This is a genomic window from Aquisalinus flavus (assembly GCF_014640095.1).
In the GTDB taxonomy this organism is placed as follows: Bacteria; Pseudomonadota; Alphaproteobacteria; order Caulobacterales; family Parvularculaceae; genus Aquisalinus; species Aquisalinus flavus.
Genome location: NZ_BMGH01000001.1, coordinates 2,195,694 through 2,311,036, shown reverse-complemented (window position 1 = coordinate 2,311,036; position 115,343 = coordinate 2,195,694). Strand labels below are relative to the sequence as shown.

The following is a 115,343-nucleotide window of genomic DNA, read 5'->3' as shown; positions in this document are numbered from 1 at the left end:
TCGCTTCAGCGCACGTCTGGCCTATAACTGGCGTTCTGAGTACTTCCTGCAAGGTGGTTTGAGCATCACCGGCGCCGAAGACCGCCAGGTCAAGCCGCGCGGCCAGCTGGACTTCATCACGCGGTACGATGTGACGGATCAGTTCGCCGTGGATTTCCGGGCTTTCAACATCCTTGAGGTCCAGTATGAAGAGTACCAGTCCCAGAACGAGATGATGGTTCGTCAAACTGCCTTCGACGGGCGTACTTTTGCCATCAACGGCACCTACAAGTTCTAGCCTTCCCTTGCCTTCGGGGCTGGCGTTCTGCGCCAGCCCCTTTTTTCATTTGGCGAGAAGCCCGACAGACGATCTCGATTTCATGCATGGTCATCCTGCAGGGTTCGTCGCCCGGCTTACGTGAAATCTCATGCCGAGGTCCTATCTCGTGAAAAAAATCTGTATCGCAATCATCTTTATTCTGTCACCGCAAGCCGCCTTCGCTGCTGATGACAATCTTCTCGATTTCTGGGCGGAAGAAATCCGTCTGTTCGGGACCGCGAACAGGGACGGCCAGTGGGTCGATCACGATCTCGACGATCGCCGCAGTTCAACTTTCAGGACAAATATCGTTTCCCTCGATCATTCGGATCACAAGGTCGGTGATCTGTCCCTCATCTACTCGCCGAAAGCAGCGGACATGCCGCAGCGCTTCGGATTCGTTTCGGGATTATGGGGCGAGGAGTGGAGCCTGCCTGCCGATGCCTCACTCACCCTCTGGGTCAAGGTTGAAGGCCGTCGCGTCGATGGGAGCTGGGCCGTGCAGCTTGTTGACGCCAATGCCAGGGTAGCAAAAGGCGAGCTTCGTGGTGTCTCGAAAGAGTGGAGCGAGATATCTGTTCCGAGATCGGCATTCTCTCCGGTCGAGGGCTTCGATTGGGATTCTGTTCGCACCGTCGAGTTTCGTGCGTCCCTTGGCGAAGATGCGCGTGTCTATCTGGACGGTGTCCGGTTTGTGGCCCCGGGCGGCGTCATCGGGATAACGGACAAGTCCCTCGATCAACGCATGCGGGAGGCGAAGGCAAGCCGCGCTATCCGGATCGCCGACGGGTTTCAGCGCCAGGCCCGAATTCCAGAGCGCGACCTCCCGGACTCCGACAATGGTGCCGCGAATCCGATCAAGCTGACGACAGCCTTTGCCAAGATGATGGTCGGCGAGGATCTCGAGACGGCCAACCGGTTCCTGCGAGAAGAGCTTGAGAAAAGTTCTGTACTGACGGTCTGGAGCCTTTTTGAGACGCCGATATATATTCGTTTCTATAATTACTTCTCGACCGGGGCCGGCAAATATCCCGGCCGCCTGAGCCCGGAAGTCGAAGCATTATTGCTGGAGACGCTGTGGGAACGAAACGAGGTGGAGAACGATATCGCGCTGACCCGCCAAAGCACCTGGTGGATGCAGGGCAGCGAGAACCACGATTTGCAGGCCAAGGGCTCGAGCCTCGGTGCTTCCGCCATCTTCAAGGATGCGGACGGCTATAGTGACAGGGTCTATCCCAATCTCGGCTTCGGTGCCGGTTACCACTATGGCCATGCCGGCTATTACGGGCCCGGTGGCGACTTCGCCGACAAGCAAGGCGGCGGCAGGGCTGACCTGTCCGATGGCAAAGACTATACGCCTGCAGAGCAATATGCGGCCTGGGTCGATTTCTTCGGGGAATATATCACCGAGCGCGGCAAGCGCGGCTTCTTCCTTGAACATGCATCCCGCGGCTATGCCAAGCATTCTCTCGGCTTTCTCGACCTCGCCGCGATGGAATCGGGTGACCCTGAGCTGCAATTACTCTGGCACAAATTCTACAGCGTCTACTGGGCCGATTGGGCACAGACTTCCATTTCCGGTACTCGTGGCGGGCCGAAAACCCGTCACCATCGTGATGTAGGCGGGCCTGGCGATGTGGCTACGGCTGATCTCGTCAGCTTTCACCTTGGCGGACCGGCCAATGCCTCGGTGTGGCACTACTGGAACCTGCTGAACGGCTATGAACTGCCCCCTGTTTTATGGCGGATGATCCTCGACCGGGAAGGCATGGGTGAGTTCACTTATCTTTCAAGGGGGGTCGGGGAGGAGGAGAATGTCTGGCCAAGGCCACTCGGTAACGAACGCAGCCTGCTGGTCGAGACGGAATCCCGCTTCCTGAGAAGCACCTATGTCACACCGGACTATACGCTCGGTACACAGATGGACCATCCGGCAGCGGTGCACTCCCATCTCAGCATTGCCGGCCGCTGGCACGGGATGACGGTTGCCCAGTCCCCGCTTGCCCGCATCGTGCCGGTTGGCTTGCCGAGCGAACCGGATGCTGTCGGCCGACCACCGGCAGAGTGGGACATGGAAACCATGCTGCACACCGCCCATGATGAAAATACGCTGGTTCTGCAGCAATCCCGCCGCTGGTATGCCGTTCATCCGGAATGGTTCCCCGCCGATGCAGGCCGCTACGACAAGGATATCGGTGTGTGGTTCGGCGATGACTGGGACAAGAAGGTCGAGCGCGATGGCTGGGTCTTCGTCCGGAAGGGAAATACCTACGCGGCCGTGCGACCGGTGACCTGGGATGCGGACTATGAAAGATCACTACCTTCTACCGGTGTTGGCAACCAGATCAACTTCAACAAGCCGTATGATCCGCCTACGGTGCGGATTCTGAATGATAGCTATAGCTGGAATGACGCCGGGACGATCATGCAACTGAAGGATCGGTTCGCGCCGGTGATTGTCGAGGCTGGAACTGTTGATGACTATGCCTCTCTCGATGTGTTCATGAAAGACGTGCTCGACAACCGGCTGGAGCTGCACAAGACGGTCGTGCCGGGTTACCATGTCATGGTCTATGTGCCGTCGGGTAATGAAGGGCGGGAAATCGTCTTCAATGCCGGCGCACCCGAGATCCCGACCGTCGGCGGCACCTATATCGACTATAGCCACCCGATGACCTTCGACAGCCCGCATTTCCAGTCGGTCTACAAGAGCGGTGTCGTGACCCTGCGCTTCGCCGACGAAGAGCTGGTCATCGACTTTACCGAATAGGGACGCAGCATCAGGCGCGCGGCGCGACCCTGTACGGAAAACCATAACTGCATCGGACATGCTTCCAAGAGGTGCGCCGGTCTGACGCAAAAAACAGGAAGGAGAGACCTGATGCCGGAACGATCAAGGCAGATATTGCTTGGGCTCATCCTGTCATGCGCCATCACGTTTGCCGGATACGCCCAGGCGGCCGAAGATGAAGAACGCCCCAACATTCTCTTCGTCTTTGCTGACGACTGGGGGTTTTATTCGGACGCGTATGCAGATGAATTACTGACACCGTGGAACGCGATGGCTCCTACGCCGAACTTCAACCGTGTCGCTGAAGAAGGTGTGCTCTTTAAGAACGCCTTCGTCAATTCGCCGCAATGTACACCCAGCCGTAGTGCCTTGTTCTCCGGACAGTCCTTTTACCGGACCGGGCTTGCCGCAGTGCAGGACGGAATCTGGGACTACACCAACCCCTCATTTCCGATGCTGCTGCGCGATGACGGATACCACATTGGCTATACTTCGAAAGTCTGGAGCCCGGGTACGCCAAAGGATGCGCCGTTCGGCGGTCGCGAGCATGCCTATGAAGCAGCCGGGCGCGACTTCGATGAGTTCTCCCAATATGTCTACAGTGCAATGGACGCGGGCGTCCCGATGGCCGACGCCAAGAGTGTATTGCTCGGTCAGGTGCGCGAGAATTTTCAGGATTTCATGGCTGACCGTGAAGGTGGAGAGCCTTGGCTGTACTGGTTCGGCGGCCGTAATCCGCACAGGAGCTGGATCAAGGGATCGGGAAAGACGCTCTGGGGGATCGATCCGGATGCTCTCGAGGGCAATATGCCGCCTTTTCTACCCGACGTTCCGGCGGTTCGCGAGGACCTCGCAGATTATTTTGGAGAGATCCACGCCTTCGACGCCATGCTGGGCGTGCTGCTTGAGGAACTCGAGCGGACAGGCGACCTGGAGAACACCATTGTCATTGTGAGTGGCGATCATGGTGCGCCGGGATTTACCAATGGCAAAGCCAATCTCTATGATTTTGGTACACGGACAGTTCTGGCCATCCGCTGGGGCGACAAGGTCGAAGCCGGGCGAGTTGTGGACGATTTCGTCGATTTGATGGATCTTGCACCAACGCTTCTGGAGGCTGGCGGCGTCGATATCCCGGCTGTCATGAATGCCCGCTCGCTCCTGCCGATCCTGCTTTCGCAGGGAAGCGGCCGGATCGAGTCTGCGCGATCGTGGATCGTGACGGGCAGGGAGCGCCATGTCTCCACAGCACGTGAGGGCAACCTGCCTTATCCCCAGCGCGCCATCCAGACCGAGGATTTTCTGTACATTGTCAATTTCAAGCCGGACCGGTGGCCTGGTGGATCGCCCTATAATCTTACAGAGAACAATACGCCAAGCGTCGAGCTTCTGGAGAATGATACGTTCATCACCCACAATGACATGGATGGCGGTCCGACAAAGGCTTTTCTCGTGCAGAGCCGGGGTGAGCCGGACTACGCTCAATTTTACAAAATTGCCTTCGCCAAGCGACCGATGGAAGAGTTGTACGACCTAAGAGTTGATCCGCACCAGATGGTGAATGTCGCCGGTCGGGAAGACTACGCATCCGTGCAGGAAGATCTGAGAGACCGGCTGATGACTTATCTGTCGGAAACGGGAGACCCGCGGGTCGAGGGAGACGGGTCCCGGTTCGACCGGATGCCCTATACATTCGTGGGATGGGATGCCGGACTGAAATAAGCCGCCCAAGCAAAAAACACGCCTGTTGTAACTGCACAGTATAAAGAGGAAGCAGGCGACAATTTACGGAGGAACAATCATGCGTTTGTCAATTTTTCTGAGCCTCGCCTTCATGCCTCTATCCGCAGCTGCGCAAGAGGCGCCGCTTGATTTCTGGGACGAGGAACTGCGCCTGTTCGGCACGGCCAGCGCCGGCCAGACAGTCGCCCATGGGCTGGAGCAACGGCTCGCCTCCTCTTTCGAAAACAGCGCTGTTAGCCTCGATCATGCCGATCACGTGGTCGGAGATCTGAGTCTTGACTATTCACCAGCTGACGCCGGCCTGCCGGACAGATTCGGCTTCGTCAGCAGCCTTTGGGGTCGGCCCTGGTCACTCGCTGATGATATGGCGCTGGAAGTCTGGCTCAAGGCGACCGACCTTGCCTCCGGTGATGCATGGACGGTGGTTCTGGTCGATGCGTCCGGCCGCCAGGCATCGGCAAGCGTGCCGCCTGTTTCAGGCGACTGGCAGAAAGTCTCCGTCCCTCTTGGGCAGTTTGAGGCGCAGGAGGGGTTCAACTGGAGCGATGTCCGGAGCGTCGAATTTTCGGCGCCGGTCTCGCCGAAGACGAGAATCAATCTCGATGGCGCTGCCTTCGTTGCCGGCGAGACTATGATCGGCATTACCGACAAGCCCCTCGGTCAGAGGATGGCCGAGGCAAGCGACAGCCGGGCAGCGCGGGCGGCGCATGCCTTCCGGCAAGAGGCGATGAAGGTACCGGAGGGCGAGATCTCTCTTGAGAACGAAACGCGCCCGCGACCGGCAATACAGGCCTTCGCCATGATGATGGCAGAAGTGAACCTCGAAGAGGCAAACCAGATACTGATCAACGAGCTCAAGGACAGTTCGGTCCTGACGGTCTGGGATCTCGCTGCCAATCCCTTATACCTTCGTTTCTACTACATGTTCTCGTCCAGGGCCGGCAAGTATCCGGGCCGACTTACACCGGAAGCCGAAGCGCTGCTGCTCGAAACCCTTTGGGAAAGAACGATCACCAAGAACGACATTGCCCTGACCCGCAAGAGCACGTGGTGGATGGATGGTAGTGAAAATCACGACCTCAACGCCAAGGCCAGCAGCCTTGTGGCGTCGAGGATTTTCATGAACGAACCCGCCTACAAGGACCGTGTACTGCCGAATTATGGTTATGGTGGCGGCTATCATTACGGTCACGCCGGGTATTACGGGCCCGGTATCGACTTCAAGGAACGCAAAGGTGGTGGCAGAGCGGATCTGTCGGATGGGCAGGACTATACTGCAGCTGACCACTATGATGCGTGGGTCGCTTACTTCAATGAATATTTCCGCGAACGCGCCGAGCGAGGCTTCTTCCTTGAGTATGGCTCACCGGGCTATACAAAGCATACGATGGGCTTCGTCGACCTGATCTATCAACACTCCGGCGACGATGAGCTGAAAGAGAGGGTCGGGGATTTCGTGACCTTGTTCTGGGCGGACTGGGCGCAGGTCTCGATATCCGGCATCAGGGGCGGACCCAAGACGCGCCACCACGGCAAGGTAGGCGGCCCGGATGACAAGGGGACGGCCGACCTGGTGAGCTTTCTTCTGGGTGGGCCCGGAAATCCCGGAACCTGGTGGTATTGGGGTCTGGTCAATGATTACGAATTGCCGCCGGTCGTCTGGGGCATGATCCTCGATCGCGAAGGGCTCGGCGACTTCACCTACAAGGCCCGCGGCATTGGCGAGGAAGTGAATGAGTTGCCAAGGCCGCTGGGCGCTGAAAGGGCTATGCTCACCGACACGGATGCGCGGTTCCTGAAAAGCACCTATGTGACGCCGGATTATACGCTTGGTACACAGATGGACCATCCGCTGGCGGTTCACTCCCATCTCAGTATAACCGGCCGTTGGCATGGTATGACATTCGCCCAATCGCCAGATGCCCGGATCGTGCCTGTTGCCATACCGGATGGCCCGGACCTTCGCGGACGTGCGCCCGGTGAATACGATACCGAGATCATGATGCATACCGTTCATGACCGGCAGACGCTGATCGTCCAGCAGTCGCGCCGCTGGACCGCCATTCATCCCGAGTGGTATCCGAGCGATCCCACCATCTATAACAGGGATGTCGGGGTCTGGTTCGGCGACGACTGGGACGTCCGCACCGAGCGCAATGGCTGGATATTCGTCCAGAAGGGTAATGCCTTCGGCGCTGTACGCCCGGTCCTTTGGGACGAGCCTTATGAGCGGTCCAAGCCGTCGACCGGCGTCGGCAATCAGGTCTTCTTCAACAAGCCCTATGATGATCCGACAGTCAAACTCTGCGATGACTGCTACAGCTGGAACGATGCGAAGACGATACTGAAGCTGCAGGACGGATACTCACCGATCATCATCGAAGCAGGTGATACGGAAGATTATGCGTCGATTGACGATTTCATGGCTGATGTTCTCGATAATCCGCTGGCGCTACACAAAACCGTAGTCCCCGGCTTCCATGTGCTCGTTTACACGGGGCTCAATGGTGAGGAAATCGTGCTCAATGCCGGCGCCATGTCCATCCCGACCATTGGTGGCGAGCCGATAAGCTACGAATACGGAATGACCTTCGACAGCCCGTATATGCAATCTCAGTATAAGAGCGGCGATATAACCCTACAGTACAAGGATTATAAGCTGCAACTGGACTTTTCCGAATAGCCCTCTGGACGAGCTAAGTATTGCGGTGCCGGAATCGGGCTTGATTTATCATCAAGACTGAAAAACAGGAAAGCTGATGAGAATGCGCTATATTATCGGCAACTGGAAGATGAACGGTCTCGCGGCCGACCTTGAGAAGATCATTCAGATATCCAAATTATCCAACCGAACGCTTCAGCCGGACTTGACAGTGGTAGTTTGTCCGCCGGCAACGCTTCTGCCAGGCGCGGGCGAAATTCATGATGTCAGTATAGGGGGGCAAGACTGCAGTCCATATGAGAAGGGTGCATATACCGGGGAAATATCGGTATCGATGTTAAAGGAGTTGGGCGTTACGTATTGTATTATCGGTCATTCTGAACGACGCGCAGCGCATGGTGAAAAAAGTTCGATAGTTGCGCGAAAGGCAGACGTACTGATTTCCGCCGGACTCTTTCCCATCATCTGCGTCGGCGAACCGGCCGAATCGCGAAACAGGGACGATGCGATAGGCTTTGTCACGAGAATGGCGCGAGAGTCTCTACCGCAAAGTGACGGGCCTTTTTTACTGGCCTATGAGCCGGTCTGGGCGATCGGCTCGGGCAGGGCCGCCTCTGTCGGTGAAATCAGTGCAATGCATGATGCATTGCGAAACCTTGCGGGCCCGCAAACACCGCTTCTTTATGGCGGCTCCGTGAAGCCGGAGAATGCCGGCGCGCTGGCGGAAATCAGGAATGTGGATGGCTTCCTCGTCGGCGGCGCCAGCCTCGACCCGGAAACGTTCATAAAGATCGCAGCGCAATTGAATGAAGCCGAGCGAAACTGTGAGAGGGCATCTGTATGAGCGACACGTATCTTGACCGGCATCTGACGATTGAACTGGGGCGTTGCACGGAGGCAGCGGCAATTGCCGCTTCGACCATGATCGGTCGCGGAGACAAGGAGCGCGCGGACGAGGCGGCGGTTTCCGCCCTGCGCAATGCGCTCAACAAGCTCGCGATCAACGGCACCATCGTCATCGGCGAGGGAGAACGTGATGAGGCGCCGATGCTCTATATTGGCGAGACCGTCGGCAGCGGCGGCGTAGCCGTTGATATTGCCCTCGACCCGCTGGAAGGCACCACCCTGGCCGCCAAGGCGATGAACAATGCGCTGGTCGTTGTCGCCATGGCGACAAAGGGCGGATTGCTGCACAGCCCAGATGTCTATATGGCTATCCAGATGAAGGACCTGCACGGAGGGTTACGGTCGGCTCGTTCCGTATCGATTCTGACCTGCTCCCCGATTTGCCCCCACCGTGCGGTAGAGTTTTCCGGGGTTTTCGCGGGGGCGGGCTATTGACGCCGACGTGATGGGTGAGCGATATCGGCGGCTTGTTGCCGATGGCGCTATGAGGTCTTATAGTCTCTACGCCAACACTCCAGCTTTTCGCGGGCATCGGCAAGGCTCAGGAACCAATGGGCATTCAGGCATTCGGCCCGCCGGCGGCCATTGAAGCTTTCAACGAAGCCTTTCTGTTGGGGCTTGCCCGCGGCGATACAGTGCCAGGCAATGCCGGTCTGATTCTGCTATTCGAGCAGGGCGCGCGAGGTCAGCTCGGTGCCATTGTCCGAGATGATGGTTTCGGGCCTGCCATAGAGCCGGATGCAGCGGTCCCGTTCGCGGGCCATGCGCGCGCCTGACAGAGACGTGTCTGCGACCAGCGCCAGGCACTCGCGGTGATAATCGTCGATTATATTCAGTATCCGGAAGCGTCGAGCGCGGGTCGAACACGTCGGCGAGGAAGTCGAGGCTCCAGCGCTGCGACGGACCCTCCGGCACCGCCATCGGCTCGCGGGTCCTGGCGCGAGTGACCGGATTGGCCACCCGGTGACCGGATTCGCAACGCGACGATGATGTGCTTCCTGACCCATTCTGGGGGCGGGACTTTCCGTCCCGCCCCGGAGAGAGATCATGAAGAGCCATCCTTTGCATGTCTTTGCCACGCTGACAGCGGCGCTTGCGACACTGAGCCTTGCTGCCTGCTCACACGGTCTCGACAAAGCCCCCCGACCTGATCGCCAGACGGATCCCGCGGCCGATCTGCAGACAGCCCCGCGCCCGGTCCTCAAGGCAATGCCGCAACCGGACTCGGGGTCGAACTCCGGCCCGACCGAGAGTCCGTCGCCCTCAACGGGGCCAAGCCTCGTGCGGACACCGGTCGAGGAGGCCATGTTCGGCCAGCTGCTGCCGGGCGCAAATGTCTCTTTCGTCTATGGCGGCGTGGGGCTCGGCGTGCCGACGGCGCAGGTTGCCAGGCTCGATGCCGGCGTCTCGTTCGGTCGGCATATCCACACCGGCGATTATCATGCCGTCGTGATCGAGGGAAATTTCCAGCACTGGGAAGATGGCGAACCCGACCAAGGCCCGGTGATGATGGCGGGATCGACCTTCTTCCAGGCCGGGGGCGTGCCCCACTACGATGCCTGCCTCGGCCCCGAGACCTGTGTCGTCTATGTCTATTTCCCCGTCAGCGCCGATTTTGAATTCGTACCGGCCGAGTGAAATGACCGTGTACGTCCCCTGCCACACCCAACAAAAGGATCAATAAGCATGAAGCGCTCCAATTTCATGGCTGTGCTCTCGACGGGCCTGTTCGCCGGCGGCGGCACGATGGTCGGCCTGTCCTTCGGCATCGTCTTTCTCGGCCTTGGCGGGCTGGTGCCCGCGATGAGCGGCGCCCAGCTTGTCGACCTGTTCCCGACATACTGGATCGCCATTGCCTGCACGATCATCCCGGTCGCCCTGACCAAGACGGCGTCGCTGGCGATCTCCTCCTTCAGTGCGCCCAGGGGCAGTGCCGAGCGCCGCCTGTGGTTCTGGGCCTTCGGGTTCTGGCTTGTGAACTGCGCCATCACCGTCGGCTATCACGTCCAGGTGGTCATCGGTTCTTTCATGGGCAAATACGCCCCAGAGGAAATGGTCGGCACGATCCAGCTCTGGATCGCGCTGCACTGGATCCGCGTCGCCCTCGCGCTGGGCAGCTTCGTGCTGGCGATCCTCGCCGTCAACCGGGCCGCTGCCCGGGCAGGTTCAATATCATAGTCCATATCTGGCAGGCTGACGCTTTATGAATTTCAAGGGCAAGATCGTTCTCATTACCGGCGGCGCGTCCGGCATCGGCGCGGCCCTCGCGCAGCGGCTCAAGCGTGAAGGCAGCACGGTCATCATCTGCGGACGCGACGTGAACAAACTGGCCGCCGCCGCGGTGAAGATCGGCGTGACGGGGTATCGCTGCGACGTCTCCGATCCCGAAGACTGCCGGACCCTGATCGATATGGTGGGCAGCGAGTTCGGCGGCCTCGACATGCTGGTGAACTGCGCCGGGATATTGCTTCAATACGATATGGCACGGGTGAGCGATGGCATGGAAAAGATCCGTGCCGAGATCGAAACCAATGCGATCGCACCGGTCAACCTGACCTATCTTGCCCTGCCGCTGCTGAAGAAAAGCAAGGCGCCAACTATCGTCTTCGTCAGCTCCGGCCTCGCCTATGCGGCCTTCGCGCCAACGCCGGTCTATTCGGGCACCAAGGCGCTCATTCATCATGTCGCACAATGCCTGCGTCACCAGTTCAAGTCGATCGGCATCAGGGTCTTCGAATTGCTGCCGCCGGTTACCGACACGCCGCTGGCGGCCGATATGAATGCCGCCGCTTTCAGGAAATCGCCGCCGGAAGATGTGGTCGACGACCTCATCAAGGCGATGCGGGCCGGAAAGTATGAGGTGCCGTCTGGCCAGTCGAAACAGTTGCGGCTGATGAGCCGCCTGGCGCCGCGTTTCCTGTTCGACCGGATGGCGACGGCCCTTGAGCGGAAGTGAGAACATCATGGCTCATACGATTCGGTGGACCATCGCCCTGTTGATGGGCGCAACCCTGTTCCGGGTACAGACTGTCCTGTTCCTGCCGACGGTTGAAATGTTCGGCGGTATCGCCCCTGATGGCTGGTTCGGGCCGTGGCTGAGTGATGCGATCCTTGGCTTCCTCGTGCCCGTGATGGTCTTCCTCTTCCTGACCCGGCGCGGCATCAGGGTCTGGGGCGCTCTGGTCCTCTATAACGCGGTTGGCGCGTTTGACTATTCACAGGGCCTGATCACGCAGTACATCAGTCCGATGCCCGCGGAAGTGGCATCGCCGACGACGGTGTACGCAGGGATCGGCGTGTTCATGACGCTGCAGCTGATTGCACTGAGATTGCTGTTCATCCGGAGCGTCGTGCAGCATTTTTCAACGCCCCGGAAATCCAGCCCGTCGCAATCCACCAAAAAGGAGCACGTCATGAGCGAGACCAGCTATCCAAGGGCCAGCACTGCGCTGCTGTTCATCGATCCGTATAACGATTTCCTCGCGGAAGACGGAAAAATGTGGCCAGCCCTTAGCGAGGTTGCCAAATCGATCGATCTTCACGCAAATCTCACACGGGTCCGAAAGGCCGTGCGCGACGCCGACATACCCATTTTCATCCTGCCCCATCACAGGCACCAGCCAACGGATTTTGAGGGATGGGCGCACCTGACACCCTCACAAAAAGCGGCGCACGAATACCAGTTGTTTGCCGAAGGCAGCTGGGGCGGCGAATGGTATCCGGGCTTCGGGCCGGAGCCCGGCGATGTCGTCGTGAAAGAACACTGGGGTGCGTCCAGCTTCGCCAATACAGACCTCGATGTGCAGCTGCGCCAGCGCGGCATCACCCATGTTATCTTCATCGGCCTGATCGCCAACACCTGTATTGAAACCAGCGCGCGCCATGCAGCAGAGCTTGGCTATCATGTGACTCTGGTCCGCGATGCGACGGCGGCCATGTCGGCAGAAGCGATGCACGCTGCGCATGACATCAACGGCCCGACCTATGCTCACACGATCCTCACAACGGCAGAGCTTGTCGGAAAACTGGCCCAGGTGACAGCAGAATGATCCTCGGTCACGCAGCAACAACCCTGGTCGCCAAACGTATTGTTCCGGAAATGCCCTGGTGGCTTATCTTTGTCAGCGCCTTTCTCATTGATATCGCGATGTTCACGTTCGTCGCGCTGGGGATCGAGACAATGACCCCGACGGGTGGGGAGGGACCGACCCTGGCGAATACGATCATCGACATGACCTTCAGTCACGATCTGGTGCCCCAGATCGGCTGGACGCTTCTGGCCGGGGTGCTTGCGCTAGCGGTAACACAGCGACCGGTTTTCGCGCTTGTCGCCATCGTCCTGTCCCTCGGCCACTGGCTGGGCGACCTGGTCGCCGGTTACGGGCATTTCGTTTTCGGCCCTGACAGTCATCCTCTCGGTACGGATTGGTATCATGTCAACCTGCCGGCGGCGCTGGCCTTCGAGGCCGTCCTTGGCGTCGTCTGCGTCTTCATCTTCACACGCAGGAGAGACCTTCCGCGTGCAGTGCAGGCAGGCCTATTCGGCGTGTTCGGTCTTGTGCCTTTCATTTTCCTCGCGATCTGATCGTGACCATGAAACGCGGATACGATCATTCGACAAGCTCGTAGAAATTGCCGCCGACCGGGATCAGGCCTCTGGCAGGGTCCCGGGGGCCGGCCCCTGTCTGGAGGATCGTCGCGATGTCGGCAATGACACCCGGGTTGAGCCGGAAATAATTGTGCCCGAGATTGCCGGACAGGCCCGATACGTCGACAAAGACGATGCTGTCGATGCCGAGAAACGCGGCGCCGAAGCTTTCCTCATATGACGCGCTCGTCGATCGCCCGACGCGCAGACCCGACGATACCAGGCTGGATAGCCGCAAGGCGCCATCGCCGGGGTTGGCATAGATCGTGATATGTCCGACAGCCAGCGCAAAGCGTTCCGCGGCCAGCCGCTGGCTAGCAACCGCGACATCGATGTCCGCTGCGGCAAGGATCAGGTTGTCGAGTTTCATGACATCCCGCAACGGTCTGCCAGTTCCTCGCGCTTCGATGATCAGCTCGCGGATTGCTGTTGTCGTGACGTCGACGCCGCGGCTATGGGCGAGGATGTTGATGGTCTCCAGTTCGGGGATCTCCTGTAGTGCCCGCAGCACTTCCTTCAGGTGAAAGATCGAGAACTCACCGGATTCACGCGCAGAGAAGTATCCGAGCAGATTGCCTTCGACCGTCGGCCAGCTGAACACGACCGGCACCGATCCGCGCCCTGAATAGTGCCAGATATCGGTCAGATCAAAAGCGGCATCGTCGAAGCCATTGTTGAAGCCATGGACATAGAACAGGACAGTGTCGGTGTTCCCCTGTCGCAAGCGCTGCGTGACCATCGACTGGAAGGCTTCGATGGATGCGTTATAGGCCGAGAAAATCTCCGCATCCTCGATAACCACGCCGCCTTCGAGGCGATACGGGATCGGTGTCGCCGGGAAGACGGTTTGGGTACGGACCGAGTCCATTATCAGGCTGGGCCGGCGCCCGGACGGATTGTCGCCCGATGCGAGGCCGACAAGACTATCCCAGCTCGTCTCTTGCCCGATACGGATCGTCACCTCGCCCGCCGTCATCGCCCGCGACCGCGCGGGCGCGAAGGTGGCGGTGGATTCGTTCCATACACGGTCGGTGGCAAAGATGATTTTCGCCTCGGGCAGGCGCAGGCTGTCGGGAATCCTGTCCTCAGGGTAAGGATTTTCTGCCGAATACAGGGTGGGGGCCGGTGCGAGGACACGCGCCGATGCACAGCCGGTCGCGGTCAGTAACAGGAGAAACAGGCCCGGAAGCCATCGCTGTTTCATCTCACTGGCTCCCGGCTGACTGCGACCGGTATTCTTCCGGGGTCTTGCCGAATTTCTGCTTGAAGGCGCGGAAGAAGGACTTTGAATCCAGAAACCCGATCATGCGCGATATCTCGGTCATGCTGAAATTGCTCTTGGTCAGATACCGGGTGGCAAGGTCAAACCGGATGCGATCAAGGATTTCCTGGAAGGTGACCCCTTCCTCCTTCAGCCGGCGCTGCATCGTCGACCGGCTGACCTCGAGAATATTGCATATCGCCTCGACATGTGTCGGCCCCAGATAGAGCTGTGATCGGATCGTAGCGTCGACCTTTTCGTTAAAGGGCAGCGTCGCGTTCCGCTCGTTCAGCAACATTTCAAGCTCGATTTCAACAATTTTCCAGAGAGCTTCGTTTTCTGAAATGAACGCCGCGCTCGCATCCTTTCCGGTGAATTCAACAGCTGCCATGGTTGAGATTTGCGGAGCGCTCCCGAAATAGGCTTCGATTTCTGTTGTATCGAATTTGCTCGCCGGGAGATCGACAGCGATCGGATTGATCTCCCGGGCTGTATGACTTCGGGCTTTTTCAACTACGAAGACGCTCATTGATACGGCGATCGAAACCGGAAGCTCGACATCATCGTCTTCCGACATGAATTCCACCCTCAGGCCGTTCCTGTTGTTCGAAATCACCATAATCACTGGTCCAAACAGGGCCTTGTAGCGGGCAAGCCGCTCCAATCCAACACGCAGGTTTGGGGCACATGAGCAGGCCAGAAAAATCGGTACCATCGGCCCGTTCGCCATCTTGCGGCCCAGCGAAAGCGGATGAAAGCGCGAACCGGCGAGATGCATCACCCTATTCCAGAGGTCGACGAAGTCTTGGGTCGCGAGGTTGGTCTCAGCCTTCGCCTTCGCCAGATCAGACAGTCTGGACGTGGCCACCGCCTCTTCGAACGAGACATCGAGGATTGGGCACACCGCTCCCTTGAGAACGGATGTAGAGTGTTCACGCACGTTGACGGTCTCCTTTCAGACTTCATGCCTCACCCCTTGGCCGGAATCGAGAGCCCATGGCATGCGTGACCCAAATTGCCACTACCTGACCGAAATGGCCACTCGCGCCATCCAGTGGGTTTGGGAATATTGGCGGGGACAGACCATCTCAATCCCGGCGGCAGTCCTAGCCGTCGCCGGATAACGAGAATAGCCACAAGAGATATCGGAAGGGTGAAGATTGTGGTGTTCAGAAATCCTCTAGACGCTGACTTGCCCTTGCCGGTGCGTGTCGGCGTCTGGTCCAGTCTTGTCTCCTCCATCATGCTGATCGGCATCGGCGCATTCTGGATCTTCTTTCACGGTGCCGCCGAAGGGGCGTTCTCCATACCTACAACGACGCCCGAGGCCGCCAAATATGCGAGGATAACTGCGATATTCAAGGCGATCGGCGACATCCTGCCTGCAGTCTTCGTGCTGATCGCTCTCTATAAATATCAGTTCAGGCTGGCCGGATATTTCCATTTGGTGACCCTCGTGCTGGTAATCCTGGTCGACATGCTGACCTGGAGCGCGTTCGTACCCGACCCGTCACTTCGCCACATTCTGATGCATGTTCCTTTCGCCATACCCATGATCATCGCTGCCATCTGCTTTCTGGGTCTGCACAAACCGGACGATGATATTTAGAGAGAGACTGAAAAATGCTGCTGTTCATTCGCGTCTTCCTGGTCCTGTACGGCATCATCGCGATCGCGACAGGCATCGGCGTTATCCTCGAGCCCTATGATGGCGCCATAGCTCCGTTTGAGGACAATTCCCACCGGTTTATCGGCGCGATCTGGGCATCGACGGCGCTAGGGTTCTTCTATGTCACCTGGAAACCGGCTGAGACCGGCTTGTTCCGCTTCCTGCTCGCGGCCCTGTTCCTCGGGGGCATTGTCCGCGCAGCGGCGCTCGTCCTCTATGCCCCCGATCCCGCCATTATCGCCATAATCGCTCTGGAACTGATCCCGACACCGCTGATGTGGTACTTCCAGTCAAGGCTGAAGAAATCCGGACGCATCAATTAGTCTCGACAATTGAATCTGTATCAATGCGAGAAAAGGATCCTGTACTTTCTGTCAAGTGTCCGAATTGACTGAAACTGTTACCTCCTGACCGAAATAGCCACTCGCGAAATGCCTCTACATGCTGAACTCTCGTGAGGAGTTAGTTGTGTGGGGGCATGAACGTTGAAACGGCCTTTTGCTATCATCCTCGGTACGTTGTCGATCGCGACCGGATGTGCGGACCCGGCATCCGAGGCCACGCCTGCGCCACGGGCCGTCGAGGTCGTCGAGGTCGGGGCGTATGGGAGCCGGTCTGCTCCCGTCTATGCCGGCACGCTGCGCGCCAAGCAGCGCTCTGACCTCAGCTTTCTGCGTTCCGGTCAGGTTATCGAGCTGACCCTGGACCTCGGCGACCCCTTCCTGCGCGGTGACACGCTTGCGCGGCTCGACAACACCGAGCTCTCTCTGGCCGTGGATGAACTGGCGGCGACCCTGATCGGCGCGCAGGCGGAGTTATCCGAGGCGCAACGCAATAATGACCGTCTGATGGCGATGGCGGGCACCGGCGCGGTGTCGCAATCGGACATCGATGTGGCCGTCGCCCGGCTGGCAAGCGCAGAGGCACGCGTCGGCAGTCTCGAGGCGCTGGTCGGCCAGGCGCAACAGCGACTGTCCGAGACCATCCTCACCGCACCCTATGACGGACAGATCGTCGACCGCCTTGTCGAGCCCTCCCAAATTGCCGCCGCCGGACAGCCGGTCTATCGCATCATCGGCGATGATGGCGGACTGGAAGCGGTCGTCAGCCTGCCCGTTGGCGCGCTAGACCTGTTCGTCCGGGGCCATCAGACCGAGCTTGTGGTTCGCCCCTCCGGCGAGGCCCGGCGCGCGACGGTCTCGGAAGTCGGTAATGCGGCGGGTCTGTCGGGCCTCTATCCGGTCAGCCTCGCTCTGGCGGACTCCCGCGGGCTGCGGCCCGGTCTGCGCGTCGAGGTGCCGGGACGGAGCGACATTGGCGCCGGCAGCGCCCCATCCATTCCGTTGACGGCCTATCTCGCATCTTCCGGCGACCGCGGGATCGTGTTTGGCGTCGACCCGGCCACTGGTCAGGTATCGATGCGCCCGGTCCAGCTGGGCGCCATCACCGATGACGGCATTCAGGTTCTGTCAGGCATCGAGATGGGGGACCTCATCATCGCCCGTGGTCTGCCATCCTTGCGGGACGGCGAGATCGTTGCCCCGCTCGGCGTCGGCGTCCGGCAGTTCAACGAGTAGGCGCAGGCAGCCCTGATGAACATTTCCATCCTCGCCTTGCGATTTCAGTCCGCGGTTTTCCTGATTGTCGGCCTGATCATGGCCTATGGCGTGTACAGCTATTTCAACCTCCCCGCCCGCGAGGACCCGGAAATCCTGGTGCGGGAGGCCGTGGTCGTCACGACCTATCCCGGCCTCGACGCTGCCCGGGTGGAAATGCTGGTAACCAAGCCCCTTGAGGAGGCGCTCACCGGCCTGTCCGAGCTCAAAGAGATCCGCTCGACATCGATGGATGGCGTATCCATCATTCACCCGGTCATCGACGATCAGTTTACGGATCTTGACCAGATATTCGACCAGATGCGCGAAAAGATCACGGACGCGGCGGCACGCCTGCCAGAAGGCACGAACGCGCCGCTGATCAATGACGATTTCGGCGATGTTGCGATCATCACCCTTGCCTTGTGGGGTGATGATTACCCCCAGAAGGAGCTCTATGACTACGCCCAGCATCTGCGCGACCAGTTGCTGACCATTCCGGGGACCAAGAAGGTCGAGATCGTCGGGGCCCAGCCCGAACAGATATTCATCGAGTATCAGGATGCGGTCGCCTCCCAGATCGGCATTTCGCCCGCTGAATTCATCGGCGCCATCCAGAACCAGAATATCATTCAGCCGGGCGGCCAGATCGACACCGGCGACACCGCCTTCGTTCTTAGCCCGACCGGCGATTATCGCTCCCTGACCGAGATCGAGGACACGCTGTTCAGCGTGCCCGGCGCGGAGGGTCTCGTGCGGCTCGGCGATATCGCAACCGTGCGGGCCGGCTATGTCGACCCGCCGCGCAACAAGGCATATTTCAATGGCCGCGAGGCCATTGTCCTGACCCTTGCGATGCGCTCGGACCAGTCCGTGCTGAATTATTCGGCCCGCGCCTCGCAGACGATCGATGCCCTGCGCGAGACACTGCCTGTCGGGCTGAAGTTCGACATCATCACCTATCAAGCCGATCAGGTCGGCAATGCCGTCTATGGCGTTTCGGTCAACATGCTTCAGACCCTCGCCATTGTCCTCATCGTCGTGATGATCTTCCTCGGCATACGGACCGGCCTTATCGTCGGGTCGATCATCCCGGCGGTAATTCTCGCCACGCTTGGCGTCATGGGCGTGTTCGGGCTGCAACTGGAACGCATGAGCCTCGCCACGCTGATCATTTCCCTCGGCCTTCTGGTCGACAATGGCATCGTCATTTCGGAGGACTTCAAGCGCCGGCTGACCGAGCATGGCGACCGGGAACAGGCGATCAGGCAGACCAGTTCCGAGCTCGCCCTGCCACTGCTCGCATCCTCCGCCACCACGATTGCCGTGTTCCTGCCGCTGATGATCGCCGAGACGGCGTCGGCGGAGTATACGCGCTCGATCTCCCAGGTGATCCTGATCTCGCTGTCGATATCCTGGGTCTTCGCCATGACCGTCACGACCACGCTGTGTTATCATTTCGTCCGCCTGCCGGCGGATACCCGCGCCGACGGAGCAAAGCGCCGCTCCACTCTCTCGGAGCGTATTTTCTCGGGTGTAGAAGACGCGTACGGAGCAGTGCTGTCGCTGCTGCTCCGGCTGCGCTGGGCCTATGTCATGCTGATGCTCGCCGCCCTGGCGCTCAGCGGCATGCTGATGGGCACGATCGACCAGAAATTCCTGCCTGAAAGCGACCGCGCCCAGATCCTCGTCTACGTAGATCTGCCCGCCGGTGTGACCGAACGTACCACGCAGGCGCGCCTCACCGAGATGATGGCGGTCATTAGTGACAAGAAACGCTATCCTGAAATCCTCAGCCACGCTGCCTATGTCGGATTTGGCGGGCCGCGCTTCGTGCTGTCACTCGCGCCCGTCGATCCGGCTCCCAACAAGGGTTTCATCGTCATCAACATGACCGATCTCGACGCCACGATTGCGACCGTGCCGCGGCTGCGGGACGATTTCCGGATCGCCGTTCCCGATGTAAACGCGAGGGTGTCGCGCATGTTCCTCGGTCAATCCGACCCCAATGTCATGGAGATCCAGGTCAAGGGTCCGGATGCTGAATATCTGTTCGAGAAGGCAACGGAGCTGGAACGGATCCTGCTGGACGTTCCGGGGACGATCGACGTCTGGTCGGACTGGTATAACCGCATCGACCGACTGGAAGTCCGGGTCGACCAGCAAGCCGCTCGGATCGCCGGAGTCACCTCCAGCGATGTTGCCCGCCTGCTCGCCCAGTTTGCCACAGGCACCCCGGTATCCCAGTTCCGCGATGGTGACGAGGTCATCCCGATCGTCATCCGCAGCGCCGGGGATGAACGCGGCAGCATCGACCGGTTGCGCACCTCGTCGGTCTATTCCTCGACCACGGGAGAAGCCATTCCACTGTCGCAGATTGCCAGCGTCGACCGTGCGCCTGGCTATGCCTTTATCCAGCGGGAGGACCTGACCCGGACTGTCACGATCCAGGGCCGCAACCCCCGCCTGACTCCGCAGGACATGGTGCCGATCATTGCGCCGAAAATGGCGGCATTCAATGCTACTCTCGCGCCGGGGCACTATGTGGAATTCGACGGCCTGCTGAACGAGATCAACGCGACCAATGCGGCCCTTGCTGCGACCATGCCGCTGATCTTCTCGATCTTCCTGATCATCCTTGTGCTGCAGTTCAACGGCTTCAAGCGGCCGGCCATATTGTTCCTGACACTGCCCTTCGTCATCATCGGTGCTGCCGTCGGGCTGTTCCTGATGCAGGCGACCTTCGGCTTCATGGTCATCCTCGGCCTGTTCGCGCTTGTCGGCATTCTGATCAACAATTCGATCGTGCTTGTCGACCGGATCGACATCGAGCTGCGCGAAGAGAAGCGCGATCCTGCCTCGGCCGTCATCAGCGCCTGCAAACGGCGGCTCTGGCCGATACTGATGTCTACCATCACAACGGTCATCGGCCTGTTGCCGCTCATCATCGCAAAGGACATCCTGTTCTTCGGCATGGCGAGCGCGCTCGCCTTCGGTCTTGGCCTTGGCACGCTGGTCATATCGCTGGGCTTGACGCCGGTGCTATACTGCCTGTTCTTCGGGATCAGGCCGTCCCGGTCAGACAAGACACCACCACCGTCTGCCTTCGCATCGGGGGCGCTGTCATGACCCGCATCGCAATCCTCTCCCTGCTACCAATGACGCTTCTGGCTGGCTGCTCCATCGGGCCAGATTATACCGCGCCGCCCGCACACGATATTCAAGTCACGGATATCATGACGACAGAGGCCGACCGGATCGACGTTTCCCTTGATGTCGAAATGGCGTGGTGGGATCGCTTCGACGACCCGGTTCTTTCCGCCCTTATGGAAACAGCGGCAGGCGCGAATACCGATGTGCGGCTCGCGGCCTACCGCGTCGAGGAGGCACGCGCAAACCGTGCCATAGCCCAGGCCCGCAGGCGGCCCTTCTTATCCGGATCGTCTTCCGCCTCACGCGCGCAGGCCAGCGAAACCGCTGGCGGCTTTGGCGTCACGCCCGGGTCGTCATCGATCCAGAACCTGTTCGATCTCAATGTGAACCTGACCTGGGAACTCGACATCTTCGGCCGGCTGCTGCGGCTGGAGAACGCCGCAGAGGCGCAGCTAGAGGCCACTGAAGGCGACCGCCGCGCGGTCATGGTCACGGTCTTTGCGGAAATCGGGATCGCCTATGCCGAACTGCGCGGCCTTCAGGCGCAGGACGCCGCCGCCGGACGCAATATCGAGCTCGCCTCGCGGATCGTCGATCTGACGCAGCAGGTCGTGGATCAGGGCCTTGCCGCCGATTTCGACCTCGTGCGCGCCCGCGCCGATGTGACGGAACTGGCGGCCCGCCGTCATCGATTACTCGCCGGACAGCGCGCGGCGGCGGCGCGCATCGCGTTCTTGACCGGGCAACAGCCGGCGGATGTCATGGAAAGCCTGCTCGCCGCCGGCCCGCAGATGATCCCGAGCGCCCGCATCCCGGTCGGCTTGCCCAGTGACCTGTTGCGGCGTCGGCCCGACATTCGCGCGGCTGAACGGCGGGCTGCAGCGGCGAGTGAACTCGTCGGCGTTGAAATGACTGATCTCCTGCCCAGCTTTTCCCTGACTGGAGTCGCCGGCCTGTCCGCTGCCAATGTCGAGGACTTGTTCGATGCGGCGAGCCAGACCTGGTCGCTCAGTGGCGGCGCACGGTGGTCCCTGTTCGATAGCGGTGCCCAGCGGGCGGACATCGCGATCGCCCGCAGCCGGCTTGGTGCTGCCGGCACAGAATATGAAGCAATAATCCTGAACGCCCTGGCCGAACTTGAAACCGCGCTTGCGGCCTATGTCTACACAGCGAAGGAACTGGACGGGCTGGTTGCTGCGCGCAGCAACCGGGAACGGGCCTACGCGCTTGCCCTGCAGCGATACAATGCCAACACCGACACCCTGTTTCCGGCACTGGATGCGGGCCTGCGCCTCACAGCGCTGAATGCCGACATAGCCGCCCGCCAGCAGGACCTGCTTGTCGCGGAAATTTCCGTCTACCGGGCGTTGGGTGGGGGCTGGTTAGCCTTTGAAAACCAGGGCGAAGGGCTGGAATAGCACAACTTTTGCCTGCCCGAATTCGTGAATTCCCTGTTTCCAAAATTACTATTCCCTGTTTTCATCTCACGGCAACTTTCGGTAACCCGCTGATATAACGAGACGATCCGGGGCAGCAAGCGCTGGCTCGCGGCGAGAATGCCCAAAATTCCCTGTATTTTTCCGCCCTTCAGGGAAATCCTGCCCCGGACCCGTTCGATCAGCTCGTCATCCGCCAGCATTTTCCGAGCGAACCGGGGTCTCTGTAAGTCCTTGTGATTGCTCTTTGAATTTCAAATTCTTAGCCTTGAAATTGCGCTATGTTCCGTGCACAGAGAGACCAGCTATTCGCCCAATTCCGGCCATTTTGACCGGGCGTCTCTGGTGCTCGTCAGGCGGTTCCGGAATAACGGAAACTCCAAAAAGAAACGATCCAGTTTCAGGGGCGCAGGTCACAGGCTGAAAGATTTCGGGCGCATCGCAACAAGATATGACATTCTCGCCAGAAACTTCCTCGCAGCCGTTCAGTTCACCGCAACCAAATGCTACTCGCTACGGGTCCTGGCCCTAGGCAAGTCTGACGACAAAACGTCCTGAGCGACAACCTATCTGATTCAGCCGGTATTTTCCCATCCGAACCGCATTGCGACCGCGTCAGGGACGAGAACCGGTCCGTGTCTGGTGACTTTGAGGATGCCGGGATCTTCAGCCGTACTATTCCTGTCGAGGCTTCGCGCGTGCGCCCAGGCAAGGTGATCTTCGGCTTCCTGCGGATGACCGGGATTGAAGTAGATATTGCGATCCATGAGTATTTCACCCGCTTCATCTTCTGTGAGCCGATCAATGCCTCCCTGATACACGAACGGCTGGTTTGCGTCATTTCCCATGAGAATATTGCCCTGGATGACAGCTCCCCGGAAGTCACTCGAAGGGGTCTTCGACAGAAGAATCATTCCTCTCAATATGCTGCCGACTGGTTCTGTAATGATATTGTAGGTGATGTGGTTTCGGCCCTTTGAAACAACACCTGTTCCCGAACCACCAAATCTGGCTATCAGGTTTCTGCTGATAGTCGTTTCATCCTGCAGGTCATCGCACCGGATTGCGTGGCCGAAAAGTTCGCTCGGGCAGTCGTGGATATAGTTGGACAGTACCAGATTGCCGTGGCCGCTGCCAGAAATGTAGATTCCATTTCCGTCATTTATCTTTTGTAGAACGTGTGAAATGTCATTCTGCGCAACAATGTTCTCTCGCGCATGCAGATATTTCTCCACGTCTTCCAGGCTATCCAGATCATCGCTCTCCTGAAGTTCATGCCATCGAACTGTCCGGCTGCATTGGTTTGTGCCGTCTGGATCGAAGGAAATGCGGCCTGATACGCATATCCCGGTATAGGGAAGGTTCTTCAAAACGTTGTGAGAGATTTCATTGGACCCGCTCTGCCATGCCCAGATGCCAGAACTGTGCGACCAGAGTTCCCCGATGCTCTCGATTGTATTACCAATGATCCTGTTGTGACCATTAACGTCCTTCGTGCCTGGGCCATAGCCCGCCAACAGAATCGCACAAGCGCCCAAATTCCTAAATCGGTTACTGCGAATGGAAACGCGGCGGCCATGCAAATCGACCCGAATGCCGGTGCCACCGCTATGCTGGAAGGCGCAATTAGTCACTGAGCAGTCTTCAACCCCGCGGAAGCGAACCAGAGCGGTTGATGAATCGAACCTTTCCCAGTCATGCTGCAGGCCGAGGCCTGTGCGACCGGAAAAATCATACCGATCACCATGGGTGAAGGTGATATCGGCAAAGTGAATGTTGCTAACTGGTTTATCAGAGGGCAGATCATACTGGATATCCCCCTCGACACGGACGAGTTCTATGAGCGCGGGGACGACTATACCGCGCGGGCTATCAGATCTCGGCCAGAGGTAGATGTGTCGTCGAGCATGATCGATGACCCAGCTGCCTGGTTCAGTCAGGCCGGCAAAGGTATTCTCGACATATACTGAATCGGGGGAGAGATAGTGTCTTGGTGCAGCTGCCGCGTAGGACGACCTCTCCTCGAAAGAAATTTTGCCTTCGGTAGCGTATTTTATGTTGAGGTAATTCATTGTCCACGGAGCAGCGCCGATTATTTTAACCTGAGCCCCCTGTGCGGCCGGTTGAAGGCTGTTGCGCAGCCTGTCTTTTTCAGTGACGCGCACCGCGATGTGCTGTTCTTCCGTCCCCGTCCAGTTGTCAGCTGTGTCAGCGTGGGTGAAGGCGGGCGCCTGGGCGCGACGGAGCAACCCTGCGCCATCGAACAGCGTGTTGGTACGCCCAATTCCCTGGGGAAGAGTCGTGACCCAGATCTTGCCGCGACTCGAAAGCGGGGCTTCAGTGATCGCTGGCGCAAGGTGCCAGTCGTCGAGTGGAACGCCGCCAGAAATCGTCACGCTTGCACCCGGTCTGGCGCGAATAACCAGAGGGGAGCCCGGGCCGGCGTCGAGGGCGTTGAAGACCAGAGTCTCGCGAATGGAATAGATGCCTTCGGCGAGCCAAATCAAAATCTTCTCGGTGGCACCGGCCTTTCGGGCTTCGCGCACCCGGCGTTGCGCTTCCTGAATAGTACGAAGCGGCAATGCCGGTGATCCGTCATTTTCATCATTGCCATCGGGCGCAACATTGAACTCGCGAACCAGCGTGTCATTCGCATGGGTAACGTCCATTGTCGCTGCGATGGTTCCTGTTGCGGCAAGGCTCAACAAACTCCGCCTATTGATCATGGTCCAGCTCCACGCAAATTCGGACATTATAGAGACTCAGGCCCGAGACGAGCCATATATAAAACACAATAGTACATATAACACACTATGGGTCAATATCTTATGGTGCGGTTCCAAAAATCTCCGTGCTCCTGGCGCGCCCATCAATCCGTATACAGAGAGGGAACTCAACGGAGGTGCGCTTGTCTGAAACGATCCTTCGTCACTATGCGGGAAGGGCATCCTGCAAGTGTCCATCAGGAGGCCGCTAACATTATGCTGGCGGCTGGTATCGTTAACATTACGCCGAAGACGACATATCAATTTCCCATCTGTTACGAGGTCCGGAAATAGTTCCGCGATCCCTTGCCCCGTGCCAAAGATGGTGGACGCAGACTTGTCTTCCTTTCAAGGCGCTGAAGATTGTGTGTGTCTTTGGAAGCACATCCCCATTAAGTTGGATCGCTGCCACTCTAATGGTTGACAAAAGACTTTCTGAAATGTCATGTATGATACAGCGTTTCAAAAATGATATAGGGACGCGCGGGAGGAAACAATGCAATCACGCAGCGGGAGGGCAAAAATGCACCGGAAATTCTTGATTAAAACACTTCTGTTGGGCTCTGTTGCGAGCACAACGATGCTGGCAACTGGCGCCTTGGCGCAGGACAATGACAATGAAGAAGACGATGTGATCGTTGTCCAGGGCATCCGGCAGAGCATTCTTGATGCCAAAGAGCAAAAGCGGAATGCTGATTCGGTCATTGATGCCATTACTGCCACAGATATCGGCAATTTTGCCGACGACAATTTGACGGACGCCGTCCAGCGCATCCCTGGCGTGCAGGTCGAGCGCGATGAAGCGGGTACGGACGGTGACCGCATTTCAATTCGCGGTCTCGGGCCGCAGTTCGTCACGAACACTGTCAATGGCCGCGCGGTGCTCAGCTCAGGCACGGAAGGCCTCGGCAATCTGCGCTCCGTCAATATCGGGGCCTTCCCGGCCGAGATCGTGTCCGGCGTCGAAGTGCAGAAAACGCCGATGGCTTCCTCGCCGGAATTCGGTCTTGCCGGCGCGGTCGATATCAAGACCCTGCGCCCGCTGGACTCGCCCGCACTGAGCAAAGCGAATTCCTTCGCGAATATCACAGTTCGTGCCGAGGAGGTCGGGCTTGAGCGGGATCTCGGCTACCGTGTGAGCGGGGCAGCCGGTTTCAAGAACGGGGCTGGCGATTTCGGAGCCTATATCTCGGCTGTGTATGGTGACACAGACCGGGTGACGGACCAGGTAAATTATCAATCCATCGAGCGGGGCATCCAGCTTGACGACAACAATGACGGTGTGGCTGATCGCACCGAAACGCTTTTCGTGCCAACGGCATTTCAGGTAAACCCGATCAACGATGCCATTGAGCGGGTGGCGGTTTCCGCCGGTGCGCAATGGATGCCCTCCGAGGATCTGACCCTGACGTTCGACACGACCTACACGTCCATCGATACGGACAGTTTCCGGAATAACTTCGTCGTCCTTTTCAATCGGACATGGGCCCGCCCCGTGCGTACCGATGATGTTGTCATCGATGAGAATAGTACGCTGCAGCAGATCGATCTCTCCAACGTTGGTCTGTCGCCGCTACTGCGCAGCCAGCCCCTGATTTTCCGTAACAAGACAGACAACCTGATTTCCGGCGTTTCGGCAGATTACGTACAGGGCAACTTTACCCATCGCTTTGATGTGTATCTCTCTACGATCGAGTACATGCAAAACCTGCGTTTTTCGCTCCATCAGCAGGCGAATTGGGATACCAGCGGCGTTGTACTGACGTCGCAGCCATTTGACGTGGCGAATCTGACTGGATTGGGCAGCCTTGCGACGAGCCCGGATGGCTATAGTGCACTGTTCGGTATCGGTCGCGAGATCGGCCTTGAGGCCGATCAACTCGGCTTCTCCTATGATGGCGCATACGAGCCGACAGACGGCTTCTTTACGTCCTTTGAGGGTGGTCTGCGATACACCCAGACGGATCTGGATTCGCGGCGTTCGATAGCGGAACAGTTCCAGAATTCCGGAGCGACGGCCGTAGAGATTTCGCAGGCTGCCGCCACAGGTGAACTGGCCAGTCTCGCCGGCGATATTGACGGTTTTGCCCCTGAAGAGTGGTGGGTGGCCGATATCAATCGCTCCGCAGAGTTCCAGCCTGGCCTGTTGACCGCGACCGGCGACGATCTCGGCACTGACCCCCTGGCCTCTTTCGGCGTCGAGGAAAACGTCCTCGCTCTCTACGGGCAGGCCCGTTTCGCCGGTGAGGCCGGCTCCCTTCCGTTTGACGGAAATGTCGGCATCAGGGCGGTCAATACCGATCTGACCACGACCGGATCGGCGATTGGCGACGGATTTGATGATCCGCAGGCGGTCGAATTCAAAGGCGATAACTGGGAATATCTGCCGACTGCCAATTTGCGGTTCATGCCGTCGGATGAATTCGCCATTCGTCTTGCTGCCGGTCGCAGCCTGTCCCGTGCCAACTTCGACGAGCTTTCGCCGAGGATCCAGGTCTCTCCAGCTGAAGAGGACCCGGAATTTCCAGATGCGGTGGGGGTGCGTCGCGCCCAGGCCGGGAATCCGGACCTGAAACCAATGACGGCATGGAATTACGACGCCACATTCGAGTGGTATCCGAATGAAAGCGGTGCCTATGTCGTCAGTGTCTTTTACAAGGACGTGAACGACTTCATCATCGACCAGTCGACACTGGGCACGATCCAGGGGTTGGGGGACGAGGAGTTCCTCATTCGTCAGCCGGTCAACTTCTCCAAGGGGCAGGCGCAAGGCTTCGAGATCGGTTTTATCCAGGATTTCTCGATCCTGCCGAGCCCGTGGCACGGTTTTGGTGCCTCGGCAAACTACACTTACGTGAAGAGCGAATTTGACGAGGATGTGGGCGATGCCGGCTTCGGTTTCCCGGGATCCTCCGAAAACAACTATAATGCCCAAGTCTATTATGAAGATGGACCGGTGACGCTGCGCGCCGCCTACACCTATCGGGATGACTATTTCCGTCTGCTGGCTGGTACGGGTACGCAGAACAACAATGCCCGCTTCACCCAAGGCTTCGGCAGTCTCGACCTGACCGGGCGCTGGCGGTTCAACGATCATCTTCAGGCAACAGTTCAGGGGTTGAACGTGACCGGAGAAACGCGCCGCGATTTCGTCGGCGTGGAAACCAACTTCCTCGATCACTTTGATCGGGGCCGGAGCGTCATTTTCTCCCTGAGGGCGCAAATGTAGCCCTTACTATCGGGGCCGGCGACCAGGCCGGCCCCGCTTTTCATCGACCAGCGCGAACGGTCATGAGGTATCTGGGCGTCGATCTGAGCCGCAATGGTATCTGAAAAACCCAGCTTTCGACGGAGAGTCTGTGAAAAGGGGGCAGGCGGAGGGTCTGCTAGCCAGGGAAGTAATACAATGACAGTAGTGTCCCACATTTTCAAGCGCGCGGTCGGCAGAGCAGTCATCGCCCTGTTGGTCTGCCTGGCCGTATTGGGCTGCGTGGCTCAGAAAAAGCTTTCTGAGTCGCAAGAAAAACGAGAAGCGCAAACTCCGAATATTGTCTTCATATTTGCCGATGATCTCGGTTTCGGTGATATCGGCGCTAACGGAAACACCCGGTTCAATACGCCCAATCTCGACAGACTGGCGAAACAAGGCACAAACTTCCAGCAGTTTACGGTCGCGAGCCCGGTCTGCTCGCCAAGCCGCGCGGCAGTGCTGACCGGTCAGTTCCCAGACAGACATTTGATCTTCCAGCATTTCAATACCGTCGAGCACCATCAACGCAACGGCATGCCGGACTGGCTTGATCCAAAAGCCCCATCGATAGCCCGGGTGTTGCAGGATACCGGATATGTTACCGGTCATTTCGGGAAGTGGCACCTCACCAACCGGCCGATTCCCGATGCCCCTGAACCCGAAGCCTATGGATTTGACCACTATGCCGTATTCAACGGCCCAGGTCCGCAGACCGATGCTGTTGCGGTCTTCAGCGACGCCCTCGATTTCATTGACGCCCACAAGGATCAAGCCTTCTTTCTGAACCTGTGGATCCATGAAACCCATACCCCTCATTACCCGGACCCGGCGCAGGTCAAAGCCTATGCGCATATGGATGAACAGGCTCAAATCTATGCGGCGACGGTGTCGTCCGCAGATGATGGGGTCGGTCAGGTGATGGACCGTCTTGACGCATTGGGCTTGCGGGAAAATACGATCATCATTTTTTCCAGCGATAATGGGCCCGAGGTGACGGCTGACGAGAGCGAACGATATCTCACAACCGATCCGGATGCAGCCGTCGAGGGACGCGACCCTCTTGGCCGTTACTTCAGTGTGGGGACGACAGCCGGGTTGCGAGGCAAGAAACGTGATCTCTATGAAGGTGGCATTCGCGTACCCTTTCTCGTCTCCTGGCCGGGTGTCGTTCCGCAAGGCGCTGTTGATGCTCAATCCGTCTTGAATGCGGTCGATCTGTTTCCGACGTTTGCCGGGATTGCGCAGGCGGAGTTACCCTCGGGATATCAACCGGACGGACAGAACGTCCTTCCGGCACTCCGGGGGGCTGCATTCGAGAGGCAAAAGCCGCTATTCTGGCAACGTCTGGGGCCGGCATCCGAGGACGGTGCGCCGCGTCAGGTCTGGGCGGCGATGCGTGATGGCAAGTGGAAGTATATCCGGCAGGTCGATGGCAGTGTCCTGCTGTTCAACGTCGAGCAGGATCCGTATGAGGAAATCAATCTGGCCAATGATTATCCGGACATTGCGGAGGCGATGAGTGCGGAATTCGCCGTGTGGCAATCGACTCTTCCGTCCGACTTACCGAAGGCCGCAATATCAAAGGAGCGCAATTCGCGATGACGGTTCTGAAAACTAATACATCTCACTTACTGTGTCGGACCAAGGCCCTGACGGCGAGTGCCATAGCATTGGCTCTCTTGGCGGGCTGCTCGGAAGAGGCCCGGGATGAAACGGTTCAGTCAGAAGCGGCAACCACGGTGGAATTCCAGGCGCCCGGGAACTGGGATAACGTGGAAGGTTTTCAAGAGAGCAAGACTGACTGGTATGAAGATGGCCGCTTCGGCCTTTTCATTCACTGGGGTCTCTACTCCGAAGCGGCGGGCGACTGGCAGGGCGAGCGGCATTATGGCATCACTGAATGGCTCATGCGCCGTACAAGGACAAATACGGAAGAATACAGTGCTCTGGTCAATGACTTCAATCCGACTGAATTCGACGCCAATGAGTGGATCGACTTTGCCGAAGAGTCTGGCGTCAAATACATTGTCATCACGGCAAAGCACCATGATGGCTTTGCGATGTATGACTCGGCGGTCGGTCAGTTCGATATTGTCGACGCAACACAATTTGGTCGCGATCCTTTAAAGGAGCTTGCTGACGCAGCGGCGGACAGCGAAGTTCGCCTTGGCTTCTACTATTCCCAGTATCAGGACTGGACAGACCCCAACGCCGGAGGCAACGACTGGGAATTCGATCCGGATACGAAGACCTTCTCCACCTATCAGGAGACGAAGGCCTTGCCGCAAATCGAGGAACTTCTCACCGGCTATGGTGACGTCGGCATTGTCTGGTTTGACACCCCCGGCGATGCGACGCCAGCTGAGTCAGAGGCCTTTGCCAACTGGGTCGAAGACCTGCAACCGGCAACCCTGGTGTCCAGCAGGGTCGGCAACGGATTCGGAGATTTCCTCACGCTCAGCGATGGTGAGATGCCGCAGCGGCCGATCACCGATATAGCCTGGGAAGCCATCTATACGCACAATGACAGCTGGGGGTATTCGCGGTTTGACACGAACTTCAAGTCGACGACCGACCTGCTGCATAAACTCGCGACGGCTGCCAGCCTCAACGGCAATTTGATGGTCAACATAGGCCCCGACGGAAACGGAAACCTGCCCGAAGGATCGGCAAAGAGATTCCGGCAGGTCGGCGCATGGCTGGATAAAAATGGTGAGTCGATATACGGAACCAAAGGCTCTCCAGTCGGCCCGGTACCATGGGGTGCAATCACTCACAGGCCCGGCAGTCTATACCTCCATGTCTTTCATGTACCGGCCTCGGGAGAAATCATGGTGCCTTATATGGACACGGCGGTTCTGGCGGCTGGCGTCCTCGAAAGCAGAGAGCCGGTCACCTACCGCAAAGATGGCGACAATCTCTACATCTCTCTTCCCAAGGACTTGAAAGATCTCAAAGCGCCAGTCATCCGGGTCGATTATGACGGGTTTCTGGCAGACAATGAGTGGGATGTTCCGGTTATTGTCAGCGCCGATCCGGAGATACCCGGCAGGCTATCGCCCAATTGGGCCGAGTTTTCCGGAAATGCCCGCGCTGAAAAGTTGAGCTATTATCTCTATTTCGGCGACTGGAAGCATCATCAGGCGGTCATCGGGCAGAAAACGCAAGCCGATACGGCAACCTGGCCGCTGCGCGTCGAGGCGCCCGGAGAGTATCAGGTGACCCTCAGCTATGCTGCCAACGCAGACAGTGCAGGCAATGAGGGCCTGATCGAGGTTGGCGATAACCTGGTCGAGTTCCAGATCGTCCAGACGGCTTCGGGTGCAGGTGATTTTCCGCAGAATCGTCCCGTACCTATCCTGGATCATCACGTCGGAATTGTTTCCTTCGATAAACCCGGGGTGTATGACCTGACCATTCGCCCAAGGCAGGACTACACGGCATTTTTCTCCCTGACGGATGTAACCCTGAGGCTGGTGGATTGACGGGTACGATCAAGAGGGGGTCTGCAAATAGAGGCGCCATGTTGTGGTTGTTCTCTATTTGGCAAGGGGTGGTGATCATGGAGTGAGTATCCCGATCTGCTCTTCGTGGCGGGTTGGCGAGAAAAAATGATCAAGCGGAGTTTGTGTTTACATCAAGAAGTCTCATCTATAAATAATTTGATCATATATAAAATACAAAAAGGCGGTTAGCAAAACTGCCGCAGAGAGGAATCGCAGTGATGGATAAGGTCGCACGGGCAGAAAACGCAGCCGGGAAAACCGTACGTCCAAAAATCCTTGAACGGCGCTTTTTACTTCCCTTTGCGTTGGTGGCATTGCTCTTTCCTCTGTGGGGATTTGCAAATGATGTGACTAATCCGCTGGTTCGGGCGTTCAAGGACATCTTCCTTATCACCAATGCCCAGAGCAGCATGGTGCAGTTCGCGTTTTATCTTGGCTATGGAATCATGGCGATTCCAGCAGCGCTTTTCATCCGGCGCTTTTCCTACAAGGCCGGCATCCTGCTTGGTCTCGCCCTATATGCAATTGGTGCACTGATATTCTTGCCAGCGAGTATCTTTCAAGAGTTCAACTATTTCCTGATTGCCTTGTGCGTGCTCACCTGCGGACTGGCTCTGCTGGAGACGACGGCGAACCCATACATTCTTTCGATGGGCGATCCAGAGACGGCAACCAGACGCCTTAACCTCGCCCAGGCATTCAATCCGATTGGATCGTTAACCGGTATGTTTGTCGCCTCGACATTCATTCTGAATAAGCTTCAGGTTGAGGAATTCAGGGCTACCGAACGTGCGGCCCATCCCGAATATGCCGACCAGCTGCCATCGGTCGTCGATGGCAAGCTGACTCAGGCGCTGCAGGATTTCTCCGTTAACAATCCCGCGGCATTCGAGGCCATGCAGGCTGCCGACCTTGTGACCGTACGCGGACCCTATCTGACTATCGCGATCGTGGTCGCGCTGCTGTTCTTTGTATTTCTGCTGGCAAAGTTGCCCAAAACCATGTCTCACGACAATCCGCTGACAGTTGGTGAGACCGGCGCCACATTCGGTCGATTGCTGACGAACAAGCGATATGTCGAAGGGGTCATAACACAGGCCTTTTACGTCGGTGCCCAGATCATGTGCTGGACCTTCATCATTCACTACGGCATGACAGTTCTCGGGCTCAGTGCGTCAGAAGCGCAGGGCTACAACATGATCGCCATGGTCATATTCCTGGCCAGTCGTTTTATCTGTACGTTCCTGCTCGGGTTCATCCGTCCCGGGAACCTCCTGATGGTGCTCGCGCTCGCCGGTATCGCAACCTCGGCTGGCGCGGTATTCCTCGATGGCATGGCCGGTCTGTATTCCTTGATAGGCATATCGGCTTGCATGTCGCTGATGTTCCCGACGATATACGGCATTGCCCTGAAAGACCTCGGCGATGACGCAAGCCTTGGCTCGGCCGGGCTTGTCATGGCAATTGTTGGGGGGGCATTGATGCCGCCACTGCAGGGGTCGATGATCGACGCGGCCCCGATTCTCGGATCCATTCCTTCGGTCAAGACTTCGTTCCTGCTGCCCTTGCTGTGTTTTGTCGTGATCGCCATTTACGGGTTTAGAGCGCATCACGTTCACAAGGCGTGAAGACCAACGCAGGTAATGTCGGATGCGTCCATCGGTACGCGGATATTGCTCTTTTTGCACTGAAGCGGCCTTGGTGCCTCGACTGTCCCGGAATGCTGATCCACCATCCCGGATGGCTTTTCCCTGGATGGCTGCGGTGTGGATTGCAAATACAGTACTGCGCCAACGCAAATGTGACCGGTAACTTCACAAGATTTCCGGTTGAGTCAATTTAAAAACAGTGTATCATATATGAGCGGCTTTTGTGAATGTCCGCCGCGTTTGCATGTCCGTTGGAGATGTGCCCGTGAGGCTATAAGCCTTGGCAATTTCTTGTGCTGGAAGAAAACCATAAAACGGAGCCAAAAAAATCAGTACAGGGAAAATATGTTAATCAACAGGAGGAACCCATGAAGAAATCAATCCGATTGAGTGTCGGGGCGGGGATTGCCGCCCTATTGGCGGGGCCCGCCATGGCGCAGGACCCCAGACTGGAAAATGTCCTGCCGGACTCGCCCTTTGCCACCGTGCTGGGCGGTACCCATTCTGAAACCGACACCTATTCTTCCTCGGGCTCCAGCTGGTGGCTTAACTGGGGGGAAGATCATGTCTTCCAGCACCGCCTCAGCCACGACAACTCAGACAACAGCAAGGACTGGGACATCCGCATCGGCAAGGGCGGGCAGGTCTATTCCTTCATCTCCCAGTCCGGCGAGATCATGCCGCCGCAATATCGTGGTACGTCTGAAGGTCCGGCTGGACATGCGAAGGAATGGGCGCCCTGGATTGATGAAGTCTGGCAGACCGTGGCGGTTAACACGACGCTGAACAATACTTTCAAACCAATAGGCTATCCCTATTTCATGCATGGCTCCGGCGTTTACCTTAAAGACAATAGCTATCTGACGGAGCCGTTCTACAATCCTGCTCTGGTGAATGGCACGATTACCGAGAGCAACTCCTATGTGACGGCACACTGGATGAACCAGGCCCATATCCCCAGCTATCATCCCTCTCATGCCATAAGCTATTACAAATACAGGGATGTCGGTGATGGGATTATCGAGGTCACTGCGGCGGTCTATAATTTTTCGGACAATGAGCTGAATTTCTTCAACTTCCCATGGGGTGGTGCAAGGACGTCGGAATTCGGTGAGTACCAGATAATGCAATCCGGAAGCCTGGTGAGCAAAACCAGTGGAGGTTTCGCGGATCCTTATAGCTATGCGGACTCCGATGGCTGGGTGCTGTTTACTGACAAGAACAGTTCAGATGGGAACACTCTTGGCCTTGTATTCGGCGGTGACAAATCCCCCCGGCCATCATGGCAACCTGCGCCAAGTCTCATGCGCATCGGGTTCGCCGGTGGCACGAGCGGCGGGACAAACGATACCAATTGGCGAAACTACATGGTCGCAGAAGGTATACGGAGGATCAACCTGCCAGTCGGAAAGGGGGCCTGGGTTCGGTACTATTTCGTGGTCGGTGACCGGGTGGACGTGCTTGCTGCGATCGAGGACAATGACCTCGCGGCCAAGACGGATTATGGCTTGCTCGATTTTTCCGAGACCGATGCCGACCTGATCGCCTGGTATGGTGACGAAGATGGCCCGGTCTCAACTGACAGCAGCGCAGGCGACCTGCAATTTCGTCTGTATGCGCAACCGGTCAATGACTCTGTTCCATTGTTCCGGGTCGAGGCACCGACCGGAGAGTCCTTCATCACTACCAACCCCTACACGCTCACAGAGCCCTATGGCGTAGATGAGATCCTGCGCCCCTACGACGGCACGGCAGATGGATGGGAGCTTCTCGGCTATGCAATGCCGGCTGGCAGTGCGTCGACGCCCCCAAGCGGCTATGTCTATCAGGCGCTATCGGAAATCGTCACGCCGAGCCTGTTCAAGTTCGACGGTGTCGACGTTGACGTTCTGGTCAGTTCCGCTGCCTCTCCGGTGTACACCATCACTCAAGTTCAGGCCCATGGCAGCAATTTGCGTCAGTTCGCCACGGATGTGGAGCTGTCTCCGGCCACTGGTACAGCGCACCAATGGAAGTATGTACCGCTTTCGGACGGCACCTACAAAATCGTGAATGCCTGGGACGGCAAGCGTCTTTCTGCAAATTCTAATACCGATGTCGAAGTTGTAGCGGACAGCGGCTCCGTTCCGGACACCGACCGGTGGTATCTGAAACCGGTTGATGGTGACCTGACCCGGTTCCGGATCGAAAATAAAAACTATCAGCGGTGGCTGATTGGCTATCCTGACAGTCAGGGCAACATCGTGAGGCTCGATGAAACCTCCAAGCTCGGGACTTGGACTCGCTGGAAAATCTATGATGTGAACTAGGTGTTTTCGCGGTTGCGATATGTGCGGTCTGAACTGTCCGGGCCACACATATCTGTCCTTCTGTTGGAAGTATGAATATACACAACCGGTTCAGAGAAAAGGATGGGTTTATTGGGAGTAAATCGTTAGTATGAGAAATGCATCAATGAAAGTGGGCTCGAGTGCCCGGAGGGGCAAGAGAAAATTGTGGCAATACCGGGTGACCGCTTCGAGCTGGCGATGTGAGGGGCGCAATCTTCAGGTTGAAAATCCTTGGGATTCTCATGTCCGCCTCACGACGCGTCACTCTATCGGTCATTGTGGGTCGAGTGCTTGCCCCGGTCTCACCTTGCATGGCTTCAGGCGCACCGCGGGGTGCTTCGATGACTAGAATATCACTGTACAGAACGACGACGATATCCATGGAAACCCAACCTGCGATAAAGGGCTACGGTCCTGAAAACGCATATTCAGTTTACAGTGCTTCCCTGGCGTTAATTTCCCTCCCTGAAGCACTGCCTCGGCCGGCAGTCTTGCTCAAGGCTGCCGGCCCTTTTCTTCAAGCCAAGGCTTGTCCGTCCGATCTATTGAGGTAAGAATCCTCTATGTTGAAAAGAGCTATCCCTGCGATTACCATAATTGCTTCCTGCATTTTTGCCTATGCAGCAGAACCCATTGATGAATCTGAACTAGCCGGACGCGCAGACCGTCCCAACATTGTGATCATTCTTGTCGATGACATGGGGTTTTCTGATTTCGGCAGCTATGGTGGCGAGATACCGACGCCGAATATCGATGCTCTGGCGAACGATGGTGTAAGGTTCACGCAGTTCTACAATACTGCCCGCTGTAGCTCAACACGTGCCTCCTTGCTGACAGGCCTGTACCCGCATCAGGCTGGCATGGGTCATCTTCCAAGTTTGCGCCTCCCTGAGTCTCGCGGGACGCGTGGCCGTCTGCTGGAGCGCAGTGTAACGATCCCGGAACTGTTGCGGGAAGAGGGTTATTTCACTGCGATAACGGGCAAGTGGCATCTGTCTCTTTTGGAGTACTCGACGCCGTGGGAGCGCGGTTTTGATCGCTCTATGACGTCTGAACTTGGCGGCATCTTCTTCAAAGGCCAGCCTCCAAGGAGACAACAGGAAAACGATTCTCGTCGCACACTTTATGTCGATGGCAAGGTTTTTCCAACAACAGACGAAATCTTCGGAGAGGATGAATGGTACAGCACCGATCTGTGGACGCGCTGGGGCATCAGATATATCGACGAGGCCCGTGCGGCGGGCAAGCCATTCTTCCTCTACCTCTCTCATCACGCGCCGCATTTTCCTCTGATGGCGCCGCAGGAGGACATTTCCCGGTTTCGCGGTCAGTACATGACGGGCTGGGAGCCGCTGCGCGAAAAGCGTTATCGCCGCCAGCTTGAAATGGGGTTGTTCGAAGAGAAGACGTCGGCGCTGACGCCTTTGCTGCCGGATACATTTGAGTGGGACGAGTTGAGCGATGAGCAAAAAGATCGCTTCGATCACATGATGGCCATTTATGCAGCCATGATATCCCGTATTGACCTGTCTGTGGGCGATCTCGTCCGCCATCTCGAGGAAACGGGAGATCTGGACAACACCATCATCCTGATTATGTCTGACAATGGTGCCAATGCCGAATCTGGTCCGGCGGGCCGCACCGATGGTGAACTGCCTCTTGGCGGGCGCAAAAGCAATGTCTTCACGGGCATGAACTGGGCAGCGTTACAGAACACGCCCTATCGCTACTTCAAACACTTCACCGCTGAGGGGGGTATTGCGACCCCGATGATCCTGCACTGGCCTGACGGTATCGCGGAGGATATGCGCGGCGCCTTCTATAAAGAGCCGGGCCACGTCATCGATGTCATGGCGACGTCCCTTGATGCAGCAGATGCGGCCTATCCGGCCGCCTTCAATGGGATCGAACGCCTGCCGACCGAAGGCGTAAGCCTGCTGCCGGCGCTCGTCGGCGATACGCTGGATCGTGGCCAGCCGCTATTCTGGGAACATGAGGGTAATCGCGCTGTGCGAGACGGCCGCTGGAAAGCGGTCTCGCGCCTTACAATGGGCTGGGAGCTATATGACATTGAAAATGACCGTACCGAGATGAATGATCTGGCCGGGCAATATCCGGACCGGCTTCAGACAATGGTCAATCAGTGGGAAGCCTGGGCGGAGCGCACTTATGTCGATCCGTGGCCTCAGGATGTGCCGCATACCGACTGGGGGGGGCTCAGGGTTCTGCATGGAAATTGAGACCAGTTCGGTGTCATCGATAAGTAATCCAGATCTCCCGGCAAGGGGTACTGTTTGCCGGAGGGGCTTTCGGGAGCGCATTCTGATTTGTCCCTGGCAGAAAAGAATTGCATGTAGCATGAAGGAACGGACATGAAGAGACGTCACTACACGGCATCAATTGCCGCGATCGCTTTCCTGGCTTCGTCGCCGGCGTACGGATCGACTGGTGAGCGTGTCTTGTTCAACGAAGACTGGGAATTCGTGCGGGCAACCCATCAACCCGCATCCGAGATGCCGCCCCATGATGCTGACTGGAAAACCGTGGATCTGCCTCACGATTGGGCTATCGAAGGGCCTTTTGACATCCGCTTCAATGCGCGCACTGGTGGACTGCCCATCGTGGGCACCGGTTGGTACCGCAAGCAGTTCACCTTGCCGGCGAACGTCTCCGAGAAGATTGTTTCCGTCGAGTTCGACGGTGCGATGGAGAACAGTCAGGTCTGGGTCAACGGCACATTCGTGGGCGAGCGGCCGAACGGATATGTCGGCTTCGAATATGATATATCCGACCTTGTGAAACCCGGCGATGAGAACACTATCACTGTCAGGTTGTCACCAAAAGATTTTGGGTCGCGATGGTATTCGGGGGCGGGGCTGTATCGCGACGTCTGGCTGGAAGTAGACGAGCCGGTACATCTGAACGACACGGAAACAGTGATTACGACGCCGATAATGGGGGAAAACGAAGCGATTGTTTCCATCATCGCCGTCATCGACAACGAGCATGGTGCTGGCGACCTTACGCAACTTGTTGCCACTGCTCTTGACGCTGACGGGGAAGAGGTCGCTCGCTCGACAACAAACCTTCCCGGCAGCGACTTTTCAGGCCCACTGGACGTCGATCTGACTGTTCAGGCCCCGCGCATGTGGGGCATCGAGGACCCGTATCTCTACCGCGTTGAGCTGGTGCTCGAGAAAGAGGGAGTGCAAATCGACAGGAGTGAATTTCCACTCGGGTTCCGGACCATAGAATTCACGAAAGACGCCGGGTTCTTTCTGAATGGACGTCGCGTTCAATTGCAGGGCGTTTGTCTTCATCATGACAATGGACCACTCGGCGCTGTTGCAAACCGCCGGGCAATAGAACGCAAGCTGCAAGTCATGAAGGACATGGGAGCAAACTCTGTCCGCACGACCCATAACATGCCGTCGCCGATACTTGTCGAGCTTGCCGACGAAATGGGATTGCTTGTTATTGCCGAGGCCTTTGACGTGTGGAAGCTTCCCAAGCGCGGCGCCGGCCAAAGCTATAATATCCATTTCGACGAATGGCACGAACGCGATCTGTCAGCAATGATCAAGCAGTTCCGAAACAACCCATCGGTAATCATGTGGAGTATCGGCAACGAAATAATGGAACAAAGTGCGGATGATGGCTGGGAAACAGGCAGGATGCTGTCACAGATCGCCAAACAACATGACACAACAAGGCCGACGACAGCGGGGTTCAACCACTATCCGGCTGCATTAGAGAAGGGTCTGGCTGCAGAGGTTGATATTGTAGGTTTGAATTATACGCCGATGCATTATGAAGAGGTCCGGGAGTCTTATCCGGACATGATTGTTTACGGCAGCGAAACAGCGTCCACAACGAGTTCGCGCGGCACGTATCACCTGCCACTGGAGACTTATGAAAAGCATCCAACCTATCGCCTCACGGAATACGATCTGATAGGGCCGCCATGGGCCTACCCACCGGATATTGAATGGCACTTTCTGGAAAAGACGGACTCGATTCTCGGTGAGTATATGTGGACGGGAATAGATTATATCGGCGAGCCCACCCCATATGGCGGCAGTGACAACTTCACCAATGGTTATTGGAATGATGACTGGCCGGCCCGCAGCTCCTATTTTGGAGCTGTCGATCTGGCAGGATTTCCAAAAGACAGATTCTATCTTTATCAAAGCCAGTGGTCGACGAAGCCAATGGTGCATGTTTTGCCGCACTGGAACTGGGAAGGGCGTTTAGGGCAGGAGATTCCTGTCATGGCCTATACAAATGCCGAGGTGGTCGAGTTGTTCCTGAATGGGAAATCCCTCGGCAAGCGGAGAAAAGGTGTCGACCTTGTGTCGTTGCCGATCAACTCAAGTCGCCTCGACGCCGACTATTTTGAGTCCCCCTATCGCGTCTCCTGGAACGTCGCCTACGAGCCGGGTGAGCTGCGTGTCGTCGCGTATACGGACGGAAAAAAGGTGGCGGAGAAGACTGTCAGCACGGCTGAAACACCAGTCAGGATTTCTCTCTCGGCAGACCGCAAGACGATTTCTGCAGACGGCCAGGATCTCGCCTATGTCACGGTTACAGTGGTCGATGAGAACGGTAACCCTGACCCTACTGCTGAACCAATGATTGATTTCGAGATAGAAGGAGCGGGCAGATTGGCGGCCGTTGGAAATGGCGATGCTGCCTCGCTCGAACCATTCATCGCGAAAAGAAGAAGACTGTTTAACGGGAAGGCAATTGCCATCATCCAGGCCGATAGCTCACCGGGGAAAATTATGTTGCGCGCCCATGGGGACCGTCTTGAGCCGGCGGAAATTATCATCTCTTCCAACTGAGTCGGTTCAAGGTGTTGATCAAGAGTTTTCAATATTGGAACGCTGACGGTTCAGGAAACGATCAGCGTCAAAATTTATGTTTCATTCGGCGTCGGGACGCCATGGCAGGGGCCCTGTACCGGTCAAAGGCTGAAGGAACTCGGCATCCGTTTCACCGTACCAGTCATGCAGTTCTCTTTGCAGCTGCCGTGCTTCGCCGGGCATCGCTGAGGACAAATCGGTTCGTTCCCCAGGATCGGTGCCTAGGTCGAACAGATGTGTCGCTCCGTCCTCAAATCGTTCCACCAATTTTAAATCCCCGGTTCTGATAGCGGCGCCGGTGACTGGAAAAAGTCATCTTGAAAAACTTGTGTACAGAGAGAAAGGAAAACTGGGCTTTTATCCGACAAGCTAGGGGCTGTTTGATCGCTGGCGGATCGCGTCTATCGCACGCTGCATCTCTTCAACGATTTCCGGATGTTCAGCGGCGATATCAACTCTTTCGCCCAAATCGTTAGATAAGTCGTATAGTTGAGGCTCAACGCTTTGACCGGTTTCGACACCCTTTTTCTGCTCGATGGCCTGTAAAGAGGGCGATAGGGCCGGTACAGGGGATATGTATTTGTATCTTGCGCTCCGCAACGAGTCCGGGCCAAGGGATTGTTTGAAAAGCGTGATACGCCCCTGCCGGGAGTTTCCCAGCAAGGCATCCAGGACATTCTCGCTATCTATCGCCTCGGTTGGTCTCAATTCCGACCCTACAAGCGCCGCGAAGGAAGCATAGAAATCTACCTGAGACACAAGAGCGTCGCTAATCGCAGGGTCTACAGCTCCCGGCCAGGTCAACAGTGTCGGCACACGGGCGCCTGCTTCGAACGCACTGTATTTGCCCCCCCTTAATGGACCAGCGGGCTTGTGATCGCCCAGTAATTCCACGGATCGATCTTCGTACCCATCATTGAGAACAGGACCATTGTCACTGCTGAACACGATCAGCGTGTCTTCCTCGATACCAAGTCTGCGAAGCTCGGCAACAATCTGCCCGGTCATCCAATCCAGTTGCACGATAGCATCACCGCGTGCGCCAAGCTGTGTAGATCCCTGGAATCTCTTGTGTGGCAGGCGTGGAACATGCGGGTCGTGGAAAGGGAAATATAGAAAAAAGGGCCCTTCCTTGTTTGCACGGATAAAATCAATGGCCTTGCCCGTGAAGATATCGGGAAAATCCTCGTCGACCCATTCCGCAGCCTTGCCTCCCTCCATGTAACCAATGCGGGAGATGCCGTTGACGATCGACCCGGAATGCAACTTGTCTGCACCCTGTCTCAAGAGGTCGGGATTCTCGTAACCAACCGGTCGATCTCCAATTTTCTCCTGGTAGCTGACTTGCAGGGGGTCATCGGCTTCAAGGCCGACGACATGGTGATTCTCGACATAAACCGTGGGGACGCGATCCCCCGTCGCCGGTAACAGAAATGAATAGTCAAATCCAACCTCCAGCGGTCCAGGCTTGACCGGACCGTTCCAGTCGACATTGTCGTCCCCAAGCCCCAAATGCCACTTCCCGACAACAGCGGTAGTGTAGCCTCTGCTTTTGAGCATGCTGGCAAGGGTGGGCTGCCCCGGGCGTATCAGTGCCGGCGCATCACCGCGCAAGATCTGCGCCTGCCTGCGAAATGCGTATTCGCCGGTCAGCAGCGAATAGCGCGACGGCGTGCATGTCGCCGCCGAGGCGTGGGCATCCATGAATTGAATTCCCGACTTTGCAAGAGCATCAATATTCGGCGTGGATATCGCAGTCGCACCATAAGCCCCGATATCGCCGTAACCCAAATCATCCGCATACATTATGATAATATTTGGCAAGCGGTGCTCTGCCCGTTCAGGTGACGCGGAGCAAGCTGACGCCGCAATCAGTGTGAAAGCGATTATGCTGAGTACATACACAATCGCCGGGATGCGAAATCCAATTGTGTTTTCTAAGAGATTATTGGACATGGTTTCCGTCACTCCCTCCATTTCTTCAGCGCTCTGCGAACCAGTGCGGCTGGTTCCGGCCTATTCAACTGAGAGCGGCGGCGATCGCCAGGACTTCTTGCCGGTGTGGGGCATTGCCTTGTCGTGATCCGGCACTTTGGAGTTATACCAACCCATCAGCTGCTGCGTCATGATTTCCAGCCGGGCAGTTTCATAGTCCGCGACATTGCCGGTCTCATCCGGGTACCGGGCCAGATTGTAGAGTTCGACGCGGCTGCCATCCGGATTCATCAAGAGTTTCCAGTCGCCATCCCGCATCGCAAGGCGTGGTGATCTCTGGATATCACGGCCCCAACTGCCGGCGCGATATTCCCAGAACAGCGGAGAAGAGCGCTCGCCAGTACCGGTTCGAAGTGCAGCACTGAGATCCTCGCCATCATTGGCGGGCAATTGTGCATTCAGACCCGCCAAGCCTGTCAGGGTTGCCATCATGTCGATACTGCTGAGGACGGTTTCGACATTGATTGTGTCCGCCGGAACCTGCCCAGGCCAGCGCACAATGAACGGGACCCGAATACCACCTTCATACAGCGAACCCTTGGTGCCCCGAAACGGTCCTGCCTGGCCGGCACCAGCATGCCCGGTGCCCAGGGACCAGAGCGGCGAGGGGCCGTTATCACTGGTGAAAACGACTATCGTGTTGTCCTCAAGGCCTTCCGCCTCCAGATAATCAAACAGCTTGCCTATCTGGGTATCGATATTCGTCAGGCTCGCATAGTAAACCGTTTCGGAACTTTTCAGGCGATCGACAACATTCGGGTGGGTATAATAAAGATAGGGCTCCATTTGTTCCGGAGTCGGATCAAGAACCGAATGCGGTTCCAGTGTCCATAGAGAAACGAAGAACGGTCCTTCCTTGTTGGCTGCGATAAAATCAATCGAGTTTTCAACAATGACTTGTGTAGAATCCGAACGTGGCAGCTTGTTCGGAGTATCAACATCGCCCAACGTGTCTTCGACGACTATTGCCGCCCCGCGACGCAATGGTGCTCCGGTGCTGTTCGTCGTGGCGCTGACATCAATGCCATAGGCTTCCGGCGGCGGGGCTGTGCCAGCATCGACTTTTCCGCCGAGATGCCATTTGCCGAAATGGCCGACCGTATATCCAGCGTCACGGAAGACGTCATACAGAGTAGTCTGGTCAGCGTCGAACCAGGGTCGGGAATTCAGGAACGCGCCTCCCGGACCCCCGATCGCATAATGGATGCCGGTCTCAGGTGCGAAACGGCCCGAGAGAATTGACGCCCGACTTGGCGAGCAGACCGGTGAGCCGGCGTAGAATTGTGTAAACAGCATGCCCTCCCTGGCGAGGGCGTCGAGGTGGGGGGTCTTTACGCGGTCGTGACCGTAGGCCGCGAGATCACCCCATCCTTGATCATCAGTCAGGATATAGACGATGTTGGGTAGCTTATTGTCGCTGGCCTGCGCTGCGGGAAGCGGCATCGCCATGGCCAGAAAAATCACCCCACCAAGAAGTCTGAAAGACATGGTATCCTCCTCGAACAAGCTTGCTTCGTATTTGAGCGCCTGTTTCCTTGGTGATACCATACTGATCTGCTCTAAAAGCACAACCTCCGAGTTCGGCGACCAGTATGATGTGGCAAGACTCGATTGCTTACCCGGAGGCCGCAGAAACTTCCCGGGAAATCGCGCCGGCGCATTCGATGATCAATTCAATCGGAAGTCCGACGTCGTCCCCCGCGTCGATCCGAGATACGCAGGGAGACGTCAAGGACGCTATTGCGCGCCCGCCGCGCATGATAGGCGCGCCAAGGTCTGTAACGCCACGAATGAAATTACTTTCGCGGGCCAGATATCCTTGCTTTCTTGCCTGCTCCGCCTTGGCGGCCAGGGATTTGCGGTTGAGGCGGGGCTTCAGGTTTTCCATCTCCTTGACCCAGGCCTTCTGTACGTCGGCAGGTTGGTGGGCGTACAGAATGATGCCGGAATTGGAATGATGCATTGCCTGCCGGTGACCGACACGGACGGCGAAGTTGACCGGGCCTGTGCCCTCGATCCTGGCGATCACGACAATCTCGCCGTCAAATGGAATGGCGAGGTGGCACGATTGGTTGGCGATCAACACAAAACGGCGCATTTCGGGCAGAGCCGCTTCCAGCAGGGTCGTGACTGGTGGTTGTTCTAGCCCAAGTGTGAAGAGCTTGTTGGTTATTTCGTAGCCATCATCGGAAGCGCTGCGGCGGATATAGCCCAGGGTCTCGAGGTCCTGGACCATCCGGAATATCTCGCTACGGGACCGCTCTATTCGTTCTGAGATACCGCTCAAGGTGAACGGTCGAGGGGCTGAGGCAAGCAGTTCGAGAATTTCCAACCCTTTTGCTAGAGCGGGAGCTTTGTAACGGGGTTTCTGTGTACCCTTTGATTCGGTCATCGTTTGCGTGCCATTTCATTCTGGAATGCGAAGGTTCTCTGTTTAGCGTGCGTCAGAATTTTTGCAAATGGACCTTGTCACGGACAAGATCTTGTGGTTGTTTTAAATACAAAACAACGTAAGAAAAATGAAACAGAATAGGGTCGACTATGCTCTCGCGCTTTTTTCTGTCGGCAATGATGGTCGCATCGGTTGCGCAAGCATATTTTTCAGGTGCGTCCGCCCAGCCGACATTCTCTTGGGAGACGGTACCATTATATGCACATCTCGGTGATAATGACGGGCTGAGCGAAGAGGAGGTTGCCTTTCTCGCCTCAAACTTTCATTTCGTCACCCTGGAGAAAATGCACGCGCTTGATCACTACCCGGACAATGAATCCGCAGCGCGAGCAGAGGCTGCGCGTTTGAAGGCAGTCAATCCGGACTTGAAAGTTCTCTATTACTGGAACTTCTTGCTGGACTATCCGGGGTACAAGGCCTCTGCAGACCGGGGCACCGAGCCCAAATATTTCCTGCATGACACACAAGGCAATCTTTCCCTGAAATCGGACAAGTTGCGGCGCTATGATGTTTCAAGTCCCGACTGGCAGGATTGGTGGATCGAGGCCGCTGCAGAAATGCTTGCTACGGATGAGTTTGACGGGATCTTTGTCGATGCCTTGCCTCAGATCGCGCTGAAGGCTGAGCTGGCGAGCGACATGTGGGGCGCTGACAAGGCTGCGCAGATCGAGGCGGCCATTAATCCTGCGCTGCACAAGCTCAGGCAAAAAATCGGTTCCGACGAGCTGGTTATCTATAATGGTATTCGCTCTGTAGCGAATGGCTGGGACCATGGCGGCCTGAAGTATCTTGAACACACTGACGGGGTGATCGTAGAGCATTTCGACCTGTTTCAGAGTACGGCTACAGAGCAGGTACTTCAGGACATCCAGCGGATGATTGCAACCGGCGAGCAGGGCAAGATCGTCATTTTGAAAGCGTTCCCGGGATTCACATGGCTCGACGACTCTATCCGGGATACGCCTCATGAAGAGCTGTACGCCTTGGCAAGGGAGCGGATAGACTATCCGTTGGCGGCGTTTCTGATCATCGCCAATGAGTACTCCTATTTCAACTACAGCTGGGGGTATCGCGCCGAACACGGTAATCTCGACTGGTATCCGGAATTTGACAAGCCGTTGGGCAAACCTCTTGGACCAGCGAAGCGCACAGGCCTGACCTTCAGGCGTGAATACGAACACGCGTCGGTAATTCTCGATATCGATGCCCGTTCGGGTCAGGTCAGATGGCGTGGTAGTGAGTAAGAATACGACCAATTACTCTAAAAAATAAGGGATGTCATGAAACTCAAAAATGTAATTTCGGTACTGGTACTGTCACTGCTGCCGACAACGGTCGTCTTGGCGCAGGCGCCGGAGGACGGAGACGTTTCTATTGTCCAAAATGACTCGGACGGACCGAGTGTGGAATGGTTTCGCGATGCGAAGTTCGGCATGTTCGTTCACTGGGGTGTGTCCTCACAGACGGGCGGTCAGTGGCGGGGCGAAAATTATTACGGTATTACCGAATGGCTCTGGCGCCGCTCCGAAGCATCCCGCGAAGACTATCTGGGTCTTCTCGATACGTTCGATCCACAGGGATTTGATGCTGACGAGTGGGTTTCTCTTGCGAAGGAAGCCGGTGCGAAATACATCGTCGTCACCGCCAAGCATCATGATGGCGTTGCGATGTTCGACACTGACTTCAGCGACTATGACGTCACTGACGGCGCCCCATTCGGTCGGGACCCGATGAAAGAGCTGTCCATCGCGGCCGAGAAGGAAGGTATCAGGCTGGGCTTCTACTATTCCCAGTTTCAGGATTGGGAGCATCCGGATGGCGGGGGCAATGAGTGGGAGTATGACCCTGCAGGAAAGGATTTTTCCGTATACCAGCAGGAGAAGGCGATCCCCCAGCTCGATGAGCTTTTGACAAACTATGGCGATGTCGCCCTGATCTGGTTCGATACGCCGGGCGACTCTACGCTTGAAAGCGCCCGGCAGTTTGTCGATTTTGTTCGCGAACGACAGCCGGATACCCTGATCTCGAGTCGCATTGGTCACGGTCTGGGGGACTATCAGAACTACAGGGATAGCGAAATTCCCGTTGTTCACGAATCGTCCAGACCATTCGAGGCCATCTTTCCGCATAATGAGAGTTGGGGGTATACAGCCCTCGATACCAATTTCAAATCGACGACCGAGTTACTGCATATCCTTGCCGACGTTGCCTCCAAGGGCGGGAATTTTCTTCTCAATGTCGGCCCTGACGGCAATGGGAAGATCCCTGAGGCCTCGGTCAATCGCTTTCGCGAAATCGGTAAATGGATGGATGTCAACGGCGAGAGTATCTATGGCACCTCCGCATCGCCCTTTGCCCCGGTTCCCTGGGGTACCGTAACCCAGCGCGATGGAGCGGTTTACCTGCACGTCCTGGAAGCGCCCGCGAGCCGGGAGATCTTCTTGCCCTCGGGTGATCTGAACATTCGCCAGGCGAAGTTGCTGGCGACTGGCAAGCGTCTGAGCGTCACTACTGTGGAGGGTGGGCTTAAGATCGGACTGCCCGATGACATGCCCGATTCACGCAATAGCGTTGTTGCACTTTACCATAATGATGGCCTGCTGGACACGGCATCGATCGAGGAGCGCCGCATCATCACTGTCTCGAGTGAATATGAAGCGACCGAACTTGAACCCGAAATGGCAACATTTGGCGGCAATGTAGAACTAGAGGATCGCCGCTACTGGCATAATTTCGGTGAATGGAAACATTTCCCGTCCGTCAAGGGGATCCGAGAGCCTGATGACACTCTCAGCTGGCAGCTCCGTGTCCTTGATCCAGGCCAGTACACCGTGACGGTCAGATATTCCGCTGATGCAAGCGAGGCCGGTCAGGAGGGGGTCGTCGAGGTTGCGGGTCAAAGCAGGATATTCCGTGTCCTGGAGACAGGAGAATTCGAGTTCGACAGGCCGGTCGCAACCTTTTCGCATCATATCGGCACGATTGAGTTCACCGAACCAGGGGACTACTCGATCGTTCTGCGCCCGGCACAGGTCGGCACAGAGTTGATGAAGTTCCGCCAGATTGAGATATTGCCACATGACTGACCTTATGAAAAAAATCACCGCTTTCACGTTCGGCCTTGTCATCAGTGCCTGCGCAGCATCCGAACAGCCGGCAGATGCGATCTCAGCGCAAACTAGCGAGAACGCCGGGGAAGCGCCGCACGTTGTTCTGATCATGACGGATGATCAGGGCTATGGCGATGTTGGCTATACCGGCAATCCGCTGATCCGTACCCCGCATATCGATGCCTTGGCCGGTGAGTCCGCGCGCTTCACCGATTTCCACGTCGATCCCACATGCTCACCGACCAGAGCTGCGCTCATGACGGGGCAGAACTCCCTTCGTGCTGGCGTATGGCATACGATCATGGGGCGTTCGCTGCTGCCAACAGAGCAGGTGACGATTGCAGAAGTCTTACAGGGGGCCGGATATGCCACCGGCATTTTCGGCAAGTGGCATCTTGGCGACAACTATCCCTTCCGTCCGGAAGATCAGGGCTTTGAACATACTGTCATCCATGGTGGTGGCGGGGTCGGCCAAACACCTGATTATTGGGGCAACACCCAGTTTGACGATACCTATTTTGTAAATTCGGAGCCGGTTGGGTTTACTGGTAATTCCACCGATGTCTGGTTCGATGAGGCCGAGAAATTCATTACCGGCGCGGCTGAAGAAGGGCGCCCGTCATTCACCTATCTCTCCCTGAACGCGCCTCATCGGCCGTGGCGGGCACCCGATGAGTATATCGCGCCATATCTTGAAGCCGGCCTGCCCGCACCGATGGCGAAATTCTATGCCATGATCACCCATATTGACGATCGTGTCGGCGCCTTGCGCGAGTATCTCCTGAAGCTGGAAGACGGTCGCGACGTTGTATTCATTTTTATGACCGACAATGGTTCTGCCTTCCACTTCAATGAAACCTATTATCAGGGGAACCCGGAAACTGTCAGTATACAGCTTGCTGGCGATTCCGGCTGGCAGCCCAACGCCGGGATGCGTGGCTACAAGGCCTCTGTTTATGAAGGCGGGCATCGGGTGCCGCTACTGATCTCCGGTCCCGGTATCGAGGGGGGGCGCGATATCGATGTCTTGTCCGCCCATTATGATCTTTACCCGACTCTTCTCGAGCTCGCTGGCTTAGAGGTATCCGGCATGGATATTGATGGCGTATCTCTTGCGCCTGTGCTGCGGGGCGAAGCAGAAGCTGTAGGAGAGCGTGCGATTGTGGTCACGAACCAGCGTGTCTTCGATCCTGATCCGGGCAGGCCAGTGGCTGTCCTTACTGAAGACTGGCGCTATGTCGCCAATGAGCCAACCGGTTCCGAGGCGCTTTTCGCCATTGCCGAAGACCCGGCCCAGCAATCGGACGTAGCCTCCGCTCATCCTGAAGTTATTGCGGAAATGCGTGCCGTTATCGAGACCTGGTGGGATGACGCAGCCGCCACCGGCTTTCCGACCCAGCGCTTGCCTGTCGGAACGCCTGGTGTCGGCACAGTGCGCCTGACTGCGATGGACTGGATGGAAGCGCCATCGACGGATGCTGTGCCATGGTTTCCCGGTTTCCAGCCACCAGCAGCGGAAATCGGTTATGAAAGCTGGTTGCAGCGCGAGGAAGAATTCCCGCCATTACCATGGTATCTGACAGTCGAAACCCCCGGCAGCTATGAGATCGAAGTCTTTGTCCATGACGCACCGGCCGCAATGCCGGCCGGTAAGGACCATGCCATCCTCGAAGTCGATGGACAGCGCCATGTTGTGCCGGTCCATGGCCATGCGTCCAGTGCGCGCTTCACTGTCGACCTGAATGCGGGGGATGCGCGCATGCTGACCTGGTTCGCGGATACACCCGACGGCGATAATCCCCTGCCGGCCATGTATGTCTATGTGACGAAGGTGGACTGATCACCGGCATTCCGATGAAAGAAGAAAGGCCGTGCAGAGTATATCTGCACGGCCTTCAATCCTAGTAAATCCGTCCGGATGCTGAATGCCGGTTACGCGTCCTGCCAGGCGACCACTTCCTGGCGTTGCTGGCCGAGACCATCAATACCCAGTTCCATCACATCGCCCTCTTTCAGATAGACCGGCGGGTCCAGGCCCAGGCCGACACCGAACGGGGTACCCGTGGAGATGATATCGCCAGGCTGCAATGTCATGAAATCGCTCAAATAGCTGATCAAGTGAGCGACACCGAAGACCATGTCACTCGTATTGCTTTCCTGGTAGCGTTTGCCGTTGACTTCGAGCCAAAGCCCGAGTGCCTGCGGGTCGGGGATCTCGTCCTTGGTTACGAGCCAGGGACCGATCGGGCCGAACGTGTCGCAGCTCTTGCCCTTGACCCACTGGCCGCCGCGTTCAAGCTGGAATTCGCGTTCGGAAAGGTCGTTGACCACCAGATAGCCGGCGACATGATCCAGCGCCTCTGCCTCGCTGACATGCTTGGCCGGACGCCCGATAACCACGCCCAGCTCGACTTCCCAGTCTGACTTTTTCGAGTTTCTCGGGATCACGACCTGATCATTCGCGCCAATGATACTGGATGTCGCCTTCATGAACATGACCGGTTCCTTGGGCAGGTCCATGCCACTTTCGGCAGCGTGCCTGGCGTAGTTCAGGCCTATACAGATGAATTTTCCAACACCCGCGACTGCTGGCGCATAACGATCAACATTATGGATCGCAGGCAGACTTGCCAGATCGGCGGCACCGATACGGGAAAGCGCGTCGGGTTCCAGAGCCTCACCGGATATATCGTCAATCAGGCCAGACAGGTTTCGCCAAGTGCCGTTGGCATCAAGGATGCATGGTTTTTCCTTGCCCGGTCGGCCCAGTCTTGAAAATTTCATATGAGTACTCCTTATGCGGTTGTCCAGCCGCCATCGATCGTGAAGATGGCGCCTGTTGTGAATGCAGATTCGTCAGCAGCCAGATAGGCTGCCATGGCGGCAATCTCTTCCGGCTTTCCGAGCCGACCCATGGGCTGACGCGCAATGAACTGTTCGCGTGCCTTTACCGGGTCGTCGAAAGCATTGATGCGATCGTCAAGAGACGGGCTCTGGATGGTGCCGGGGCATATTGCGTTGCAGCGGATACCCTTGCCGACATAATCGACCGCAACGGATTTCGTCATTCCGATAATGGCCGCTTTCGTTACGCCGTAGACAAATCGATTCGGCGCAGCGATGATGCTTGATGCGACTGATGAAATGTTGACGATAGAACCGCTTCCCTGATCCAGCATGCCGGGCAGGACAGCCTTGATCATTTGAAAGGCGCTGGTCACGTTGAGTTTGTGCGAGAACTCCCAGTCACTCTCGCTGCATTCCAGTATCGAGCCGTTGGCGACAAAACCGGCGCAGTTCAGGAGAATGTCGAACGTTTCACCGCCTGCAATCTCCCGGATCTGCTCCTGCGAAGTTACGTCGAGCTGTGTATAGCGGAATGCATTCTCTCCCTTGAACAGGTCCGTTTTCAGGTCTGTTGCCAATACATCGGCCCCTTCATCGGCGAGGCGTTCGGCAATCGACCGACCGATCCCCTGACCAGCTGCTGTGACAAGCGCCTTCTTTCCGTGTAGTCTTTTCATGGGTTATTTTCCTCGATTATTAATCGGTATACGGTGATAGCATTCCGATAAAATATGTCATTCTGTACGCCCGGCGGCAAAGCCGACAGCCTGGATCTCGATAGCGAGAGCCAGTCTGAATACGAGGCGGCGAGGTTTACGACCGGCCAGTCACTGCCCCAGATCAAGCGTTCAGTACTGAAGTTGGAGATCAGGTGATTGATGACCAGGAAACAATCGTCTGCATGGCTGCTTGCTGGCAATTCGGTCAGTAGGCCCGACAGTTTACACCAGATATTGGTTTTCCGAGCCAGCATCTCGATACCGGCACACCAATCGGTGAACCCCGCACTGGCTATTTGCGGCTTGGCCGCGTGATCGATGACAATACGCACGCTGGGCCAGCGCTCCGCCATTTCCAACAGTACGCCGAGATGACGAGGCTGTACCAATGCGTCAAAGGCGAGCCCGTTCCTGAGTAGCGCGTCGAACACAGGTGAGAAACTGTCGTTGAGGATCCAGTCCGCAGCGTCGATAGCTTGCAGCATGGGTCTGACCCCCTTGAAAAGCGGGTTACGTGCCAAGTCATCGATCTGGTCTGCGGCAAGAGAGGGGATGGAAAAGTCTACCCACCCGACAACACCCGCAACAAAACTCTCGCGTGCAGCGAGGTCGAGAAGATGGCGGGTTTCCTCTAAGGCTGGGGCCGCCTGAACGAGAACGGTGGCAACAACGCCGTTTTCCGACAGGATCGGGGCGAGATCGGCCGGCTGGAAATCTCGGTAAATCGCCGTCAGATCAGGCGTCGGCCAATTGAACCATGGCGTTGTCCGATCCCAGAAATGCTGGTGACTATCTATTATCTTCATGACAGGCGGATACTCCGGTCATCCGTAATCTCTTCGATCTGTGCCCAGATTTCGTCGCCGATCTCTTGACGGAACCACCGTGTTGAGCTTTCGACATAACGAGCGTTCGACATGCCGGTGACCACGCTTGCAACACATGGCGCGCGCAGGGGGAACTGGAGGGCGGCTGCCTGGGCCTCGATGTCCCTCTTGGTCAGTTCGTCGAACAGGGTCTGGGCCTTTTGCAGAACATCTGCAGGCGGTGATTCGTAATTGTAATGCGTGGTGGTGTCCGGACGCCGGGCGAGCAGGCCCGAGTTGAACGGGGCGGCCGATACGACCGAAATGTTCCGCTTTTCACACGCCGGGAACAATTCACGTGAAGCTTCGCGTTCGAGCAAGGTATGACGGCCGGCAAGCATGAACACGTCGGGATCATGATAGGCCAGCAAATCCTTGCAGACCTGCCACTCATTGACGCCAAGCCCTATGGCTTTGACCGCGCCCGACTCCTTCAGCTTCATCATGGCCGGAATGCCCTCCTCCATTGCAAGGCGGAATTGGGCTTCATGCCTGTCCCCGTGGGTCAGGCTGCCGATATCATGCATATAAAGTATATCGACCGGCAGATTTTTCAGGCGAGTCCTGCTTTCCTCGAAAGAGCGCATCACGCCGTCATGGGAGTAGTCGAAAACCTGGGTGAAGGGCAGGGGATCGACAAAACCGTGATCCGGCGGCCCGTCGGCGCCCGATGGTTCGAGAACGCGACCAACCTTTGTTGAAATGACCACGCCTGCGGGCAGCGTGCCACCGAAGAATTCTCCGAATCGTACCTCCGAGAGTCCGTGGCCATAATGTGGAGCCGTGTCAAAATACCGGATGCCGTGATCAAGCGCTGCCTGCATCGCTTCATAGGCCTGAGCATCAGAACCGGCCCGATAAAGATTGCCAACCGCGGCGCCACCAAACCCGAGGGTGCAAATCTCGAGCGTGGTATCGGCAATACGCCGGGCCGGGAGTGGAGTTGTGTTTGCTATCATGCAGGTCACTTAATTGGCTTGACAGGAGTGTTTCTAGGGGATCATATAAGAAACACTGTTTCATACAAGGGCAGTTTTTTGTTAATTCACGATTTCGGGCGAAGCCGAAACCATTATGAGGAATTATGCAGCGCTATGGTTGGGTCATCAGGGTGAAACCTGAAAAGCTTGGCGACTACCGCCGGCTTCACAAACAACCGTGGCCGGAAGTCCTGATGGAAATTTCGGACTGTCATATTCGAAATTATACTATATTCTTGCGCGAACCGGAAAACCTTCTGTTTGGCTATTTCGAATATACCGGCGACGATTTCGACGCCGACATGGCCAGAATGTCAGAGGATCCTCGCACCAGAGAATGGTGGAGCCTAACTGACCCATGCCAGGTGCCGCTCGAAAGTCTTGAAGACGGAGAATGGTGGGCGCCTATGGAGGAGTTGTTTCACCATGACTGATCAATATGATGCGCGACTATTGTTGCTACATCCGGATGATAATGTTTTCGTCACCCGTGCCAAGATCGCGGCCGGGGACTCTCTCTCGATCGCTGGCAACCATATGGCAGTAGCCGCAGCTATTCTGCCTGGTTTCAAGGTCGCCCGCACATCAATCCGGCCCGGTGACAGCATAAAAAAATATGGAGCGCATATTGGTAGTGCCACAGCCCATATTTCTTTGGGTGACGTCGTGCATACGGACAACATGAAAAGTGACTACATTCCAACTTATACGGAAGAAAAAATAACAGAATATACGTCGGGAAGGAAAATATCATGAAGGGATGGGAGAGACCAGATGGCCGCAAAGGAATACGGAATGTCATCGTCGTCGCCTATCTTGTTGAGTGCGCGCATCATGTAGCCCGTGAAATCACAATTCCCTGGCGCGATCAGGATGTGCATTTGATCGGGTTCCCGGGGTGTTACGCGAATCAGTATGCCTACAACATGATGGAGCGATTGAGCACGCATCCGAATGTCGGGGGCGTGGTGCTGGTGTCACTCGGCTGTGAAGGTTTCAACAAGAGAAGTCTTCAGCGAGCAGTCAGTGCATCCGGCCGTCCTGTTGAGACATTGATCATTCAGGGCGACGGCGGTACGCGTTCGACCATTGAAAAGGGTCGCGCCATTGTCGAGAAGATGCGTGCGGTCCTGGATGAACAGCCCACCGTTCACGTCGATCTGTCCGAACTTGTGGTCGGTACCATCTGTGGCGGGTCTGATGGCGCAAGCGGTATAACGGCCAACCCTGCGGTCGGCCGGGCATTTGACAGCCTCGTCGCCGAGGGCGCTACCTGTGTATTCGAGGAAACCGGCGAATTAATCGGTTGTGAGGGGCATATGGCCAGCCGGGCGATTACGGTGGAGCTTGCCGACGAGATCACGCGCAGTGTCGGAAAGGCCGCCCGCTATTACGAGACCCTTGGTCACGGCAGTTTCGCACCAGGCAATGCCGAAGGCGGGCTTACCACCCAGGAAGAAAAAAGCATGGGGGCGTATGCCAAGTCTGGCTCGTCACAGATCAGTGGATTGATCAAGCCGGGCGATCAACCCCCCAGCGGGGGCCTGTTCCTGCTCGATGTCGTTCCCGACGGCGAGGTTCGTTTTGGCTTTCCCAATATTGCCGACAATGCAGAGATCGTTGAGTTGATCGCATGCGGCTGCCAGTTGATCATTTTCACGACCGGGCGCGGCTCGGTTGTGGGGTCGGCAATTTCCCCCGTGATCAAGGTTTGCTCCAACAGCGATACTTACAACCGACTTGCGGAAGACATGGATGTTAATGCCGGCACCGTCCTCGATGGCACGCGGACACTAGATGAGGTCGGCAAGGAGATACTTGACGCTGTCACCTTTGTGGCATCCGGTGGAAAAAGCAGGTCGGAGGAACTTGGGCACCAGGAATTTATCCTGACCTATAAGTCCTTTGAGCCGGTAGGCCCCGCCTGTCTCCCGACATCGCGTATAACTGCACATCACAAGGCCGCAGAGTAGTCATGTTTGCCGGCAACACTGATGATTGGCTGAATATCGAAGATATTCGCAAGGCAGCGAGACGTCGCGCACACCGCATGGTCTTTGACTATATCGATGGCGGTAGCGACGATGAGCGTACTCTTGCGCAGAACCGGGATGATTTTGACGCGCATAATATCTATCACCGTGTCCTGACCGGCCATGACAAGCCCGACACCACGGCGCATTTTCTGGGCCACAAGCTTGATGTCCCGTTCTTCCTGTCACCTGCGGCCGGGAACCGGCTGTTCCATACGGACGGTGAAGCCGGCCCTGCTCTTGCCGCAAGAGATGTTGGTACGGCCTACTCTCTATCCACCCTTTCATCAACTTCGATTGAAGATATTGCGGCGCTAACAGACGGCCCGAAGTTTTTTCAACTCTATGTCTGGAAAGATCGGGGGTTGGTGAAGGCAATGCTCGAACGCGCCAAGGCGTCCGGTTATTCGGTCCTTACGCTGACGGTTGACTTTCCCATTACCGGCTTTCGTGAGCGGGACAAGCGAAACGGTTTCACCATTCCGCCAAAGGTTGGCGTGAAGCAGGCGTGGCATGCGCTGAATGCACCGTTCTGGGTGTGGGATTATTTGACCAAACCTGCCGTGAAATATGCCAATCTCGATGGTGACACGCCAGCGGTCAGCCTGAACCAGTTCGTCTCCGAACAGCTGAACGCAGCCTTTGACTGGCGTGATGCAGAATGGCTACTCGGGGAGTGGGCCGGCAAGACCATGATCAAGGGCGTCGTGCGTTCTGACGATGCAGTTCGTGCCCTTCGTACCGGCTTTGATGCAATTTCAATTTCCAATCATGGTGGCCGTCAGCTCGACGGTTCCCCATCGCCGCTGAGGGCGCTGCCTGCCATTCGTCAGAAAGTAGGTGACGATGCGCCTCTTGTGCTCGATGGTGGTATTCGTCGGGGCACGGACATAATAAAGGCAATTGCTCTGGGGGCCGATATTGTCAGCTTCGCCAGGCCATATCTGTACGGCCTCGCTGCAAATGGCATTCCCGGAGCGCGACACGCCGTGCAGCTGATCGCAGATGCCCTGCGGCGGGATATGGTGCTGGCTGGCGTCAGTTCCATCGGTGAGATAAGCCGGGACCTGCTGCATCCGGAGAGTGTAGACAGGATTCCCGCCGACTCCGACCGTCTTGAAAAAAAAGCGGTATAGGCCTGTTTCCCGCATGAAACCCAGCGAGATCAGTTGGTCCGGATCAGTGGTATCGAGAATGAACCTTCTTCGAATTGCAGTGACCATTCTTGTTTCAGGTCTGTTCGTCAACGTGCCGGCATTTGCCAGTGACCCGAATAATGACCTTGCGGAAGTCGAGCAAAGAATAGCTGACCTTTCCGGTGCCGGTGTGCCAGCCACTTTTGACGTTGTAAAGCGTGAGGACGGACTCACCTCCCTGTTCCTTGAGGGGGAAGATTATATCGACAAGCCGACGCGGATCTTTGGGATATATGGTCTTCCCGAGAATCCCCTGCAAGGCGATGCGATTGCATCCGGCAAGGCGCCCGCAGTGGTCCTGATCCATGGCGGTGGCGGCACGGCATACGCCGAATGGGTTCACAAGTGGAATGCCGCCGGATTTGCAGCACTCAGTATTGCTGTAGAGGGGCAGACGGATCAACGTGATCCTTTGGCGACAGGGCCATCTGAGTTCAGGTGGAAGAAACATCCATGGTCCGGTCCGCAACGCGCCGGAATCTATGTGGACACGCAAGAGCCTGTAGGCGATCAGTGGATGTTTCATGCCGTTGCGGCTGTTGTCCGCGCGAATAACTATCTGCGTAATGACCCAAGAATAGATGCTGGGCACATCGGACTCGTCGGTGTCTCCTGGGGCGGCATCATCACGTCTACCGTCATGGGGTTCGACAATCGCTTCGATTTTGCCATTCCAATTTATGGCACCGGCTACCTTGACGACATTGATAACCAGTACAAGAAGGCCTTGGCCGGAAATGAGGCCTATCGAAAGATATGGGAGCCTGGCCTCAGGCTGGGGAACTTCACCAAGCCGTCGCTGTGGCTCACATGGCGCAATGACCGACATTTCTATCTTGACGCCCAGCGCCGCTCTTACAGCGCAGTTGCCGGGCCGTATGCTGTCTCGATCATCAAGGATATGAGGCACAGTCATGCCGACGCTTGGAACCGGCCGGAGTCCTATGAATTTGCCAAATCCGTCGTCTCGCAGGGACAGCCTTGGGTGCGTACGCTGGCGACGGCTTATGCCGGGGACGGCGAAGCCACATCACACGTGAGCTTTCTCAACAGGGATGATTATCGCGTCTCAGGTGCCGTGATTCATTACACAAACCAGAAAGAACTCGATGCGGCTACTAAATGGAAAGAGGAAGCTATTCTCGATTTTGGTAGTGTGAAAGCCATGCCCGATAAGTACCAGGCCCGTTTCGACAAACTTCCTGCCGACACGACCCACTGGTTCATCAACTACCATGTAGACGTTCAGCCGTATACGGACGGTAATGAGTCCACAAGTTCGGTTGTCGTCAGCAGCACTCTTCACGGTCTTGAGAATGAATGAAGCGGAAAGAATACTCGCAGACCGTTACGGTGATTGTCCCGACATGGCTAGATGGCTGTTCAGGTTTTCGATCCTATTGCCGATCACCCCATAATGATGTGATGGCGAAGGCCGTCAGCAGGAAAAAGACAAGTACAGATGGTGAAAAGCTGGCATCAAAACCCTCTTGCGGGGCAAGTGACGAGCCTGAAGCCTGCCACCAGTGCGCGCGTCACCGGGCCGTATACGTGGGAATTAACCATCGGAAAGACCGCCGGCAAAAGCGCTTGCATACCAACAGAAGATGAAAGACCTGGCTACGTTTGGCCGATGACTTGACAAAATGGAGAGTAGACTATGGATCAGATTTCGGCTTCTCGAGCGGAGTCTTCAGAGAAGCTTGTGTACAGGTTTGGCGATGGCAAGGCAGACGGTACGCGGGAGATGAAAAAACTACTCGGCGGCAAGGGCGCAAACCTTGCCGAGATGGCGTTGTTGGGTCTGCCGGTGCCGCCGGGCTTTACTATTACGACTGAAGTCTGCACAGCCTTCTACAAGAATGCGCACGCTTATCCGGCGGGTCTGTCCCAAGCGGTCGAAGAGGGCATTGCCCACATCGAGACCGTAACCGGCAAGACCTTTGGCGATGCAGTCGATCCCTTGCTTGTTTCCGTGCGTTCAGGCGCGCGCGCCTCGATGCCTGGCATGATGGACACGGTGCTCAATCTCGGACTCAACGATGAAAGCGTGACGGGCCTCGCAGCGCTGACCGGCGATGAACGGTTCGCCTATGACAGCTATCGCCGATTCATCCAGATGTACGCTAACGTCGTTCTGCAGATGGATCACAGTTTTTTCGAGGACATCCTCGAAGAGTGCAAGCGGGACAGGGGCGTTCATCTCGATACGGAGCTGACAGCCATGGACTGGCGGACCGTCATCAATGGATACAAGGGAGCCGTGCGTAATCATCTTGGAACGGAATTCCCGCATGATCCGCGCGAGCAGCTTTGGGGCGCGACCGACGCCGTATTCAGGTCTTGGATGAACGACCGATCGAGAACCTATCGCCGATTGAACCGCATCCCCGAGGATTGGGGCACCGCGGTCAATATACAGGCAATGGTGTTCGGAAATATGGGCGAGACCTCGGCAACTGGCGTTGCCTTCACCCGAAACCCGTCTAACGGGGAGAACCAGATATATGGCGAGTTCCTGAAAAATGCACAGGGTGAGGACGTCGTTGCCGGTATCCGTACCCCGAGTAACCTGACCAAGCGGTCTCGTATCGAGATGGGTAGTGACGCTCCCTCGCTGGAGGAGTGTATGCCGGAGACCTATCAGGAACTGATCGGATTCTTCGAGAGGCTTGAAAGTCACTATCGGGATATGCAGGACATCGAGTTCACGGTTCAGGAAGGCAAACTCTGGCTATTGCAGACGCGCACCGGCAAGCGTACGGCGAAGGCTGCGATCAAGATCGCGACCGATCTGTGTAAGGAGGGGATCATCAGCATGGAGGAGGCAGTGATGCGCGTCGAGCCGGAAAGTCTCGATCAGCTCCTGCACCCCTCGCTCGCTCCATCCGAGAAAAACGTTCTCTTGACGCGTGGACTGCCGGCAAGCCCTGGCGCTGCGGCCGGCAGCGTCGTGTTCACGGCAGATGAAGCTGAGGAGGTGGCACGAGACGGTACCAAAATCATACTGGTGCGTGATGATACCAGCCCGGAGGACATTCACGGCATGCATGCTGCGGCCGGTATAGTCACTGCCCGTGGCGGGATGACCTCTCATGCCGCCGTTGTTGCCCGCGGCATGGGCAGGGCCTGCGTTTCCGGAGCGGGCGAGATCCGCTTTGCGCCGGACCGCAAGTCGTTTACGGTCGGCAGTGCCGTGATCAAGAAGGGTGACATCATCACTATCGACGGATCGACCGGAGAGGTTTTCCTCGGTGAGATACCGACGATTCCGCCGGAAATGTCGGAAGAGTTTGAGACGCTGATGAACTGGGCGGATTCGCTCCGCCGCATGGGTATCCGTGCAAATGCGGAGACCCCGGTCGATGCCCGCAGGGCACGGGCATTCGGCGCCGAAGGTATCGGCCTGTGCAGGACCGAGCACATGTTCTTCGATCCGGAGCGCATTCTCGCGGTGCAGGAAATGATACTTGCTGAGACGCAGGAAGATCGCACGACGTCGCTTTCGCGCCTCCTCGACATGCAGCGGCTTGATTTCTACGAACTATTCCTGGTAATGAAGTCCTATCCGGTCACAATCCGTCTACTGGATCCGCCGCTGCATGAATTCCTGCCGCAGGCGGATGATGACATCCGCGCTGTGGCGAGGGCCTCGGGTGTCGATATCTCGATAGTGTATCAGCGCATCAAGGACCTGAATGAGGTGAACCCGATGCTCGGTCACCGCGGCTGCCGCCTAGGGGTCACCTATCCCGATATCTACGAAATGCAAGTGCGCGCCATCCTTGAGGCAGCCTGCGATACAGTCGAGAAAACGGGCGTTTCTATAGCGCCGGAGATCATGATTCCGCTGGTCTCGGTGAAGGAAGAGCTGACGATGCTCAAGGCGCGTATCGATGACATCGCGGCGCAGGTCTTCGCGGCCAGGGGGCGTATGCTCGACTATCATGTCGGCACGATGATCGAACTGCCCCGCGCCGCGCTGGTCGCTGACCAGATTGCGGAAGAGGCTGAGTTCTTTTCTTTCGGCACCAATGATTTGACACAGACGACCTTTGGTCTGTCGCGTGACGATGCCGGTGCCTTCCTGCCCGCCTATCAGAAGGCGAAGGTGATGCCGGAAGACCCATTCGTCACTCTCGACCGGGATGGAGTCGGCACACTGATGAGGATCGCTGCCGAGAAAGGCCGTGCCACGCGTCGCAGCATCAAGCTCGGGCTCTGCGGCGAGCATGGTGGCGATCCGCGCTCCATAGACTTTTGCGAGATGATCGGGCTCGACTACGTCTCCTGTTCGCCATACCGTGTCCCTGTTGCGAGACTTGCCGCCGCCCAGGCGGCTATCAAGGGCAGTACTTGAATTCTGCGGAAAGCCGAAATTGAGGAGATGATGATTTCAGGACGAAATTCAGTCGGCACTGTCTCCGGCCTGGTCGTTTGGATCGGCTTTCTGGTGGTTATCGCCGCGTGCTCCCAGGGGGAAGACGCCGCATCGTCTCCCGCGGGGCAAGCCCGGTGCCTCGATCTGCAGGGCAGCGAGCCTGTCGCCGTCACTGGCGGCTCGTTCACCATGGGGACGGATGAGGGCTATGCCGATGAGGCCCCCGCGCGCCAGGTGACGGTCGGGTCCTTCCGGATCGACCGCCACGAGGTCACCAACCGGCAATTTTCTAAGTTTGTCGAAGAGACCGGTTACGTCACGCTGGCCGAGCGCCAGCCCGACCCGGCAGACTATCCCGGTATTCCTGCCGACCAGCTGGTGCCTGGCTCTGCCGTGTTCACGCCCGACCTGGTTGAGAATTTCGGCCAGTGGTGGTCCTTCGTCGAAGGGGCGAGCTGGCGTCACCCGACAGGCCCAGACAGTTCGGTCGATGATTTGATGGATCATCCGGCGGTGCACCTGGCCCATGAGGATGCCGCCGCCTATGCCGACTGGGCCGGTGGCAGACTGCCGACGGCGGCCGAATGGGAATATGCCGCGCGCGGCGGCCTTGATGGCGCCCGTTATGAATGGGGCGAAGAGCCGCCCCATGAAGGCGCACCGAAAGCCAATACGTGGCAGGGGGTCTTCCCGGCGCAGAACAGCGCCAGCGATGGTCATGCCGGGCTGGCGCCTGTCGGATGCTATCCGCCAAACGGCTACGGCCTGCATGACATGACCGGCAATGTCTGGGAATGGGTGGCCGACGAGGTCAGTGCCGATGGCCGGCTGGGCACGGTCAAGGGTGGCTCTTACTTATGTGCACCCAATTACTGTCGCCGCTATCGCCCGGCAGCGCGGCATGATCAGGAAACGGACTTTTCCGCCTCCCATATCGGGTTTCGCGTCGTCTATGATGCTGCGGAGTGATCCTTGATCGCGAAAAGGGGTTTGCTTGATATCAGTTCCAATTTCCCTGATATCAATTGCAGGGAATTTACTGCCAACTCTCTGAACTTCGGTCCTTTTTCTCGAGCAAGTAGCAGAAAGCCTACTGGAAGCGGCGGACTTCCCTGTATTTTCACAGGTTTCTGGGAAATCCCGGCAGAGACCCGCTCGATCAGGCTGCCCTCCACCGCCAGCATTTTCCGAGCGAACCGGGGTTTGTCAAAACGTCAGGCCGTCGCCGCAACCGTCTGCGACAAGGCGTTCACCGCCAATGGCCTCAACCAATACAGCAGAGTGGGCTCGGCGACGCCGACCTATGATGGCAATGGTATATGCTCACTGATGGGGAAGGCTGGACCTATAGCTTGATTTGGCTTCGTTCGTCCTATCTGGCGCGACGGGTTCAGGAAAAGTATAATGAGCGGCTTCTCGAACGAGAGCGAATTGCTCGCGACCTGCACGATACGCTCCTGCAAGGATTTCAGGGGCTGATCCTGCGGATGCAAGCGGTCGCAAACGATTTGCCCTCTACGTTCAACGCCAGACAGAGAATTGAGGAGACTCTGGATAGCGCCGAGCATACTCTCCTTGAGAGTAGAGAAAGCATCACCAATCTGCGTACCAGCGTGCCAAAGTGCGACTTGCCCACTGCGTTGGCTCTGACAGCGGGAGAACTCGCTCGTGATTTCCCGACGAGATTCCGAGTGGATGTGGAGGGCCATCGCCGGAAATTACATCCCCTGGTCCGGGCTGAAATCGAAATGCTTGGACGAGAGGCCCTGACCAATGCCTTCAAGCATGCACATGCCCAGAAAATCGCTGTCGAAATATCCTACAGGCCCAATGAATTCAGGCTAAGAGTTATTGATGACGGGGTTGGCATGGAACAGGACGTCAGTTCAAAGGAGCAAATTGCAGGACATTTCGGGTTGCAGGGTATGAGGGAACGCGCACGCGAGATGCGTGCAAGCTTCACGATACACAGCAAGCGCGGCGCTGGTACAGAAATTCTGGTATCGTGTCCGGCGACGATCGCCTATGGAGACCAGAGTGCGGGAATACGATCGGTCATTGTCAACATCACACGCTTTTTCAGGCCATGAACATGTCTAAACCCATCCGTATACTGGCAGCGGACGACCACCCGATGATTCGGGAAGGAATAGCCGCCATAATTCAAACGCAGGCGGACATGGACCTGGTCGGGGAGGCCTCGAATGGAGTCGAGGCCATTGAAAAGTTCAGCCAGCTTCGACCTGATGTGACTCTGATGGATCTTCAGATGCCGGACATGACTGGCATCGACGTGATCAAGGCTATCAGACTCAAGTACAGCGAGGCCAGGATACTGATCTTAACGTCGTATAGCGGTGATACCAATGCAGTCAGGGCGCTCAAAGCTGGCGCGTATGGCTACTTGCTCAAGAGCACGTTGAGACGCGAACTCCTTGACGCCATTCGAACTGTCCATGGCGGACGCAAACGCATCCCCTCGGATATCGCAGCGGAAATTGCCGAACATGCAGGCGGGGACGAATTGAGTGAAAGGGAGATGGAGATTCTTGGCCGCCTGGCAGCTGGCGGTTCAAACAAGCAGATAGCGGTGCGCCTCGGGATCTCGGAACAGACTGTGAAAGCCCATATGAAGAGCATTCTTGCCAAGCTTGGCGCTCAGGATCGCACGCAAGCCGTCATGCTCGCAATCAAGAGGGGCATCATCTCGGTTTAGCTATCGGCCCTGGAAGTGTAAACCGCTTCCGGTCTTGAGGACTTCGACTCAGGTTTTTGCAACGGGAGCGGAGGAATGAGGACGAGTTGCTCAAGCATTCTGTCAGTCTGAAAGCGCGCGAGTGTTGATTGCCTTGGCTGCATGAGCCAACCTTTGAGACGCTACTCTCCTCGGTCAGCCACTTTTTCCCGCCCTCAGTCATCGTTACAGGAGCGTTGCGTATCTCCTGAGCGCCCCCGCATGCGGATGATCTTCCAAAAAGCCGGTATTTGCGGGATGGAAATCAAGAGAGAAGTCTAAACCGCAAGAACGGCACCGGCAGAGCATGTCCAGTGATGCAGAGGGCTACCGTGCGCGCTAGTGTTCATCAAGGGCGAGGTGACAATGCGCTGATGCTGCACGGTAACCTCGTTGCGAGGTAATACGGAAAGATCGAAACTCAAGATCTATCCGGGCCTCTCGCACGGGATGTTCTGTACCCATCCCGACCTGACAAATGCCGACCTGCTTACCCTCGGACAGGCCTGAACCGGCAACCATGCGTTACACTGATGGGAACTGAACGATGCCGGATTTTGGAAACCGTCAGGAAAAACGGATCAGCAAGCTCCAGATACTGGTGACTGACTCCGAAAGGGAAGTCATCGATGACTGGCGGTTCGACAATCGGGCAACGAACCGGTCTGCCGCCGTGCGCGCATTGATCGTGCTCGGCATGGAAATGTGCAAGCAGCATAAGGATGACGCCAGGGATATCTTGAGCAACATGGACGACATTTGATCGAGGATAACGCCCCCGGACGATCATCGGCGAGGCGGCGAATGGCCCTGCATCCCCGTTCCGGGGGGTGAACTCACCCAAGCACCGCTTGATGTGACCGGACGGTTCAGTATGGTGGCTTGCTTTTGTTGCGCTGGGCGCAGGCCGCCTCGGTCCACCACGCAAGATCGGCGGAAAAGCGCGGAAACGCCCTTTCCAATGACGCGCCGCCCTTGCCGATGGGCCGCGCCTCGGCATCGAGAGCGTCGCTGATACCGCCCACGGCCAGCGAACTCGAGATCACGACCATCCCCATTTCCGACAGCGTACCGTGCCAGGCAAGCGCGGCACGCGCGCCGGCCATGCGCCCGGCCGAATAGCTGGCAATGGCTGCAGGCCGCCAGAACCACTCCTCAAGAAAATGGTCCGTAAGGTTCTTCAGACCCGGCTGGATACCCCAATTATACTCGCCGGTGACGAACACGAACGCGTCGGCGGTGCGGATCTTGCCGGCCAGGTCCTCCAGCACGGCAGGGGCCTCGCCCGCGGCGTATTCCTTATACATGCGGTCGAGCATCGGCAGGTCGATTGCCTTGGCGTCGATCAGATCGACATCATTGCCGGCTTCGCCGAATGCCCGCTCGAGATAGCGCGCCAGACGGATTCCCTGCCGGTCGGTACGATAGGAGCCGTAAAGGACAAGAATTCTGTGAGCCATGGTATTCCTTTCCGAAACTACTCCTTAAAAACAGGGAACAGACTCGACGCTAAGATGCCTGTTACTTCACCGGCACGCGGCCGCTTGGTTTCTTGCCTTCTATATGGCCGCCGAACTGTTCGCGCATGGCGGACAAGAGCTTGTCGGCATAGGATTGCTGACGGCGGGACTGGAAGCGGGTGAACAGGGCCGCCGAGATCGTCGGAACAGGGACGCCTTGTTCTATCGCGGCCTCGATGGTCCAGCGCGCCTCGCCGCTGTCGGAGACATAGCCCTCGTAATTGTCCAGCGCCGGATCGGCGGTCAGGGCATTGGCATTGAGATCGAGCAGCCAGGAGCGGATGACCGAGCCGCGGCGCCAGACCTCGGCCAGCGCGGCGACGTCGAAGTCGTAATTGAGCGCCGCGTCGCGCGCGGGCGAGCGGGCATTCTTTAGAATGTCGAACCCCTCCGCATAGGCCTGCATCAGGCCGTATTCGATGCCGTTATGGACCATCTTGGCGAAATGGCCGGACCCGACAGGGCCGCAATGGACATAGCCCTTTTCAGGGCGCGGGTCGGCGCCGTCGCGGCCCGGCGTCGGCGGTACGGTGCCCGTACCGGGAGCCAGCGCATCGAAGACCGGGTCGAGGCGCTCGATATGGTCGCCCGGCCCGCCGATCATCAGGGAGAAGCCTTCTTCCAGCCCCCAGACGCCGCCGGACACGCCGACATCGATATAGGCGATGCCGTGCTCCTCCAGCTGCCGGGCGCGGGCCAGATCGTCCTTGTAATAGGTATTGCCGCCGTCGATGATGCAGTCGCCTTCCGAGAGAAGCGGCGTGATGCTCTCCAGCGTGCTTTGCGTTACCTGGCCGGCGGGCAGCATCAGCCAGACGGTGCGCGGCGCGGGCAGGGACGTGAGGGCCTCGAGATCGGCCAGCGGGGCGGCGCCCTCGCCGGCCAGCGTCTTGATCGCGGCGGCGTCGATATCCCACACGGACGGGGTGATGCCGGCGCGCATCAGGCGGCGGGCAATGCCTGCGCCCATCCTGCCGAGCCCCACGATAGAAAAACTTCCCTGCATGACCGGTTCCTTTCACAGCTGTGTCCGCCCTATATGCGGTGCGGGGCGCAGCGCTGCAAGCGCGCGCGCCGATTCGCCCGCAATACCGGCAACGTCTACCCCGAGGGCGGCCACGAAATCCGGGCGTTGTTGGCATGAGCGAACCGGGCAGAGCCTGTCTCATCAACGCGTCCCGCGGTCATTGTTTGCACCTGTCTGGCTGAATTTCCATCGCTTACGCGGGTGAGAAAAAGGCGCCCGCGCGGCAGGGTGAGGTCCGCGCGGGCGCGACGGGAATCAGGCGACCAAGGGAGGGTGGGGGGACCTTGCCTGAACCCGTTTATTCGACCGGCAAAGCCGGGGAAGCCAGCCGATCGGTAGAGTCATGTGTATCGGGCTGACGGCCCGGCCGGCCGAACAAGGCGTGAAAGACGCCTCGAGCCGAGCCGGCCTTGCGCACGTCGCCGATCAGATTGCCCCATTCGTGGAAGGCGATGACAAACGGGTTGTTCGATCGCAGCGGCCGGGTCAAACCGTATACGGCAGGTATATCTGGCCGTTCGGCCTGGAAGGTGCCAAACAGGTGGTCGAAGACGATCAGCACACCACCGAAATTCCTGTCGAGATATTCCGGGTTTGAACCGTGATGGACACGGTGATGAGAGGGCGTGTTGAAAAGCCATTCCAGGGGGCCGAGCCTGCCCACCGCCTCCGTGTGGATGAAGTACTGATATTGCAGGTTCATCATCAGCAGCGTCGCGACCAGCAATGGGTGGAAACCGAGCATTATCATCGGCAGGAAGAAAACCCAGATGCCGGAGATCCCGGCGGTCCAGCTCAGGCGGGCCGCGGCTGGCAGCGTCAGTTCGTTCGCCGAATGATGGACGGCATGGGACGCCCAGAACCACCGAATAGTGTGGCTGAAGCGATGCTGCCAGTAATAGAAGAACTCCAGCACAAGGAAGCCCGCGAGCCAGGTTCGCCAATCTTCGAGCGGCCACTGAGCCGGCGCCAGGGAGAAAACGCCGAGCATGGCGATGCCAATGCCGCCATTGATGATCCCCTTGATCAGGACCTGGCCAGCCATCGTTCCCAGCGTGCCGCCAAGCGCGGCGAGATCGTAACCCCGGCCGGTACGAACGCGCCAGCGATACTCGATCACCGACAGGACCAGAACCGCGACAAGAAAAAGGACAGAGGGTTGCAATACGGGCATGACAGGTCTTTCGGTCAAGGGGTCAGGCAGGGACTGCGGCCGTGAACCGCGTCCCGGATGAGCCGGCGTCAGTCATTCGCAACGCCGGTGCTGGTCGAGGCTGCGACCTCTGCCGCCTCATCCCAATCGTAAAGCCCGGTGATCACACAGACCTCGCCGCTGCGTGGGCTGCCGGTAAGAAGCTTGTCACCGCGCGCAAGACAGGACGAGCCGGTTCCGCTGCGCGTCGCGAGACCAGCGAAGGCCGAGGCGGGATTGCACATGCCGGACAGTTCAGCCATGTACCACTCGCCGCGCGCTTCGAGCAGGACCGCGTCATCGCCCAGCATCCGCCACCCGTCGCTTCCGCGCGGACAGATCTGGCCGACCGCCTTGCCTTGACGGGCATTGATTTCTGCACTGACGACGGCCTGTGCCTGCGCCCGCTCTGCCGCCTGCTCGGGTGTTGACGAACAGGCGGTCAGCACGCAAACGCCAAGCAGGGCACCAAGGGTGCCGTGGTTCATAAATGACATGGAAGCCTCCTATGGTTCGAGTTGATGGGGACGGTTTTAGTCCGCCGGCGTTTCCGCGGTGTGCTGGAATTGACCCGAGATGTTGCGGAATGTTGCGGATGCCCCGGGCCTGGCAACGAAACAGGACAAAAGCGGCGTGGCGTGCGCGCGCCCGACCGGTTATCTTGCGATTCATGCACACTGCCCACCGCATCCTTGTTGTCGATGATGACGCTGACATCCTTGCGCTGATGGAAGGCGTGATTTCGCGCAACGGCATGACCGCCGGGACGGCTCGCTCGGCTGCCGAGGCCGAGGCGGTTCTCGAAAGCTTCCCGGCGGACCTGATCGTGCTCGACCTGATGATGCAGGGCGAGGACGGTCTGTCCTTCTGTCGGCGCCTGCGCGCGCGCTCGAATGTGCCGATCATCATGCTGACGGCCCTTGCCGAAGATGTGGACAGGATTGTCGGGCTGGAGATCGGCGCCGACGATTACCTTGGCAAGCCATTCAATCCGCGTGAACTGGTCGCGCGCATCAAGTCCGTCCTGCGCCGGGCCCGGGATGCAAAGCCTATCGACGACGCCGGCGGCAATTCCGACTTCGCCTTCGGTCCTTTCCGCCTTTCTCCGGTGCAAATGTCACTTGCTCATCAAGATGGCCGCTCCGTGCACCTCACTTCGGGCGAATTCGCGCTGTTGCTGGCCCTGGTCGAACGCGCGCCACGGGTGCTTTCGCGCGACCAGCTGCTGGACCTGTCCCGCGGCGCCGTCGCCAATCCCTTCGATCGCAGCATCGACAGCCAGATCAGCCGTATCCGCAGCAAGATTGAAGTCGATCCGCGCTATCCCGAATACATCAAGACAGTGCGCAACCTCGGTTATGCCTTTGCGGCAAGTGTAGGCCGGATCCGGATATGATGGGCTGGCTCGTGCAAGGCACATCCTCCATCGTTGTCAGGATCACGGCGGTTACTCTCGCCGCGCTTGCGCTGATGTTCGCCGCCTTTTTCTTGTTCATGCAGACCCCGTTTCTGACGCAAACCCTGTATCCCCGGTACCTGTCCGAGAATGCGGACAGTATCGCCGAGCTGGTTTGGCTCATTGAGACCTCACCGCAGGAAATCCAGCCCTTCATTCTCTCCGCGTATGGTAGTGGCCTGCGCACTGCAGCCATCGGTGATGCCTTCACCGACGAGTTGAAACCGCGCGCGGACATGCAAGCACGATTTTCGGCGGGTGACAGCGATGTCGCCATGCGTCTGGAGGGCAGGGACATACGCTTCCAGATGCTCGGAGCGCTCCCACTGCAATACCGGCTCAAGCAGGAGGGCGCGCGCTCCATTGAAGTGATCGCTGCGCTGCAGGTCGCGATTGAGCTTGACGACGACCGCGTCCTGAATGTCTGGCTCGCCCCCGCCCATACGCTCAACCGGCGTGCCGCAGGCCTTACCGCGGCGGTGCTCGTTTTCGGGCTCTTCTCGGCCGCCCTTGGCATCGCCATCGCCATCGTCACGCTGCAACCCATCCGCCAGCTTGAACAGGACGTCGAGCGGGTTGAACTGGGCGATGCCGGAGCGGCTCTTTCGGAGACCGGTCCGGCTGAGTTGCGACGGGTGTCTGCGGCGCTCAACCGGATGCGCGAGCGCCTGACGGGGCTTATTCGCGAGCGTGAACAGATGGTTGCCGCCATCGCCCATGATGTCAGGACGGGGATCACGCGGATCCGCTTGCGAATGGACGAGCGCGGGGCTTTATCTGCGCATGAAGTCGAGGGAGACATTGCCCAAATGGAGGCGCTGATCTCTGACATGCTTGCCTATGCCCGCGCGGAAAGCCCGTCGGGTCCGCAGGAGCTGATCCGGCTCGCAGAGTTCGTGGGCGACCTGGCAGAAACCGCGCCCTATCCAATCGACATCAGCCTGGAAGAGGGCGAAGACTTCACCATTGCAGGCGATCCAGTCGCGCTGCGCCGGCTGTTCGAGAACCTCCTCGAGAACGCCCGGCGCTATGGCGGCGGCGAGATCGCGGTTCGGATCGTCGCGCAAGACGGCGGGCGCGACATACGCATCGAGGACAATGGCCCTGGCTTGCCGGACGACCTCCTTGAATCCGTTTTCCAGCCCTTCCAGCGCGGTGAAACCTCCCGCAATCGGGCCACGGGCGGAACCGGCCTCGGTCTCGGCATCGCCCGGGCCATCGCCGCGGCCCATGGCGCGAAACTGCGCATCGAGAACCGGCGCGAGGGCGGTCTTGTCGCCATCGTGCGGTTTCCGGAGATCCTGAGCACGTAACCGGGCGTCTCATCGGCAACATTTCGCGACAAACTGTTTCAGTCGCGCCAAACTAATTTGAAGATGCTGGTCTATACCGCTCCTCGCAACAACACTGTTCCTGGAGAAATATTCATGACCGTCAAGACCGCTATTCAGACCCGCCTGTTCGCCCTTGCTGGAACCGCCTTGATGTTGGCTGCCGCAGGTCCCGCATCGGCGCAAACGGCTGAGCGCCTCGCTGAGGCGGATGCCAACGGAGACGGCAACATCTCATGGCAGGAGATGCTCGACATGCGGGCAGCCACTTTTGACCGCCTTGACCGCAATGGCGACGGCTTCATCGACAGCGCAGACCGTCCGCGCATCAAGGCGGCCCAGGCAAAGTTCGACGAAGCTTTCGCCAGTCTGGAAGATGCCGATGTGAATGGCGACGGACGCATTTCCAAGAGCGAAATGCTCGATGCCCCGGCCCCGATGTTCGAGAAAGGCGACATCGATGGCGACAAAGTTCTGACTGCAGAGGAATTGTCGGCGCTGCGCGAGCAGGCGTCTGAGCAGAGATAGTCCTGCGCAACGACCCGGCGCGCCAGGCTTGAACGCTCTGGCGTACCGGGCTTTCGACTTTGGGGGGGAGGGTCCTGGGGGGCAGGTCCTGCACGGACGATCCGTTCGCTGCATTATTTGACGGGGGAGCGCGGCATGGAGAGTATGCAGAAGTTCGGGCCGTTCGCCGGCCTTGTACTGAGTGCGGTCGCGAGCGGCTGCTCACTGACACCGAAACCGGAAATGCCCGGACTCGTTGGCGAGATCCGGAGTAGTGAGAGCTTCTACCAATCCGGCTCGACGATTTCCGGGTCGCCGGACATGCAAGCGTGGTGGCTGGATGTCGGCGGCGCGGAGCTCGATGAACTGGTCAGTGTGCTTCGCCGTGACTCCCTCACTCTGCGCGAAGCGCGCTTGCAGGCCGATCAGGCGAGGGAGGCTGCGCGGATCGCACGCGGTCAGCGCCTGCCCTCCGCTGCCGCTATTGGAGAGATTGCGTCCAACAGGACGCCCGGGCTGGCCGGAGACTTCTCCTGGTCGGAGGCCTACACTGCCGGACTGCTTGTTGATTTCAATACCGACGTCTTCGGGGGCCGTCGCGCAGCCGAGCGTTCCGCTGAACTCAACGCCATTGCAAGTGAACTCGCGGTCCAGGCAAGCGAGCAGCGGGAAATCGCGATCCTGGCGCGTGGCTGGGTCTCGGCGGCAACATTGCAACGCCGCCTCGATCTTGCCCGGCGTACCGCAGACAGCTTTCGCGCGACCTATGAACTCACCGAACAGCGCTACGAGGCAGGATCGGCGAGCGCATCGGCCAGCGATGTTCAGATCGCCCTGCAGAACCTCGAATCCGCGCTCGTCGAGATCCCGCAGATCGAAGCGGACCTCAGCCGGCAATGGCTTGCCATAGACGAGCAACTGGGGCGTGTGCCGGGCGAAACCGAGAAGACGTTCACCGGTGTGTTTGCCCTTTCCGAACCGTTCGAGGCGCCGGTCGGCCGCCCGGCCGCGCTTCTCTCCGGCCGCCCGGACGTCGCCATTGCCGAGTTGCGCTATCTGGCAGCACTTGAGGATGTCGGCGCTGCTCGGGCCTTGCTCTATCCGGCGATCTCACTCGGCGCATCGCTCACCTTCCGGGGCGACACGCCGGACGAGGTGTTCGATTGGGACCGCCATGTCGCCAGTCTCGCAAACTCTCTCACGGTGCCGATCTTCCAGGGAGGCCGGCTCAAAGCGCAGATACGCCTCGAAGAAGCGCAGGCCGAGGAACTGGCGAGCGCCTTTGCGCGGACAGCCCTTGGCGCCGTGGTCGATGTGGAGATCGCGCTTGCCGAGCTCGCTGGCCTGCAAGAGCAGAAAGTCCGACTGGAAGCCGCCCTGGAAACGGCGAAACTCTCCAACGAGCTTGCACAGGGGCGCTACCGGCAGGGACTGATTTCCATTCTTGCCGTGCTCGAGACCCAACGCAGCCTCAACGCGGCCGAGCAGAACATCATCCTGACCGACCAGGCTACCGCCAATGCCCGGATCGACCTCTTCCTGAGCCTTGGCGGCGACTGGACGGGCGCGGTGTCCGCGTCCGAGCCAGTCAATAATTCCGTATCCTGACTGGGGGGAAACCATGTCCAGACCCGATGAATTGCCCGACAAATCAGCCCCGCAAACGCGCACCCGCAAGGGTTGGCTCAGCGGCATCCTGCAGCTTGTCCTCGTCATCGGCGTCCTCGCCGCCGGCGTGTTGGCCAACAATGTCCTTTCCAGCATGTCGACCGCGCCACAGATCCGTGCCGCCGGCGCGTCCGGCGTGGCAGTCAGCGTGGTCCAGCCAGATATCGGTGAAACCCGGATCCGGCTTCTTGAAACCGGGACGGTACAGGTCCGAAACTCCGTCGAATTGAGTCCCCAGGTGAGCGGGCGGGTTGTCTGGGTCAATCCGGCGCTTGCATCCGGCGGCACCTTCAAGAGGGGCGAGGTCCTGTTCCGCCTTGATGGCGCCGATTATCGCGCAGCGATCGACCGGGCCGGCGCAGACCTCGCCGCCAGGCAAGCCGACCTGCAGGTCGAGCAAGCCGAGGCCGACATCGCCCGGCGGGAATGGGAACTGGTCAATCCCGGTGAGCCGGTCCCGTCCAATGTCGCCCGCGAGCCACAACTCGCCCGGGCCGAAGCCGCGGTTCGCTCGGCGCAAACCGCCCTAGCCGATGCCGAACGGAATCTTTCACGGGTGAATTTCTCGCTGCCCTTTGACGGCCGTGTGCAGGCGACCGCCATAGAAGTCGGGCAAAACCTCATCGCCGGGCAGTCCTATGGACGGGCCTATGAAGAAGGCGGGATCGAAGTGTCGGTCCCGGTCAATGCGGCCGTATTGCAGGGATTGGCGCCAGCGGAGGGACGCGAGGCCGTGGTGCGGCCGCGACAGGTCCTTCTCTCCGAGGGCACCGTAGCCTATGCGGCGATTGTCACGCGCGCCGATGCCGAGCTTGACCCGCAGACGCGGCTTGCGCGCCTGACGCTTGAATTCACCGAGGAAGTGCCGCTTCTGCCCGGTGACTTTGTCGATGTGGAAATCACCGGTCCCGTCATACCGGGCACATACCGGTTTCCCGAGTCGGCCCTGCAGGAGAACCGCAGCGTGTGGGTGGTCGAGGACGGCCGCCTTGCCCGCCGGCAACCGCAACTGGTTTTTGTGGAGGACGGCGTGATTTCGGCGCTGCCCTTCGATACCGCCGACGGCATCGTCGTGGGTGCGCTGAATGACCCGCAGGAGGGTGATCCAGTGGTTTCTGAAGGTGACGTGCGCGCCGATGGGGAGCGGCCATGACCCACGGCATGCCCGAGCGGCGCGGTCTGATTGCCTGGTTTGCCCAAAACAGCGTCGCTGCCAATCTCCTGATGTTTGCGATGTTGATCGGCGGCCTGATCGTGATGGATCGGACCAAGGCCGAAGTGCTGCCGCAGATCGACCCCCGGGCGATTACGGTCACGGTCTCATATCCCGGTGCGACGCCGGTGGAGATCGAGGACGGAATCACCAGGCGGATCGAAGAAGCCGTTATGGGACTGGAAGGCGTCGAGCGTGTCAGTTCCGCCGCGGCGGAAAGCCTCGGCACCGTCACGCTGGAGCTCAGCGCCTTTGCCGATGCAAAGTCGGTCAAGGAAGACGTGCAGTCAGCTGTGGACCAGCTTGAGGAGTTTCCGCCAGCCGATGCCAATGAACCCCGGGTGGTGGTGGCTGAATCCGTCTCGTCGGTGATGCGGCTCGTGGTTGCGGGCAATGTGGGCGAGAAGGCGCTGAAGCAAACCGCGGAGAATCTTCGGCGCGACCTCCTCGCTGAAGACGGCATCAGTCTGGTGACCCTGCAGGGCGCGCGCGACTATGAGATCGCTATCGAGGTGTCTGAGGACGATCTCAGTGCCTATGATCTCCGCATCGAACAGGTTGCGGCGGCCATACGAAGCTCGTCGGTCAACCTCTCCCTCGGGACGGTCCGTACCTCGGGCGGCGACGTGCTCCTGCGCACCGATAATGAAGCACGCGACGCCGCCGCCCTCGCCGAAATCGTGGTGATCAGCGACCGCGACGGCCGGCGCGTCCGTCTTGGCGAGATCGCCACCATCAAGGATGGTTTCGTCGAAGTCCCGCTGATCAACACCTATAATGGCGAACCGGCGGTGTTCCTGCAGATCAACCGGGCAGGCGACGAGGATTCCTTTGACGTGCGCGAGACCGTTGCGGCCTTTCTCGAGACCTACAATCCGCCGTCGGGAATCGAAGTGCTCGGTATCAGCGACACGACCGAAATCGTCGGCGACCGGGTCAACCTGCTGCTTCGAAACGCCATCATGGGCCTTGCCCTGGTGTTCGTGTTTCTTTCCCTGACACTTGATCTGAGGCTCGCCTTCTGGGCCAGCATCGGCATTCCATCGGCTTTCCTTGGTGGCTTCATCCTGTTCGGCCAGTTCACCACCATCAACATGACCTCGCTGCTGGGCCTGATCGTCGTGCTCGGCATTGTTGTGGATGACGCCATCGTGGTCGGCGAAAACATCCATGAGCAGCAGCACCGCAGGGGTGCCGGCGTCCTCTCGGCGATCGCCGGCGCGCAGGGTGTCTTCGTGCCTATTCTGGTCGGCGTCACGACAACGATGATCGCGTTCGGGACGCTGCTGCTATCGTCCGGTATGATCGGTCAGGTCTTGCGGCCGGTTCCGATCGTGGTTCTCAGTGTGCTGTTCCTTTCGCTGATCGAGGCTTTCCTGATCCTTCCTGGTCACCTCGCCCATGGCCGGGACTGGAGCAGGGGCGCGATGCTGGGGCTGAAGAACGCCGTCCAGAAGGGTATAGACGGGATACGCGACATCGTTTTCGTGCCGCTGGCCCGGCTCAGCGTCACCTTTCCCTATTTCGTTATCGCTGCCTCCATTGCCCTGCTGATCGCCACGTCGGGGCTAGTGTCCGGCGGGCACATCCGGTTCATCTTCTTCCCCACCGTGGAAGGGGACGAAATCACGGTCGCGCTGGAAATGCCCGCCGGCACCCCCTTCGAGCAGACGGAGGATGCGATGCAGCGGGTGATCGATGCGCTCGAAACCGGCGTCGGCGGCGAGGATACAGGTCTCTACCGTTCCCTTTCTGTCACCGTAGGCGGACGATTGTCCTCGGGATTTGGGGAAAGCGGGACGGAGCTGCGCTCCGAGATCGCCATCGCCACGCTGGAACTCGCGCCGGCAAACCTGCGCGACCTCACCTCCGCCGAGATCGAACGGCGCTGGCGCGCCGCCGTCGGGCAGGTTCCGGGCATAAAGTCCCTGACCTTCGAATCGTCGGGCCTCGCGGCAGGCGCCGATGTGAGTTTCAATCTCTCTCACCCGGATGATGACGCCCTGCTCGAAGCGGTCGCGCGATTGACGGCTGACATGGACACCATCGCAGGGGTCAGCGAGATCCAATCGACAGCCCAGCCAGGCAAGCGCCAGATCGAGTTTGCGCTGACGCCGGCGGGGATCGCTGCGGGCCTGACGGTGGACGATCTCGCCAGAAGCATCCGACGGTCCTATTTCGGCGAAGAGGTGCAGAGGTTCCAGAGAGACGGCGAAGAAGTCGAAGTGTTCATTCGTTTCCCGGAGAACGAACGCCGCAGCCTCGCCGATCTCGCCCGCCTGCGCATTCCGCTGCCGAACGGTTCGGAAGTGTCGCTGAGCACCGTGGCAAGCTTCGAGGAAACGCGCAGCTTCGTTACAATAGACCGCGTCGACGGCCAGCGCGTCGTCAGCATCAGTGCCGATGTGGACGAAGCCGTCACCACACCAGGCGACGTGACAGCCTTCATCGAGGGCCAGTTTATGGAACAGTTGGTGAGCGACTATCCGGGCCTGCGCGTATCTGTGGAAGGCCAGGCGCGCGATCAGGCCGAGGAAATGGCATCTCTTATCCAGAACTTCCTGATCGCCATGCTCGCCATCTATGCCCTGATCGCAAGCGTTCTGCGCTCCTACATCCAGCCGCTGGTGATCATGGCGATCATTCCCTTCGGCCTTGTCGGCGCGATCTTCGGTCACTTGCTGCTCGGCTTTGACCTGTCCTTCCCGTCGCTCTTCGGCGTGGTCGCCCTGTCCGGCGTAATCATCAATGACAGCATCGTGCTCATCGACTATTTCAACGAGCGCGAAAAAGAGGGCGGCAACCGGCTGGACAATATTGTCGAAGCGGTGCGGCGCCGGTTCAGGCCCATCCTGATCACGACGATGACCACCTTCATCGGCCTCATCCCGATGATCTCGGAAACGAGCATCCAGGCCCAGTTCCTCATCCCCATGGCGGTCAGCCTGGCCTTCGGCATCCTGTTCGGCAGCATCCTGATCTTGCTGCTCGTTCCCGCCTGCCTCGCTCTCGGGGCCGGCAAACGCTCGACCCGGTCGGCCCATGTATAGAGGGACACTCCCATGAGACTTGCCTGTATTGCCATGATCGCGCTTCTCGCCGGATGCGCCACAGCCAACCAAGGCGGCCCCGAAACGCTGCTCGCCGCGCCGGTGGATTGTTCCACGGCGGAGTCAGACCTCGCCGCGCTCGAAGCCGCCATGCCCTCGCGCCGGGAACGTGCGCGCTCGGCTGTCCAGTCCGTGACACCCGTTGGTGCCCTCAGCGGTGCCGTGACGGGAACGTATACTGAGCGACTTGAGGTTCTGTCCGGAGCCACCGAGGAGCAACTCTCTGCCCGTATCGACGACATCAAATCCCAATGCGGCATAGCCGACGAGGCCAAGCCAATCACCCAAAAGGAAGTAACAGAATGATCTTTTTCAAACTTGCGCACTTAGGCAAAATCGCGCTGGTCGTATCACTCAGTGCGCTTGGCGGTTGCGAAACCATGCCAACAGCCTGGAAGGCTGAGACAGCAGCGATCGACGAGACGACGGGCGAGGGTGTGTACTACCCGAAAGTTTCGAGCGTCGAGACCCCGGATATCCGGTTTGGCCGTATGGCCGGCTTTGGGCCGCAGGAACGTCAGTTCTTTGTCGACCAGGTCAACCTCGCGGCCAGCACACCTGGCCGGACATTTCCGATCGTCGCGCAAGCCGTTGGTGAGAACAACGAAACGCTTGTCTTCACCTATCTTGGTGACGGATCGATGACGCCTTATCTCTCGCGCGGCATTCTTGCGCGCCTGACATCAATCACGCGCGCCGCTCCAGCCATCGCGGAGATGGGGCTCAGCAGCGAATTCGATGTCTACAACATGGCCGCGGTGCTCGGTTTCGCGCGCGTCACTGTCACGGACGGCCGCCATTTCGCCCATCAGGCCGATCTCCGGCAGAGCTGATCGAGGGCAGTCCGGCACGCGCACTGGACGGCTTCCCTCTGATCACGGGGCGCCGTATCTCCTCCGTGACCGGCAACACCTCCGTCGTGCGGTGCGCCCTCCAGGAGAAAGGATACCTGACCAGATCATGCGATCCGGGAACAGCGGAAAGCCGCATCCCGTGCAGTCTCGCGTATATGCGCTCACATCGGGAAATGCCGGAGCCGACCCCATCCAGAGCACATCCGCATGATCAAGCTGCTGACCATTTGTCCCGGCCTGGCGTTGATCCCGGCTCCGCCTGCCGTGAATTGACAAGGATCAACCAGGGCCGGCACGGCCGGACGACCGCGGTCATCTATCCTTCATGCAATAACCGTCAGGACGGCGCAGGCCGCTTGTTGGCGCGCTGAAGGGTCAGGCGCAGCTGCTTTTCAAGCTCCAGGATCACGAACAGGACAACGCCGATAGCGACGATCAGCAATCCATCACCCAGCGGTACCGATTGCGTGCCGAATATGGTCTGGAGCGCGGGAATGTAGGTTATGGCGAACTGCGCCGCCGTCAGGACGGCAATGGTCGTCCAGATCAACCTTGTACCTGCAAGAGCCTTCAGGTTGAGGGACGTGCCATAGATGTTCCGGATAAAGAACAGGTGGAAAATTTCCATTACCACCAGCGTGTTGAGGGCGATGGTCCGTGCAAGCTCGGGGGTGTACCCCCTGTCGACGGCATAGGAAAACATGCCGAACACGCCTGCCAGAAACAGGATCGAGACAAGGACGATATGCCAGGCCAGTTCCGGCCCCAGCAAGGGCTCGTCCCGACGCCTTGGGGGACGGCGCATGGTGTTCGGTTCCGTCGGCTCGAAGGCAAGGACTATGCCCAGCGTCACGGCAGTGACGAGATTGACCCAAAGAATCTGCACCGGGGATATGGGAAGCGGCATGCCCACGAGCAGGGCGACGATGATCGTCATCGCTTCACCGCCATTGGTCGGCAGGGTCCAGCTGATCACCTTCTTGATGTTGTCATACACCGTCCGCCCTTCCCGCACAGCAGCAGCAATGGAGGCGAAATTGTCGTCGGCAAGCACGATGTCGGCGGCTTCGCGCGCAGCTTCGCTGCCTTTCAGACCCATTGCAATTCCGGCATCTGCGCGTTTGAGGGCGGGGGCATCATTCACCCCGTCTCCCGTCATCGCGACGGTCAGGCCGTGCGCCTGAAGCGCCATGACCAGGCGCAGCTTGTGCTCGGGGCTGGTCCGGGCAAAAATGTCTACGCCCATGATCCGCCGAGCAAGCTCTGCATCGTCCAGCCGGTCAAGATCGGCGCCGGTCATGACGCCTTCGGGGCGCTCGATCCCGATCTGCCTGCCGATGGCAGCGGCCGTACCCGGATGATCCCCGGTAATCATCTTGACTCGGATCCCTGCCTCGCGGCAGTCGGCAATGGCGGCAATCGCTTCCGGGCGCGGCGGATCGATGAGGCCGACGAGACCGACAAGCGTGAGCGCACCGGTCAGGTCCGCGGGCGACAGGGACGAGGCCCCGGCGACGGCGGGCCCGGTGGCGAGGGCGAGAACGCGTTGACCGTCTTGAGCCAGAGTCTCCGCCATCTCCAGCCAGTAGGCCCGGTCAACGGGCCGCGTCTCGCCCGCCGGCAAGCGCTCTGTCGCACACATTTCCACGAGACGTTCCGGCGCGCCCTTGACGTAGATCACGCCCTGCCCGTCCGGCGTTTCGTGGAGCGTTGCCATGAAACGGTGACGGGAATCGAAGGGAATGGCGTTGCGGCGGGGACGTCCGTCCGCAATGGCACCATGGTCACCCAGGACCTTCGCGGAAAAAGCCAGAAGTGCGCCTTCCATCGGGTCGCCATTGACGTGCCAGACACCATCCTGTTCGGCGATCCCGGCATCGTTGCACAGGGCCGCCGCCCGCGCCAGTTCATGCAGCGCCTTCATGCCGGCCGGATCGGCATTGCTGTCCAGCGGGGTGACACTCCCTTCCGGCGCGTAGCCGTTTCCCTCGACTTGATAGCTGCTGGTGCGGGTGACTGCCGAGCGGACCATCATCTCGTTGCGGGTGAGGGTGCCGGTCTTGTCGGTGCAGATGACCGATACAGAGCCAAGGGTCTCGATCGCCGGCAGGCGCCTGACAATCGCATTGCGCCTTGCCATGGCCTGAACGCCGATCGCCAGGGTGATGGTGAGAACGGCCGGCAATCCCTCTGGGATCGCTGCGACGGAGAGGCCGACGACAGCCATCAGCATGTCGGCAAAGGGCTGGTGGGAAACGAAATAGCCAAAGACGAGAAGCAGGGCTGCCACGGTGAGGATGAGCAGGGTCAGCCATTTTGCGAAAATATTGATCTGAAGGACGAGCGGTGTCGTCAATGTCTCGACGCCGGAAAGCATGCCGCTGATGCGGCCGATCTCGCTTTCCCTGCCTGTCGCGACAGTCACGCCCCGCGCCTGACCGGCGGTGACAAGGGTGCCGCCATAGGCCATGCCCACACGATCGCCGAGGGCGGTATCGACATCGACGGAACCGGTATTCTTCTCAACCGGAACGGATTCTCCTGTCAGCATCGATTCCTGAATGTAGGTGCCATTGGTCTCGAAAAGCCGCAGATCCGCCGGGACCTTGTCGCCGGCTTCAAGAACGACAATGTCGCCGGGCACCAGGTTCTGGCTGTCAATGGAAACCCTCTTGCCGTCCCGAAAAACGCCGGCTTTCACCCTGAGCATGGCCTGGATCGATTCCATGGCCCGTTCGGCGCGGCCTTCCTGGATAAAGCCGATGGTCGCGTTCGCAATCACCACCGCCAGTATGACGCCCGTGTCGACGAAGTGACCAAGAGCGGCGGTCACAAGCGCGGCGGCGATCAGGACATAGATGAGGATGTTATGGAAATGCCTCAGGAAGCGTATTATCGGGCCGGGCCCCGTCGCCTTGGGCAGCAGGTTCGGGCCATATTGCGCGAGCCGGCGCTCTGCCTCGATCGCGGTCAGTCCCGCGCTCGAGGTTTCAAGGGACTCCAGGACCGTGTTTGCCGGCACGGCATAGGCTGGCGGTGTTGCGGGCGTGGCGGTGAAAGGCCTCGTCTCAGGCGTGTTTTCGGGCATCGGTTACTCTGTTTCAACAAGGTCGGGAAAAGTCAGTCTGCGGAGCCCGGGGAACCGGCTGGGTTCCCGGTTTCTCCCCGCTGTATGACGTCTGTATCCTATTTCTCGTGCCGGCCAAGGTTACGGACATGGTCGAGATGCTTGCGCGCCTGGTCCGGTGTCAGTTCACCGGCGCCACCGATCAGGGTGTCGTGGACAGGCTTGATCCCGGCCATGCCGAGGATGCCGGACTCCATGCTTTTGACCCCGTGGGCACCGAAAAACAGCCGGTAGGCCGGCGCCGGCATCCCCATGGTCACGATCACCCGCGCCGATTTTCCCTTCAGCATCTGGCGCGGCCAGCCGCCTTTCTCGTTCTGGGCGATCGCGAACTCGTTGCGGCAGAGTTGCTCGAAAAAGGCCTTGAGCAGGGCCGGCATGGTGCCGAGCCACAGGGGGTAGACAATGACGAGGTGATCGGCGGCGCTGACGGCTTCCTGTGCCTCACGGATGGAGGCGGGCGGTGGGGTCGGAAAATCATCCGGGTCGCTCAGGAGCGGGAAATCCAGGGCCGCGATGGCGAGGCGGTTGACTGTCGCCCCGGCCTCGCGGGCGCCAGCCTCATAGGCATCGGCGAGGGCGTGACAGAAATGGCCGGAATTGCCGTGCGGATGCCCCTGTATCAGACAGATCGTCATTATACTTCTCCCGAAGAGTGAAATTCGAACCCCAAGGATGCATGATAGCAGGGCGCTATCCCCTTCCCCTTGATACAGGTCAATTAAAGCAGGATCAGCCAGCGTTGCGCTGGCGGACCAGTAACCTGTCCCGGATCATGTTACCGGGAAACAGAATGACGGTGTCGTCATCACGGTTGTCCAGTCCGGTTTCTCCTAAGGCAGACGGCCGGGCCGGTAATTGACCTGGCTCAATGTTCCGGTGCGGTGACAGGCCTAGTATCGGGTATCGATGTTTGCATGGAGAGATCACAATGCTCGTCAAGGACGCCATGACTGCCGGGATCCGGATCGCCGAACCGGACGAATTGCTGCCCCACGCAGCCAAGAAGATGAGAACCCAGAATATCGGCGCCCTCCCGGTCGTCGAAGGAGGACGGCTTGTCGGTATGATCACTGACAGGGATATCGCGGTGCGGGCCGTTGGCAGCCACAAGGATATTCCCGTGACCAAAGTCAAGGAAATCATGTCGGAAGAATGCATCTGGTGTGCCGAAAACGCGCAGCTGGAAGATGCGATCCGGATCATGGAGCAGAATCAGGTCCGCCGCCTGCCTGTCATGAATGACGACCACAGGATCGTTGGCATGCTGAGCATCGAGGATATTGCCCTGTTTGCGCCGGTCTCCCTTGTCGGCGAGGTGATGAAAGCGGTCGCCATCCGCAATCGTGACCTGCTCGACAGCGAACCGGTCACGACGAGAAGCATCAGACAATAACGGAGCGTGCGATGGGTGACGGTCAGAGTCCGTGCGAGGAACCGGCACCGGCGGGCGCTTCCGCGCCAGAGGACCTCCACGATACGGTGGCAAAGCTCATGCAGGGCTTCTGGCCGGGCTTTTCCTATATGGCCGAAAAAACCGGCGCGCTTGACCTGTCCCTCATGCCCGATTCATACAGTGCGACGGCGCTCGCCGAGGTGATGGACCGCGCCAGCCGTGCCGCCCTGGGGCGTATGACTCTCGGCCTGTCGCCCGGCGCCCTGCTCGGTGCATGGACGGACTGGGCCTCCCATCTTGCCCTGTCGCCCGGCAAGCAGATGCAGCTCGTGCACAAGGCACAGAAAAAGTCGGCGCGGCTCTTCAGCTATGCGGCGGATTGTGCGTGGAGGGGAAATGCCGGGCCCTGCGCGATCCAGCCGCTGCCGCAGGACCATCGTTTCGAGGGGGCGGACTGGCAGGCGTGGCCGTTCAACCTGATGTCCCAGTCCTTCCTGTTCACGCAGCAATGGTGGCACAATGCGACGACCGACGTGCGCGGCGTCACGGCGCAACATGAGCGCGTGATGGCGTTCACCGTCCGCCAGATGCTGGATGTCTGGTCCCCGTCCAATTTCATCGCGACCAATCCTGAAGTCCTGCGCGAGACCGTGATGACGGGCGGCGCCAGTCTTGTCCGGGGATGGCAGAATTTCGTGGAAGACGCCGAGAGAATGGCCGGCGGCGGCAAACCGGCGGGAGCGGAAGCGTTTAGGCCCGGCGAAGCGGTGGCGGTGACACCTGGCACGGTCGTCTGGCGCAATCACCTGATCGAATTGATCCAGTATGCACCGTCTACGGACAAGGTCCATGCCGATCCGGTGCTGATCGTGCCTGCCTGGATCATGAAATATTACATTCTCGACCTGTCGCCCGAGAACTCCCTGGTCCGCTACCTTGTCGGCGAGGGCCATACCGTGTTCATGATTTCCTGGCGCAATCCCGGTCCCGAGGACCGTGACCTGGGGATGGAAGAGTATCGTACTCTCGGGGTGATGGCGGCACTCGCTGCGATCGGGCGTATCGTGCCCGAGCGCAAGGTCCATGCCGTTGGCTATTGCCTCGGCGGCACGCTGCTGGGGATCGCCGCCGCTGCAATGGCCCGGGCGGGGGACGACAGGCTCGCCTCGCTGACTTTCCTCGCCTCGCAGTTCGACTTCAGCGAGGCGGGCGAACTGACCCTGTTCATCAACGAAAGCCAGGTCGCCTTTCTCGAAGACGTGATGTGGGAGCAGGGGTTCCTCGACGCGCGGCAGATGGCCGGCGCCTTCCAGCTGCTGAGGTCCGGCGATCTGATCTGGTCGCGCATGGAACGCGACTATCTGCTCGGTCAGCGCAGAGAGATGACGGATATCATGGCCTGGAACGCCGATGCGACGCGCATGCCCTACAGGATGCACTCGGAATATCTGCGCCGGCTCTTCCTCGACAACGATCTTGCCGAGGGACGATACAGGGTGAACGGCAAACCGGTGTCGATCTCGGACATCAGAGTGCCGGTATTTTCTGTCGCGACGACACGCGACCATGTCGCGCCGTGGCAGTCGGTGTTCAAGATCCATACCCTTGCCGATACCGACGTGACTTTTCTGCTGACGACCGGCGGGCACAATGCCGGCATCGTCAGCGAGCCGGGTCACCGGCGGCGATCTTTCCGCATGCACCGCACGGCCCCGACTGATCGTGCCGCCGATCCGGATCTCTGGCTGGCGGTGGCGCAGGAACGGGAAGGCTCCTGGTGGCCGGCCTGGCAGGCCTGGCTGGCCGAACGCGCCGGTTCTCTTGTCGAGCCACCCGTGATAGGACTGGCGGGGGCGGAGAATGACGGGATTTCCGGCCCGCCGATCGCCGCGCCCGGGACCTACGTTTTCATGGAGTAGCAGATGGACCTGAGCGGAAAGAAGGGGCTGATCGTCGGACTCGCCGACGAGCACAGCCTCGCCTTCGGCTGCGCCGATGCCTGCATCAGCAGGGGCGCGGAGGTGCTGCTGACCTGTCGCGCCGAAAAATCGCTGCCCGCCCTCCAGCCGCTTGCGGACACTATCGGGGCAGTCGGCATTGAGGCGATGGATGTCACCCGCGAGACGGATATGGACCGGGTCTTCGCCGCGATCGGCCATCGCTGGGGCCGGCTCGACTTCCTGATCCACTCCATCGCCTGGTGCAACAGGCAGGACCTGCATGGCCGGGTTGTCGATTGCTCGGCCGCAGGCTTTGCCGAGGCGATGGACGTCTCCTGCCATTCCTTCCTCCGGCTCGCGCGGCGGGCCGTGCCGCTGATGCATGCGGGCGGGTCGCTCCTGACCATGAGCTTTGCCGGCAGCCGGCAGGTTGTGCCGACTTATGGCCTGATGGGACCGGTAAAGGCGGCGCTGGAATGCGCCGTACGCTATCTGGCGGCCGACCTCGGCCCGGACGGTATCCGGGTCAACGCGCTCTCGCCCGGACCGGTCGCGACACGGGCCGCCGGCGGTCTGGCAGAGTTTGACCTGTTGCTGGGATCGACGAAGAACGCGCCGGTCCAACCGCCTGCCGGCCTTGCCGAGACCGGCGCCTGGGCCGCCTTCCTGGCGAGCGACGCAGGCCGGGGCGTGACCGGCGCCGTGATCGACATCGATCAGGGTCTGTCGATGATGAGCGGGATGAACGATGGCTGAGATCGGGAACCTGACCTATGACGAGATAACGGTCGGGCAGGAGGCTTCGGAGCAGCGTGTGCTGACGGAAATGGACATAGCCCTGTTCGCGGCGATGTCAGGCGATGTCAATCCCGCCCATCTCGACCCGTCCTATGCTCGCGAAACACCGTTTCACGAGGTGATCGCCCACGGCATGTGGGGCGGCTCGCTGATATCGGCGCTGCTCGGCACGAAACTGCCGGGGCCGGGGACGATCTATGTCTCCCAGAACCTGTCGTTCCTCGCTCCGGTAAAAATCGGCGATGCGGTGACTGTTACGGTGCGCGTGACGCAGAAGGCTGCTCACGGGCGGGTGCATCTCGACTGCCTGTGCCGCAATCAGGATGGCGATACCGTTATCGAGGGGCAGGCGGTGGTGATCGCCCCTCGCGAAAAGATCAGGACACGATTGCCGGAACGCCCGCGCGCCATGATCGTCGAGCGGGGCGAGCGGCTGCTGGCGCTCATCGAGGAGGCGCGCTCCCAGCCGCCGCTGCGTGTAGCAGTCGTTCATCCGGTCGATGCCGTATCGCTGGAGGGCATGGCCGGCGCTGTCGAAGAGGGGCTGATCGACCCGGTCCTGGTCGGTCCTCGCCACAAGATTGAATCGGCCGCCAGGCTGGCGGGCATCGACATCTCCTCATTCGAGATCGTCGACACGCCGCATAGCCATGGCGCCGCCGAACGGGCCGTCGCCCTTGCCAGGGAAGACCGGGTGGATGCCCTGATGAAGGGGGCGTTGCATACGGATGAAATCCTCAGTGCCGTCGTCTGTCGCGAGACGGGTCTGAGGACGGAACGGCGTATCAGCCATGTCTTCGTGATGGACACGCCGGCCTATGAGAAACTGTTGTTCATCACCGATGCGGCGATCAACATAACGCCCGGACTGGAGGACAAGAAGGACATCCTGCAGAACGCCATCGATCTCTGTCATGCTCTCAAAATCATGGAGCCGAAGGCAGCGATCCTGGCGGCGGTCGAGACGGTCAGTTCGCACCTTTCCTCGACGCTCGATGCCGCCGCCCTGTGCAAGATGTCGGATCGGGGTCAGATAACCGGTGCGATCGTCGATGGTCCCCTTGCTTTCGACAACGCGATTTCCGCTGAAGCGGCGCGACTGAAGAACATCGATTCTCCCGTCGCGGGCTGCGCCGATATCCTGCTCGTGCCAAATCTGGAGGCCGGCAACATGCTGGCCAAGCAGCTCGATTATCTCGCCGGAGCCGTCGCGGCCGGTATCGTACTGGGCGCCGGGGTACCGATCATCCTGACCAGCCGGGCCGAGGGACGTCTGCCGCGCGTGGCCGCCAGTGCCGTTGCGAACCTTTTCCATCATCATCGCCGCGCGGCAAAGCCATGACTGAGGCAATCCTTACCCTGAACACCGGCTCGTCAAGCATCAAGGCAGCCCTTTATCCCCTTGAGACTGGCGCAATGGCCGGCACGCCGTCCGTCCGCGCAACCGTGTCGGGACTCGACAGCGAACCGGTGCTTCGGGTCATGCGGGCCGGGTCAACTTTGGCGGAGGAACGATTCGAGGCGCTTCGCGGTCCCGGGCAGGCGGTGGAAATCCTCCTCGACAGGCTGATGCCGTTAACCGAGGAATATGCCCTTGCCGCCTGCGGTCACAGGATCGTGCATGGCGGACGAAGCTTTTCAGGCCCGGTCGTTCTCGATGACGCCAGTATCGCGACGCTGACCAGCCTGTCGTCGCTTGCCCCCGGTCATCAGCCGGAAAACCTCGGCGGCGTCAAAGCCGCGCGGCTACGCTGGCCGTCTGTGCCACAAACCGCCAGTTTCGATACGGCCTTTCATGCCACCTGTCCGGCAATTGCCAGATATTACGGTCTGCCGCGAGAGATGCTGGAAGACGGTATCATCCGGTACGGTTTTCATGGCCTGTCCTATGACTATATTGCCGGCACGCTGCCGGCCTTTCTCGAGGAGTGGGACCGCCACCGCGTCATCGTTGCCCATCTCGGTTCCGGCGCCAGCATGTGTGCCCTGAAGAATGGCGCAAGCATCGCCACGACCATGGGCTTTACGGCTCTCGACGGATTGCCGATGGGCACACGCTGCGGCGACATCGACCCGGGCGTGTTGCTTTATCTTCTGGAAGAAAAAGGCCTGACGCCCGCACAGATTTCCGACTGTCTCTATCGCCGGTCTGGCCTGCTCGGCCTGTCGGGGATCAGCAGCGACATGCGGGAGCTGGAAGCAAGCGACGCGCCTCAGGGGCGCGAGGCGATCGACTATTTCGTCTATCGCTGCGGCCGGGAAATCGGATCGCTGACCGCGGCGCTGGGCGGGCTCGATGCGCTGGTATTCACCGGCGGCATCGGGCAGAACTCGGCTCTCGTCCGGGGGCGCATCGTGACAGAGGCAGGGTGGCTCGGGTTCGTCCTCGACGACCGCGCGAACAATGCCGGCAACGGACGGATCACCGCCGCCGGCAATGGGCCATCCGCGTGGGTCGTGCCAACGGATGAGGAACTGGTCATCGCCCGGCAGGCTTGGCAGCTGGTCTCGGAACAGGACAGCAAGAGCTGAGCTGTCCTTGACTACTCTGCGGCCGCGACCCGATCCGTGCCGTGTTCGTCAATATAATGCAGGACTTCCTCGGTCCTTTCCTCGACAGGCGCAAGGGAAGCGCCGGCGGCCTCGGCAATAATGTCGAGCATTTTGGCCCCTTCATCCGCATAGTCGCGGATCGCCGTGTTCAGAAACTGAGCGTGGCAATGATAGGCCTGCTCGCTGTCCCGGGCCGACATGATGTCCTGTGCAGCCTTGATATCCTTGCGAACTCTGCCGTTGACGAAATCGACGATCTCCTTGTTGAACCGGGCGGCGCCGCTCAGATAGGCGGTGGTCGCCCTCGTTGCGACTTCCAGGTTTCGATTGCCGATTTTCAGGAATTCGGCCGGATCGAATACCGGGAACGGCTCTATTTCCTTCAGCGAAGCAGTTTCTGGTATCGAAGCAGTCGTCGGGTTGGCGGACTCTTTCCTGGCCATCGAAAGTCTCCTTTTGTCTCATGGCTGATACCGCAGCCTAGGCCGCACCGGTTCCGCACAAAATGATCTCGATCAACTCGCAAAAAGTTCAGGGATTGATGTCCGTCAATGCCTGCCCGTGAACCTGAGGCACACTCCTCTCCAAGCGAGAAGCAAGGAGTGCTGCCATGACCATCAAAACCATACTGATCCCGTTTTCTGACGAAGAATCATCCGTCCGCCTGTTTCAGGCAGCGGCCTGCCTGGCGGCGTTTTATCACGCCCATATGCGGTTCGTGCATCTTTTGCAGAGACCTCTGCCGGCGGCGGCCTACACCTATCCCGTGGCCTTGAACTATACGCATGATTTCTACACGGAAATGGAAGCGATGGCGCAAAAACAGGCCAAGGACATGGAAGACAGGTTCCATGAGCTGTGCGCGCAGTCCGACATCCAGATCGTCACGTCCGCCCAACACAGCGACGCGAAGGGGGCGACGGCGTCCTGGGAGGTTTTCGACAGGGCGATGCCCTATGGTTATACGGCCATTGCGCGGCTCGCCGATCTGATCGTGCTCGCGAAGCCGGAGCCTGCCGCCCCGGCCTGGCAGCAGGGTCTGGTGGAGGAGATGCTGTTCCAGACCGCCCGGCCGGTGCTGATGCTTGGTGAGACGGAAACCCTGGCGAAAATGCCGCAACGGGTCGTTCTCGCATGGAATGGCGGACGCGAAGCCGCGCGCGCCCTCTCAGCCGCGCTGCCGGTTCTCAAACATGCCCGGCATGTCGACGTCACGACGATCGGCAAGATCAATAGCAATGCCGAACCGCCGGAATCGGTCGTGGCCTATCTCGCCCTTCACGGCATCTCCGCCCAAATCTCCCATCTTCTGCTCAAGCGCAAGGACGATCCGGAGATGGCGTTCGTCGAGCATGCAGCACGGCAGAAGAAAGCCGATCTGGTGGTGATGGGCGCCTATTCCCACAATCGCTGGCGGGAGGTTGTCCTCGGCGGGTTCACACGCCAGATGATCAGAGAGTCCAGCGTGCCGGTATTGATGGCTCACTGAGCGTCGGACGCAGCAGGGAGATTTTCGCCATGGCCGCAGAAAGCCAGAAAGATATTGTTGCCTTCCTGGCAAGTGAGGATAACCATGGCGGCGCTGCGGTCCGTCAGATCGACACGCACCTCTCCCATATCTTCATCGCCGGCGATCTGGTCTACAAGATCAAGCGCAGCGTACGATACGATTTCGCCGATCTGTCCAGCCTGGAACGGCGCCGCCGGTCCTGCGAAAACGAGATTGCCGTGAACCGGCCGATGGCGGGCGCGATGTATCACGGCGTCGTGCCGCTCTATCGCGGACCGGACGGCATTGCCTGGGACGGGCAGGGTGAGGTCGCGGAATGGGCGGTGAAAATGGCGCGCTTCGACGAAGGCGGACAGTTCGACGAGCTGATCGCCCATGACCGGCTGAACGACGCCATGATGCGCCGGCTCGGCGACAGGCTTGCGGCCTTTCACCTCGATGCAGAGAGGATCAGCGACGACGGCGCGGCCGGGGATGTCGAGCCGGTGATCGAGGAAATCGCCACCGGCCTGCAGGCATATGCGCTCGGCACGGAGCGGTCGCACGATATTGCCCGCTGGCGTGATCTTGCCGCTGCAGCATACCGGACCTGTCGCAGCCTGCTGGAGGCGCGCCGCCGCGCCGGCCTTGTGCGGCACTGCCATGGCGATCTTCACCTCGCCAATATCTGCCTTTTTCAGGGCGAGGTGACGCCGTTCGATGCGGTGGAGTTCAATGATGAGCTTGCCAGGATCGACGTGCTCTACGATCTCGCCTTCGTGCTGATGGATCTCATCTGCTATCGCCGCCGCGATCTCGCGAACATCCTGATGAATCGCTATCTCGGGAAGACGCGGGACTATGCCGGGCTCGCGCTCCTGCCTCTTTTCCTGTCGTTGCGCGCCGGGGTGCGGGCCATGGTGCTGAGCCTGCCCTCGCAGCCGGAAAAGGCAGCGGGCCGGGCGGGACTTTATCTCGACCTGGCGCTGGAGTTGATCGAGCGGCGCGATCCGGTGGCCCTCTTTGCTTTCGGAGGATATTCGGGTTCCGGCAAGTCTACTGCCGCGAGGGCGTTTGCACTGCAAACGGATCATCCGGCGGGGATGGTCATCCTGCATAGCGATGAGATCCGCAAACGGATGCTTGGCGAGGACCCGGAAAAACGCCTCGCCGAGGACGGCTATTCGAGGACGATCACGGCCCGGGTCTATGACCGTCTGTATGAGGATGGTGCCCAAGCCTTGCAGGCCGGGTGGCCGGTGATTCTCGACGCGACCTTTCTCGACGATGCAGAGCGGGAAAGAGTAGAGGCCCTTAGCCAGCGCGAGGCCGTGCCCCTTCAGGGCGTGTGGTTGACGGCACCGCGAAGCGTGCTGTTCGGCCGGATCGCGGCCCGACCGCAGGGCGCCTCGGATGCCACGGCGCAAGTGCTCTCCCGCCAGCTGGAACATGGCAGAGACCCGGATGACTGGGCGATCGTCAATACAGAATGCGGTTTGGCCGCGACCCTGGACTGTATCCGCAGCCTTGTCGGCGTGGACTCTCACGCCAGGCAATAATGTTCAGCAAGGAACTGCGGCGTTTTTTAGTGCAGCGTTCGGGTCGGATACGGGAAATGAGAACAAATGAGGCCCCTGCTTGTGGCAGGGGCCTTTTCTGCGTTCCGGCTCTCGGGGGGGGGGGGGGCGGAACTTCGGGGCAGCGGGGTGTCAGATACTGGCGTCGCCATGGGCGAGCAGGCCGAGCGCGTCCATGTCCGGGATGGAGAACAGGCGGGCAGTGGACCCAGTGATGATACCGCGCCTCTTCATATCCGTGAGTATCCGGCAGACGGTCTCGATGGTCAGGCCGAGGTGATCGCCGATATCCTGCCGGCTCATTGGAAAGCGGACATCCTGCTCGCTGTTCTGTTCTTCGGCCAGCCGCATCAGGAACAGTGCCATGCGCGCCGTTGCGCTCATCCGGCCCAGCATGGTCAGACGCTCGCGCGAACGGTGCAGCCGTGTCATGAGCGTGTTCATGAATTTCTGCGACAGATCGGGAGATGCCGTCACGGCGTGCAGCCAGGCGTCACGCTGGAAACAGCGCAAGGTACAATCGGTGATCGCTTCGGCCGTATGCAGATGGCTTTCGCTCTGGGAAATACCGAACATCTCGCCGATCCCGTAGAAGTCCAGAACCTGGCGCTTGCCGTCCTCAAGGATGGAGTATTCCTTTGCGAAGCCAGTAACCACCCGGTAGCAGCAGGTGGCGGCGTCGCCTTCAAAATAGATCGTCTCACCCGCCTTGACCCGACGGATCACCGAAGCGGTCTCGATTGTCGGGGCAGGCTGCAACGGGACAGGGTTACGCATGGGCAGTCGGGCTTGAAGCGCGGCCATTTCGTCTCTCCTGACCGGGGGAAGCTGGCGTCCCGGCTCTCTTGCCTATTACATCCCATTGGAGCCATGCCCGGGAATCGGGACGAATACGTAAGCGGGAAACAAATCCGGGATTGCGTCGCCGCACCGGTGCGGGAAACGCGGCAGGACTACGGGTAACTACGTAGTCGGCCTGGCGCCGTCATCGCGACAGGTCGAGATCGACCGCCATACGGACCAGTTCTGCAAAGCTGCGGGCCTGCATTTTCTGCATGATCTTCTGGCGATGGACCTCGACGGTCCGCGGACTGAGGCCGAGATTGCGGGCAATGAGCTTGCTCGTGTTGCCCTCGATCATTTCGCCCAGCACCTCGCGCTCGCGCGGGGTCAGCCTGCCGTAATTTGCGGCGCATACCGGGCTGACCGTGACCGGCGCGGGGGAGGCAGCCGGCACGATTGCAAAGGCGCGATCGAGCGCGGTGGTGACTTCTCTTGCCGAAAAGGGCTTTTCGAGGAAATCCACAGCGCCGCCACGCATGGCGCGCACTGCCATCGGCACGTCGCCATGGGCCGTCATCACGATAACCCTGGCGCCGGGCCGTTCGGCCACCAGCCTTGCCTGCAATTCCAGGCCCTGTATGCCGGGCATGCACACATCGGCGAGTACGATCGCTTGCTGAAAGTCCAGTTCGTCCATGCACGCGAGCAGAGCATCGCCGGAATCGAACACCGTGACCGCGTATTCTGCCGCGACCAGCAGGGCGGCAACGCCGCGCTGGACCGCCGGATCATCATCGACGAGATAGATTGGTTTACTGACTGGATAGTCCATTCCGGGTTCCTGCAGGAAGGCTGACCGTGAAGATGCAGCCGCGCGTATTCTTGTTTATTGCAGAAAGTTTGCCTTGATGTGCGTCAACAATGGACTTGGATATCGACAGGCCGATCCCCATGCCGGTTTCCTTGGTTGTCAGAAAGGGCTCGAACAGTTTCGGCAGGATAGCGCCATCTATCCCGGGACCGGTGTCTTCTACCGTGATTTCGATCATACCGTCCCGATAGCCGGTGGCGATTGTCAGGTGCCTTTCGGCCGAAGCGGTCATGGCGTCGATGGCGTTGCGGATGAGGTTGGTGACGACCTGCTGGATCTGGATCCGGTCGATCATCGAAATCGGCAGGTCTGGCTGCAGGTTTTTGGTCACCGATATGCCTTCCGCTTCGGCACCGATCAGGGCGATGGTACTCGCCTCCGTCACGACCTGGTTGATATCGTACAGGCTTGGCGCTGTCTTCCGCTTGCGGACGAAATCCCGCATCTGGCGGATGATATCGCTCGCGCGGCGGATCTCGCTGACACTGTCTTCGAGGAGGTCGATCGCCCTGGCCGAGCGCTCGTCGGTGTTTTTCTCCAGCGTCAACTGGGCTGCACCCATCAGGCTGGACGCGGCGGTCAACGGTTGGTTGAGTTCGTGGGCGATGGTCGTCGCCATCTCGCCCATGGCCCCTAGCCGGCCGGTGTGGTGTAGCTGGGCCTGGGTTTCCGACAGCTGGCGCTCTGCAGCACGCTGGTCGGTGACGTCCTCGATAAAACCGACGAAGATGTTTTCGCCATTCTGAAATTCGCTGACATGGAGGACAGCCGGGAATATCTCTCCGTTCAGCCGCATGGCGTTCAAAGAACGGGCCTGTCCGATGATCCTGGCCTCGCCCGTCTCCAGATAGCGTCCGAGGTAACCGTCATGACGCGAGCGGTCAGGCTCCGGCATCAGGATATTGATGTTCCGGCCGATGACGTCCTCGGCTTTTCCGCCGAAAGTGACCTCTGCCTGACGGCTGAAGCTGAGGATGATGCCTTCCTGGTTGATGGTGATGACGGCAACAGGCGAGGCATCGATGATCGACTGCAGGAAGGAGCGGCTTTTGGTCAGCTTCTCCTCGGTCACGCGCTGATCGGTGATATCGGTGGCGATGACCAGGACGTAGCCGGTTTCACCGGCGTCGGTCCGGTGGGCTGTGTGGCGGCACCGCATCAACCGCTTCCGGCCGTCCCTTGCGATCCAGAAATGCGTATTATTGACTGGTCCGTTTCCCGCGCGGCAGCCCAGGAACTGGCGCCTGACGGTCTCGATTTCATCGTCGGCAATCAGGAACTCCCAGATCGGGCGCCCGGTCACCTCGTCCAAGGTGTAGCCGGTAAGGGCTTCGCCAGCGCGGTTGAGCCGGAGCAGGGCGCCGTTGCCATCGAGGATCAGGACCGGTGTTTCCAGTGCCTCGAGAAGGTCGTCGGCAAGGCTTGCGCGTTTAATTTCGGGAATGTCCGGATCAGGCACGATGTCCTCCGGGTAACCGGACCGTTACCTGTCAATCAGTTCGACATGTTTGTCCTGCCAGTATCAATAGTGGCCAGTGCGTGCCCGGTCAAGAACCGCCATACTTGCGGTAGAGGCTTCCGACGATGGCTGTCGCTGGTTGGTTTTTTATTGAATAATGGGGCTTGTCGTGCTGGCGCTCGCCGCCTCCGTGCCGGCGCTCGAAGATCGGGAAGTTCTACTCACGCTTGCCGGTGCAACGATCCTCGCCGCATCCCATTTCTGGCGCTGGAGTCGTCACGACAGCGCGTGCGCTCTCGAGAAGTAGGAAATTTCATCGCCATACCGACCTGGAGAAACGTGAGATAGAGACGGTTCTTGTGGAAACCGAGGGGCCAAGGCCCCTCCGTCCTTATCTTCTCGCGCACCGGCACCTGAAATGGTTCAGTAGAGGGCGGGCTTGCGGCTGACCGAGCCGAGGCGATTGAGAAGCAGGACCGGGATGATCCCGATCAGAATGATGGTGAGCGCCGATGTCGAAGCCTCCATCAGTCTTTCGTCGCTCGCCAGCCTGTAGACCCGGGTTGCGAGGGTTTCGAAGTTGAATGGCCGCAGGATAAGGGTGGCGGGCAACTCCCGCATACTGTCGACGAAAACCAACAACAGGCCGGCACCCAGGCTGCGGATCATCAGCGGTGCATGGATCCGGCGCGTGAGGGACAGGGGGGAGGCGCCAAGGCTTCTCGCCGCGTCGTCGATGGCGTGCGGAATGGCAGACAGGCCGGCGTTCACGCTGTTGTAGGATACTGTCAGGAAGCGGACGAGATAGGCATAGACGAGCAGGACAAGCGTGCCGGAAAGAACGAGGCCGCTGCGATAGCCAAGATGCTCACTTGCGAGCCCCGTGAGGAAGCGGTCGAGGCCGGCAGTCGAGCCGAGGATGCCGATGGCAATCAGGATACCGGGCAAGGCATAGCCCATGGTTGCAAGCCTGATTGTCGAGCGCGACAGCCAGCCGGTGCTACGCCTCTGGACATATGCCAGGATGACGGCAAGCAAGACGGCGCAGACCGATGCGAGGGACGAGACCGTGACGCTGTTGACGGCATAACCGACGAAGTCGGAAAGGCGGTTGTCGCCGCTCTGGATCGTGAAGGCCAGCAGGGCAGTGGTAGGGATGATGAAACCAAGCAGCACCGGGACAAGGCAGCCAAGGCAGGCAAGTATCTTATGGCTGCGCGACAGGAGCAGCCGGGACGGCCTGCTGCTTTCGCCCATGGATGCCTGACCGCGCCTCGTGGCGCTTTCGATCGTCACCAGGACGAAGACGAAGAGCAGCATGACGCCGGCTATCTTCAGGGCTGCCAGCTTTTCGCCCATGCCGATCCAGGTCCGGTATATCCCGGTGCTGAGTGTCGGGATGGCGAAATAGTCGACGACACCGAAATCGGCGAGGGTTTCCATCATGACGAGAGCGACGCCGGCAGCGATGGCCGGACGCGATGCAGGCAGGGCGACCCGCCGGAAGGCGCTCGCCGGCGAGGCGCCAAGCATGCGCGCCGCCTCGAACGTATGCCCGGCCCGGGTTTCGAAGCTCGCCCGCGCCAGCATATAGACATAGGGATACAGAACAAGGCTGAGGAAGAGGACCGCTGCGGGAAGGGTGCGGACCGAGGGAATGTCTACCCCGGAAAGGCCGGGCAGGGAATGGATGAAGGCCTGAACAGGTCCGTATGGCGCAAGCAGGTCAACATAGGTATAGGCGATCACATAGGCTGGGGCCGCCAGCGGCAGGATCAGCATCCAGCTGAACAGGCGCCGCCCCGGGAACTCGGTTGCGGCGATGAGCCATGCAGAGGTGACCCCGATCACTATGGTTATCAACCCGACCGACACCATGAGTATCAGCGAATTGGCCGCATACTCCGTCAGAACAGTAGAGGCCAGATGGCCCCAAGTGCCCGAGGTATCGGGGGCGAACAGGGCAGCGAGAATGACGACTATGGGAATGGCGACACAGGCCGTTATCGCTGCGACCGGCAGTGCCTTGAGCCATTTCGAAAGGGATATGATTTCGTGTAAGCGTTTCACGAAAGGGACCTGGCTCCGGACGGCGAGTTGACTATGCTTTTCATTTGCATCCCTATCAGCTTTAGTCCGACATACAAATGTCAGTTTTCGTAACAAGAGTCCGAGAGTGCTGGAATTCAACGATATCAGTCATGCCTATGCCGACAGAACAGCCCTGCGGGATGTCACGCTGAGAGCCATGCCGGGAGAGGTAACCTGCCTGATCGGTCCATCGGGATGCGGCAAGACGACACTGCTGCGGCTGGCGGCGGGGCTGTTGCCGCTGCAGTCCGGCTCCGTGGTACTGGATGGCGAGCCATTAAGCGCGCCCGGTCGGCTCGTGCCGCCGGAGAAGCGGCCCGTGGGGCTGGTCTTCCAGGAAGGCGCGCTGTTTCCCCATCTCAACGTTGCCCAGAACATCGCCTTCGGCCTGACCGGACCGGCGGCGACGCGAAAGGCAATGGTGGCCGCACTTCTGGACATGATTGGCCTTGTCGGGTTTGAAAACCGCCTGCCGCATACGCTGTCCGGCGGGCAGCGTCAGCGTGTGGCGCTGGCCCGCGCAATGGCGCCGGAACCGAAAGTTCTGTTGTTCGATGAGCCCTATGCCAATCTCGACACGCAATTGCGCCGCGACTTGCGCGAGCAGGCGCGCCGGATGATCCGCCGGACCGGCATGATTGGCGTGATGGTCACGCATGATCCCGAGGAAGTGCTCGAGATGGCCGACAGGATTGCCATCCTCGAGGAAGGCGTCGTGCAGCAGACCGGCACGCCGGAAGATGTTTTCGATAATCCTTCCACGGCGAAGATCGCGGCCATGTTCGGAAGCGGACAGAGCCTGAAGGCAGATTTGTCCGGGGCGACCCTCACCCACGCATTCGGTGAATGGCCAATGTCATGCTTGCATGGAGACGCCCCCCGAATGGGGCCGGTCCGGTTGGTGATCCGGCCCGATGCCCTGACCGTGAAGCAGGACATGGCTGGTTATCCCGTTCTCGACACACGGCTGGGCGGTCAAAAACTGCTCGTGCATGTGGAGGCGCAGGACGGGCAGATTTTGCGTGTGATCGCGGACCGGTCCTCTGCCGTCAAGATCGGCGATCATGTCCGGCTTGAGCCGCTTGAGGGGAGTATTTTTGCCTATCCTGACGGCGAACCCCGATAGGTTCGGGGCAGGACTTGCGAATGACAATAATTCTCAATACATTGCCGCGAAAGTGTTGAAGGACTGACATCATGAAGACGACGTATCTAACCCTGCTTGCCGGCGCCGCATTTCTTGGCGCCTGTGGACAATCGACTGAACAGGCTGCGCCATCGCAGGACGGAGAAGCGCCTGCGGTTGAGGTGTCCGGCAATGTCAATGTCTATTCCTCGCGCCATTACGACACCGATCTTGCTCTGTATGAGGATTTCACCGAGCAGACCGGCATAAAGGTCAATCTGATCGAGGCAGGGGCCGACGCCCTGATCGAACGGATCGTGAGCGAGGGTGAATACAGCCCGGCCGATATCCTGATCACCGTCGATGCCGGTCGGCTCTGGAGGGCTGAAGAGGCGGGTATCCTCGACAGTGTGGACTCCGACATTCTCGCACAGCGCATCCCGGCCAATCTGCGCCACCCGGATGGGCTCTGGTTCGGCCTGTCGAAGCGGGCCCGCGTGATCGTCTATAACAAGGAGGACGGTCAGCCTGAGCAATTGGCCAGCTATGCCGATCTCGCCAATCCGGTGCACCAGGGCAAGATTTGCATGCGGTCGTCTTCCAATATCTACAACATCTCCCTGATGGCCTCGATCATCAGCCATTACGGCGCCGAAGAAGCGCAGGACTGGGCCAACGGGGTGGTGGCGAATTTCGCCCGCCCGCCCCAGGGCAATGACACCAGCAATATCGAAGCCATCGCCAATGGCGATTGCGCGATCTCGGTCATAAACACCTATTATCTCGCCCGCTACGCCGCTTCTGATGATGCGACGCTGAACGGGATCGCCGACCAGATCGGGGTGATCTTCCCTGATCAGGGCGGTTATGGCACCCATGTCAATATCAGCGGCGCCGGTGTCGTCGAGGGCGCGCCGAATCGCGACAACGCGATCCGGTTCATAGAATATCTGACCACGGACGGCGCGCAGGAATACTTCGCCAATGGCAACAATGAATATCCCGTGGTCGACGGTGTCGCCGTGTCGTCTGCCGTCGTGCAGCTGGGGTCGTTCGAGGAGGACGATATCAACGCGGTCGAGCTTGGCCGCAATCAGGCAGAAGCGATCCGTATCTTCGATCGGGCCGGTTGGCGCTGACCTGATCTCAGGTTTCGGCCCACAGCCGAACCAGATTGGCGATGGACTTGTCGAGGGTCAGAAGCTCCCGTGAGCCCTGAGGCAGGCTGGCCCGGAGGCTGGCCCGCAGGTTTTCCATGTCGAACAGGATTTCCCGGCAGGCGGCATCGCGGATCAGACTCTGTAACCAGCCGACGCAGGCAATGCGCGTACCTTTCGTCACCGGCGCGACCTGGTGGATCGTGCCTGACGGATAGAGGACGAGATCGCCGGCATCAGGCTTCACCGCCTGCGTATATCCGGGCATATCGATGACCAGTTCGCCGCCTTCGTAGCGGGCAGGTTCGGACAGGAAAAGCGTGAATGACAAATCGGTCCGTATACGGGCCGCACCTCTGCCCATCAGGGCATTGTCCGTATGATCGCCATAGCCGCCATGGTCAGCCGTCTCGCTGATCAGCAGGCGCGAGAATTTTGCCGGCCGCGCGGCGGCCTGCAGCACGGGATGGCCGCTGATCTTTCTCAGCAGCAATTCGTGCAGGGCCTGGCCGCGTGATCCACTGAGATCGGCCTGCCGGTTTTGCTTGACGTTCCTTGCAGTGCGGCCAGCCGTCTTTGCGCCGTCCGACCATTCGACGGTTTCAAGAGCATCGCGGGTTTCTGCCAGTTCGGTCTGGTTCAACAGGGATGAAATCGTAATTAGCATGGTGTCAGATTGATAATCAATTGCAAATGGGGTTGTCCATGACTATCCTGCCGGAAAATCGCAAGAAGAGAAGAGTGACATGAACCCGATACTAAAGAAATGGACCGGACTTGGCGTTACCGCTGCGCTGATGGGCACGACGGCTCTCGCCGGCTGCGGCAATGGCGGACAGGGCGGCGAGCAAGGCGAGGGTGAGGGCGCCGAGAGCCAGATCGAAGCTCCCGCCGGTGAAGCGGGCGGTGAAGCCGGCACCACGGAAACCTCTGCCTATGCCGGTGAAGGCGAAGGCGGCGAGATGGGTGAAGGAGAAGGCGGCGAAGGAGAGGGCGGCGAAGCCGGCATGGATATGGCGACGCTTCCCCTGGAGCATCGTCTCGCCTTCATGTCCGGCCACGTGCAGGCAGGTCTGGCGCTTTATCGCGCCGGGCAGCCGGAAGCGGCGGCACCGCATCTTCTGCACCCGGTCTCCGAAACGCACGAGGCGGAACGGGCCGGCCTTGATGCGTTGGGGTTTGAGCCGGCGATATTTGAACAGGTATCGGTGGCGCTCGAAGAGGGCCGACCTGCCAGTGAAATCGAACCGCAATTGCAGGCCGCCGAGGAAAACCTCGCCATGATGGCCGAAAAGGCCGGTGGCGATCCCGCCGGAATCATCCGCTATCTGATGAATGTCATTGTCGAGGAATACACGATCGCGATAACCGACGGTGCTGTATCTGACCCTGGCGAGTATCAGGATGCGTGGGGCTTCGCCATCGTGGCACGCGCCGCCGCCGCGAAATTACCTGAGGATATCTCGGCAAATGTTGTCGCTGAAATCAATGAATTGATCGCCCTGTGGCCGGAAGACGCGCCGATACCGCCGGAGGATCCGGCTCCAGCGGGTCAGGTTATGGCTAAGACCTCCGAGATCTTGCTGCTGTTGCCGGTGAGCTGAGATTAGTGCGCCACGGGTTCCGTCGTCTGTGGCGGCAAGAAGGACCATGCTCGCCATAGCGGGGAGGAATTCTACCGGGCGGGCTGGTTCGTTCGGCCGCGCCTGATAGAGCCTGACACTGATCTACCAGGCGCCCGGGGCAGGTTTGTGAGCGTACCGTCAAGGCGTTGGTATTCCTTGGCGAATTTATGCGTGCATAATCCGTCCGCTGGTCAAGCCGTCGCTTACCGAAAATCGCGGCTGGCGAAGAGCCGTTTCGACTGGTCGCGCGGGTGCATGGCCGGCGGCTTTTCGGGCGGCTTGGCATAACGCGGCGCGTTCTGGCGGTGGTCGGGGACGGGGCGCCTGGCCTCGTCCTGGGAGGACCAGGTCATGTCGATGCTGTTGCCGTCGCCCAGCTGGTCGAACAGGCAGGAATGATCCTCGATGCCGGTGGCGATGACATGCACCACCAGCCCTTCCTTCTGCACCTTGCCGGTGATCTTCAGGAGCCGGCCCTGCATCACCTCGCGGCGGAACCGCTCGAACACTTTCGGCCAGACGATGATATTGGACGTGCCGGTCTCGTCCTCCAGGGTGACGAAGATGACGCCGCTCGCCGTTGCCGGGCGCTGGCGGGTGATGACTGCGCCGAGCACGCTGACCGTCTGGTTCTGGGGGATGTCGCGCAGGCGGTCATGGGGCAGGGTCGTGCCCCGGACCTGGCGGCGGACGAGCTTGACCGGGTGGTCCTTCAGCGACAGGCGTACACTGATGAAATCCTCGAACACGTCCTCGGCATGGGACAGCGAGGGCAGATTGCTCGGCCGCATCTCGTCCTCGAACAGGGGATGGTCGAGCAGCGGCATCGGCCTTGCGGTATCGACGGCCTTGGCATGCCACAGCGCCTCGCGCCTATCGAGGCCGATGGAGGCGAAGGCATCGGCCATGGCGAGTTTTTCGAGGGCAGGCTTCAACAGCCCCGCCCGCCGCCAGACCGAAGAGACATCGCGGTAGCCATTGCCGCGCGCGGCGGCGAGCCATTGCGCGTCCTCCTGTTTGAAGCCCTTGATCTGGCGCAAGCCGAGCCGCACGGCGAGGCCGCCCCTGCCATCGGGCTCGAGCGCGCAATCCCAGGTGCTGGCATTGATATCGACGGGGCGGACCTCGACGCCATGACGGCGCGCATCGGCGACGAGCTGGGCCGGGGCATAAAAGCCCATGGGCTGGGAATTCAGGATCGCCGCGCAATAGACCTCCGGGTGATGATGGCGCAGCCAGCCTGAGGCATAGACGAGCAGCGCAAAGGAGGCGGCGTGGCTTTCCGGGAAGCCATAGCCGGAAAAGCCTTCAAGCTGCTTGAAGCAGCGCTCGGCGAAGTCCCGGTCATAGCCGCGCTTCAGGCAGCCGGCGATGAAGCGGTCATGAAAGTCCGAGACGCTGCCGACCTTGCGGAAGGCGCCGAGGGCCCGGCGCAGGGCGTCGGCCTCGCCAGGGTCGAAGCCCGCCGCGACCATGGCGATCTGCATCGCCTGTTCCTGGAACAGCGGCACGCCGAGGGTGCGCTTCAAGACCTCTTCCAGTTCCGGCGAGGGGTAGACGACTTTCTCCTCGCCGCGCCGGCGTTTCAGATAGGGGTGGACCATGTCGCCCTGGATCGGGCCGGGGCGGATGATCGCGACCTCGATGACGAGATCGTAGAAGCATTGCGGGCGCATGCGTGGCAGGAAATTCATCTGCGCCCGGCTTTCCACCTGAAACAGGCCGGTCGTGTCGCCCTGCGAGATCTGTTCGTAGACGCCCGCATCCTCCTGCGGGATCGTCGCCAGCGTGTAGCGCGTGCCCTTCCAGTCTTCGAGGAGGTCGAACGCCTTGCGGATGACCGACAGCATGCCGAGGCCGAGAACGTCGATCTTCAGCATGCCGAGCACGTCGATATCGTCCTTGTCCCATTCGATGACCGTGCGGTCCTCCATCGCGGCATTCTCGACTGGCACCAGCTCGTCGAGCCGCCCGCGGGTGATGACGAAGCCGCCGACATGCTGGGACAAATGGCGGGGAAAGCCGATAATCTCGGAGATCAGCCGCATGGTCATGGCGATGCGCGAATCCGCCGGGTTGAGCCCGGCAGATTTCAGGCGCTCGCCCGAGGGCGCGCCGTCCGACCAGCCCCAGATTTGCGAGGAGAGCGCGGCGACGGCATCCTGCGACAGGCCCATCGCCTTGCCGACCTCGCGGATCGCGGCCTTGGAGCGGAAATGGATGACCGTCGCGCAGATACCGGCGCGGTGGCGGCCATATTTTTCATAGATATGCTGAATCACCTCCTCGCGCCGTTCATGCTCGAAATCGACATCGATGTCCGGCGGCTCGCCCCGCGCCTCGCTGACAAAGCGCTCGAACACCATGGTGATGATCTCCGGGCTGATCGAGGTGACCCCGAGGGCATAGCAGATGACGGAATTGGCCGCCGAGCCGCGCCCCTGGCACAGGATATCCTGGTCGCGGGCGAATTTGACGATGTCATGGACGGTCAGGAAATAGCGGGCATAGTCGAGCCTGGCGATCAGGCCCATTTCGCGCTCGACCATGGCCTGCACGTTGAGCGGCACGCCGTCCGGATAGCGGTGCTGGAGCCCTTCTTCGGTCAGGTCGCGCAGGCGCGCCAGCGGCGGCTGGCCGTCGGTGATTTCGTCCGGGTACTCATATTTCAGTTCCGACAGGGAGAAAGTGCAGGCTTGCGCAATCACGCCGGTATTGGCGACGGCGTCGGGCCAGGCCTTGAACAGCTTGTGCATCTCGAATGGGCTTTTCAGGCGGCGCTCTGAATTGAGCAGCGCGCGGTGGCCGAGCTGGTCGACGGTGCAGCGCTCGCGGATGCAGGTGAGGACATCGGCGAGCGGCCTGCGCGCGGCGCGATGCATCTGCACATTGCCGGTGGCGACAAGCGGGATGGCGAGGTTTTCCGACAGCCTTGTCCGGGCCTCGAACCGCTCCGTGTCATAGCCGTCATAATGCGGCGAGAGGGCGAGATAGAGATGATCCGGGTAGCGCATATGCAGTTCTTTCAGGATATCTTCACCGGCCTCGAGCGCGATGAGGATCGAGCCTTCCGCCCATTCCAGAAGGTCGTCGGCGAAGAGCTGGCAGGCGCCTTTCCCGGTGCGGCGTTTGCCCGTCGTCAGCAGGCGGCAGAGACGGCCATAGGCGGCACGGTCACGCGGCAGGGCGATGAAGCGCTGGCCGTCTTCGAGCACGATGCGCGTGCCGACGAGAAGCTGGACAGGGGCGTCAAGGGCGGCGGCATGGGCGCGCACGATACCGGCAAATGTGTTGGTATCGGCGATGGCGATGGCCGGCAGGCCCAGCGCCGCGGCACGTTCGACCAGTTCCTCCGTATGCGATGCGCCGGTCAGGAAGGTGAAGTTGGAGATGACGTCGAGCTCGGCATAGGTCACGGAAACACCCCCGCCACCTCCCATGAAGGAGGCTTCCCGTCTGGCCGGGTCGACAGCCACAGCCTCATGCCCTGTTTCGTCTGGACCGACCAGTAATCGCGGATCGCGCCACTGTCCGCGCCCTTCCACCATTCATGGCCGATGCGTTCCGGGCCGCTCGCCCCGGCAAGGTCGAACGCATCCTGGCGCCATTTGAATGCCTGCGGCGGCCGGCCCGGCTCGATGATCTCGACAAGCTCATGGCCGACCAGCATCAGCGGGCGTTTCTGCGGCCGGCTCGCCCAGGACGGCGTCACCGGCGCCCCCGCCGCCTCGACGAAGCGGAAGGCGCGGTGGGGCAGATGGCTCGACACCGGCTCCCAGGACAGGACCCGGTCGAAGCCGAGGCGGTTGCCGAGGGTGGCGATCAGCTCATCGAGCTGGCTGCGCTCCTCCGCCGTTGCAAAGCGCTGTTGCACGGGGCGGAAGGGCTCGGTCGCAATCGCCTGCAGGCGCATCATATCGATGCCATAACCGGCATCGACCGTGCCGAGCTTCAGCCTGAACTGGCGAAAGATCTGCCCGGCATCCTGCGAGGGCCGTGCAAGGCCGATATCGAGATGACCTTCAGATTTGTCCGCCCGCTGAAAGCTCAGGCGCAGGGCGCGCACGCCATGACCCTGTTCGCTCAGCCGCTTGCAGACCTGCGCGATCAGGCGGCGTAGCGCTTCCTCCACATCGTCCTGCAGGCCGATCGGGTCGGGAAAGGAGATGCGGGCGGCAAAGCCGGGCAAGGGCGAGGCCGGAATGACCGGGTCGCCGGTTGCGCCCATCAGCTTCTCGAAGGTCCTGAGCAGGCCGAAGCCGAAGCGCCGGGTAAGCTCGGCTGACTTCAGCGGATAGAGCTCGCCAATGGTTTTCAGGCCGAGGCGCTTCAGCTCGAAGATGGTCTTGTCGTCTATCCCCAGCGCCTCGATCGGATAGGCGGCAAGCGCCGCCCGGGTCTCGCCCGGCTGGATGATGCCGGCCCCGCCTGTGCCCGGCCGGAGGCCGAAGCGGGCCACGGCGCGGGCCGCACCCTTGGTGTCGGCAATGCCGGCGGCGGCCTCGACCTGCAGGTCGGAGAACTCCTCCAGCACGGCCCGGCGCATCGCCTCTTCGCCATCGAACAGATGGGCGCAGCCGGTGATGTTGATCAGCAGGCCGTCCGTGCCGTCGCAGCTGGTCCAGGGCGAGAATTTCTCGGCCCAGCGTTGCAGCGCTTTCAGAAAGGCCATGTCGCGCTGCGGCTCCTCCGGCAGGGTGACGAGATCGGGGGCGATGCCCCGCGCATCGGCGAGGGTCATACCGGGCGAGAGCCCCGCCTTCAGGCCGGCAAGGTTGACGCAGACAAGCCTGACCGCGCCCTTGTCCTCTGCCGTGACCGCAAACAGGCAGTCATCGACGGGCATGCCAGCCCGTCCCATCCGGTTCACGGACAGGCGTGGCATGTAGATCGAGAGTATCCTTGTCGCCTTTGACATCGAGTATCCAGTGGCCCATCGTTCCCCTTTTGTTCTTATACAGGGACAGGCGCAGAAGAGTCGAGTCCGGGGTTTTCGACAGGGCGGGCTGGCAGTACCAGCGGGTCTCCGCAGCGCTGTTCGCAGCCGGTTGTTCCGTCAGCAACAGACCGAGCGCCTTGCCGTCCTGGGCAGCGAGTTGCAGCCGGCGCAGCTCCGTCAGGCCGGGCGTACGGCCAAGGATCGCCATGACGCAATCGACACTACCGGAGCGCAGCGCCGTCTCGGCCGTCCACAGCGCATCCGCCCGCAACGGGCAGGGCACGGTGATGATCTGGCGCGGATCGATGAAATGCGCCGCGCCCTCCGGATGGATCGAGGCGACCTGTGCCGGCGAACCGCAGATCAGCACGGTGCCCCGGTGCGCTGACACAAGGCCGAAGGCAAGCGCCGCCGCGCCGCTGATCTCATGGACGCGGCCATTGGCCAATTCAGGCAGCTGGCTCTCTGTTCGTGCTTCGTTCATGTCACAAGGAATCCATCCAGGAGGGGTTTCGTCAAGAAGTATGGTGAGCTGCCGGTGCGGCAGAGCGCGCCCGCGACCTGCTTTCCAGTCTGGCAGATCACGGCAGCCGGGCCTATCGAGCCGGACGCTGAAATATCCCGAACGGGATCTTGAACGGGCCGGATTCTCGAAAAACACGGGAGCCGGATTGCAGGTCAATTGATTTGGCCGGCGAGATAGCGGTAAGTATGGTATCGACCGATCAAATGATAATAATCAAAGAAGCGGCCGTCTAAACAGGCCGGTTAAGAGGGGATGTCAGGGCAGGGATGTCGAACAATAATTCTAATCATCATGCAGGTGATGCGGGGGACTCCAACGCACTCGTCTGGGCGCTCGGCGCGTGCGCGCTGGCGGCGGTATTGTGCGTTGGCATCTATGCGCTGTTATCGGGTTTCGTCGCGTCGAGAGGCGCCGCACCGGGACCCGGCGCGCCCGCTGGCGACATCGCCATGGCGGGCCTGACTGGCGCCGACAGGCCTGATCCTGTTGAAATCGCCTTTGACGAGGCATCCCTTGCCCGGGGCAGGGCGATTTACGCACAGGCCTGCGTCGCCTGCCACGGCCAGGATATGCGCGGCGGTGTCGGGCTGAACCTCGTCGATGGCGAATGGGTGCATGGCTCTTCGCGCGAAGAGATCCTGAGCAATATCAAGAACGGGTTCCCCGATCTCGGCATGGTCGGATTCGAGAGCCTCTACAGCGATGAAGAACTCGGCGACGTCGTCGATTACATCCGCTCGCGCCGCGAGGGATGGGAAGGCGGGCGCTATGCGATCTGGCCGATCGCCGCCGATACGCCCCGGGAGGGCTTTTCCTTTGCCGAGGCCACGCAAGGCGAGCCGACCAAGGCCGGACGGTTCGACACCGGTCTTGCCGATTACGCCATCGCCGAGATGGAAAACTTCGCCATGGTCGTCGATGGCATTGTCCATATCCCGGCTGGCGCCCCCGCCGGTATCTGGGTCCAGGCCGGCGGCGGCGGCGGCGTGGAGGTGATGATCGATGGCAACAAGGTCGAGCCGGTTTATGATCTCGCCGGGGCGATCTATCCGATCGACCATGGGACCCATGAGCTGACCATTGCCTACAGCACTGCCGAGAAGCCGGGTTGGTTCTCCGGCAATCTCAACATCGTCGTGCTCAACCCGGAAACGGGGGAGCGGGCCTTCGCGCTGAGCGAGGCCGGCAAGAGTTTTCTCGACGATACGTCTTTCGTTATCGATGCACAGCAACGGCCGCGGGTCATCCGCCGGGTGGTCAATAACCTGCCGTCATCGACGATCTCGGTCGGCCTGCCCTCGGGCATGAATTTCGGCTTCAATACCAGGTCCTGCGCGATTGTCGGGGCGTGGCAGGGGGATTTCCTCGATATCGGCCCCAATATCGACGGGCGCGGCGATGCCCCGGCAGTGCCGCTGGGAGAGTGGATGTTCCACGAGCCCGAGGCAATCGCACTGAGCCAGGACGGCCAGTGCCGCTATGTCGGGACCTCGCTGCAGGATGACGGCTCGCCGGTATTCTCGTTCGAGATCGACGGCATGTCCTACACTGTGACCGGTCAGCCTGCTGATGCGGGCATGGCGTTCGTCTATGCGGCAGCCGGGGGCGGGGCGGCAGGACCGGTATCGGTGCCTGACATCGATGGCGTCGAGACCCGGGTTGAAGAATCGGGCGCGCAGACGCGGGTCCTGATGGAAAGGACACAGACGCCATGAGCGCGATGACATTGAAAAAACTGGCGGGCACGGCGCTCGTGTTTCCGATCCTGTGCAGCGGCGTGCTGGCGCAGGACGACATGGTCGGCAATACGGCCTATATTCCCGACGGCTACAGGCTCGAGGCGATTGCCTTGCCGGCAGACGTGCCGTTTCACGCGACCGGTCTCGATATCAACGAGGCCGGCGCCGTGGCGGTGGCCACGCGGCTCGGCGATGTCTGGATCCTTGATGCCGACGCGGCGGCAGGCACGCCGCAGCCTGGCGACTGGCAGCTCTTCGCCGAAGGGTTGAACGAGCCGACCGGCCTGATGTGGGAGGATGACGGGACGATCCTGGTCGGTCAGAAATCGGAACTGACCCGGCTCGTCGACAAGGATGGCGACGGCGTCGCCGATGACTATCTCAACCTCGCCAGCGACTGGGATTTCCACGACAATTACCACGAATACAATTTCGCGCCGGTACGCGATGGCGACGGCAATCTCGTCGGCACGCTCAATCTGGGTCACAACGTGCCCGGTGGCTATTCATGGGGCGAGCGGCCCGTCATGGTGTCGGCGGGCGGTCATCGCGGCTGGGCCTACAGGATCACACCCGACGGTGACTTCTCTTTCTTTGCGTCGGGTCTGAGATCGCCGGCAGGGGTCGGCGTCAGCCCTGACGGTCTCGTCTATTATACGGACAATCAGGGCGACTGGGTGCCGACGTCCAAACTGCACATTCTCGAGGACGGGGCGTTTTACGGCCATCCGTCCTCCCTGCGCGATCACCCCGATTACTCTATCCCTATCCTCGACGACATGTCGGTCGAGGATTTCGCGCAGATGAGCGAGACACCGGTCGTCTGGATCCCGCATCAGGAGGTCGCAAACTCCCCGGGCAATCCGGAATGGGACACGACCGGCGGCGCGTTCGGTCCGTTCGAGGGGCAGATATTCGTCGGCGACCAGACGCAATCGAACGTGTTCCGCATCCTGCTGGAAACCGTCAACGGACAGCGCCAGGGCGCGGTCATCAATTTCGCCAACAATTTCCAGAGCGGTAATATCCGGCTTGCCTTCCACCCCGGCGGTGATCTGTGGGTCGGGCAGACGGCCCGCGGCTGGGGCGCGGTCGGCTCCAAGCCGTTCGGTATCGAGCGCGTAGTTTGGGACGGCGAGACGCAGCCATTCGAGCTGCTCGATATCGCCATGACCGCCGATGGCTTCCGCCTCGACTTCACCGGGGCGGTCGATCCGGCGAGCCTGTCTGCGTCGGCTTTTTCGATCCAGCAGTGGGGCTATGATTACAGCGACGCCTATGGCTCGGACAAGATCGACCTGACAAGCCTCGAGACGCGGTCCGTCGATATCGCCGATGATGGCCTGTCCGTGTCGATCGGGATCGACCAGATGCCGGGCACGGTCATGGCGATCGATTTCTCGGCCCTGCGCAGCGCCGATGGTCGCAAACCAAGCGTTTCGAAGGTCTATTACACCGTCAATACGACCATGTGACCGATATTTGTCGGGTGCGCATGGTTGCTGGATGAGCCAAGACGATGAACAATTGTGCCCGAAACAGATAACTTCAGGGGAGCGACGAGATGAGCAAGTCAAGATATTACAAGAATGGCGCTACACTTCGTGCAGGGATGATGGCGTTGCTGACAGGCCTGGGTGTCAGCGCCTGTGGCAATGCTGACGAGGCTGCCGAAACCGCGGCCGCAGGTGATAACACGCAGACCGCGACGACCGGGACGCCATCAGGCGACCAGGCAATGGCAGAGACATCTGCCCCTGCCGAAGCCCACGCCGCTTCGCAGTTCGCCGTCGTCAACGGTCCGGAAATTCTGGTTGCGACCCAGGCGCAGTTTCCTGACGCCCAGCCGGTTGCCGTGCAAAGGCCGAACAGCGGCTTCACCATCGGTTACGAGGGCACGCCGCTTCTGCCGGACGGCAAATGGCGCGTTCATGATCCCGAGCGGCCACGTCCGGAGGTCGTCGAGCCGCAGACCGGTGTGTTCGTGCCGCCGCCTTCCGACGCAGTCGTCCTGTTCGATGGCACCAGCTTTGACGGGTTCAGGACAGCCAATGACGGGGCGCCCGACTGGGTCGTGGAAAACGGCTCCTTGCGCGTTCCCAGCGACATTCCGCACACGGTCAGTGCCGATATCGTCTCCACCCGGGAATTCGGCGACGCACAATACCATATCGAATGGCGTTCGCCGGCGGAACCTGTAAGTGGCTCGCAGGGGCGCGGCAATAGCGGCATCTTCCTGATGGGCCGCTATGAGGTGCAGGTGCTCGATTCCTATCAGAACGAGACCTATGCGGACGGTCAGGCATCGGCAATCTATGGCTGGAAACCGCCGCTGAAGAACGCCACCCTGCCACCGGGCGAATGGCAATCCTACGATATCGTGTTCGAAGCGCCGCGCTTCGATGACGATGGCGACTTGCTCAATCCCGCTTTCGTCACCGTTTTCCATAACGGTGTCCTGACCCAGTATCGCCAGAACTTCCTCGGCGTGTCGGGCTATCAGAACATTCTTCCCTATGAGGCGCACCCGCCGCAGGGGCCGCTGCGTCTGCAGGACCATGGCAATCCGGTCGAGTATCGCAATATCTGGGTGAGAGAACTCGATCTCGGTGCGAATGACTGACCGGCTGGTTGTCGATTGTAAGCATTCCGTAAGCTGTAAAGAGTGAGTAACGATGTCTTTTTCTACTGCCGTGATGGTTTTGCTTGCCATCCAGCCTGCCAGCGCTGCAACACCGGATGACGCCAACCCCGATAGTGGCGGCGATACGATCGTCGTCCGGGCCCAGCGCCTTGTCGATCCAGCAGCTGTCAGAGTCGAGACGATCGGTGCCCGGGACATTGCCGCTCTCGGCGACGTGCAAAGCGTTCTGGAAACCTCGCCAAGCGTCACCATCGTCAGCCCCGGCCCGGCCGGTGCAACGGAAATCCTGTTGCGCGGCGGGGACGCGAATTTCACCGCGGTCACGATTGATGGCGTGCGCCTGAACGATGTCACCGACAGCCGCGGCGGCGCGGTCGATGTCGGCGCCATCGCCCCGTTCGAGATCGGCTCTGTCACTATTTACAAGGGGGCTGTCTCCGTGCTCGAAGGCAGCGATGCCCTGTCCGGTCAGATCGCTCTGGAGACGGACGATCCGCGCGACGGCCCGCGCGCCGAGGCAATGGTGCGCGTCGCCGATCGGGGTCTCGGATCGGTCAACGGGCGATGGGCGCCCTTGCGCGATGAGGCGCTGGCGCTGTCGGTGACCGGTACCTGGTTCGATTTTGGCGAGGGGCCCGCCGACCAGACATTTTCCCGCGCCAGCCTCGGCGTCAAGATGAGCGGTGCCGCAGGCCAGGGCCGCTGGGTAGCCTCTGCGCGGGTCGGGGAGACCTCGCGCGGGGCATTTGCCGATGCCAGCGGCGGGAACCGTTTCGCAGCCACGCCCGATCTGCAGCAAAGCGAGACCAGGCTCTCCACGGTTTCCCTGCGCTATGGGGCGGGCGAGACCGCGGGCTGGTCACCAAGCGCCGCCTTCACCTGGCTGCGCCGCAGCGAAGACAGGGTCACTCCCGCGGCGCCGCCGCAAGTGCCGGCGGGCACAAGCGACAGCACCTTCGAGCGGTTGACCCTTGTCGGGACGGCAAGCCGGTCCCTGTCGCGGGAGTGGCAGGCGCTGGCCGGGGCAGAAATCGTGCAGGAAAAAGGCGAGACAACCGGCAGCCTAGACTATGGCTTCCCGCTGCCGGTCGATTTCGAGCTCGAGCGCACCACCCCGTCGATTTTTGCCGAGATGCGCCGCGATGCCGCAGCGGGCGGAGACAAAGGCGCGCTCGACCTCTATGCCGGGATCAGGGCCGATTATGTGGATACGGAGGAAGTCGTGCCAACGGTGCGGGCGGGCGGCGTGTATCACCTGCCGGGCGATGGCAGCACCTCCGTCTATGCCAGCATCGGCACCGGCTTCAAGGCGCCGAGCTTCTATGCCGTCGGCGACCCGCTCGTCGGCAATCCTGACCTCGAAGACGAGACCAGCGTCACCGGTGAAATCGGGATGCGTCATGCCTTTGCCGCGACGACCGCGGTCGACCTGTCCGTCTATCATTCGAGCTTCAAGGGTCTGATCGATTTCGATGGTGAGACATTCAGTCTGGTCAACCGGTCCGAGGTCGAAGTCTCCGGCATCGAAGCGTCTGTCAGTCACGATATCGGTGCCCATGCCTTTTCAGCCTTTGGTACACAGATGAATACCGACGCGCCCGACGGCGCTGTCTTGCTACGTCCCGACTGGCGCGCCGGTTTTACATGGGCCTGGGCGCAGGATCGCATCAATGCCTATGCGTCCTATCGTATCCGCGGCGAGATCGAAGCCTCGTCGGTGCCGACCGGGATTGTCCGGCTCGACCCGTCACAACGGCTTGACCTGTTCGCGGGCTATGCGCTCGCCGACGGGCTTCAGGTCGCGCTGACCGCCGATAACCTTCTCGACAGCGAGACCGAGGCACAGCCCGGCTTCACGCCGATGGGCCGGCGTCTCGGCATCAGGCTCGATATCGCATATTGACAAGGGGCAATGCCGCGGCATGTCATGCCGGATCTGCCGCTGCTCTAACACTTTGGAAGCGAAACTTTCCTGCCTTCAAATGATTCCATTTGAAGGCAGGTTGATCTAGTTTTCCTCGGCAATGGCGCGGCCTTCATCGACGATGTTTTCGTCGTAGGTCGCCAGACGCACACGGAGAATTTGGCGCTCGTCCGTAAAATTCAGGCCATAATCGGTCTGGTCGCCGTTCCAGCGGCGGACCATACGCCATTCCCCGTCTTCCCACACGACTTCCTCGACGCTGGCAAACAGGAAGCCGCGTCCCTCAAGCTCCTCGGCGGGGTCGAATCGGACACGGGCATTATAGCCGGTGACGAGATACGCATTCTCTCCCAGGTCGGCGACCAGGATACCGGCATTGACCGCCGGCTCGCGCCTCTCGACATCGTCGCCCCACCACTCGTCCTCGCCGAATTGCCACTGGTCGAATTCGACGGTCGCGCGCCACGGGCCGAGGTCGAGAATGCGTGGCGCGTTGTCATCCGGGCGTCCGGCGCCCCAGACCTGCCGCTCATAGGCCAGCCGCGCCCACTCCCCGGCGAACGGGGCGAGCAGGCTGTAATTGGCGGCGAAGGGCTGGAGCGATTCCGGAGAGACTTCCTTGCCGCCGAGGGGGTAGTTGGCATACCCCGTATAATCGGTCCCGAACGGGGCAAAGCCGATAGCGCCGTGGCCGAACACATCGAAGAAATACCGCGCAAAGTCTGGCGCGTTGCCAGTCTCCGAGACGAACAGGGGATTGTCCGGGCGGGCGTAATGGTCCAGCACGGCCGTGTACCGGAGATCGTCGCGCATATAGATATCGGGCGAGACGAAATCGAGTGCCGGGGCCGCGGCCTTGTAGATGCCGATGACGTTGTGCGTCGGCCCGCCGCTGGCGTAGCTTTCCGGTCCCTGGTCGTTGATCGGGTCCTTCAGCGCGGCATTGGCATACATGGGCAGGTCATAGACGGCACGGCCGGCCGCCGCGATCTCGCCGATATAGCTGGCGATATGCCAGGCATGGAAGAACTCGTCGCCGTCCGCGCCGAATACCTGCGGCCAGGTGCCGGTACCAACGCCGAGATGTTCGACCAGTTTCTGTGGCACGGCATCCTCGAACACGGCCTGAGCGGCATCCGAGTAATCGCGCACGCTGCTATAGGTGCCGGGCTCGTTCTGGACCTGGACCATGATCACGGTCTGCTCGCGGTCATTGCGCTTCAGCCATTCCATCATCCGCACGAAGGCGCGCTTGTCAGCCTCCAGAGTTTCCCGCGAGAGAGGGGTCAGGGCGTAGGAGGTGGTGCCATCCTTCTTTTTCAACCGCGGGAACCGCTCATTGTCGAGCTTGACCCATTCCGGCGTGTAGTTCGGCGAGGTGTTCTTCCATGTCGCGAACCACAGGAGAACGAGGCGAATCTCGTTCTCGCGGGCTTCATCGATCAGTGTTTCGAGATAGGAAAAATCGAAGCGTCCTTCCTCGGGCTCGACCTGCTCCCAGGCGACGGGGATCTGCAGCGTGTTGGCGCCGAGATCGTGCACGGCCGGCCAGACCTTCTCGAGCATATCGGGATAGTTGGACGAGTTGTTCGCCTGCGCCGTCAGCATCAGATAGGGCTCGCCGTCGACGACGAAGAGATGTTTTCCGTCGTGACTTTCAAAATGGGGTAGCGATTGCGCCCATGCTGGTGCCATGATCGCCGTGAGCAACATGGTCGTTGTGGCCAGTATGGCGGCGGTCAAGCCTGTCAGTCTTGCGCTCATCTATTCCTCCCTCGGTTCTTTTTCTGTAGCAGGATAGATTGCAGGAACTGCCCCTGTCCCCGTATTCCCGTCCCGTTGTTCCGGCCACTTTAGCGGCGTGGACAGGGGGGGGGCCAGCCGAAGCTTTCCTGCCGGAAGGCCTGCTATGAGAGGAAGATCATTTTCAGCGGCATCCACAGGCCCATAGCGATCATGACGAGGTTTTCCGTCAATGAAACGAAGCCGAGCGGGACATTGGAATCGCCGCCGACACAGGCGCATTTCAGCTCGCGCTTGTCGATATAGACGGCCTTGTAGACCGACACTGCACCGACCGACCCGATGAACAGGGCGATGGGGGCGCCGATGAGCCCGGCCATTCCGCCCATGATCATCAACAGGCCGGCCGCCGCCTCCGCGAACGGATAGACATAGCCATAGCCGACATGCCGGCGGGCAAGCAGGTCGTAATTCAGGAACATGGTGGAAAAGCTCTCCACGTCCTTCAGCTTCTGCAGGGCGAGCGCCGTCATGGCGAAGGCGGCGAATAGCTCGATGGTACGCAGGGTGAAGACCGTGCCGATGAAACCGCCGGCGACCGCGAAGGCCATCAGGGCACTGATCGCAAAGATCATCAGGACCGGGGTGTAGGTCTTCTTCGTCTTGTCATAGCCGGTGAAGCGGGCGCGCAGGGCGTCATAGCCACCGATGCGGGTGTCCTCGATGAAGGCTTGCGGCGTCGTGCTGACGTCGTGCTCGGTCTTGAACGCATCGGTCTGCTCGCGTGTTATCAGATGGTGGTCCTCGACCTCATAGCCATGGCGTTGCAGGAGCCATTTCGACTTGAGGCCATAGGGGCAGACATGCTTGTCCATGACCATGCGATACAGCACGGCGTGGTTGCTGCCCTCTTGCCGGCCCTCTTGCCGCGAAGGCGTCCCGTTTTCGGAATCCATATTCATCATGACCTCCTGATACCCTATGGGGGTATATGGTGTAGGTCCATGGCTGTCAACAAGGCCGCCCCGCGACTATCCGGGCTTGCGGTCATCAAGGCCGGGGGGCGGGCGATATCTATCGGGCACGCACCGTTTACAGCGCCGGTGTAACACCGTAATTCTGGTATTATTGATGAATGACAACAGGGGTCCCATGGTTCTGAAAACGCTGGATATGCCCGGTCAGGCAGTGCATCGCCGCCACCATGTGAAGGGGGACGGCCGGTCACTATGGCTTTATGGCCGCGAGCCGCATGGGCTGGAGGCGCTGGCCGAGGAGGACGGCGAGCCGATCCATGGCGGGTCGCTGCGCTGGCATCCGCTACGCCGGGAATGGGCGGTCTATGCCTCGCACCGGCAGAACCGCACCTTCAAGCCGTCAGCTGCGGATGATCCGCTGGCGCCATCGCAGCCGGGCCGGCCTGCCACTGAAATTCCGTTTACGGATTTCGAGCTTGCCGTCTTCGATAACCGCTTCCCGAGCTTTCACCCGGATGCGGCAGAACCGGCGCAGGATATTCCCGGCCTTGACCTGCGGCGGCCCGGCGGCAAGTGCGAGGTCGTGGTCTACACCCCGGATCATGAAGGCTCGCTCGCGACCATCGGTCAGGACCGGCGGCGCTTGCTTGTGGCGGCGTGGATCGACCGCTATCGGGACCTGTTCGCGGCGGGCCATACATTCGTGCTGCCGTTTGAGAGCCGCGGCGAGGAAGTCGGCGTCACGCTGCACCACCCCCATGGCCAGATCTATGCGTTTGACGTGATGCCGCCGGTACAGGAGAAGATGGCCGACGCCTTCCGGCAAGGCTATGACCTGGCAGGCGCGCTCGCCTCATGGGGCGATGACTATTCCGTCACCGAGGCCGCCGGTATCCGCGCCGTCGCGCCACCCTATGCGCGCTTCCCCTACGAAACCTGGCTGGTGCCGCAAGCCTTCACGCCGGGGCCCTGGGCATTCGATGCCGACCAGATCGACGGCTTTGCCCATCTGCTCGGCGACATGACCCGGCGCTATGATGAATTTTTCGCCCGCCCGACGCCCTATATGCTGAGCCTGCATGCCGCGCCCCGTGGCGAGGAGGGGCATTTCCACTTCACCGCGCAGTTCTATCCGCTGCTG

At 59.5% G+C, this 115,343-nt stretch carries 85 protein-coding genes and 2 pseudogenes (2 of these 87 cut by a window edge); 59 read left to right on the top strand and 28 right to left on the bottom strand.

Annotated elements, in window-relative coordinates; all coding sequences use genetic code 11:
- The 6 genes and pseudogenes from IEV88_RS10495 to IEV88_RS10470 form a co-directional block, all read left to right on the top strand.
- On the top strand, positions 1 to 277 hold the final stretch of the coding sequence (locus tag IEV88_RS10495) for a TonB-dependent receptor (protein ID WP_188158492.1). It extends 2,720 nt beyond the left edge of the window; only the last 277 of its 2,997 coding nucleotides appear in the window; the start codon falls outside the window, past its left edge; the stop codon is at positions 275 to 277.
- Positions 278 to 407: 130 nt separating this feature from the next.
- A complete protein-coding gene (locus IEV88_RS10490) occupies positions 408 to 3,068 on the top strand; it encodes a hypothetical protein (protein WP_188158493.1) in 2,661 nt (886 codons plus the stop codon).
- Between the two features lie 111 nt (positions 3,069 to 3,179).
- Complete coding sequence (locus IEV88_RS10485) at positions 3,180 to 4,811, top strand: sulfatase family protein (protein ID WP_188158494.1); 1,632 nt, start codon at positions 3,180 to 3,182, stop codon at positions 4,809 to 4,811.
- Between the two features lie 79 nt (positions 4,812 to 4,890).
- Positions 4,891 to 7,515, top strand: coding sequence for a hypothetical protein (locus IEV88_RS10480; RefSeq protein ID WP_188158495.1), 2,625 nt, complete (start codon positions 4,891 to 4,893; stop codon positions 7,513 to 7,515).
- Between the two features lie 76 nt (positions 7,516 to 7,591).
- Complete coding sequence (gene tpiA / locus IEV88_RS10475) at positions 7,592 to 8,338, top strand: triose-phosphate isomerase (protein WP_188158496.1); 747 nt, start codon at positions 7,592 to 7,594, stop codon at positions 8,336 to 8,338.
- Positions 8,335 to 8,706, top strand: a pseudogene (locus IEV88_RS10470) (fructose-bisphosphatase class II); the annotation flags it as partial. The gene tpiA and the pseudogene IEV88_RS10470, both read left to right, overlap by 4 nt.
- A gap of 188 nt (positions 8,707 to 8,894) precedes the next feature.
- Here IEV88_RS10470 and IEV88_RS15275 read toward each other — a convergent pair.
- Positions 8,895 to 9,333: pseudogene (locus IEV88_RS15275) on the bottom strand (integrase core domain-containing protein); the annotation flags it as partial.
- Positions 9,334 to 9,447: 114 nt separating this feature from the next.
- On the opposite strand from IEV88_RS15275, the gene IEV88_RS10460 reads away from it, so the two are divergent.
- The 5 genes from IEV88_RS10460 (at position 9,448) to IEV88_RS10440 (ending at position 12,985) form a co-directional block, all read left to right on the top strand.
- Complete coding sequence (locus IEV88_RS10460; RefSeq protein ID WP_188158497.1) at positions 9,448 to 10,038, top strand: cupin domain-containing protein; 591 nt, start codon at positions 9,448 to 9,450, stop codon at positions 10,036 to 10,038.
- Between the two features lie 48 nt (positions 10,039 to 10,086).
- Positions 10,087 to 10,578 (top strand): hypothetical protein, encoded by a 492-nt coding sequence (locus tag IEV88_RS10455; protein ID WP_188158498.1) that lies wholly within the window; start codon positions 10,087 to 10,089, stop codon positions 10,576 to 10,578.
- Positions 10,579 to 10,603: 25 nt separating this feature from the next.
- Positions 10,604 to 11,356: an SDR family oxidoreductase gene (locus IEV88_RS10450; protein ID WP_188158499.1), complete on the top strand. Its 753-nt coding sequence runs from the start codon at positions 10,604 to 10,606 to the stop codon at positions 11,354 to 11,356.
- Positions 11,357 to 11,813: 457 nt separating this feature from the next.
- A complete protein-coding gene (locus IEV88_RS15390) occupies positions 11,814 to 12,449 on the top strand; it encodes a cysteine hydrolase family protein (RefSeq protein ID WP_188159214.1) in 636 nt (211 codons plus the stop codon).
- Positions 12,446 to 12,985, top strand: coding sequence for a hypothetical protein (locus IEV88_RS10440; RefSeq protein WP_188158500.1), 540 nt, complete (start codon positions 12,446 to 12,448; stop codon positions 12,983 to 12,985). Before IEV88_RS15390 ends, IEV88_RS10440 begins: the two co-directional genes overlap by 4 nt.
- A 25-nt stretch (positions 12,986 to 13,010) precedes the next feature.
- Here IEV88_RS10440 and IEV88_RS10435 read toward each other — a convergent pair whose 3' ends face one another.
- Both IEV88_RS10435 and IEV88_RS10430 read right to left on the bottom strand, forming a co-directional pair.
- Positions 13,011 to 14,252 (bottom strand): alpha/beta hydrolase, encoded by a 1,242-nt coding sequence (locus IEV88_RS10435; protein WP_188158501.1) that lies wholly within the window; start codon positions 14,250 to 14,252, stop codon positions 13,011 to 13,013.
- A gap of 1 nt (position 14,253) precedes the next feature.
- Positions 14,254 to 15,249: an AraC family transcriptional regulator gene (locus IEV88_RS10430; protein ID WP_188158502.1), complete on the bottom strand. Its 996-nt coding sequence runs from the start codon at positions 15,247 to 15,249 to the stop codon at positions 14,254 to 14,256.
- A gap of 213 nt (positions 15,250 to 15,462) precedes the next feature.
- Here IEV88_RS10430 and IEV88_RS10425 point away from each other — a divergent pair, with 213 nt between their 5' ends.
- The 5 genes from IEV88_RS10425 (at position 15,463) to IEV88_RS10405 (ending at position 22,144) form a co-directional block, all read left to right on the top strand.
- A complete protein-coding gene (locus IEV88_RS10425) occupies positions 15,463 to 15,918 on the top strand; it encodes a hypothetical protein (RefSeq protein WP_188158503.1) in 456 nt (151 codons plus the stop codon).
- A gap of 14 nt (positions 15,919 to 15,932) precedes the next feature.
- The gene (locus IEV88_RS10420; RefSeq protein ID WP_188158504.1) at positions 15,933 to 16,301 is read left to right on the top strand and encodes a DUF4345 family protein; all 369 of its coding nucleotides are present in this window, start codon (positions 15,933 to 15,935) and stop codon (positions 16,299 to 16,301) included.
- 162 nt (positions 16,302 to 16,463) lie between these two features.
- Positions 16,464 to 17,555 (top strand): efflux RND transporter periplasmic adaptor subunit, encoded by a 1,092-nt coding sequence (locus IEV88_RS10415; protein ID WP_188158505.1) that lies wholly within the window; start codon positions 16,464 to 16,466, stop codon positions 17,553 to 17,555.
- 15 nt (positions 17,556 to 17,570) lie between these two features.
- Positions 17,571 to 20,702 (top strand): efflux RND transporter permease subunit, encoded by a 3,132-nt coding sequence (locus tag IEV88_RS10410; RefSeq protein WP_188158506.1) that lies wholly within the window; start codon positions 17,571 to 17,573, stop codon positions 20,700 to 20,702.
- A complete protein-coding gene (locus IEV88_RS10405; RefSeq protein WP_188158507.1) occupies positions 20,699 to 22,144 on the top strand; it encodes an efflux transporter outer membrane subunit in 1,446 nt (481 codons plus the stop codon). Before IEV88_RS10410 ends, IEV88_RS10405 begins: the two co-directional genes overlap by 4 nt.
- Positions 22,145 to 22,737: 593 nt before the next feature.
- Here IEV88_RS10405 and IEV88_RS10400 read toward each other — a convergent pair.
- Complete coding sequence (locus tag IEV88_RS10400) at positions 22,738 to 24,888, bottom strand: right-handed parallel beta-helix repeat-containing protein (protein ID WP_188158508.1); 2,151 nt, start codon at positions 24,886 to 24,888, stop codon at positions 22,738 to 22,740.
- A gap of 619 nt (positions 24,889 to 25,507) precedes the next feature.
- Here IEV88_RS10400 and IEV88_RS10395 point away from each other — a divergent pair.
- The 7 genes from IEV88_RS10395 (at position 25,508) to IEV88_RS10365 (ending at position 40,506) form a co-directional block, all read left to right on the top strand.
- Positions 25,508 to 28,156 (top strand): TonB-dependent receptor, encoded by a 2,649-nt coding sequence (locus IEV88_RS10395; RefSeq protein WP_188158509.1) that lies wholly within the window; start codon positions 25,508 to 25,510, stop codon positions 28,154 to 28,156.
- Between the two features lie 177 nt (positions 28,157 to 28,333).
- Positions 28,334 to 29,779, top strand: coding sequence for a sulfatase-like hydrolase/transferase (locus IEV88_RS10390; RefSeq protein ID WP_188158510.1), 1,446 nt, complete (start codon positions 28,334 to 28,336; stop codon positions 29,777 to 29,779).
- Entirely contained in the window at positions 29,776 to 31,662 is a 1,887-nt protein-coding gene (locus IEV88_RS10385; protein WP_188158511.1) for an alpha-L-fucosidase, read from the top strand. Before IEV88_RS10390 ends, IEV88_RS10385 begins: the two co-directional genes overlap by 4 nt.
- A gap of 239 nt (positions 31,663 to 31,901) precedes the next feature.
- Positions 31,902 to 33,311: an L-fucose:H+ symporter permease gene (fucP, locus tag IEV88_RS10380; RefSeq protein ID WP_188158512.1), complete on the top strand. Its 1,410-nt coding sequence runs from the start codon at positions 31,902 to 31,904 to the stop codon at positions 33,309 to 33,311.
- 389 nt (positions 33,312 to 33,700) lie between these two features.
- On the top strand, positions 33,701 to 35,641 hold the full coding sequence (locus IEV88_RS10375; protein WP_188158513.1) for an RICIN domain-containing protein: 1,941 nt from the start codon (positions 33,701 to 33,703) through the stop codon (positions 35,639 to 35,641).
- 584 nt (positions 35,642 to 36,225) lie between these two features.
- Entirely contained in the window at positions 36,226 to 37,902 is a 1,677-nt protein-coding gene (locus IEV88_RS10370) for an arylsulfatase (RefSeq protein WP_188158514.1), read from the top strand.
- 132 nt (positions 37,903 to 38,034) lie between these two features.
- The gene (locus IEV88_RS10365) at positions 38,035 to 40,506 is read left to right on the top strand and encodes a glycoside hydrolase family 2 TIM barrel-domain containing protein (RefSeq protein WP_188158515.1); all 2,472 of its coding nucleotides are present in this window, start codon (positions 38,035 to 38,037) and stop codon (positions 40,504 to 40,506) included.
- Positions 40,507 to 40,896: 390 nt separating this feature from the next.
- Here the strand turns inward: IEV88_RS10365 and IEV88_RS10360 are convergent, their stop codons facing one another.
- The 3 genes from IEV88_RS10360 to IEV88_RS10350 all read right to left on the bottom strand — a co-directional run bounded on the left by IEV88_RS10360 (position 40,897) and on the right by IEV88_RS10350 (position 44,914).
- Positions 40,897 to 42,483, bottom strand: a complete 1,587-nt coding sequence (locus tag IEV88_RS10360) for a sulfatase family protein (RefSeq protein ID WP_188158516.1) — start codon at positions 42,481 to 42,483, stop codon at positions 40,897 to 40,899.
- Between the two features lie 60 nt (positions 42,484 to 42,543).
- Complete coding sequence (locus tag IEV88_RS10355) at positions 42,544 to 44,010, bottom strand: sulfatase-like hydrolase/transferase (RefSeq protein ID WP_188158517.1); 1,467 nt, start codon at positions 44,008 to 44,010, stop codon at positions 42,544 to 42,546.
- A gap of 127 nt (positions 44,011 to 44,137) precedes the next feature.
- Positions 44,138 to 44,914, bottom strand: a complete 777-nt coding sequence (locus tag IEV88_RS10350) for an IclR family transcriptional regulator (RefSeq protein WP_188158518.1) — start codon at positions 44,912 to 44,914, stop codon at positions 44,138 to 44,140.
- Between the two features lie 149 nt (positions 44,915 to 45,063).
- On the opposite strand from IEV88_RS10350, the gene IEV88_RS10345 reads away from it, so the two are divergent.
- Genes IEV88_RS10345 through IEV88_RS10335 form a run of 3 tightly spaced genes read left to right on the top strand, consistent with a single transcriptional unit; the run spans position 45,064 to position 49,924 of the window.
- Positions 45,064 to 46,218, top strand: a complete 1,155-nt coding sequence (locus IEV88_RS10345; RefSeq protein ID WP_188158519.1) for a putative glycoside hydrolase — start codon at positions 45,064 to 45,066, stop codon at positions 46,216 to 46,218.
- A gap of 36 nt (positions 46,219 to 46,254) precedes the next feature.
- A complete protein-coding gene (locus IEV88_RS10340) occupies positions 46,255 to 48,060 on the top strand; it encodes an alpha-L-fucosidase (protein ID WP_188158520.1) in 1,806 nt (601 codons plus the stop codon).
- Entirely contained in the window at positions 48,053 to 49,924 is a 1,872-nt protein-coding gene (locus IEV88_RS10335) for an arylsulfatase (protein ID WP_188158521.1), read from the top strand. The genes IEV88_RS10340 and IEV88_RS10335 overlap by 8 nt, the downstream gene beginning before the upstream one ends.
- Before the next feature lie 92 nt (positions 49,925 to 50,016).
- Here the strand turns inward: IEV88_RS10335 and IEV88_RS10330 are convergent, their stop codons facing one another.
- From IEV88_RS10330 to IEV88_RS10315, 4 genes are read right to left on the bottom strand one after another with little or no spacing between them, the layout of a single operon-like run.
- Entirely contained in the window at positions 50,017 to 50,868 is an 852-nt protein-coding gene (locus IEV88_RS10330; RefSeq protein WP_188158522.1) for a fumarylacetoacetate hydrolase family protein, read from the bottom strand.
- Positions 50,869 to 50,879: 11 nt separating this feature from the next.
- Entirely contained in the window at positions 50,880 to 51,608 is a 729-nt protein-coding gene (locus IEV88_RS10325; protein WP_188158523.1) for an SDR family oxidoreductase, read from the bottom strand.
- Positions 51,605 to 52,456, bottom strand: a complete 852-nt coding sequence (locus IEV88_RS10320; protein WP_188158524.1) for an amidohydrolase family protein — start codon at positions 52,454 to 52,456, stop codon at positions 51,605 to 51,607. The genes IEV88_RS10325 and IEV88_RS10320 overlap by 4 nt, the downstream gene beginning before the upstream one ends.
- Positions 52,453 to 53,475, bottom strand: coding sequence for an aldo/keto reductase (locus IEV88_RS10315; RefSeq protein WP_188158525.1), 1,023 nt, complete (start codon positions 53,473 to 53,475; stop codon positions 52,453 to 52,455). Before IEV88_RS10315 ends, IEV88_RS10320 begins: the two co-directional genes overlap by 4 nt.
- A gap of 125 nt (positions 53,476 to 53,600) precedes the next feature.
- Here IEV88_RS10315 and IEV88_RS10310 point away from each other — a divergent pair, with 125 nt between their 5' ends.
- The 10 genes from IEV88_RS10310 to IEV88_RS10265 all read left to right on the top strand — a co-directional run bounded on the left by IEV88_RS10310 (position 53,601) and on the right by IEV88_RS10265 (position 64,603).
- On the top strand, positions 53,601 to 53,930 hold the full coding sequence (locus IEV88_RS10310; protein ID WP_188158526.1) for an L-rhamnose mutarotase: 330 nt from the start codon (positions 53,601 to 53,603) through the stop codon (positions 53,928 to 53,930).
- A complete protein-coding gene (locus tag IEV88_RS10305; RefSeq protein WP_188158527.1) occupies positions 53,923 to 54,252 on the top strand; it encodes a UxaA family hydrolase in 330 nt (109 codons plus the stop codon). The genes IEV88_RS10310 and IEV88_RS10305 overlap by 8 nt, the downstream gene beginning before the upstream one ends.
- Entirely contained in the window at positions 54,249 to 55,469 is a 1,221-nt protein-coding gene (locus IEV88_RS10300; RefSeq protein ID WP_188158528.1) for a UxaA family hydrolase, read from the top strand. The genes IEV88_RS10305 and IEV88_RS10300 overlap by 4 nt, the downstream gene beginning before the upstream one ends.
- Before the next feature lie 2 nt (positions 55,470 to 55,471).
- Positions 55,472 to 56,665: an alpha-hydroxy acid oxidase gene (locus IEV88_RS10295; RefSeq protein ID WP_188158529.1), complete on the top strand. Its 1,194-nt coding sequence runs from the start codon at positions 55,472 to 55,474 to the stop codon at positions 56,663 to 56,665.
- A gap of 58 nt (positions 56,666 to 56,723) precedes the next feature.
- Positions 56,724 to 58,049 (top strand): alpha/beta hydrolase family protein, encoded by a 1,326-nt coding sequence (locus IEV88_RS10290; RefSeq protein ID WP_188158530.1) that lies wholly within the window; start codon positions 56,724 to 56,726, stop codon positions 58,047 to 58,049.
- A 336-nt stretch (positions 58,050 to 58,385) separates the two neighbouring features.
- On the top strand, positions 58,386 to 61,085 hold the full coding sequence (gene ppdK / locus IEV88_RS10285) for a pyruvate, phosphate dikinase (RefSeq protein WP_188158531.1): 2,700 nt from the start codon (positions 58,386 to 58,388) through the stop codon (positions 61,083 to 61,085).
- 30 nt (positions 61,086 to 61,115) lie between these two features.
- Complete coding sequence (locus IEV88_RS10280; RefSeq protein WP_188158532.1) at positions 61,116 to 62,075, top strand: formylglycine-generating enzyme family protein; 960 nt, start codon at positions 61,116 to 61,118, stop codon at positions 62,073 to 62,075.
- Between the two features lie 350 nt (positions 62,076 to 62,425).
- A complete protein-coding gene (locus tag IEV88_RS10275; protein WP_188158533.1) occupies positions 62,426 to 63,196 on the top strand; it encodes a sensor histidine kinase in 771 nt (256 codons plus the stop codon).
- A gap of 2 nt (positions 63,197 to 63,198) precedes the next feature.
- Positions 63,199 to 63,822: a response regulator gene (locus tag IEV88_RS10270; RefSeq protein ID WP_206711207.1), complete on the top strand. Its 624-nt coding sequence runs from the start codon at positions 63,199 to 63,201 to the stop codon at positions 63,820 to 63,822.
- A gap of 565 nt (positions 63,823 to 64,387) precedes the next feature.
- Positions 64,388 to 64,603 carry a hypothetical protein gene (locus IEV88_RS10265; protein ID WP_188158535.1) on the top strand — a complete coding sequence of 72 codons (216 nt, stop codon included), beginning with the start codon at positions 64,388 to 64,390 and terminating at the stop codon, positions 64,601 to 64,603.
- Positions 64,604 to 64,709: 106 nt separating this feature from the next.
- Here IEV88_RS10265 and IEV88_RS10260 read toward each other — a convergent pair whose 3' ends face one another.
- From IEV88_RS10260 to IEV88_RS10245, 4 genes are all read right to left on the bottom strand, one after another.
- Positions 64,710 to 65,300, bottom strand: a complete 591-nt coding sequence (locus IEV88_RS10260; RefSeq protein WP_188158536.1) for an NADPH-dependent FMN reductase — start codon at positions 65,298 to 65,300, stop codon at positions 64,710 to 64,712.
- A gap of 61 nt (positions 65,301 to 65,361) precedes the next feature.
- Positions 65,362 to 66,366, bottom strand: coding sequence for a phosphogluconate dehydrogenase (NAD(+)-dependent, decarboxylating) (gene gnd / locus IEV88_RS10255; protein WP_188158537.1), 1,005 nt, complete (start codon positions 66,364 to 66,366; stop codon positions 65,362 to 65,364).
- Positions 66,367 to 66,685: 319 nt separating this feature from the next.
- Positions 66,686 to 67,561, bottom strand: a complete 876-nt coding sequence (locus IEV88_RS10250) for a sterol desaturase family protein (protein WP_188158538.1) — start codon at positions 67,559 to 67,561, stop codon at positions 66,686 to 66,688.
- A gap of 68 nt (positions 67,562 to 67,629) precedes the next feature.
- Complete coding sequence (locus IEV88_RS10245) at positions 67,630 to 68,076, bottom strand: DUF6491 family protein (protein ID WP_188158539.1); 447 nt, start codon at positions 68,074 to 68,076, stop codon at positions 67,630 to 67,632.
- Positions 68,077 to 68,249: 173 nt separating this feature from the next.
- Here IEV88_RS10245 and IEV88_RS10240 point away from each other — a divergent pair, with 173 nt between their 5' ends.
- The 8 genes from IEV88_RS10240 (at position 68,250) to IEV88_RS10205 (ending at position 77,697) form a co-directional block, all read left to right on the top strand.
- Positions 68,250 to 68,975 (top strand): response regulator, encoded by a 726-nt coding sequence (locus IEV88_RS10240; protein WP_188158540.1) that lies wholly within the window; start codon positions 68,250 to 68,252, stop codon positions 68,973 to 68,975.
- Positions 68,972 to 70,348: an ATP-binding protein gene (locus IEV88_RS10235; protein WP_188158541.1), complete on the top strand. Its 1,377-nt coding sequence runs from the start codon at positions 68,972 to 68,974 to the stop codon at positions 70,346 to 70,348. Before IEV88_RS10240 ends, IEV88_RS10235 begins: the two co-directional genes overlap by 4 nt.
- Before the next feature lie 63 nt (positions 70,349 to 70,411).
- Positions 70,412 to 70,894 carry an EF-hand domain-containing protein gene (locus IEV88_RS10230; RefSeq protein WP_188158542.1) on the top strand — a complete coding sequence of 161 codons (483 nt, stop codon included), beginning with the start codon at positions 70,412 to 70,414 and terminating at the stop codon, positions 70,892 to 70,894.
- Between the two features lie 135 nt (positions 70,895 to 71,029).
- Positions 71,030 to 72,481: an efflux transporter outer membrane subunit gene (locus tag IEV88_RS10225; RefSeq protein ID WP_188158543.1), complete on the top strand. Its 1,452-nt coding sequence runs from the start codon at positions 71,030 to 71,032 to the stop codon at positions 72,479 to 72,481.
- A gap of 13 nt (positions 72,482 to 72,494) precedes the next feature.
- Complete coding sequence (locus IEV88_RS10220) at positions 72,495 to 73,694, top strand: efflux RND transporter periplasmic adaptor subunit (protein ID WP_188158544.1); 1,200 nt, start codon at positions 72,495 to 72,497, stop codon at positions 73,692 to 73,694.
- The gene (locus tag IEV88_RS10215) at positions 73,691 to 76,804 is read left to right on the top strand and encodes an efflux RND transporter permease subunit (RefSeq protein WP_188158545.1); all 3,114 of its coding nucleotides are present in this window, start codon (positions 73,691 to 73,693) and stop codon (positions 76,802 to 76,804) included. The genes IEV88_RS10220 and IEV88_RS10215 overlap by 4 nt, the downstream gene beginning before the upstream one ends.
- Before the next feature lie 12 nt (positions 76,805 to 76,816).
- Positions 76,817 to 77,170, top strand: coding sequence for a hypothetical protein (locus tag IEV88_RS10210; protein ID WP_188158546.1), 354 nt, complete (start codon positions 76,817 to 76,819; stop codon positions 77,168 to 77,170).
- A complete protein-coding gene (locus IEV88_RS10205) occupies positions 77,167 to 77,697 on the top strand; it encodes a hypothetical protein (protein ID WP_188158547.1) in 531 nt (176 codons plus the stop codon). The genes IEV88_RS10210 and IEV88_RS10205 overlap by 4 nt, the downstream gene beginning before the upstream one ends.
- Before the next feature lie 358 nt (positions 77,698 to 78,055).
- Here IEV88_RS10205 and IEV88_RS10200 read toward each other — a convergent pair whose 3' ends face one another.
- Both IEV88_RS10200 and IEV88_RS10195 read right to left on the bottom strand, forming a co-directional pair.
- Positions 78,056 to 80,806: a cation-transporting P-type ATPase gene (locus tag IEV88_RS10200; protein ID WP_188158548.1), complete on the bottom strand. Its 2,751-nt coding sequence runs from the start codon at positions 80,804 to 80,806 to the stop codon at positions 78,056 to 78,058.
- A gap of 98 nt (positions 80,807 to 80,904) precedes the next feature.
- A complete protein-coding gene (locus tag IEV88_RS10195; RefSeq protein ID WP_188158549.1) occupies positions 80,905 to 81,483 on the bottom strand; it encodes an NAD(P)H-dependent oxidoreductase in 579 nt (192 codons plus the stop codon).
- A gap of 293 nt (positions 81,484 to 81,776) precedes the next feature.
- Between IEV88_RS10195 and IEV88_RS10190 the strand changes: the two genes are divergently transcribed.
- The 5 genes from IEV88_RS10190 (at position 81,777) to IEV88_RS10170 (ending at position 87,511) form a co-directional block, all read left to right on the top strand.
- The gene (locus IEV88_RS10190) at positions 81,777 to 82,241 is read left to right on the top strand and encodes a CBS domain-containing protein (protein WP_188158550.1); all 465 of its coding nucleotides are present in this window, start codon (positions 81,777 to 81,779) and stop codon (positions 82,239 to 82,241) included.
- A gap of 164 nt (positions 82,242 to 82,405) precedes the next feature.
- Positions 82,406 to 84,160, top strand: a complete 1,755-nt coding sequence (locus IEV88_RS10185) for a PHA/PHB synthase family protein (RefSeq protein ID WP_373291183.1) — start codon at positions 82,406 to 82,408, stop codon at positions 84,158 to 84,160.
- A gap of 3 nt (positions 84,161 to 84,163) precedes the next feature.
- Positions 84,164 to 84,937, top strand: a complete 774-nt coding sequence (gene fabI, locus IEV88_RS10180) for an enoyl-ACP reductase FabI (protein ID WP_188158551.1) — start codon at positions 84,164 to 84,166, stop codon at positions 84,935 to 84,937.
- Positions 84,930 to 86,321, top strand: a complete 1,392-nt coding sequence (locus tag IEV88_RS10175) for a bifunctional enoyl-CoA hydratase/phosphate acetyltransferase (protein ID WP_188158552.1) — start codon at positions 84,930 to 84,932, stop codon at positions 86,319 to 86,321. Before fabI ends, IEV88_RS10175 begins: the two co-directional genes overlap by 8 nt.
- Positions 86,318 to 87,511 carry an acetate/propionate family kinase gene (locus IEV88_RS10170; RefSeq protein ID WP_188158553.1) on the top strand — a complete coding sequence of 398 codons (1,194 nt, stop codon included), beginning with the start codon at positions 86,318 to 86,320 and terminating at the stop codon, positions 87,509 to 87,511. Before IEV88_RS10175 ends, IEV88_RS10170 begins: the two co-directional genes overlap by 4 nt.
- Positions 87,512 to 87,522: 11 nt before the next feature.
- Here IEV88_RS10170 and IEV88_RS10165 read toward each other — a convergent pair whose 3' ends face one another.
- Positions 87,523 to 87,975, bottom strand: a complete 453-nt coding sequence (locus IEV88_RS10165; protein WP_188158554.1) for a phasin family protein — start codon at positions 87,973 to 87,975, stop codon at positions 87,523 to 87,525.
- A gap of 167 nt (positions 87,976 to 88,142) precedes the next feature.
- Here IEV88_RS10165 and IEV88_RS10160 point away from each other — a divergent pair, with 167 nt between their 5' ends.
- Both IEV88_RS10160 and IEV88_RS10155 read left to right on the top strand, forming a co-directional pair.
- Entirely contained in the window at positions 88,143 to 89,021 is an 879-nt protein-coding gene (locus IEV88_RS10160) for a universal stress protein (RefSeq protein WP_188158555.1), read from the top strand.
- Between the two features lie 29 nt (positions 89,022 to 89,050).
- Positions 89,051 to 90,580 (top strand): bifunctional aminoglycoside phosphotransferase/ATP-binding protein, encoded by a 1,530-nt coding sequence (locus IEV88_RS10155; protein ID WP_188158556.1) that lies wholly within the window; start codon positions 89,051 to 89,053, stop codon positions 90,578 to 90,580.
- Between the two features lie 150 nt (positions 90,581 to 90,730).
- On the opposite strand, the gene IEV88_RS10150 is transcribed toward IEV88_RS10155, so the two are convergent.
- The 4 genes from IEV88_RS10150 to IEV88_RS10135 all read right to left on the bottom strand — a co-directional run bounded on the left by IEV88_RS10150 (position 90,731) and on the right by IEV88_RS10135 (position 95,781).
- The gene (locus tag IEV88_RS10150) at positions 90,731 to 91,402 is read right to left on the bottom strand and encodes a Crp/Fnr family transcriptional regulator (RefSeq protein WP_188158557.1); all 672 of its coding nucleotides are present in this window, start codon (positions 91,400 to 91,402) and stop codon (positions 90,731 to 90,733) included.
- A gap of 181 nt (positions 91,403 to 91,583) precedes the next feature.
- The gene (locus IEV88_RS10145; RefSeq protein WP_188158558.1) at positions 91,584 to 92,213 is read right to left on the bottom strand and encodes a response regulator transcription factor; all 630 of its coding nucleotides are present in this window, start codon (positions 92,211 to 92,213) and stop codon (positions 91,584 to 91,586) included.
- A complete protein-coding gene (locus IEV88_RS10140) occupies positions 92,194 to 93,711 on the bottom strand; it encodes a PAS domain S-box protein (protein WP_188158559.1) in 1,518 nt (505 codons plus the stop codon). Before IEV88_RS10140 ends, IEV88_RS10145 begins: the two co-directional genes overlap by 20 nt.
- A gap of 423 nt (positions 93,712 to 94,134) precedes the next feature.
- The gene (locus IEV88_RS10135; protein WP_229731450.1) at positions 94,135 to 95,781 is read right to left on the bottom strand and encodes an ABC transporter permease; all 1,647 of its coding nucleotides are present in this window, start codon (positions 95,779 to 95,781) and stop codon (positions 94,135 to 94,137) included.
- 106 nt (positions 95,782 to 95,887) lie between these two features.
- On the opposite strand from IEV88_RS10135, the gene IEV88_RS10130 reads away from it, so the two are divergent.
- The gene (locus IEV88_RS10130) at positions 95,888 to 96,928 is read left to right on the top strand and encodes an ABC transporter ATP-binding protein (protein WP_188158560.1); all 1,041 of its coding nucleotides are present in this window, start codon (positions 95,888 to 95,890) and stop codon (positions 96,926 to 96,928) included.
- Between the two features lie 71 nt (positions 96,929 to 96,999).
- Positions 97,000 to 98,067, top strand: a complete 1,068-nt coding sequence (locus IEV88_RS10125) for a Fe(3+) ABC transporter substrate-binding protein (RefSeq protein WP_188158561.1) — start codon at positions 97,000 to 97,002, stop codon at positions 98,065 to 98,067.
- Positions 98,068 to 98,074: 7 nt separating this feature from the next.
- Here the strand turns inward: IEV88_RS10125 and IEV88_RS10120 are convergent, their stop codons facing one another.
- Entirely contained in the window at positions 98,075 to 98,752 is a 678-nt protein-coding gene (locus IEV88_RS10120; protein WP_188158562.1) for a Fe2+-dependent dioxygenase, read from the bottom strand.
- Between the two features lie 79 nt (positions 98,753 to 98,831).
- Here IEV88_RS10120 and IEV88_RS10115 point away from each other — a divergent pair, with 79 nt between their 5' ends.
- Positions 98,832 to 99,689 (top strand): 4-helix bundle domain-containing protein, encoded by an 858-nt coding sequence (locus tag IEV88_RS10115; protein WP_188158563.1) that lies wholly within the window; start codon positions 98,832 to 98,834, stop codon positions 99,687 to 99,689.
- Positions 99,690 to 99,913: 224 nt separating this feature from the next.
- On the opposite strand, the gene IEV88_RS10110 is transcribed toward IEV88_RS10115, so the two are convergent.
- Genes IEV88_RS10110 through IEV88_RS10100 form a run of 3 tightly spaced genes read right to left on the bottom strand, consistent with a single transcriptional unit; the run spans position 99,914 to position 105,133 of the window.
- Entirely contained in the window at positions 99,914 to 103,150 is a 3,237-nt protein-coding gene (locus IEV88_RS10110; protein WP_188158564.1) for an error-prone DNA polymerase, read from the bottom strand.
- Entirely contained in the window at positions 103,123 to 104,595 is a 1,473-nt protein-coding gene (locus tag IEV88_RS10105; protein WP_188481215.1) for a Y-family DNA polymerase, read from the bottom strand. The genes IEV88_RS10110 and IEV88_RS10105 overlap by 28 nt, the downstream gene beginning before the upstream one ends.
- Positions 104,543 to 105,133 carry an ImuA family protein gene (locus IEV88_RS10100; protein ID WP_188158566.1) on the bottom strand — a complete coding sequence of 197 codons (591 nt, stop codon included), beginning with the start codon at positions 105,131 to 105,133 and terminating at the stop codon, positions 104,543 to 104,545. Before IEV88_RS10100 ends, IEV88_RS10105 begins: the two co-directional genes overlap by 53 nt.
- Before the next feature lie 308 nt (positions 105,134 to 105,441).
- Between IEV88_RS10100 and IEV88_RS10095 the strand changes: the two genes are divergently transcribed.
- From IEV88_RS10095 to IEV88_RS10080, 4 genes are all read left to right on the top strand, one after another.
- Positions 105,442 to 106,890, top strand: coding sequence for a c-type cytochrome (locus tag IEV88_RS10095; RefSeq protein ID WP_188158567.1), 1,449 nt, complete (start codon positions 105,442 to 105,444; stop codon positions 106,888 to 106,890).
- The gene (locus tag IEV88_RS10090; RefSeq protein WP_206711209.1) at positions 106,887 to 108,389 is read left to right on the top strand and encodes a DUF7133 domain-containing protein; all 1,503 of its coding nucleotides are present in this window, start codon (positions 106,887 to 106,889) and stop codon (positions 108,387 to 108,389) included. Before IEV88_RS10095 ends, IEV88_RS10090 begins: the two co-directional genes overlap by 4 nt.
- Before the next feature lie 89 nt (positions 108,390 to 108,478).
- Positions 108,479 to 109,537, top strand: a complete 1,059-nt coding sequence (locus IEV88_RS10085; protein WP_206711210.1) for a 3-keto-disaccharide hydrolase — start codon at positions 108,479 to 108,481, stop codon at positions 109,535 to 109,537.
- Positions 109,538 to 109,589: 52 nt separating this feature from the next.
- Positions 109,590 to 111,461 carry a TonB-dependent receptor plug domain-containing protein gene (locus IEV88_RS10080; RefSeq protein WP_188158568.1) on the top strand — a complete coding sequence of 624 codons (1,872 nt, stop codon included), beginning with the start codon at positions 109,590 to 109,592 and terminating at the stop codon, positions 111,459 to 111,461.
- Positions 111,462 to 111,566: 105 nt separating this feature from the next.
- Here the strand turns inward: IEV88_RS10080 and IEV88_RS10075 are convergent, their stop codons facing one another.
- Complete coding sequence (locus tag IEV88_RS10075; RefSeq protein WP_188158569.1) at positions 111,567 to 113,246, bottom strand: DUF5597 domain-containing protein; 1,680 nt, start codon at positions 113,244 to 113,246, stop codon at positions 111,567 to 111,569.
- A gap of 143 nt (positions 113,247 to 113,389) precedes the next feature.
- Positions 113,390 to 114,181: a MauE/DoxX family redox-associated membrane protein gene (locus IEV88_RS10070; protein WP_188159219.1), complete on the bottom strand. Its 792-nt coding sequence runs from the start codon at positions 114,179 to 114,181 to the stop codon at positions 113,390 to 113,392.
- A gap of 196 nt (positions 114,182 to 114,377) precedes the next feature.
- Between IEV88_RS10070 and IEV88_RS10065 the strand changes: the two genes are divergently transcribed.
- Positions 114,378 to 115,343: the 5' portion of a galactose-1-phosphate uridylyltransferase gene (locus IEV88_RS10065; protein ID WP_206711211.1), read on the top strand. It continues 108 nt past the right edge of the window; the window shows 966 of its 1,074 coding nt (coding positions 1-966); the start codon lies at positions 114,378 to 114,380; its stop codon lies beyond the right edge, outside the window.

Excerpts from the sequence above, each read along its gene's own strand:
- IEV88_RS10490 (WP_188158493.1), top strand. The coding sequence starts at position 408 with ATGCCGAGGTCCTATCTCGTGAAAAAAATCTGTATCGCAATCATCTTT.
- IEV88_RS10485 (WP_188158494.1), top strand. The coding sequence starts at position 3,180 with ATGCCGGAACGATCAAGGCAGATATTGCTTGGGCTCATCCTGTCATGC.
- IEV88_RS10480 (WP_188158495.1), top strand. The coding sequence starts at position 4,891 with ATGCGTTTGTCAATTTTTCTGAGCCTCGCCTTCATGCCTCTATCCGCA.
- tpiA (WP_188158496.1), top strand. The coding sequence starts at position 7,592 with ATGAGAATGCGCTATATTATCGGCAACTGGAAGATGAACGGTCTCGCG.
- IEV88_RS10460 (WP_188158497.1), top strand. The coding sequence starts at position 9,448 with ATGAAGAGCCATCCTTTGCATGTCTTTGCCACGCTGACAGCGGCGCTT.
- IEV88_RS10455 (WP_188158498.1), top strand. The coding sequence starts at position 10,087 with ATGAAGCGCTCCAATTTCATGGCTGTGCTCTCGACGGGCCTGTTCGCC.
- IEV88_RS10450 (WP_188158499.1), top strand. The coding sequence starts at position 10,604 with ATGAATTTCAAGGGCAAGATCGTTCTCATTACCGGCGGCGCGTCCGGC.
- IEV88_RS15390 (WP_188159214.1), top strand. The coding sequence starts at position 11,814 with ATGAGCGAGACCAGCTATCCAAGGGCCAGCACTGCGCTGCTGTTCATC.
- IEV88_RS10440 (WP_188158500.1), top strand. The coding sequence starts at position 12,446 with ATGATCCTCGGTCACGCAGCAACAACCCTGGTCGCCAAACGTATTGTT.
- IEV88_RS10435 (WP_188158501.1), bottom strand. The coding sequence starts at position 14,252 with ATGAAACAGCGATGGCTTCCGGGCCTGTTTCTCCTGTTACTGACCGCG.
- IEV88_RS10420 (WP_188158504.1), top strand. The coding sequence starts at position 15,933 with ATGCTGCTGTTCATTCGCGTCTTCCTGGTCCTGTACGGCATCATCGCG.
- IEV88_RS10410 (WP_188158506.1), top strand. The coding sequence starts at position 17,571 with ATGAACATTTCCATCCTCGCCTTGCGATTTCAGTCCGCGGTTTTCCTG.
- IEV88_RS10405 (WP_188158507.1), top strand. The coding sequence starts at position 20,699 with ATGACCCGCATCGCAATCCTCTCCCTGCTACCAATGACGCTTCTGGCT.
- IEV88_RS10400 (WP_188158508.1), bottom strand. The coding sequence starts at position 24,888 with ATGATCAATAGGCGGAGTTTGTTGAGCCTTGCCGCAACAGGAACCATC.
- IEV88_RS10395 (WP_188158509.1), top strand. The coding sequence starts at position 25,508 with ATGCTGGCAACTGGCGCCTTGGCGCAGGACAATGACAATGAAGAAGAC.
- IEV88_RS10390 (WP_188158510.1), top strand. The coding sequence starts at position 28,334 with ATGACAGTAGTGTCCCACATTTTCAAGCGCGCGGTCGGCAGAGCAGTC.
- IEV88_RS10385 (WP_188158511.1), top strand. The coding sequence starts at position 29,776 with ATGACGGTTCTGAAAACTAATACATCTCACTTACTGTGTCGGACCAAG.
- fucP (WP_188158512.1), top strand. The coding sequence starts at position 31,902 with ATGGATAAGGTCGCACGGGCAGAAAACGCAGCCGGGAAAACCGTACGT.
- IEV88_RS10375 (WP_188158513.1), top strand. The coding sequence starts at position 33,701 with ATGAAGAAATCAATCCGATTGAGTGTCGGGGCGGGGATTGCCGCCCTA.
- IEV88_RS10370 (WP_188158514.1), top strand. The coding sequence starts at position 36,226 with ATGTTGAAAAGAGCTATCCCTGCGATTACCATAATTGCTTCCTGCATT.
- IEV88_RS10365 (WP_188158515.1), top strand. The coding sequence starts at position 38,035 with ATGAAGAGACGTCACTACACGGCATCAATTGCCGCGATCGCTTTCCTG.
- IEV88_RS10360 (WP_188158516.1), bottom strand. The coding sequence starts at position 42,483 with ATGTCCAATAATCTCTTAGAAAACACAATTGGATTTCGCATCCCGGCG.
- IEV88_RS10355 (WP_188158517.1), bottom strand. The coding sequence starts at position 44,010 with ATGTCTTTCAGACTTCTTGGTGGGGTGATTTTTCTGGCCATGGCGATG.
- IEV88_RS10350 (WP_188158518.1), bottom strand. The coding sequence starts at position 44,914 with ATGACCGAATCAAAGGGTACACAGAAACCCCGTTACAAAGCTCCCGCT.
- IEV88_RS10345 (WP_188158519.1), top strand. The coding sequence starts at position 45,064 with ATGCTCTCGCGCTTTTTTCTGTCGGCAATGATGGTCGCATCGGTTGCG.
- IEV88_RS10340 (WP_188158520.1), top strand. The coding sequence starts at position 46,255 with ATGAAACTCAAAAATGTAATTTCGGTACTGGTACTGTCACTGCTGCCG.
- IEV88_RS10335 (WP_188158521.1), top strand. The coding sequence starts at position 48,053 with ATGACTGACCTTATGAAAAAAATCACCGCTTTCACGTTCGGCCTTGTC.
- IEV88_RS10330 (WP_188158522.1), bottom strand. The coding sequence starts at position 50,868 with ATGAAATTTTCAAGACTGGGCCGACCGGGCAAGGAAAAACCATGCATC.
- IEV88_RS10325 (WP_188158523.1), bottom strand. The coding sequence starts at position 51,608 with ATGAAAAGACTACACGGAAAGAAGGCGCTTGTCACAGCAGCTGGTCAG.
- IEV88_RS10320 (WP_188158524.1), bottom strand. The coding sequence starts at position 52,456 with ATGAAGATAATAGATAGTCACCAGCATTTCTGGGATCGGACAACGCCA.
- IEV88_RS10315 (WP_188158525.1), bottom strand. The coding sequence starts at position 53,475 with ATGATAGCAAACACAACTCCACTCCCGGCCCGGCGTATTGCCGATACC.
- IEV88_RS10310 (WP_188158526.1), top strand. The coding sequence starts at position 53,601 with ATGCAGCGCTATGGTTGGGTCATCAGGGTGAAACCTGAAAAGCTTGGC.
- IEV88_RS10305 (WP_188158527.1), top strand. The coding sequence starts at position 53,923 with ATGACTGATCAATATGATGCGCGACTATTGTTGCTACATCCGGATGAT.
- IEV88_RS10300 (WP_188158528.1), top strand. The coding sequence starts at position 54,249 with ATGAAGGGATGGGAGAGACCAGATGGCCGCAAAGGAATACGGAATGTC.
- IEV88_RS10295 (WP_188158529.1), top strand. The coding sequence starts at position 55,472 with ATGTTTGCCGGCAACACTGATGATTGGCTGAATATCGAAGATATTCGC.
- IEV88_RS10290 (WP_188158530.1), top strand. The coding sequence starts at position 56,724 with ATGAACCTTCTTCGAATTGCAGTGACCATTCTTGTTTCAGGTCTGTTC.
- ppdK (WP_188158531.1), top strand. The coding sequence starts at position 58,386 with ATGGATCAGATTTCGGCTTCTCGAGCGGAGTCTTCAGAGAAGCTTGTG.
- IEV88_RS10280 (WP_188158532.1), top strand. The coding sequence starts at position 61,116 with ATGATTTCAGGACGAAATTCAGTCGGCACTGTCTCCGGCCTGGTCGTT.
- IEV88_RS10275 (WP_188158533.1), top strand. The coding sequence starts at position 62,426 with ATGCTCACTGATGGGGAAGGCTGGACCTATAGCTTGATTTGGCTTCGT.
- IEV88_RS10270 (WP_206711207.1), top strand. The coding sequence starts at position 63,199 with ATGTCTAAACCCATCCGTATACTGGCAGCGGACGACCACCCGATGATT.
- IEV88_RS10265 (WP_188158535.1), top strand. The coding sequence starts at position 64,388 with ATGCCGGATTTTGGAAACCGTCAGGAAAAACGGATCAGCAAGCTCCAG.
- IEV88_RS10260 (WP_188158536.1), bottom strand. The coding sequence starts at position 65,300 with ATGGCTCACAGAATTCTTGTCCTTTACGGCTCCTATCGTACCGACCGG.
- gnd (WP_188158537.1), bottom strand. The coding sequence starts at position 66,366 with ATGCAGGGAAGTTTTTCTATCGTGGGGCTCGGCAGGATGGGCGCAGGC.
- IEV88_RS10250 (WP_188158538.1), bottom strand. The coding sequence starts at position 67,561 with ATGCCCGTATTGCAACCCTCTGTCCTTTTTCTTGTCGCGGTTCTGGTC.
- IEV88_RS10245 (WP_188158539.1), bottom strand. The coding sequence starts at position 68,076 with ATGTCATTTATGAACCACGGCACCCTTGGTGCCCTGCTTGGCGTTTGC.
- IEV88_RS10240 (WP_188158540.1), top strand. The coding sequence starts at position 68,250 with ATGCACACTGCCCACCGCATCCTTGTTGTCGATGATGACGCTGACATC.
- IEV88_RS10235 (WP_188158541.1), top strand. The coding sequence starts at position 68,972 with ATGATGGGCTGGCTCGTGCAAGGCACATCCTCCATCGTTGTCAGGATC.
- IEV88_RS10230 (WP_188158542.1), top strand. The coding sequence starts at position 70,412 with ATGCTGGTCTATACCGCTCCTCGCAACAACACTGTTCCTGGAGAAATA.
- IEV88_RS10225 (WP_188158543.1), top strand. The coding sequence starts at position 71,030 with ATGGAGAGTATGCAGAAGTTCGGGCCGTTCGCCGGCCTTGTACTGAGT.
- IEV88_RS10220 (WP_188158544.1), top strand. The coding sequence starts at position 72,495 with ATGTCCAGACCCGATGAATTGCCCGACAAATCAGCCCCGCAAACGCGC.
- IEV88_RS10215 (WP_188158545.1), top strand. The coding sequence starts at position 73,691 with ATGACCCACGGCATGCCCGAGCGGCGCGGTCTGATTGCCTGGTTTGCC.
- IEV88_RS10210 (WP_188158546.1), top strand. The coding sequence starts at position 76,817 with ATGAGACTTGCCTGTATTGCCATGATCGCGCTTCTCGCCGGATGCGCC.
- IEV88_RS10205 (WP_188158547.1), top strand. The coding sequence starts at position 77,167 with ATGATCTTTTTCAAACTTGCGCACTTAGGCAAAATCGCGCTGGTCGTA.
- IEV88_RS10200 (WP_188158548.1), bottom strand. The coding sequence starts at position 80,806 with ATGCCCGAAAACACGCCTGAGACGAGGCCTTTCACCGCCACGCCCGCA.
- IEV88_RS10195 (WP_188158549.1), bottom strand. The coding sequence starts at position 81,483 with ATGACGATCTGTCTGATACAGGGGCATCCGCACGGCAATTCCGGCCAT.
- IEV88_RS10190 (WP_188158550.1), top strand. The coding sequence starts at position 81,777 with ATGCTCGTCAAGGACGCCATGACTGCCGGGATCCGGATCGCCGAACCG.
- IEV88_RS10185 (WP_373291183.1), top strand. The coding sequence starts at position 82,406 with ATGCCCGATTCATACAGTGCGACGGCGCTCGCCGAGGTGATGGACCGC.
- fabI (WP_188158551.1), top strand. The coding sequence starts at position 84,164 with ATGGACCTGAGCGGAAAGAAGGGGCTGATCGTCGGACTCGCCGACGAG.
- IEV88_RS10175 (WP_188158552.1), top strand. The coding sequence starts at position 84,930 with ATGGCTGAGATCGGGAACCTGACCTATGACGAGATAACGGTCGGGCAG.
- IEV88_RS10170 (WP_188158553.1), top strand. The coding sequence starts at position 86,318 with ATGACTGAGGCAATCCTTACCCTGAACACCGGCTCGTCAAGCATCAAG.
- IEV88_RS10165 (WP_188158554.1), bottom strand. The coding sequence starts at position 87,975 with ATGGCCAGGAAAGAGTCCGCCAACCCGACGACTGCTTCGATACCAGAA.
- IEV88_RS10160 (WP_188158555.1), top strand. The coding sequence starts at position 88,143 with ATGACCATCAAAACCATACTGATCCCGTTTTCTGACGAAGAATCATCC.
- IEV88_RS10155 (WP_188158556.1), top strand. The coding sequence starts at position 89,051 with ATGGCCGCAGAAAGCCAGAAAGATATTGTTGCCTTCCTGGCAAGTGAG.
- IEV88_RS10150 (WP_188158557.1), bottom strand. The coding sequence starts at position 91,402 with ATGGCCGCGCTTCAAGCCCGACTGCCCATGCGTAACCCTGTCCCGTTG.
- IEV88_RS10145 (WP_188158558.1), bottom strand. The coding sequence starts at position 92,213 with ATGGACTATCCAGTCAGTAAACCAATCTATCTCGTCGATGATGATCCG.
- IEV88_RS10125 (WP_188158561.1), top strand. The coding sequence starts at position 97,000 with ATGAAGACGACGTATCTAACCCTGCTTGCCGGCGCCGCATTTCTTGGC.
- IEV88_RS10120 (WP_188158562.1), bottom strand. The coding sequence starts at position 98,752 with ATGCTAATTACGATTTCATCCCTGTTGAACCAGACCGAACTGGCAGAA.
- IEV88_RS10115 (WP_188158563.1), top strand. The coding sequence starts at position 98,832 with ATGAACCCGATACTAAAGAAATGGACCGGACTTGGCGTTACCGCTGCG.
- IEV88_RS10110 (WP_188158564.1), bottom strand. The coding sequence starts at position 103,150 with ATGGGAGGTGGCGGGGGTGTTTCCGTGACCTATGCCGAGCTCGACGTC.
- IEV88_RS10105 (WP_188481215.1), bottom strand. The coding sequence starts at position 104,595 with ATGCCACGCCTGTCCGTGAACCGGATGGGACGGGCTGGCATGCCCGTC.
- IEV88_RS10100 (WP_188158566.1), bottom strand. The coding sequence starts at position 105,133 with ATGAACGAAGCACGAACAGAGAGCCAGCTGCCTGAATTGGCCAATGGC.
- IEV88_RS10095 (WP_188158567.1), top strand. The coding sequence starts at position 105,442 with ATGTCGAACAATAATTCTAATCATCATGCAGGTGATGCGGGGGACTCC.
- IEV88_RS10090 (WP_206711209.1), top strand. The coding sequence starts at position 106,887 with ATGAGCGCGATGACATTGAAAAAACTGGCGGGCACGGCGCTCGTGTTT.
- IEV88_RS10085 (WP_206711210.1), top strand. The coding sequence starts at position 108,479 with ATGAGCAAGTCAAGATATTACAAGAATGGCGCTACACTTCGTGCAGGG.
- IEV88_RS10080 (WP_188158568.1), top strand. The coding sequence starts at position 109,590 with ATGTCTTTTTCTACTGCCGTGATGGTTTTGCTTGCCATCCAGCCTGCC.
- IEV88_RS10075 (WP_188158569.1), bottom strand. The coding sequence starts at position 113,246 with ATGAGCGCAAGACTGACAGGCTTGACCGCCGCCATACTGGCCACAACG.
- IEV88_RS10070 (WP_188159219.1), bottom strand. The coding sequence starts at position 114,181 with ATGGATTCCGAAAACGGGACGCCTTCGCGGCAAGAGGGCCGGCAAGAG.